Source organism: Stappia sp. P2PMeth1, assembly GCF_900185735.1.
Taxonomy (GTDB): Bacteria; Pseudomonadota; Alphaproteobacteria; order Rhizobiales; family Stappiaceae; genus Stappia.
On record NZ_FYAW01000009.1, the window covers coordinates 113,306 to 225,722 of the forward strand.

The following is a 112,417-nucleotide window of genomic DNA, read 5'->3' on the forward strand; positions in this document are numbered from 1 at the left end:
GACGGCGCGGATTCGTGCCGCTTAGCCGGCAATACGCTGCCGCGCGGATCGGAGGTGGAGGTGACGGCGCCGCGGTCGGCCCAGGCGCGCAGGTCGTCCACCGAATAGACGACGCGCCCGCCGAGCTTGCGATAGGCGGGACCGGTTCCGTAGGTGCGGTGCTTTTCGAGGGTGCGGGCCGAAAGGCTCAAGAATTCGGCCGCTTCCTTGGTGCGCAGATAGCGTGGCGGGAGTACGGCGAGATCGGGTCGCATGGGTCGGGCCTCCGTGGGTTTCGTTGAGGCCGCTGGTGCTCAGCGGCTGACGAAGGCCACGATGGCGAAGGCAGATCGGCGAGTTGCAGTGGGAAGTTGGGGGGACCCAAAATTCCACACCGCCGGAACGGCCGCTGCGAATTATGATCGGCGGCGATGACGAAGCAGTTTTCGATACCCACCCGCGATCATTTCTCCTGCGCTTTCAAGCAGGCTCATGACCGCATGGCGCTCGGAAGCCGCCTGCCATTCATCGCGGGTCAGCTTGCCCGTCCTGAAGATGACCTCGGCGATTTCCTGCTGGGTGGCACCCGCACGCCGGCCGTCGAAGGCTTGCAGCATGCGCCGGGTGCGCGCTCGTTGCTGCTCCGTCAGCCGCGTATCCGGGGGTACGACGCGGCCGTGAAGGGACGAGAGCAACCGAAGAATTGCCTCGATGCGGTCGAAGCCTTCAAGACCGAGCGGCACCAGCGCGACCAGCGACGTATCGGCCGGAGCACCTTCGGGAAGTACGAGATGGAGGTTCTGGCCGTTGTCGAGCGGATGCAGGAGGTGGTTTGCCTCCCGGGCAATACGCAGGTGGTCGGGGCTCAGGTCATTCGCTGGTGCGGTGCCATCAGATAGCACCGACGGCGCCGGTGCGAGGATGACGGCGCCGGTGTCGTCCTGGGGAAGCCAGAAGACGGGGGTTTCAGTTGCGTTGAGCTTTGGCGAGACCGCGAAATCGCAGACCCCACCATACGCTTGCCCGTTCGATCAGGTCCGGGGTCTGGGACCGAGCTGTCCGTAGGGCGTCAAAATCGCGCTGATAGTCGTCATTGCGCCGCAGCCACTCCCAGCCGACATCGGGTGCTGTCAGGTGATCGAGATAGTCATAGGTCGATGACGAATGCCACCGGGTTGTGTCGGGAGACATCAATGCCCTCCAGCCTCGTAACGCGAATACATGATCGAGGCGGAAAACTTCGCCGGGTTGGCTGAAAGGCGGAAGCCGTGTTGCTTGCAACACGTGTTGCGGCCGATGCAACGCCGGGTGTCAGCGGCGCTGGCCTTCCCGGACAAGCAGGCGGTAACCATGCGTAGTCATCCAGCGGGCGCGTGCGAGATGACGGTCATGCACCTTACGCGCGCGTTCGGGTTCGCGCTCTGGGTCGAGGCCGAAAAGGATCGACACCGCCTCTCGCCAGTCCGCACCGTCGGTGGCCGCATCTAACAGACGCAGATAGAGCTTCATATGCGCACGGTCATAGTCCGTGAGCGTCGCACAATCCGGCGGTTCGTCGAGAAAATCGACGTGTGTCATGGAGCCCCCTTTAACTCTTTCTTATCTTTGTTGGAGGCACTTGTTAACCACGCTGCAATTGCAGAACGCAGGCTCGCGCATGCTATCGAGCCTGGCAGCAGACTATGGCGACGGACGGGATTGGCGGTGTTTTTCATCGACCAGCAGCACTCCGATACCCTGGTCGGAATCAAGGAAGATCACGCCGTTGCTTTCGAAGGCTCTACGGACCTGATCGCGTGTAGATTCATACACCTCGAGGCCACTCTCGGATTCGAGGCGTTTCAATGCGGTCAGCGATACCCGGGCCTTGTCAGCGAGCGTCTCCTGCGTCCAACCAAGCAGCGCGCGTGCGGCCCGCGATTGTCGGGCGGTGATCATGCATGATCACCTCCCATTCGGACCTGCGCGCACGCCAGAACTACGGCTATAATAGTCGTCTTTGTGCGCCCGAGCCAGTCAAAATGGCTTTGAAAGCCTCATCGAACCTGAGTCAGGTTCGAACTGATTCGGTCGCCTTCACACGCGATTGGCCCCGCCCGGAACACCCGGGCGGGGCGTTTCGCTTGCGCCTTACTCGCCGTTGCGGCGGGTGGGGCGGGACCAGATGAGGCTGTAGCCTTCGCCGTCCTCGTCGTCGAAGAGGTTGGCGTAGATCGGGGCGGTGAAGCTCGGATCGTCGAGCTTGAGGCCCAGATAGTCGCGGCCCTCGTTCGAGCGCTTGGACCAGGCGGCTCCGATCTCGGCGCGGCCCACCAGGACGCGGTGGCTGGGGGCGTTCTCGCTGGCCTGGTTGGTTTCCGGGACGATGCGGACGTTCTTGGCCTGCACGTTAAGAGTGACGATTTCGCCAGCATATTCGTTGCCGGACTTCTTGAAGGTGCCGATGGTTGCCATGTCAGTTCCCCTTGATCTGAAGCTTCGAGCCCGCACCATGCGGCCTCGATGGCGATCGGTTGGCCGGAGGCGATCGACGGCGCACCCCGAAGGGGCTCACAGCAAAGGAGGAACTTTCTTGTTCCGCGCGGAATGGCGGCGTAGCCGACAGGGGAAGAAAGTTATGACGACGCTGTTGCGTCATAGGCGATCGAGGCGTCAGCCGTCCTTCGGCCAGATCAGGCCATTGGAGAGGCCGCTCCGGTGCGCTCGATCCGGTCGGGATCACATGGAGAACGTGGTGACCCACCGCGATCGGCGGAAACCGGCACTCTGTTCAGCGCGCAGGCTTCCTATCACGACAGGCAGGCTCGTCGCATTCCCCGACACGGCGACGGCACACGAACCGCCTCCGCCCCCTCTGCCGGATTACCGGGATTGGAGCCCACTGGATTCAGGCATCGCGAGTAGCGGATGTTCGGTGCCTCGTATACCGCCGGCCGGTCGCCGCTCCATCACCGTTCAGCGCGATGACGAAAATGGCGCCCCGGCTGTCCTGGTCCGCCCGTTCATATCGCCAGTCGGCTCAGGCCGTCGCGATGCCCTGTCCGGAGGCTTCGGGCGTGGCCAATGCGGTCATCCGAACGACTGCCGTGATGCCGACCGCCACCGCGCCGATGATGGAGACGACAAGCTGCCAGGTTTCCGTCGGCATGGTATGAGTGACGATGCCGCGCGTCGCGTAAAAGCCAGCGAGAGCGGCCGGGGCGGCGAAGGCGAGCGCAACGAGCAGCCTCAGCCAACTCGAACGCAGGACGGCGAGCAGGATCTGGCCGACGCCGAGGGTGGCGCCGGCGGCGAAAGCGCCGATGAGGAAGGCTGCGAATATCCCGGTGCCAGACTGATTTGCCCACATGCCGGCATTCAAGCCGACGAAGAATGGCAGCGCGAATACCGCAAGGGTGAAGAGCAGCCAGCACAGCAGGCCAATGACGGCAAACGATCCGAGGATTCCAAGAACGATCATGGTGGTGTTCTCCGAGAGAATGGGTCTGACGGTCGCGCCATCCACCACCACCGCGGCGCAATCGTCAGCATAGCCGAAACCGGCCTGTTGCGGGAGCGGAAATCGGACTGATCTCCGCCCACGGCCGCGATTCGCCTCCGGTCAGGAGGCGAAGGGGTCGATTTCGTCAAGGATCGCATCGTCGTCACCGTCATATTCGGTGGCGGGCATGGCCGACACGGTGCCGTCGTCGGCGCGGAAGACGACGATGACGGTCATCAGGGTGGCGGCGAGGCTGAACGCGAAGGCGTGGGCTTGATCGAGGGACATCGTTCCGGCTCCTGTTTTGGAGGCGGGAGACCATCTCCCGCGCGACAGGCGCCCGATGTATCCGGCTGAAGGCCGCAATCACCGCGGAGGCGAAGCCTCAAGGCCGCACGCTCGCGTAGCGGACCCTTCACGGGTTGATGGCGTCAGGCCATCTGCCGGACCAAGGATCAGCGCATAGGAAGCGGGGGTGGTGCTCCCCTCGGAGTCCGGCCGGCGCAAAGAACCGATGCACATTTGGCCTTCCTATGGACATCTGCGACCACTGATCGTTAGCCTTGCAAGCAGAATTGGCCATGCAAGAACTAGACTGGTTACAGTATGAATCCTGAAGCGGCGAAAAGCGTACTCGCAGATGCGGCGAACGAGGAGGAGCCGGTGCTGCTCAGCGCGGCCGTGCTGGGTAAACTGACAATAGCCGATGTACCAGAAGGCGGGCGGTACGAGATCGGAACAATGGAGGATGGCGCAGTTCGGCTGGCTTGGAATGGCTTCTTTTCTGCAGAGGATGGCAAGCTGTACGGCGAGGCCGATCACACCTGGACGCGCAAGTATTGGTATTCACCGCTGGGCCTTGAACAGTATCTCGACCTCGTGCGTCGTGCTGTCGAGGTGCGGCAGCGCGTGAATGGAGACGTCGCGCTGGTCGACTACGATGACGATGGAGCTTATATCCAACTGCGTTATCGCATTGCGGCGGCGGACACGAGGCTGGATCGCGCTTACGCCGAGGTTGTCAAAATCGACGCCGAAATAGTCGAAGCGGCCGAGCAAGCGGCCGACGAAGTCGGCACCAGAATTGCCGAGGTTGCGGCGCGACTCTCGGGCTGGGGAACCAACAGTCTGGACGGGTTGGTCGATGCCGTAGATCGGTCAGCAAATGCCGATGAGAAAGGTCGAGCACTTGAGGAACTTTGTGCTCGCCTGTTTTCTTCAGTTCCCGGATTTGCAGTTAAGCAGCGTATTCGCACTGCGACCGAGGAAATTGACATCTCGGTTGTGAACGGGAGCAGTGAACCACGCCTCACGCGCGAGGGAGCGGTTATCCTGGTGGAGTGCAAGAATTGGTCGGGCCGCTGCGGCAAGAACGAGTTCGTCATCTTTCATGAGAAGATGCAAAACCGCAGCCGACGCTGCTCGCTTGGGTTTCTCGTCTCCTGGAATGGGTTCGCTGATACCGTCACCAAGGAGATGCTACGAGGCAGTCGTGAGGAGCTGCTTGTGGTGCCCCTGACAGGTTCGGACATCCGGGCCGCCGTTCGGCAAAACGACTTCGCCGCCGCCCTGCTGAGTTTCTGGGACAAGGCGGTCGCACTTTAGGAAACATTTCCAGGCCGTTACTTCAGCATATTGCCCCCGAGTGGGACGTGGGCGCTGCGCCAAAGAGAGAGCGGAATTGGCGACGCTCACGCGCCGCCGAACCTCCAGACGGGAATACCGAGCTTTCTGGCCTTGTCGGCGAGATTTTCCTGAATACCGGTGCCGGGGAAGACCATGACCCCGATCGGCAGGACCGCGAGCATGGCATCGTTACGCTTGAAGGGTGCGGCCTTGGCGTGTTTGGTCCAATCGGGCTTGAAGGCGACCTGCGGCACCTTGCGGGTGTCGGCCCAGCGGGCGGCGATCTTCTCGGCGCCCTTGGGCGAGCCGCCATGCATCAGCACCATGCCGGGGTGCTTGGCGTGAACCTGATCGAGCTTTGCCCAGATCAGCCTGTGATCTGTGGCGTCGCCGCCCGAAAAGGCGATCTTCGGACCGGCGGGCAACAGCACCTCGTTGTCGGCCCGCCGTTTGGCGGCAAGGAAATCCCGGCTGTCGATCATCGCGGCGGTGAGATGGCGATGGTTGACGCGCGATCCGGTTCGCGGCGACCAGGGTGATCCGGTGGCGGCGAGGTATCGGTCGGCGGCGCTCTCGCGAAAAACTTCCAGGCTGTCTCGCCGCTCGATCAGGGATTGCCCGCTCTCGATCAGGCGCTCGAGCTGCACCGATTTGACCTCCGAGCCGTCCTGCTCGCGCTGGAGGCGTTTCTGTGCCTGCTCATTGTCGTCGAGTTTTCTTTCGACCCGCTCGACGGCGCGGTGGAACATGTTGACGCCCGACCAGAGCAGTTCGTCGAGGTCGAAATCGAGGCAGGTATCGGTCATGGTGGCGATGAGCGCGTCGAAGATGTCAGCGACGGCGCCTTTGATGATGCGATCCTCCGGGGCGGGTCGCGGATCGGGCTCGCCCTCGGCGGGACGCCAGCCATGAAGCTGAAGCTCGGTAAGGACGTGGTCGGTCGGGGATGCGCTGTGGTGCGGTTCGAACTCGTCATGCTCGTTCATGGGATGCTCCGTCGGTAGGACCGCGACCCTCGCGGCCTTCATGGCGACGAAGCACACGGGCGGGCCGGGCCTGCACCCGGAGCAAAGCGGGAGGGCCGAAGTGTCAGCGGAGGATGGCGGAGGCCGGCTATTTTGCCTCGCGATGGAAAGGCGCGTAGCGCCGCCGGAAAATAGCCGGTCTTCGCCATTGCCGGCCCGGCCCGTTTGTGGGCCGATCGCCCTCTCGAAGGCCGAGGCGCGGTCCCCGCCCGGGACTGGCGCATCCGGACCGGCATGGCGTCACCGCACCGCCCGGTATCTCCCTTCCGGCTATGCCGCGCGCGACATGAAGCGGGCGACGTCCTCGGGTGCGAGTTGCGGGCGCAGTCCGGCTTTCAGTGCATCCACACCGAGATGGCGGAGATCCTCGTTGAGATCGCCCATCGCCGGCGAGAGCACGATTGCCTCGATTCCGGCCGCGCCCGCACGGTCGATCAGGCTGTCCCGCGCGCCGTCGCCTGCCGGGTCGTTGTCGCGGACGATATAGAGCCTGCGAAGCTCTGGCGGGAACAGGATGGCGGCGAGATGGGCGGCGGACAATGCGGGAGCGACGGCTAGATCGGGCAGAACCTGCCGTAGCGACAGCATGGTTTCGATGCCTTCGCCGGCGGCCATGACGGTTTCTGGCACACCGATGCGGACGGCGTGGCCGAGCAGATCGCCCATCGCCTTGCGCTGCGTGTCGATCGGCGCCTTGCCGGCACCGTCCGGGGCAAGCCAGGTGCGGTGCGCGCCGGTGATCCTGCCATCGAGATCGGTGACGGCGGCGATCATCGCCGGCCAGGTCTCGGTCGGACCGTGCTCATCGGGCCGATAATAGCATCGCGGATGGAAGCGCAGGCATCCGGTTCCGTGTAAAGCCGTAATGCCGCGTTTGCGCAAATACGTCTCCACGAGCGTCCCCGCGATCGGCTGCGACATGGCAAACAGCCGCCGCGCCGCCTCGGCCGAACCCGAGGGCGTCGGTGCGCGAGCTGGTTTCCTCGGTACTGGTTCCGGTTCTGGATGCGGCAGGCTGAGAAAGCGCCGGGCTTCCACGACCACATCGGCGAAATCGACGAAACCGCAGCTCTCGCGGATAACATCGAGCAGATCGCCATGCTCGCCGGTTGCCGCGTCCGTCCACTTGCCAGCCAGCCCCTTGGGCGAGTCCTTGAGCCGCACGAACATCGAGCGGCCGGGCGTGTTGCGGACATCGCCAACCTGCCAGTAATTGCCTTGGCGGCGTCCGTTCGAGAGATAATGGCGGCACACTGCCTCGGCCTGCCGGCCGAGACGGTGCGCGAGATCGGAGGCGTCAGGACGGGCCATTACGCTGCCTCCCGCTCGGAAATCCGCGTAAGCGGATAGGTGTCGAGCAGTCTGCCGAGAACCGCCGGGCCGTTCGCATCCATCGGCACGAAGAAGCGGAGCTTCCATGAGATGATCTCGGTGAACAGCCCATGGACGCGCAGGCGATCCCGCATGGCTTCGGTGAAGCCGGTCAGCTCGATACGGTTTGCACCCATGATGCGGACGCGGCGAAGCTGAAGCCCTTCGGCCAGGTCGAGAATGGTTCGCCCGTCGATCAGCGCGGCATAGGCGTCGTCAGGTGCAAGGCTGGCCGTGCCGGTCGATGCGGCGTTCGCCGCCCAGGCCGGTGACACGCGGCGGCCAATGATGCGCTCGCCGTCATCGGTCTGGAGCCGATAGACGCGCGTCGATTCATTGGGCAGGCGCTTCCACACCGGCAGGAGCAGGCCGGCGACGATGTGGAGCGTGCTGTTCTCGAATTCCGGCACATCGGCCAGTTCACGGGTCCACGCCGCCGCGAAGGTCTTGCGGTCGGCTTCCCGCCAATGGCTGCCGGCCATCGTCTTGAGGGAAGCGTGGTGATGCTCCATCGGCCGGATGAGGCGGACGCGACGCTCGATCTCGCCATCATCGAGCATCAGCGACGGCGTCGGAAGCTGGATAGCGGCGCGGCCGGATTTGCCGTTCACCAGCAGCTTGCCAATATCGGATTCGGTATGTGCCAGCGCGTCGGCCAGCGGCAGAGGACGGTTGCGCCGTTTCTCGGAGATAGTGAGCAGCCGGGTTTCCGCGCCCGTCGCCGGATGGGTGTAGATCACCTGCCGATCGGTGACGACGAAGCTCTCCGCCGTCAGCGTTTCGAGGCCGACATCATAGACGCCGCTGGTGATCGCGCCCTGCACACGGGCGTCGAGCAATTGCTCGAAGGCCGTGAACAGGATCCCCTGCAACTCGATGGTGAGCGCCAGCAGCCGGTTGAGGAAGGTGGTGATCGGCGGCAGATCATCCTTGATGCCGTTGGCATCCATCAGCTTGAGGCCGGTGGCGCTTTCGAAGCGTTCGAGTGAGCATCCCTCGACCTTGCCGCGCACGATCAGCATGTAGAGCTGACGCAGCGCGTCGCGCGCGTAAGGGCTTTCCAGATTGTCCTCGGGGCGGAATAACCCCTGGCCGCCGGTCTGGCGCTGCCCGCGCGTGATGGCGCCGAGCGTGTCGAGCCGCCGGGCGATGGTCGACAGGAACCGCTTTTCCGCCTTCACATCCGTGGCGATCGGCCGGAACAATGGCGGCTGCTTCTGATTGGTCCGATTGGTGCGGCCGAGGCCCTGAATGGCGGTATCGGCCTTCCAGCCCGGTTCGAGCAGATAATGGACGCGCAGCCGCTGGTTCTTCGCGGAAAGGTCGGCGTGATAGCTGCGGCCGGTGCCGCCCGCGTCCGAGAACACGAGGATGCGTTTCTGATCATCCATGAAGGCCGCGGTTTCCGCGAGATTGGCGGACGGCGCGCGGTTCTCCACCGCGAGGCGATCACCTTTACGCACGATGCGGCGTGAGCGGCCCGTGACCTCTGCGACTATATCGATATCGAAGCGTTGGACGATCTGGTCCAGCGCTCCGGGAACCGGCGGCAGGGAGCCCAGATGCTCGATCAACTCGTCGCGCCGGGCGACGGCCTCGCGGCTTTCGACCGGCTGGCCGTCCCGATAGACCGGCCGCGAGGACAGATTGCCCTCACTGTCGGTGAAGGGCTCGTAGAGCTGCACTGGGAAGGAATGCTGCAGATACGAGCCGACATATTCCCTCGGCGTGACGTCGACGGAAATGTCGTTCCATTCAACGGTGGGAATTTCGGCAAGGCGCCGTTCCATCAGGGCCTCTCCCGTCGAGACGATCTGGATGACGGCGGCGTGGTCTTCCCTAAGATCGCGCTCGATCGAGCGGATCAGGGTCGGCGTCTTCATTGAGGTCAAGAGATGCCCGAAGAAGCGCTGCTTGGTGCTCTCGAAGGCCGAGCGCGCGGCGGACTTGGCCTGCCGGTTGAGCGTTCCCTCGCTCCCGGTGATGTTGGCGGCCTGCATCGCCGCATCGAGGTTGTTGTGGATGATCTGGAAGGCCCCGGCATAGGCATCGTAGATCCGGCGCTGCTCTTCGGTGAGCCGATGCTCGACCAGCTCATATTCCACGCCGTCATAGGAGAGCGACCGCGCGGTATAGAGGCCGAGCGAACGCAGATCGCGCGCCAGCACCTCCATCGCCGCGACGCCGCCATCCTCGATGGCTTCGATGAACTCCGCCCTTGTCGAGAACGGGAAATCCTCGCCGCCCCAGAGCCCGAGCCGCTGGGCGTAGGCGAGATTGTGGACATTGGTGGCGCCGGTCGCCGAAACATAGACGACACGGGCATTGGGAAGCGCATGTTGCAGGCGCAGGCCAGCGCGCCCCTGCTGGGAGGGGGCGACGTCGGCGCGCTCGCTCTTGCCGCCGCCGGCGTTCTGCATGGCATGGCTTTCGTCGAAAATGATCACGCCGTCGAATTTCGAGCCCAACCATTCGACGATCTGCCTGACGCGCGAAACCTTCTCCCCACGGTCGTCGGAGCGCAGCGTGGCATAGGTCGTAAACAGGATGCCTTCGGTCAGCGTGATGAGCTTGCCCTGCGGGAAGCGCGACAGCGGCGTCACCAGCAGGCGTTCCATGCCGAGCGCGGACCAGTCGCGCTGGGCGTCCTCGATCAGCTTATCGGATTTGGAGATCCAGACCGCCTTGCGCCGGCCGCGCAGCCAGTTGTCGAGGATGATGCCGGCCGACTGGCGCCCCTTGCCCGCGCCGGTGCCGTCACCGAGCATGAAGCCGCGGCGGAAGCGGACCACACCTTTGGCACCCTCGGGCGCAGCGCTGACGAGATCGAAGGTCTCATCCACCGTCCACGATCCGGCGAGATAGTCGGAATGCGCCTCGCCGGCATAGATCACCGTCTCAAGCTGGGCGTCCGACAGCACCGTGGCGATGTTGGCCGGCAGCAACGGGCGATAGCTTGGCTTGGGCGGCGCGACGCTCGCCATCGCCGCCGACTGCACCAGTCTGGTCGGATGCGCCTGAGCGCCGGGAATGCGGATCGACTGCAATCCGTATGCCTCATAGATGGCGTCGGTCAGACGCGTACCATCTTGCGGCGTCCAGTCCACGGTCTCATAGGCGAGTTCCACGCCTTCGGGATCGGCGGCGACGGAGGTGGCGGGACGCGCAGCGGCCGGGCGCGCGAGGTAACAGCGAACGGTTTTCGGCGTGGCGCACGAAGCCGCTGCATCAGGTTTCGGCAATGAGACCGGCTGCCGCGGCGGCACGCGCGCCTCGATCCAGCCAAGCAGCGTAGCGACATCGGGCGCGGTGCCGGGCGATGCCGGAAACACGGCCGGATCGCCGGCGGGCACTTTGTCGAAGACGGTGAGCCGCGTCGGCAACGTCGTGCCGTGCCGGGCGTAGACCGAGCCGTCGATGGTTGCGGTGAAGATGACACGGCCGCGCTCAGCCAGGCGGACGAAAGCGTCCCGCCAGTCCGGTGCGTCTGGCGCGAAATTCGCACCGGTGATTGTGACAAGCCGTCCGCCGGGAGCAAGGCGGGCGAGCGCCGAGGCGACATGGCGATAGCAGGCGTCGGCCATCCGGCCGGAGACATTCGCCATTGCCGAGAAGGGCGGGTTCATCAGCACCACGCTCGGGATCACCGCGCAGTCCAGATGATCGTCGATCTGGGCGGCGTCGAAGCGAGTGACGTCAACGGCCGGAAAGAGGGAGGCGAGCAGGTTGGCGCGGGTCCCGGCCAGTTCGTTGAGCAGCAGCGCACCGCCGGCGATTTCGGCGAGGACCGCGAGCAGGCCCGTGCCGGCCGAAGGCTCCAACACGATGTCGCCCGCCGTGATGCCGGCGGCGGTGACGGCAGCGAGGCCGAGCGGGGTCGGCGTGGAAAACTGCTGGAACGCCTGACTCTCCTCGGAGCGGCGCGTGTGCGTCGGCAGGAGGCCGGCGATCCTGGTGATGGCGGAGAGCCGTGCAGTCGGAGACGCGGATTTGCGGAAAAGCGCCTTTCCGTATTTGCGCAGGAACAGAACGGTCGCCGCCTCGCAGGCGTCATAGGCGGTCTTCCAGTCCCAGGCGCCGGAAGCGTCTGAAGCGCCGAAGGCGGTTTCCATCGCGGTGCGCAACGTGGCAGCGTCAATGCACTGGCCGCGTTCGAGATGGGGAAGCAGGAGATCGGCTGCGGCAAGAATGGCCGGCACAGTGCCAAGCGGTGCGGCCGGATCGGCCGCGGGGAACACCATGTTCATGTCGGGGAACCTCGGGAGAGCGGGAACGGGAAAGCCCGGACAGCGCTCTCTCTCGACCGCGCGGGCTCAACCCGTTCCGGTCCGCCTCTTCCTCTCGGTGTCACCCGCGACATGAAAACAGCGCCCGGCCGAGAGGCGGGGCGCTGTGAAAGATCAGGACCAATATCGGTCGGCGGTCCCGCGCGTCGTCGCTTTGACCTCCGTCATGGCGGGGCTTCCGGCGCGTCGGGACGCAGAAAGCCCGCGGGATCGTCGGGATCCGGCGGCAGGTAGGCGTCGTAGGGATTGCCGTCAGCGAGATGGCCGAAAGGCGTGAAGACGTAATCGGCGCCATCCCGCGCCACCGCACAGATCACATAGCGCGGGCTGCCCGATTGGGCGTCGAGGCACTCCATGAGCGCGAGATTGCCGTCCGCAGCCGCACGCAACAGCGTCTGGAAATTGCTCCGTGCATGGAAGGGGATGCTCATATCCGGTCTCCCTCGTCGGAGATTGTCTCGGCGAGCCAGCCATCGGTGTAGATCCAGTCCACCATCTCGCCGGTGGCGAGGTCGAGCACATGCGCGCCGCCGCCGAAGGCGTCGAGACGCGGTTTCGAGCAGGTGTTGGCATATTGAAAACCCCATCACCCGGTCAGGCCGAACGCGGCGGCGCAGCATTTGACGAACTGGATGACGTGCTCGGGATCGCCGGTGCCGTCATCGCGCATCCACAGATGGGTTCCGCCATGCTCGGGCTGGATCGACAGGAGAAACCCGTCCGAGGGCGGGTCTTCCGCGTCGTTCTCATCCGACAGCGCATTGTAGAGTTCGAGCGCGCGGGCGGCGTTTTCGGGGGTGCCCACATCGAGCAGGCAGGAAAAGTGCGTAAAATAGTCGGCCATATCAGGCTCCTGAAACGAAAGCGCCCGGCGCGATGGCCGGGCTGCTGAAGCTTGGAACGGAGGATGCGGGGCGGCTGGAGCCGCGCCGCATGATGGTCATTCAGCGGCCACCATGTGCTGGGCCTCGCCCTCCTCGTCGGCGGGCCCTTCGCCCTCACTTTCGCCCGCCAGGAACTCGGGCAGATCGTCGGCCTCGACATCACCGGAGGTCACGGCATCGGGATCAACCAGGCGCAGCGGTTCGGGCAGCCAGCCGGTATCGGCCAGGAGGCGCTCGGCTTCAGTGGCCATGTCGCCCTTCTTCATGTGGTCGATAAGCTGGGCGGCCCGTTCGCCCGCACCTTCGCGGACGGCCTCGAGAATGCGCGCCTTGGTGACACGGCCGAGATAATTGCCAACGGTGGGTTTCCAGCCTGCCGCCACCATGTCGAGGCCCGTGGCGCGCTGGAGGCGGTCGGCCTGCGCCAGACGCACATCCAGCCCGTGCTGGCTGACACCGGTTCCGCCATAGGGGTTCGGCCGCTCGAACAGCGCGTTTACCCCGAAGCTGATGCAATGGGCGAGCAGATCGAGCCGCGAGGTGTCGTCGAGATCGGTCAGCCAGTCCCAGAGCGCCTGATCGTCGGCCGGGATGTGGTCGCCCCAGCGTTCATGCCGCTCGGCAATTTCTCGGGCAGGTGCGCTGTCCTTCAACTCCTCCGGCTGCGCGGAGAAGAAGACATGGCGCACGCTGGCCTCGAGGCATCCGGTCGGCCTGGTGTGCCGGAAGGTGTCGCTGACCAGCTTGTGCAGCAACAGGGTCATGGCGACGTCCGGGTGTTCCGCGACGGCGTTGCGCAGCGCCAGGGTTCGATGCGCGGTCAGCTCGATGACAAGGCGTTCAGGCAGCGGCTTGACGCCGTCATCCACGTCTTCCTCCGGTTCGGAGGGCTGGCCGCCGAGCGTGATGACGGCGCGCTGGCCGGTGGGTCCATCCGATTGGTCAGCGTCGCCACCGGGCTCCGATGAGTCATCGCCATCGGATCCGGCCGGCCGTTCATCCTCGGGGCGCACATAGCCGCGATCCACCGACAGGGATCCATCGGCAGCGATGCTGACGAACGCGCCGGCCATGGCGATATCGGCCGGATCATAGATCACCGGGCGCTGCTCGAAGGCGTCGAGCGCCTCTTCGATCTCGCCCAGCCGCGCGTCGATCTCGTCGGGAAGCTCATCGGCCTCACCATATTCGGTTTCGATCCGGTCGTACTCCTCGCGCAACGCCTCACGGGTCGCGCGCTCCTCCTCGGTCAGATCGACCGTGGTACCGACAAGCTGCCGCAGCCCATGCTGGTGGCCATAGGGAAGGCTCACGGCGACCTCGACCCACTTCCAGCCCTCGGCGGCAATGGCCTCCGCTTTGGCCCTTAGCTTCTCGGCCACCAGCTGATCGAGCAGCACCGGGTCCTGCAACCAGCCGCCATCGTCGCACTGGAAGAGATCGCGCAGCACGATGCCGCCCGCCGCTTCATAGGCCTCCACGCCCACGAAACCCGCTCGCTTGTCGGAGGCCCGCACGGCGGTTTCGGTCAGCATCCGGCGGATGGTGTATGGCTCTTTCTGCCAGCTATCCTTGATCGCCGCCCAGACCTGTTCCTGACGATCATGGTCCTCCGAGACGGTGAAGGCCATGAGCTGTTCGAGCGTCATGCCGTCCTCGGCATAGGTGTCGAGCAGCGTCGGAGAGACGGATGCGAGACGCAGGCGCTGTTTTACGACCTTGACGTCGACGAAGAAGGCCGCGGCGATGGCCTCTTCCGTCATGCCTTTCTCGCGCAACGCCTGAAAGGCGCGGAACTGGTCGAGGGGATGGAGCGGCGCGCGCTCGATATTTTCGGCGAGCGACATCTCGTCGATCAGGATATCGCCACCGGCTTCCGAGACGACGCAGGGCACCGGGGCGGTCTTGTTGAGGCGCTTCTGCTTCACCAGCAGTTCGAGCGCCCGATAACGCCGGCCGCCGGCGGGCACCTCGAACATGCCGGTCTCCTTGCCCTCGCCATCCATGACCGAGCGGACATGCAGGGACTGGATCAGGCCGCGGCGTGCGATGGACTCGGCCAGTTCCTCGACAGAGATACCGGCCTTGACCCGCCGGACATTGGACTGGGAAAGCACCAGCTTGTTGAAAGGAATGTCGCGCGAAGACGACAGCGTGATCTTCTGAACGGCAGTAGCCATGTTCTTCACTCCGTGACGGACGCCGGGGAGCCTCTCTCTCCGGCAACCAGCCCGTCACGAATTACCCATCCCTCCTTTACCTCTCCTGGCCTTCCGCCGACCAATTCCCCCGGGCCATCAGATCTCTCCGCGGGCGCGCAGGCTCGTCTCCCGCCCTGCACCGGTGATGATATGGTCGTGCAGGGTCACACCCAGAGCCGCGCAGGCCTTCTGGATCTCCTTCGTCATCGTGAGGTCGGCGGCCGAGGGCTCGGGATCGCCGGCCGGATGGTTATGCACGATGATCAGCGCGGAGGCGTTGAGCGCCAGACTGCGCCGCAGCACTTCCCGGGGATAGACCGGGACATGATCGATTGTGCCGATGGCGAGGCATTCGTCCGAGATGAGCCGGTTCTTCCGGTCGAGATAGAGGACGTGGAAGCGCTCCACCTCGCCTCTTATGGTGAGGGCGCAATAGTCCAGCACCGCCTGCCACGAGGACAGGACCGGGTTCTGGTTGAGGTGGCGCAGCAGGATCTGGCGGGCTTCATACACGACAGCCTGTTCCTGGGCCGAAAGCGGTGCGGACTGCGACTTCACACCAAATGTCTTCTGATGTCGGGTCATGTTCAGGTCTCCCGACGGGCAGCCGGCCGGGCGCCGGGACTTTCACCGCGTCACGGCGGGAAGCGCCGCCCTCTGCCTGGGAGAGAGCGGCGCGGGATCGCAAAGCCGGAAAGCCGGAGGTTAGGCTTTCCGGTTTTCCGTATCGGCGGCTTGCAGGGTCAATCCGGCATTGTCGCTGGCGCGGGTGTAGAGAATGCGCTCAGCCGCACGGATGCTTCCGGCAGTTCGAGCCGCCTCAGCCCAGACCGAGATCGGGAAATCCCCGGTGAACAGCAGATCCCGCTCGATCCCCATGCCGAAGTGCAGCCGGATCGCTTCCATCTCGCTAAGGCTCCAGCTCCCGAGTTCGGGATAGCCAAGATCAGCAAGGCCGAACATGATGTCACCGTCGTTATCGAGTTCGGTCGCGAGCCAGACACCTTCGCCGAGGGGATTGAAGAACTTGACCACGGGGTCATGATCGGCATCGCGTTGGCGGCCATTGGCGAGAAGCGTTGCGCGCAGTTCGTCGGTGAGGAGGATCATGCAGCAACCCTCTCATCGGTCGAGGCCACAACCGGTTCGGCGATCTCCTCATCGGGCAGATGTGCGAGCAGCCAGTCGGCTGCCTTGCTCGCCTGCGAGGCGGCGCGGACGATGGCGCGGTTGTCCTCGCGCAGCACCTCCAGCCAGGAGCCGATGTAGTCGGCGTGGCGCACGGTCGGCAAGATGCCAAGCGATGCGCAGCAGAAGGCCGCGTTCATCTCGGCGACCAGTTCCTCGAATGCGTATTTCTTCATGCCGAAGCTGCCCGAGAAATCCCGCCCCAGGCGCGAGGCATGGCCCGTGGCGTGCCCCATCTCATGGAGCGCCGTCCTGTGCCAGTTGATCGGCTCGAAATAGGTGGCCGGCGGCGGCACCTGGACGTAGTCGAGCGCCGGGACATAGAAGGCGCGATCCCCACCGATGCGGAAATCGATCCCGGTGGCGCGGATCAGCGCCTCGACCCGCGGCTCGATCATGCCGGGCGGCGGTGGCGGGGCCTCGACGGCGATGTCCTCGGGCAGGCCCTCGCACTGCGCGGCATTGAAGACGGTGAATCGCTTCAGGAACGGAATGCTGCCTGCTTCCTCTCCCGATTCCTGGGCGCGGCGCCTTTCGTTCTCGGGGGTGAATCTGTCGGCATAGACGACGGTCGTGCCGCGCTCGCCCTTGCGGACATTGCCGCCGAGCGAGAGCGCCTGCCGGAAGGTGAGCCAATCCTGGGTCGGATAGCCGTGCTGGACCACGGCGCCCCAGAGGATCAGGACATTGATGCCGGAATATTGCCGCCCGGTTGCGGCGTTTCTCGGCATGGCGAGCGGCGCTTTCGCCGCCGCCGTCCCCCAGGGCTGGACCCAGGGCAGCCGGCCTTCCTCCAGCTCGGCGATGATCTTGTCGGTGATGTCGTCATAGAGATTGCTGCGGGCGCCGCCTTGGCGGGCTCGGTCCTGTCTGGCCATCGGGATGATCTCCGCGACGGGCGCCGGAGGCCTCTCCCCCAGCCCTCAACCCGTCACGGACAACCTGTCCGCACTCTCACTCGTGTAGGCCGGAGGTCCGCAAAAAGGCGCAGAACCGCAAAGACGCAAAGCTACCTTCCGGACATCCGCCGACGGCAGCATCACCTCCACCATGCGTCAGGGATCGACGCCCGCAGGGTGAAGACCCGCGCAAGCAAGGGCTTCAGCGTCAGCCAGGAGCCCGGCCCGAAGGGCGACGCCACGCCTGATCCGGTCAGCAACGCATGCATTCGCAGGTCCCCATCTCGGGAAAGGGGAGAGTTCTATAACATCCGGTACCAGATCCTCTCATGAGGCAAATCATGTCGAAATGTCCGCGGGTTGCGCGGATTTCTGGAGTCGAATCGCGCACCACTGCGACGGTGGAAGCGTTTCGGCGCGTGTTCACGACCCTTGTAGATCAACCGTCCGGTGAGCCTGGGGCGAAGGTACCCGCCGTGAAGGAAGGCTCGGGATCTCGTGGCGAGAATTCAGGGTCTGAGGAGAAGGCCTTCCTCGTCCAAGTGCAGATTGAAGACGGTCGGCACCATGCCAGGTCGAACTCAGACGATCCCTTCCTGCTGGGCCTTGTCAAAGATTTCCATGAGGACGGCACTCTGCTTTTCCGTAGGGATCTTTGCAGGTATCTGCTCCGCGATTTTGAGTATTCCCATCTCCTTCGGTGTCAGAAGCCGACGGCTTGCGCCTTCCTTGAGAATGAGGGACCAATGCGCTGTCGGCACTTCGAACACCTGCTTCTGCACCTCGATCCCGTTATCGATCTTCTGGGTCTGCCGTGCCGCCTTCGCTTCGTGTCGGTTGTCCTCGGCGGACGCAAGTCCGGGCCAGAATGCCTCCGGCAGCAGTTCCGCGATGCTGTCGGCCTGCCCAACCAGTTGTGTCCAGCAGCCCTCCCTCTTGCACCATTCGGAGATGTTGGAGATGCCCTGCGGCGGCCGGATGATATCCTCGTTGACGGCGGTGGCGATGACGACGAGCGCCTCCGACAGAACGTCGTCAACCGCCTGGGCGGCCCAGACACGCTGATAGTCGACGCTGGCCTTCCGGCGTTTAGCAATCTCGCCAAGCATGGACAGCGTGTAGGCCACGATATTGGCGCGGTAGCCGCCGTTGTACCAGGGCTGCGCCGACACCAGCTTCTCGGTTGCGCGGAACAGGATGCCGCGGGCGATGGCGCGCTTGAAATAGAACTCGTTGAAGCCGTCGGACGACCTCTCCCATTCCTTCCCTATCCGCAGTGCGTAGCGGGCGAAATTCTTCTGGCTGCCGAGGTTCACCCATCGGGGATGGTCGTCGAAAACGTTCTCGAACTTGGCGAGGTCCGTCTTGGTGAACATCTGGGTCTTCGGGTACTCCGCGCGGAATCGCTTCTGCTCGCCGGGGGTGAGCTTCGACTGCGCATCCGCATACTGGCCGCGCGCCCGCTCGTAGAACCACTTTGTCTCGCGCTGCGCGCCCTGCTGCGCCGGCGCCCAGATCCGGCGCGAGAATTCCGCCATACGGACATGAAAGGGGTGGTTGGAGAAAAAGTCTGCCGCGTTCACCCGGTTCTGGGTGTTCGCATATTCCGAGATGCGGGGGACAACCGTCTCGCTCTGCTCGTTGTCGATGACCGACAGCTTCATCTGGACGAAAATATCCGACAGGTCGGCCTTGTCGCGGCGCTGGGTATGGAAGAGCGAGGCGGTCGTCTGACCGCCGTTCACGATCTGAAGGTCGGTCATGCGGACAATCTGGAGACCGCTGTCTGTTATCCGCGTCTCGATCTCCTGCGCGGTCGCGGTGATGCCGTTGTTGTAGGCGAAAAACATCTGCGGTTCATTGATAATGGTCGCGCGGATGCCCTTGTTCACCTGTGCACGGGCCTGGAGGAAGGTCCGTACGTTCTGTTCCATGAGCCGCGCGCTGTACCGGTCGTAGAGCGCCGCGAGGATCGGCGCCGGCATGACGATCAGGTAGGACTGATAGGAGCCCGAGCCGAGATTGGCCGGCAGGCAGGCGATGCCGTTTCCGAACAGCTCGACGAAATCGATGTTGAGCGGTTCCTTGTGTCCCCGCGAGCTGCGCTGACGCTGGAAGCGCGCCATGTCCCAGATGTGATAGGTCGCGCGGATGCCGCCCACCTCACCCTCGGGAAAGGCCTGGAAGCGGTCGCTCAGCACCCGTTCCGAGGTCAGATAGAAATTGATCTGGCGCAGCATCGCCCGGCGGTCGGCTATCTGCCGGACAAGCCCGTATTCAGGTGTTGTCACGTCGGGTTCGAGTATTCCCTGCAGGCTCGCCTCGAAGAAGTTGACGACGCGCTTGAAGGCAGCGTCCACATCGGTGCGTGTGAGCGTCTCCAACTCGCGGCGGCAGTCGAAGTCGGCCACGAAGATGTCGAGAGCGCCCTCGTCGTTGAACCAGTAGCCATCGACGCGCATGCCGCGCGGAGCACGATAGTGGCAGTGCTCGAACCCTTCGATGAAGCCGGTTTCGATCAGTTCGGTGGAGACCGACTCCATGAAAGCTTCAAGCTGGTAGGTGCTGTTGGCCTCGGCGTCGGCCAGCGTTTCCTGGCGGAAGTCGTGGAAGAATTCCTCTACGGTCTGCTCCATCAGTCCCCCCCGAAGACTTCCCCGTCGTCGCATTCGTAGGACGCAATGGTTTCCAGCCTGATTTCATATGCGACTTTGTCGATGCCGGTCGGCAGCTGCGACCGTATGAGCCGCGGAAACCCGTCACTGACACGATAGCTGTATACATCGCTGACGACGAAGCGCGGCGCGTCGTAGTCGGGCAAAGGCGCATAGCCGTGCGCCACGAGCTTGCGATCGAACGCCTCGATGGCTTCCGCCTCGGCGAGCCGCGCCTGGACGGCGGCGACGATCTCGTTGAGCGTCCGCGCACCCGCAGCGTCAGGCAGGCTGCTCAGCCGGTAGATGCGCAGGAACAGCGCGTCGTTTAGCGACTCCAGCTGGTCCTCGGAGGAAATGCGGACCATGCTGCGTTCGGTGCCGGAGAGCGATTTGATCTCCACCGCCGTATTGCCGAAGATGAAATCCTGATGGGACTTTTCCGGGCCGAGCCAGGCCTCGACGGCAACGGCGGACGATGGCGCCATGTCGATCAGCTCCAACAGGAAGGTGAGTTCGGCGAAAAGGCCCCGGATCTCCTCGGCCGACAGGTGCTGGCTGCGACCGGACATGAAGGTCTTCCACCGCCGGATATGCGCCAGCGCGACGGCGAGCGAGCTGGCGGAGTCGGTGGCGTGCTCCAGCGCGGATGCAAGCGTGCGGCAGAGGCCCTCGAACAGATCGCGGTCGACCTGCTTTTCGAGGGTGAGGACAAGACGCTGCCACCCCGGCTCGCCTCCACGAAGATCGACGTCGATGCCATGCACGGTGACCACATTCTTCCGGAACGGGTCGGTGTAGTCGCCCTGAAGCTCAGCAATGAACAGGCAGGCGCCCGTCGTGTCCCGTCCCCAGAAGCAGGGCACGGCGGTTTCGCCGGGAACCTGACGGACGTTGAAATCCGCACCGGGGACCGCGATGTTATCCCACGGGGAGGACTCAGGCATCGTAGTCCTCCTCCTCGTCCGGATCGTCGCCATAGCCCTGCATCTGCTGGAGCCAGACCTTGTTCACGACCACATTGATGGTTGTTGAATAGTCCCCGTAGGGAAAGCTGACGCCGAAGGCGGCGACCGGTCCCGTCACGGCCTCACCCCTGGGTTCGAGGCTGTGGATCATGAGGAGCGGCCTGTTTCGGACCATCCGGTAGTGCGTATCTGATACCGCCCCGGTTCCGTCCTCGCCGTTGGCCAGTGTCTCCGCCTCCTTCCGCTGCGCATCGTCAAGCCCGAGCCTCTCGTCGCCGCGGGAGGCGACGCGATCCTTGTTCACCCGCCACGCGGTTCCGTTCGGCTGATCCTTGCCGACGACGCGCACCTGGTTTCTCAGCGTGAACGGCCCGCCATCGCCCGGAGCGCCTCCGGGAGAGATGAGCAGGACGTCGGCGAGCGGACGCTTTTCCGCGATCCGTTCGAGATAGTTCACCACGTCCGATTTGATGCCGGCGAAGGTGGAGTGACACTCAAATCGGGTCAGGAAATCTTCGACGACCGCGATCGGGATGTCGCGGAAGATGACGCCCTTTTCCGTAGTCTCCTCTGGCCGCCCGCCGAAGCCGCCGCGCCAGTGTTCGGCGATCAGGTCGAAATTGCGGGCATTCACGTCCGGATCGGTGGAGACGATGTAGCTCTCACGCAACCGGCCGCTGAAGGTCTGTTCGACCGTGACCTCCTGACCCGACCGCATCTTGTTGGCGGCGGTGATCAGCAGGCTGTCCGGATGCGAGCGGACATAGAGACCGAAATCAATCGGGCTGAGGCCGTCGCGCCGCATCCGCTTGACCTGCTGGCTGAGTTCCTCGGCTGCTTCGGCGATGTGGGAATACCAGTTGATGGAATCGCGCGAGAGATGGACGCGGCACAGATCCTCGAATCCCGGTCGGTAGCCGAACCAGCGGCCCATCTGCATGAGCGTGTCGTACATCTTGGTGTTGCGATACATGTAGCTGACGGTCAGGCCCTCAATGGTCAGGCCGCGCGACAGGCTGAGACCGCCTATGGCGATGGCGGTGAGGCCGACACCCTCCTTCTCGTACCGGGTGTAGTCGAGCACCTCGTCGCTCTTGCTGTTGATGACGTAGAGGTGGAGGTGATCGAACACGCCGTTGAGCGCTGCCTTGACCTCGGGCCAGGTGAAGCCCGCACCGGCATATTCGGTGTCGAACGCCTGTTTCAGACCCTGCATGTAGACGTTCGCCGAAGAGACGGATTCCGGCATCAGATAGCTGGCCCGGACTGCTTCCCGGATCCTTTTCTCCCGCAGGCTGAGAAAATCGCGCACGGCCTTCTGCACCGGCACGAAACGCGACACGTTGATCATCATCGAGCAGTGCTTGCCGGTCTGCCCGCGCAGATTGCGGATGGCACGCGCGACAATGAACTCATCGAGTGCGCGGTAAAGGCTGGGCGGCAGCTCCGGAATGGGGTCGTCCCGTTTATGGCTGTAGGGAAGGAAATCCTCGGAGTCGTCGATCGGCTCCACGATCGACTGGCTGGTCTCGTCGTTGAGAAAGACCTTCTCCGCACCGAAATAGGTCGTCGGCGCATCCAGGCAGTAGATGAAGTCGCGCGGGAACAGCTCCTCGCGCACGTCATCATCATAGGCGTCGGGATTGATGAAGATGTTGGCGAACGGCGTTGCCGTGTAGCCGACATAGCAGGATTTCGCGAACAGCCCCAGGATGCGCCGGATCATGGCGTTCGTGCGGGTCGGGTCCAGGTCCTCCTTGTTGGTGTTGATCGAGGCGTTGTCGGCCTCATCGTCGATCAGCAGCATGGGCACGTCGGAAATCCGGTCGCCACCCTCCGCGTTCAGCGCCTTCAGCCATTTGTGCAGGGCCGTCAGCGTCGTGACATTCTTCTTGATGATGAGGATGATCGGCTTGCTGAAGTCGTTTATCTTCCAGCCGCTCTTGGCTGCGGTGTTCTTGTTGAAGTCCTCATTGATGTTGGTGAGCGTCGCCGGGTGCGGGTAGCCGGGATCAAGTCCGACGCCGATGGAGCGGCGGTTTTCGGGATCGCTTGACCGCCCGATGAAGGCTTCGTCGATGCGCTCCTGGGTCTGCTTGCGCAGATTGTTGTGAATGCCGGCGATGACGATGATGAACTTGTAACCGGCGTCAGCGGCGCGGGCGATCAGGCCGGTATAATTGGCGGTCTTGCCGGACTGAACATGACCGATGACCAGGCCGCGCCGGTTCCAGGCCGTACCCTCGCTGAGCGGGTCCTGGAGATGTCCCAGGATACGGCTGGTCACATCGCTCAGCGACTGTACCATCCGGGGCGGCCAGCCGTCCTTCAGAAGGAAATTCTCGTAGGCGTCGGAATAGGTCCAGGTTATGTCCTCGCGCTTGCGGACCCATTGATCGTCATGCTTCGCGGTAACATCTACGAGCGAGACACCGGCGCCCATGCGCGTGTCGATCGAGATCATCGCCTCGGTGATGATGTTACGGAGGTCACCGGTATAGCCGAAGATGGCGCCAATCTGCCTGGCCTTCTCCTCCACCTGCTCCCGCGTCGGCGTCTCGGTCAGGTTCGCGAGACCGGAGATCAGTGCGTTGGCGATGTTGCGTTCTTCCGTGATGATCGTCGCGGTCATGCGAAAGCCTCTGCGATGAATTTCTCGGCCGTTTCGATCTGCCCGTCGAAGAGGCGCGTCGATCGCACGATCTGGAGAAACGCCTGCGGGTCGCCCGGTCCATCGCCGTAGAGCACCTGCTTGAGGCTCTTAAGCCGATCCAGCGTCTGGTCCTTGTCGGCGGCGGCCTGGTTCACCTCGCGCGGATGCGTCGAATAGTCGGAATAGATCATCTCGACCGGCAGGGCGGCGGCGATCGAATCAAGCAGCACACGCAACGAACTGGCATCGTCGGGAGTCAGCCGGGCGCCGAGAGAAGCGATGAGCGGGTGCTCCGCGTTGATCGCGAACCGGATGCCGCCATGATCGGCGTAGCGTTCCCAGAGTGGTTCCTGGCTTTCCTGGAACAGCTTCTGGCCTCGACCGCGATGGACGGTGACACTACGGGCGATGATCTGACTGATGATCTGCCGCAGGCGTTCGCGCACGGCGTGCGGCGGACGCGCGCGCGACTTCTTGATGTCGATGGTCCAGGCTTCATCGAGGCTGTTCGGAAAGTCGATCTGGACCCGCGCCAGCTTCGTGGCCTCGCCCTTGGGCACCAGCCGGAACCAGTCGCCCCAGGCCATCAGGCGGCCGTTGCGATAGACGTAGGCGCCCTGATTGGAAATGAAGTCGCTGCGGTCCTGATAGTAGTCATATTCGGATGCCGACAGCCGGCTGTGGTGAGGCAGGACGTAGGGCTGCATCACGACCGGCACATCACCGATCCAGACCTTCTCCTCCCGGAGCATCTGGGTCGCCTCGTTCTTCCGGCAGAAGGGATCGAATGCAGCGACCGGATGGCCGTTGATGCGGATGGTCAGCTTGCGCCGCCCTCTGACCTCCCCGCTGAGGAAGCGGTGAAAGACGAGTGACAGATGCCGTTCGACGACGGCCAGCTTCTCGTTGACGATCTCGTCGCGCTTCCGCCCGGTCTCGTCCTCGAACAGCCGGTCGAGATCCCGCCAGATGACCAGGGTGCCGGTATCGCCGAGGGCCTCGATAAAAGGCATCTCCACGATCTCGTCGGGCTCAAGAACGGAGATGAACCAGTCGTCGTCCTCTTCGATCCGGGAGAGGTTCCATTCGGCGCCGACGCGTTCGCCCTTCACGGCACTGACCACGGTGAGGAGGCGGCACTGCGAGAACGACGCGGTCTTGAGGCCGAGGCCGAAGCGCCCGAGGTCTTTCGGGCCTCGTTCCTTGCGCGGGTCGGTGGCGCCATGGCGCATCGCCGCGATCACCTCGTCCTCCGTCATCCCGCGCCCGTTGTCGGCGATGACGAGCACCGGCGAGCTGCGGCTCATGTCGCAGAAGATCTGGATGTCGGTCGCGTCGGCCGAGATGCTGTTGTCGATCAGGTCGGCAACGGCGGTTTCGAGCGAGTAGCCGAGATCGCGGAGCGAAGCCGTCAGGCTGGCGGCACTCGGGGGCAGATGGTGCGACCTCGCCATCAGCCATCGCCCCGCAGTTCATCGGCGAGGCGGCGGACAATGCCCTCCGCGTCGGCCTTCAACTCGCATTCCCATACGGTCAGGACGGTCCAGCCGGCGGCTTCAAGCGCGGCCCGGTTGCGTGCGTCGCGGCTGACATTGCCGTCGAACTTCTCCTGCCAGAACTCGCGCCGGGTAGACGGCGTGGTGGCATTCCGGCACCCCGGATGCCGGTGCCAGAAGCAGCCGTGGACGAAGATCGCCGTCCGGTATCTGGGCAGGACAACGTCGGGCCGGCCGGGAAGCTGCTTCGCATGAAGCCGGAACCGGAACCCCGCACGGTGCAGCAGCGAGCGCAGACGCATTTCCGGGCCGGTGTTCCGGCCCCTGATCCGCGACATGTTCCAGCTGCGCCGCTCTCTGGTCAGCGTGTCCGCCATCATCCGCCGCTCCGAATGGAGTCGAGCACCTCGGCGACGATTTCGGCGATCTGCTGTGCCAGCTTCGGCGGCACGGCGTTGCCAACCTGGTGATATTGCTCGGTGCGGGGGCCCGCGAAGAAATAGTTGTCCGGAAAGGTCTGAAGGCGGGCTGCTTCGCGCACGGTCAGGCTCCGGCACTGAGCCGGGTCGTAGTGGATGAAGTAGTGACCATCCTTCGAGATATGCGAGGTAACCGTCGTCGATACCTGGTCGGCGAGCTGAACCCGGAAGCGGTCGGAGAACATCTTGCCGCTGCGACCTTCCTCGACATTCTGATGATCGGGGAGGAGATTTGCGGGAAAATCGGCCAGTTTGGGGCTGCGCCCGGTCTCCTGCGCGAAGGTCGCCGCATAAATGTAGCGCCGCAGGTCGGACGCCATGTGACTGCGCGCGTCGTGCGCGGTCAGGACCGTCAGGCGTTCATCGTACAGGCTGCGCAGCACATCATGATTCGGCCGTCGCATGTCATAGCGGGAGGACGAGGTCGAGCGCGGCGAGCGCATCTCGATGAGCTTGTCGAATCCGAGTTCACGCGCCACCGGTCCCGCATGGGCCGAGCCGTTGAGCTGCCCGCGGATGTCCATGCTGGAAATGTGCCGAATGGCGCTCAGCCAGGCGTCATGGCTGTCCTTCTCCTTCGACAGACCGCTTCGGATTGCCGGCAGGGAGCCGATGGTGTCGCGAACGGTCGGAGCCGTCATCTTCCTGAGGGTGGAGGGCCGAACCTTAAGATCGCTGCGGATGCCGACGATAAACATCCGGTGCCGCGCCTGCGGAATGCCGTGATCCTCGGCGCGCACAAGGAACAGACGTGGATCGACTTCGCCCTCGGCCATCTCCTCTTCGGTGAGAGAATAGAGCCGGTAGGCGAGGTCGGCCGGAGCGCCGGCAATTGCGGTCGCCGGCTGCTGCAGGTCGCGGACGATCCGATTGATGGCGGACTTACCCTCGATCGTGGCCGACAGCAGCCCCTTCACATTCTCCATGACGAAGATCGGCGGTCGATGATCGGCAATGATGCGGAGATATTCGAGGTAGAGGGTGTGCTTCTCGTCCTGCTCGAAGTCCGGATCGCCCTTCATCCGCGATCGGCCTGCCAGTGAATACGCCTGACAGGGAGGGCCGCCGACCAGTGCCCATCGGTCATTTCCGCCGAGCCTGTCTACGATCAGCTGCCGCACAAGGGCGTGAGAGTCTGCGGCGAGTGAAATTCGCAAGGCACTTTGCTTCGCCTCAAGATAGGCGGCGGGATGGCGATTGAACAGCTCCGTGTCCGTTATCCCGCCCGCGAGGAACTCATAGTAGTCGTCAGGAGCCTCGCCATCGGGGAAATGCCGAACGAAATGGCGAAGCAGCAGGGTCCTGTGAGAGAACTTGTCCCTTTCGATAGAGACGGTGCTGCGAAAACGGTGCTTACCCTTTTCATCCAGTGCAGATGCGAAGCCCTCCCCCAATCCGCCCGGACCGGCAAAGAGATCAACAACGGGATATGCGTTGGAGCGGTGAACATTCTCCAATCCGGAAACTGACGTCCCGCCCGAAGGCAATTCTGCCGGAATTTCGGCACCCCCTCGCACCAACATATCTACCTGCCAGTCGTCTTCTCGTTCGAGGCTGCATGCTGCCCGTCGACCGGCGGGTATCCGCCGAGCCGTTGGAACTCCTCCACACTGACGACGACGACAACCGGCCGCCCGTGCTTGTTGACCTGAACCGGCTCGGCACGTGCGCAATCGAGAAGCAGCCCGAAGTTGTTCTTCGCGTCCTTGGCAGTCATGGTTTTCATAGTTATTCCGCGTAACGGGAAGTAGCTATTTTAGCCATTAGGACAGCCGGCACAACAGTAAAACCCAAGGTATCTACGGCAATAAAGTTCGGCGATCCCTCAGTCAAACGGTAGAAACACTCCTATAGATGGCGAGGTTAAGACTGCCAAAACCGCACCAATGAGGACGGAGGCAGAAATCCTCGAAGGCAGCCACATCCAACCAAACCACGGCCAGACGAACGGTGCGCCGACGGTCTTCCAAGCCGGCCATGCGACACCGAACTGACCAGTCTGTCCCTTGCCCGGCACAGCCTGATGGGCCTGCAGATTTTCATCACCCTCCGATCGTCTTCTTTGCCAAAAAATCCCCTATCCCGGCCTGTATTTGTCGTCGAACCCGTCGAAGGCGTCCGCGACAATCGCCTCAATCTGCTGAACCTCATCGTCGCGCAGCTTCTTAAACTCGCCGGTGCGGCGGCGTTTGCTGAGCGAGCCACCGTTCTGGCGGATGTGCATGACAAGGTCCTGTGCCATGCGGTCGGGCATTTCGACCAGGTTCATGACGGCAGTCAGAGCCTGATCGCGGCACTTGAGGTAGTCGATCTCGCGCGGCAGATCGATCCCGACGGTTCGTTGCACACAGCTATAGAGGAACTCGGCCTCTTCAGTGCAGTCGAAATAGCGATAGAGGTCCGCCGTGTCGTTGGTGACGTCGACATTGTGATTGGGCAGCGCGCGCCAGTCGATGAACTCCATCAAAGGACCGGAGTGCCGCTTCAGGGTCGAGGCATAGTCGTCGATGCGATCCAGCATGACGGCCGAGACAGGAAACACCATGCCGGGCGGGGTGTATTTGCGCTCGGCAAGCACGTGGTGGATGAGACAGCGGTGCAGACGTCCATTGCCGTCGGCCAGCGGGTGCACGTAAACGAACCCGAATGCAATCGCGGCCGCCTGCAGCACCGGATCGACCTCTGAGCTCCGCAGCCTGTTGTTGCATTCATTGAGGCCGGTCATGATGTCGGGAACATCCTGAGGACGGGCACCGATGAACTCGGGCAGCGGATCATGGTTGTGATCCCGCTCGCCTAGAAACACGCCCTCGCTGCGATATCCGATCTCGGTGAACCGATCGTCGCCGATCAGGATGCGGTGCAGGCGATAGATCTCTTCTCTGTTGAGCGGACGCTTGCCCGCCTCCAGAACCGCACGTCCCCAGCGCTCGAGCCGGTTGGCAGGTGCACGTTCGCCCTCGATCTCGAAGCTCGCACGGCTGTCGGCGAGGAGGAGAAAGCTTGCAGCCCGGGAAACGACATGGGCACCCGTTCGCCCTATCGTCTCCTGCGCCTTATGCGAGAGGTCGAGGGCCAGAAATGCTTCCAGCTTTCTCGTGCGTCTGATGATCGGACAGAACGCGCCCGTACCAAGCAGATTGTTGCGCACACGATGGCGCAGGGAAAGCGATGGGGGACCGGTGAAATATGCTTCGGGATCGAGGGCGTCGACGGCGGTGACTGTGGGGGCGTCATCGATGTCGAGCCGCCTGCCGGTCAGGGTTTCGTAAAAGAACCACACGCGCCGCGTCACCGCGCCGGTCGGTGTGCGCTGGATGAAGTCTATGAGTTCCTTTGCCGGCAGGGCATCGAGGATGCGTTTGAGAACCAGAAGATCGACCGGCTCATGGCGCAGTGCAAAGCCGAGATGCCCATCCAGGGTGTCGTCCGGTTGATACCGCTTGTCATAGACCTCCCAGATGCCCTCTTGCCGGCGATTGCCGTGCACATGGCGTTCGGAAATGCAGGCAGGGTTCCTCACAGGCGCCTTCACGTCGAGCGCGTGGACGAGAGCGGCCCACCCCGCGGGCCGCGTGCCCTCTGGGACGGGTTCGTTCTGAAAATGGGCAGGATTCCCGATATCCAGCTTCATGTCGGCTTTCTCTCATGATTGTCGAAAGGCGATCATACATCGCACATCCGTCGAAATAAAATTACAGCTCAAGGATTGAAAATCAATCACCAGTGTCGAAAATCGCTCATGAAGAGAGGTAAGTGTCGATAGCAAGACGAAGGGTGCCCGGCGCCATTGACCAGAAAGGAGCCAAAATGCCGCCAAAAGAGCTCTCGCGCGAGGAACTGTTCGCGCTGGTTTGGGAGAAGCCGACGCAGGAGGTGGCCAGGGAACTTGGCGTTTCGGATGTCGCCATCGCCAAGCTGTGCGCCCGTCTTCAGGTTCCCAAGCCGCCGCGAGGCTACTGGGCCAAGGTTCAATCCGGGCAGACGCCGAAACGTCCGCCACTTGCGGCGTTCCGCGAAGAGGTAGATCGCAAACGCCGGGAAACAGCACGCGCGAAAGCAGCCGGATTGCTGTCGAAACTGCAGCAGCAATTCTACCAGGCTGCGCTCAGCGAGTTGGACGCTCGCGGTGCGGATGTGGATGGGGATGGGGCCGAGACACGCGGGAGCAGGCTACGCGAACTCCACCCGGATCTCGCCACACAGATCCTGCTCCTTATTCAAAACCGCGGGCATGACTGGGTCAAAGAGGGAAAAGTCGCCGCCAACTGGAACCATTCGGTTCAGGCCAGTGCGGCCAATCTTGTTGGAAAGCTCCTGCCACTCGCACGGCCACAGCTCTTGATGTTTGAGAGCGATCGCGAGCCCGGGCGGTACATGGCAAACGGCCCTGCGGTCTTCGTGCGCCTGACAGCACATCTGCAGGAGCGGATTGCCTCTCTGGTGCGCGTCGTCCGGGACCTGAACCTGAACCACGTAGTCATGCCGCTGATGGCCGTGGATCATGCGTGGTCGGCCCGGTATCTCTATGCGCCGGCGGCGCATATTTTCCTGGACAGCACCTTGTGTGTTTCAGCCACCGAAGTCTGGGTGGAAAGTGCCCGGCGAGCGTGGCGCGACGAGGATCCGCCTGAACGGGTCGCCACCGGCAGACTCAAGCTGCGCGATATCATGCCGATCGATTACATGCCCGTTCGGGAAATCGAGCTGCCACCGGGCGTTTCCCGCGCCACCGTGAAACCCTACCGATTGCGTCTACAGGGATTACTCGAAGCCGATCGCGTATATGAGATGATATCGCACGCCACATACGCGATCAAACGGCAGGTTCCAGACGACAAGCTCTTGCTGGCGGACCGGATACGGTTCGGAAGAGAACGACCTTTTCGGTCGGCACGGGAAGCTCTGGCGCGCATTGAGGATGAATTGGCCGACTGGGAGACGGAGTTGGAAGCCGAGCGCTCTGCGCTGGCCCAGTCCATCCTGGGCATTGAAATCGGAGACATCGTGGCAGCGGAAAATCGCGGGCGCTTCCTACGTCTTTCCGTCACGGGAATTACCCTCTACGCGAGCGACAAAGGCGCCACCTTCATCATCAGTGGCACGCGGTTTCGTAAGGACGGCACGTTGGGTAAGCTGCAGGACACGTTGAGTCTGCATTTTGAAGGTGACAGGTGATCGGAGTGTTCGCACGGTCTGAACGCTAAGGCTCACCGCGGCGGCGAATCTCTTTGTGGGCGCGACCAGGTTGCGCGAACTGCTCGGGCTCGCACTGCGCAAATCACATTCGACCCGAAGTCGCTGCGGCCGCCCAATCAGGGATGGCAGGTCATCGACTGACGGCGGCCGGTTGATGTCCGCTTGTTAGTTCTATCCGGACTGCTTGCGGGAGCCCTTTATCCGCTCGCTTTGCCTCCAAGCGCGAGCATATCGAGCACCCGTTGACTTTCCGGCAATTTTGTTCATGTTGCGTTCTGATCCAGAGTGGCCTTTCTATTTACTCGTTTCGTCGGTAATTTAGCGGTCTTACTTGGAGGGGGCCTTGGCAGAAAACAATATCATCAGCGTTGCAGTCCACGACCTGAAGAAGGACGCGGACAAGTTCGACATTTCCTTGGGCAAATCGGATCTGCCCGTCAGTAATACGGTCCAGAGGCTGGTCGATCAGCTTCACAAGCTCTATGGCCGCCGCACGTCCAAGTCGCATGGTAAATTCTCAGAGGATGAGGACAACTTTCCCACTCCGCGCCACCTTCGTGAGTACATCGAGGCAGAGGAAAAGGATTTCGCCGTGCTTACCGAGGCGCTGATGAAAACGCTGGCGGTAAACGCGCAGACCAAGGCTGCAGCGACGGGCGGGCACGTGTTCTTCGCGCACTTCCAGCGGGACCAGCGGCATTATCTGCTGGTGGCGATCGTGAACGACACGCTCAGCGCGCAACTGACCCAGCAACATGATGTCAAGGACGTTACCCACCTGGATATCGACGGGTTCCGCTTCGCCGGACGCATCAATATTAGCGCCTGGGCAGCCAAGGAAGAGCGCTACATCGGCTTCCTGAAAGGCAAGGGGAACGTTGCAGAGTACTTCCAGGCATTTCTCGGCTGTGATGACGCGGTGCAGGATAAGGTTGATACCAGGAACCTGGTGGAGGCACTGAAATCTTTGGCCGCGAAGAAGGGTCTTGAGGCCGAAGAGAAGACTGCCTTCCTGGCTAAAGCAAAGGAGATCTGCGACCGGGCCGCCTCCAAGAAGGTCGAGCTTTCGTTCGATGCTCTCACCAATGAGCTCCATCCCGAAGACCCGGACAGCCTAAGGGAGCATCTCGCCGACCCGGACCTGATGCTCAACGACAACTTCATTCCTAACAAGGCCATGCTGAACACGCTGGTGCGCTTCAAGGGTCGTACCGACCATTGGGCCCTGGAGTTCGACCGGACGGCAATCGAGGCAGGCGAGGTGACCTACGACCACGACAATGAAACCCTCACCCTACGCAACCTACCCGAAGACCTGAGGGTGAAGCTGACCGTCGAATACGGAAATGGCTAGGGTTAGCTGGGCAGATCTTGAGGCCGTCTATGCCGTAACTAAGTTCGAGACAGACGGCACCGGTCGGCTGACCATCAGCAACCAAGCGATTTTGAACACGTTGTTGCTGGTCGAAGCTGACGAGGATGCTATGGCCGACTCCGGGATGGCGGTCCTCACCGATCGCGACAAGCTGGAGCTCGGCCAGGAAGCGCTAGTCCAGTTCAATTCGCCTAGGACCTCGCTTGGGCGCTTTGCCCGCACATTCGCCAACCTAATTGCCGGGTCAAGTGCTCGTGTGGAGGAGCCGTCGGCGTACTTCGTTGTCGACCAGCGGATCACACGGAACACGCAGCCCCCTGATGAACTTCAGGTGAAGTACCGGGCTGCCCTCGGTCTCATCAAGTTGCTCGCGCAGGCGGCGGCCTTCTTGGACAAGGTGCAGCAGGAGCTCGTGTTCTTCCGCGATGGCAGGATCGTAGTTCCTGTCAACTACGGGATAGACGACCTCATGTCTATTGAGACGAGCCACGTCCATCAACTAATCAAAATGTTTGAGGAACCCGTTCACCAAGAGCAAAAACTGGCGATTCTTTCCGAGGCGATCATCGATCTGGTCGCAGGCCTGCCCGTGAATCAGCGCTTCCGGTTCATCATGCGTGAGGTCTCGGACCTGACCGAAAAGGTTACGGCTGGGTATCGGCTCTTCGCCTCCAGCTTCACCTACTCCAAGATCCGGCGCGAAGTCGAAACTGCCCAAGCCGAGTTCATCACTCGCATTCACAAGACCTTCGTGGACCTACAGGGGCAGATCCTTGCCATTCCGCTCGCGACCATCGTGGTGGCCTCACAGCTGAAAGCCGCCACGGCGTGCGGCGTGGACGTATGGACAAACGTTGCGGTCGTTGCAGGCGCCTGGATCTTCGTGCTGTTTCTCATCGCCTCGATTGTGAATCAATGGCTGACGCTGAATGCCGTGACGTTCGAGTTTGAGCGTCAGCAGCAGCGGCTGCTTCGGGATTTTTCTCAGGTAAAGACGGACTTCAATGACGCGTTTGATCGGCTCAAGTGCCGAGCCTTCTGGCACCGAGTCGTGTTTGTCGTCATCGGCGCAGTCGGCGTTGGAGGCGCCAGCTTCGCCACTTGGGCCGCCGGCAAACTTATCGGCGTGGATATCCAAAGCTGTCTCTAGAAGGCGAATACACCCCGAGAACAAAACCACCAACTCAATTTCGCATGTGGGCTAGAGGTTAAGGTGGTATGCATCAGCGGCTGGTGGGCCGCTATTCTGGCATGAGCGCCTAACGGCAGCGCGGCAAAAGGAGAGAAGGGGGCGCCAGAGGCGCCCCGAGGTGGTGGCGTCAGCTGTCCTTGATTGTGGTGCGCGGGCTGGCTTTACCGTGCTTTGTGGTTACAAACCGACCGGAAATGGCACTTCGATACGTGCCCCCGGTGCTTCCGCCACCTTTCGCTTCCCGAACCGTGGTCCGCGGGCTTGCCAGTCCCTGTTTGGCTGTGACAAACCGCCCAGTGACTGCGCTGCGGAAATTGCTTCCGCCTCCTTTACCTTTCGCCATCGAAATGCTCCTTTTCGAAATGATCCGAGGAATCGGGCGTCTTATGATTATTTCGAGGAGGGTGTCAGAAGTTGACATGCTCCGACGCGCGGGTGAACTTTACGATTGGCCGCTACTGTACTTCGATCTAGAAGCTGATCATGGCAAGGCATCGAAATCGCTTCTGCGGTGGTGTTCAACCAGGCTCCGCAGCCCAGCGGGGGCGATGACCTCTACTGCGTCGCCCCATGAATAGAGATGCCATGCCATTTCGAGCCAGCCAGCCGCATGAAAGCGGACGATGAGGCTACCATCCTCTTGCGCTTCAACCGTTTGCTTCGGGTGAAAGCAGAACTCGGCCGCCCTCGCTGCAGCGTGCGGCGCAAACCGCCAGATGACCTCGTCATATTGCGCCGGGTCCTGGTAGACGCCGAACGATTGGGCAGCATAGTCCTCCAGCGAAAAGCCGGGCACAAAGGTGAAGCTCTCGTCGAGAGTCTGAACCCTCAGGATTTGGTCCATGCGAAAGTTCAGCATGTCGGGCCCACGCTCCGGCTGCCGCGCCACCAGATAGCTGCGATGCCCCAGCAAAAGACCATGCGGCTCTATTGTCCGCTCGGGTGCATCCTCGGTTCTGTAGCGTAGCCGCAGACGGAAAGGCCCCCGCAGCCCTTCGATAACTGCATCCAGTACCGCGGGGGCTAGATTGACGCGCGGGCCGGGGCGCGTAACCGTTCCCATTGCTATGAGGACTGCTTCGACGTCGGTTTGGGTGCGCAGTGCGTCCTTAGGCGTCAGGCGGGCCAGCAACCCGTCGCGCATATCGTCCAGAGCAGCCGCGTGGCGAAGCCGGCCATCGCCGCGCGCGGTACGACCAGCTATCTCCAGCGCCTCGATCGCCGTTTCCTGGCGGGGCTGAAGCCGGTCGAGCATCGGGTCGGCGACGCGCCAGCGCCGCCGCCGGTCGTCACCATCCACCGCTTCGACATTGGTGAACACCGTTTCCAGTGCATCGGTCATGCGCTGCGCCGTGCGATGCGAAATGCCGAATTCCTCGCAGATCTCATCAAGGCCGATGCCCGTCCGCCGTGTGGCGGCCAGACGCGCCAGCCTGATCAGGTCCTGAGCCTTCGCAAACGACATGAAATCAATCCTGCTTGTGGACCATGTCAGATATTGACACCCACCTACGCTATGGCTGAACGTGCAATCTGTCGAGATGCAAGTCTTGTTGTAGATTGCGCTCGACGAGGGGGCGGTAATGCGAACTATTGAGGGGGACCAGATACTGTTGTCCGCATCGGATCTGATGCGGTTCATGAGCTGTCGCCATGCGACTGCGCTCGATCTCGCCTATATGCGCGGCAATGGGCCCGTGCCGCGCGAGGACAGCGATGACGCGGCTCTGCTCCAGAAGCAGGGCGATGCCCATGAAGCGGCCCATCTGGCGAAGCTCAAAGCGTCGGGTGTGTCGGTAATCGAGATTGCGCGGTCTGATCTCGCCAAAAACGCGCGAGAAACGCGTGCGGCACTGGCCGAGGGACCTCAAATCGTTTTTCAGGGAGCGCTGCTTGGCGACAATTGGGGCGGTTGGTCGGATTTTCTCGAGCGCGTCGAGCGCCCGTCGGATTTGGGCTCCTTCAGCTATGAAGTGACCGACACGAAGCTCAGACGGCGTCCCCATCCCAAACATGTACTGCAGCTGGTGCTCTATTCGGACCTGCTGACGCAGATTCAGGGTGTCGCTCCGGAATTTGCCCATGTCGAGCTGGGCGATGGCAGCCGGGCGCGCCTGCGGCTAGCCGACTATCAGGCCTATGCCCGAATGGCGCGCCAGCGGCTCGAGGCCTTCCTCGAAAATCCGGTGCCGACCCGGCCGATCCCTTGTGCCGATTGTTCTCTGTGCCGTTGGGGCGATCATTGCGAAAGCCAGTGGCAGGCCGAGGACAGCCTGTTCAACGTTGCCAATATCACCCGGACCCAGGTTAAGAAGCTTGAGGCGGCTGGTGTTACCACCATGGAAGGGTTGGCCAAGCTCGATCAGCCGATCCGCGGCATGGCCGAGACAACCCGGGTGCGGCTGATGACGCAGGCGCGCCTGCAGCATGCCCGCAAGACCGGGGCGCCCGCCTTTGAGCTGCGTGAGCCGGAACCCGGCAAGGGCTTCGATCTCTTGCCCGCGCCGCAGGCGGGCGACATCTTTTACGATATCGAGGGCAATCCGCATTACGAGGGCGGCCTCGAATACCTACACGGCGTCTGGTTCGATGGCCAGTTCAAGACTTTCTGGGCGCATGACCATAGCGCCGAAGCGCAGGCCCTGGCCGAGCTCCTCGACTTCTTCCGGCAAAGGCTTGCGGCTTTCCCCGAAGCGCGCATCTATCACTATGCGCCCTATGAGATCACCGCTTTGCGGCGGCTGACCGCCAAATACGGGATCGGCGAGGCCTTCCTTGATCGTCTGCTGCGCGAGCGGCGCTTTGTCGATCTTTTCGCCGTGGTACGGGGCGCTCTCATCGGCTCCGAAGCCAATTACTCGATCAAGTCGATGGAGGTTTTCTATGGCCGCGTACGCGAGGGCGAGGTGAAGACCGCCGGCGGCTCGGTCGTTGCCTATGAGCGCTGGCGTGAAACCGGCGAACAATTGATCCTCGATGAGATCGAAGACTATAATCGCATCGACTGCATCTCGACCGAAGAGCTGCGCGATTGGCTGGTCAGCATCCGACCCAATGCGCTCTGGCCGGTGCTGACTGGCGATGCCGGCGATAAGGAAGCCGAGGAAGACGCCGATACGCAAGGTTTGCGCGCTAGGCTTACCGCATCCGGCTTGCCGCAGGAGCGGCAGGACATGCTGTTCAATCTCGGCCTGTTCCACAAGCGCGAGGCCAAGCCGGCGCAATGGGCGGTGTTCGACAGCGCCGGCAAAGACGAAGATGATCTGATCGACGATCTCGACGCGCTGGCCGGCCTGGAAGCGATCGGGCCGGCAGAGACCGTCAAGCGGTCGGTTCTGAGGCGCTATCGCTTTCCTCTCCAGGAGACCAAGCTGCGCGCCGGCCGCAAAGCGACTGTTCCGGTCATTGATGGCCCACCTGCCAGTGTCAGCATCGAAGAAGTCGACCGCACCGCCCGGTTCATCGCCATCAAGGCAGGACCAGGCAAAGCGCATCTCCTGGCCGATCGCCTGACGCTTCATCCCGACTGGCCGCTCAGAACCGACGTCATTGCCGCAGCCCTGCGCGACGTGATCGAAGATCAGTGCGGCGCGCGCCGTCTGACGGCTCTCGACGATCTGCTCACGCGCGCGGCGCCGCGTCTTGCGACAGGGCCGCGCGCCGATCTGCTCGATGGCGCCGATCCCTTGACCGGCACGATCGCCGCGATTGCCGCCATGGATGGCACCCTGCTGCCCATCCAGGGGCCGCCGGGAACCGGCAAGACCTATGTGACCGCGCGCGCAATCCTTGCGCTGGTGCGCCAGGGTCACCGCGTTGGCGTGGCCTCGAACAGCCATGAAGCCATCCGCAATGTGCTGATGGGGTGCCTTGCCGCTCAAAGTGATGGCGACCTTGTTCCGGGCCTGTGCATTGGCCATAAGGTCAGCAGCGGCGAGGACGGCTATCCGGAGGACTGTAGCGGGGTTACCCGCTCGACGGCCAATGACGATTCGCTCTGGAGCCGCGCCCATGTGGTCGGCGGCACCGCCTTCTTATTTGCCCGGCCCGAGCACGAGCAGGCGCTCGATTGGCTCTTCGTCGATGAGGCCGGTCAAGTGGGGCTGGCCAATATGGTCGCTATGGGACGCTGCGCGCGCAACATCGTTCTGGTCGGCGATCCGCGTCAATTGCCGCAGGTCATCCAGGGCGCTCATCCCGATCCAGCCAACCTTTCTTGTCTTGAATGGATGCTGGGCGATCACGCCACCATCCCGCCCGATCGCGGCATCTTCCTGCCGATCTCGCGCCGTATGCATCCCGATGTATGCGGGTTTATTTCGCAACAAATCTATGAAGGCCGTCTCGACAGCCATCCCGATGCGGCTGTCCAGGCGGTCAGCGGGACGCACTACCCTCCAGCTGGCGCATTCTGGGTGCCGGTCGCGCATGAGGGCAATGCGCAGATTGCGGCCGAAGAGGTCGCTGCCATTCAGGCGGCAATCGCTGATCTGCTCGCGGGCAGTTGGACCGGCAAGGATGGGACGACGCGCCCCCTTGAGCCGACCGACATCATTGTCGTTGCTCCCTACAACGCGCAGGTCAATGCGCTGCAGGACGCTTTACCCGCCGCAATTCGTGTCGGCACGGTCGATAAGTTCCAGGGTCAGGAAGCACCCATTTGCCTCGTGTCAATGACCGCCTCGTCGGTCGAAGAGACGCCGCGCGGCATGGATTTCCTGTTCTCACTCAACCGCATCAATGTCGCTGTCTCGCGCGCAAAGGGCCTGGCGCTCGTCTTCGGCGCGCCGCGACTGCGCGAAGCAAAAAGCGATACCGTCGAACAGATGCGCCTCGTCAACACGCTATGCGCATTGCCTGAACTTGGAGACATTTGAATGTGGGAGAATTTCGAGGCGCGCGTCGATGAAAATGAGCGCGACCGACCCATCCCGCTGCGCCGGGCACTGTTCGACATGCTGCGCGGCTCGGGCCTTCGCCCGGGCGACGGCGCTACCAAGAAAATGGCGTCCTTTGAATTTGGCGCCGGCGAGCGGTTTCTGTGGGAAATCCAGAATCCGGGCAATGTCTTCCTGCACATAAAATGGCGCGATCTGCTCGAGGCGAATGGCTTTGACACCGAGTTGCGCCCCTATCAGAGCGGCATGAAGGATGGCGGTCGGCATTCTGCCCTCAGCCGCGACTGGTCCTTTGGCGATGATGACTGCTTTGTCGTCAGGATCGAAAATGCCGAAGCCCTGCGCCGGCTGATCGCGGTGCTGACGCAAACCGGCGATGCGCTGGTGCTCAACCCGGCCGCGATCACGCGCTGGATCGAGCGGCTGCGCCATTTCTTTCCCAATTTCGAGCGGTTCGACCCGCCTGATCCGCATTTCGATGAGGCGGAGCGGACCTACAAGCTCGAGATAGCCGCCGCGCTCAGGACGGCGATCGCGCAGGCCGGTTCCGACCAGGAACTGGCCGATGCCGTCAACACCGCGCTGGCCAAAAGCAACCTGCTGCAATGGCGCGCCTATTGGCCGATGTCGCCCAAAGGAGACGCCGATCGTGAGCAGCTCTGGCCGGCCTTGCGCGCGCTTGTCGACGCCGCGCTTAGCGCAGCGGACGGTCACGCCTCGGCGCTGGAGGTCTTTGTTGACACGTGGATTACGGCCGTCCCGGACGGTAAACCCGATCCGGCACGCCAGATCGCCGAATTCCTGTTCCTCCATCTCGCTCCCGACGAGGGCATCTATATCCGCCATTCCGTGCGCCAGGACCTCTGGCTGGAAGCCGTTGGCAGCCGGTTTCCCGATCATGCGTCAATGGCTGACACCTATCGCGACGAATGGCGCTTCATGCAGGCAGTCCGCCGCGCTTTTGCGGACCGGGGTCTGGCGCCGCGCGATATGATCGACGTGCAAAGCGCGCTGTGGATCGTCCACGATTACAAGGAAGAAGATGCGGCTACCTTTTCGCGCGAAGCGATCGAGGCGGCGATGGACGCCTATGACAGCTATCGCCAGTCGGGTGAGCACGCCGCCATCTTCGAGGCCTTCGGCGAGCCGCGCGACTATTGGGTGCGTTCGACACGCGAGCGGCCCAACCGGGTCTACCCCTCGAAGCCGATCGTCGGCTTCCTGCGCGGCAAGTCGGAGCTCAATGGTGGCTGGGGGCAAAAGGCCGATGCCGCCGCCCAGCTCCATAATGCCGGATACATCATCGTCGATGCCGATAATGCGCCGGTCACCCCGCCCGAACGCTATGAGCATCTGATCAGTGACGCCGATCGCATCCGGCTCTGCGCGCGCAACTATTATGTCGAACCGGCGCGTGACAACGTCGCGGCAGAAGTCGCGATCCGCGCCAGCGACCTTAGCCGGGACATGGGTCTGCGCGATGCGTTCCCGGCCATTTGCAGCGCGCTCGGCGGCGAGAAATTTCAGAACCTCGCCAATGTCCCTGCACCGAAGCACACCCTGCCCAATCCCAGTAGTTCTACAGTCTTCACCTATCAGCTCGCCGCACCCGAAGGGCACCAGATCATGACGCTCGAACCCACCACCGCGATGCCCGCCACTACCAATCTGATCCTCTACGGGCCGCCGGGAACTGGCAAGACCTACGCAACGGCCTGGGAGGCGGTGCGGCTTTGCTTGGGCGATGCCGCGGCCGAACCGCTGCGCAATGACCGCGATGCCCTGATGGCTGAATATCGTCGGCTCGCCGGTGAAGGGCGGATCGAATTCGTCACGTTCCATCAGTCGATGGCCTATGAGGATTTTGTCGAGGGTCGTCAGCCCACGACAGGATCAGACGAAGGCGACGAAGCGGCTTCGGCAGGGTTCCGGCTCGAAACCGTGCCCGGGATATTCCGGCGCATTGCGAAACGAGCCGAGACCGGGCTCGGCAAGAAAGCGATCAGCAACCGGATAACGACGGAGGGCCGCCAGATTTACAAGATGTCGGTGGGCTTCAGCAGGGATGCTGGCGACCAGGAGCTCTTCGAGGAAGTGATCGAAGGCGGTTATACCCTCCTTGACTGGGAAGACATCGACTGGAGCGACCCAAAGTACGAAAACGCCGAGGAGATCCTGAAAGCGTGCGAAGCACAGGGCAAGATCGAAGGGCCTGTCACCCTGCAATCAGGGCAGGTGTCGATCACCGACACTTTTCGCAATCGTCTTAAGGCCGGCGATATCATCGTGGTCTCGAAGGGGAATCGCTTGGTCCGAGCCATAGGTGAGGTAACTGGCACCTACGAATATCATCCGCGACCAGAGGGAAAATTCGGCCACAGACGTGCCGTCCGCTGGCTCTGGCACGATCCTGCGGGCGTTCCCGTTACCGAGATCTATGACGGCAACTTCACTATGCGGTCGCTCTACTGGCTGAAGAAGGAGCGCCTCAATATTCCCGCCCTTGAGCGTTACATGAACAGCGCAATCAAGGAGGCTGACCCCGATGCCGAACGCGAGGCCTTCGTACTAATTATCGATGAAATCAACCGGGCCAATATTTCCAAGGTGTTCGGCGAGCTCATTACGCTCCTGGAACCCGATAAGCGATTGGGTCGAGCCAATGCGCTCAAAGTGCGTCTTCCATATTCGGGAGATGAATTCGGCGTGCCAGCCAACCTGCACATAATTGGCACGATGAATACCGCAGACCGCTCGATCGCGCTGCTCGACACCGCATTGCGCCGCCGCTTCACCTTCCGCGAGCTGATGCCCGACGTCGAAGAACTGCGCCAGGCGCTGGCGGCCAAGGGGCTTAATGCCGCAAAACTCGATGGGATCGATCTGTGCAAGCTGCTCCAGACCATCAACGAGCGTATCGAATACCTCTTCGATCGCGAACACCAGATCGGCCACGCCTATTTCACCGGCTGCCGTAGCCGCGCCGATGTCGAAGACGTTATGCGCCATAAGATCATCCCGCTCTTGGCCGAGTATTTTTACGAGGATTGGTCGAAAGTCGCCGCGGTGCTCGGCGATGGCGACGGCACCAATGGTTCCCATTTCCTCGAAGCCCAGCGGCTGACGGCGCCGGCTGGCTTTGCTGATGATGAACTGGGCGGCGACAAGTTGCGTTGGAGCGTCAAGGCGCGCTTCGATTTTTCGGACTTTGCCGCCTGATGCCCGCCTATACGGTTCGGGAATGGGGCAAGCTCGCCTATGGCGAGGGCGAAGGTCAGATCCTCGAGCGCCACGCCGACAGGCTGGCAAGCCTCGCGGCTCGCTCGACCTTTGCCGGACGCGGCGGCAGCGGCGTGCTCGAACATGGCCGGCATGCCTTGCGCGCGCGTGGCGTGGTCGGAATTCTGGCAGCGGACGATGCGAGCCTGGAGATTCTGCCCAAGATCGACGTGGCGCCAGGGGAAACAACCGATCACCAGAACGCGGCGATCCGCAAGCGGCTGGTGCATATGCTCGCGGTTGCGCTCGACCTTAAGATCGATCTCGGCGTCATCACCGATCTTGCCTGGCAGCGCGAGACCCTGCTCGAAATCCTGATCCGCATCTTTTGCGACAAGCTGACCGACGCTCTGCGCAAGGGTATGCCGCGCCGCTATATCACCTGCGAAGACGATCTGCCGACATTGCGCGGCCAGCTCGACATCACCCGTCAGTTCACCCGCCATGCGGTCAACCCGTCGCGCCTTGCCTGCCGCTTCGATCTCTTGTCCGAAGACACCCCGCTCAACCGGATCATGAAAGCGGCAGTGCTGCGCCTGGCGCGCCTCTCACGGCGCGCCGCCAACCAGCAACGTCTGCGCGAGCTGGCCTTCGTCTATGCCGATATTACCGACGTGCCAGTTTCCGCTCTACCCTGGGATCAGGTGGTGATCGACCGCACCAACCGATCCTGGCAGGAGCTCTTCGCCATGGCCCGGCTCTTTTTGCAGGACCGCTATCAGACGACCACGGGCGGCGTGGGCCAAGGCACCGCCATGCTGTTTGAGATGGATGCGCTGTTCGAGGAATATGTCGGGCGCTTGATCGCCCGCTCTCTGGCAGGGACCGGACTTACTGTGTCGCTGCAAGGCGGGCGGCTGTTTTGCCTGAGCGCTGAGGACAGCGGACGCGCCCTGTTCCAGACCCGGCCCGATATTCTCATCCGGCAGGGTGGCAGGGTCATCCAGGTCATCGACACCAAATGGAAGCGGATATCCGCGCGGATCGATGACCCCAAGCTGGGCGTCTCGCAGGCCGATGTCTACCAGATGATGGCCTATGCTCAGCTGTATGACGCGCCGCGCCTGATGCTGCTCTATCCCCACCATCCGGGCCTCGGGACGCAAGATGCGGTCCAGGGGCGTTTTTCGATTACTGGGCACACCACGGTCCTGGAGACCGCGAGCATCGATGTGGCCAACAGCGCGGATATGTTGGATCGGCTTCGCCGTCTGATCCTGGACTTAGAGCCGACGGCTCTGGAACCGGCGGAATGATCCGTTGGTCTTCTGATGAGGGAGTTCGGTTCAACCGGCAGCGGCGAGGCTTGCCTCCAGAAGGCGACAAGCGTTGCGAGGGACGATCATGATTAAGGTTTCGGCGTCTTGAGCGCCGCTGCAGAAGCGACACTCTGACCGCTAATCGATGCGGCGCACGCGCACAGCCTTGGGCATGCCCTCGACATGCATATACCGGCCGTCGATCACCACGCGTGGCCGGTACTTGTACTGATAGCGATAATAATACTGATCCTGACGCCAGACCGTTCCGTTGGCGAGCTTGACAATGGTATCGCCGCTCCAGCCCGTCCAGGCTCCTGCAATGCGTGTCTGCATTCCCCTGTTCTCCTAGTCGATCCGGCGGACGCGAATGCCGCGGCTCATGCCCTCGACATGCATAACATTGCCGGACAGGGTCACCGAGGGGCGGTACGCGTAGTGATACTCATAGTGATATTCCTCCTGGCGCCATACCGAACCGTCGGTCAGCCGGACGATGGTGTCGCCGTCCCAACCTGTCCATTCATCTTCAATCTGCTTTCTCATTTGGGTCTCTCCTGGGGCGTCCGGGGTCACGCTGCATTCGGCAGGCGCACGACGTCGGCAATTTCCGCGGCAATCTCTTCGACGGTGTGAGTGGCGGTACTGCGCGCCAGTCGATCCGCGAGCGAAGCCGAGTAGCCAATCACCTCGCGTTTGGAGACGTTGTGCCAGATCGGCAGCAGGACCTGCTCGCCCGACACGGCGCGGGTTACCAGTCCATCGAGCTCGTATTCGGGCCAGCCCTTGCCAAAGAACGCCTGCGACAGCACGACCACGCCAAAGCGGCTGCTTCCCAGACCGCGGTCGATCTTGCGGCGAAGGCTGTCGCCGATCCGCAATTCGAATTCGTCGTACCAGACCGACAATCCTGCTTCGCGCAGTGCATTCGCCAGCGGTCGCACGACTTCATCCTTGTCCTCCGATGCGTGGGAGATGAAAACATCGAAAACCCGGCCATCGGGGGCTTCGGTCGTGGGCGCGAGTTCGTCCTCGGCATTGCGAACGAGTGTGGGGACGCTACGCAGCGGTGCCTCGTTGATTGCAGGAAGAGGCTTGAGCGCATCACCTCGGATCACCTGAACACCGGACCGCACCGAACCACGCAACCCCTGCATGTCGACGGCAACATGCCAGGTGCCGGAATGCGGCACCGGCAGGCGCACGGGGGAACGTTTGGCGAGTCCTCCGACGTAACGATGGCGGCGGCCCGCCTTGTAGTTGCTGAAATTTGAGCCATCCATGAGGCGAACGTTGGCCGCGCTGCCGCTGAGCGTCACCACGACGACACTGCCCCGTTCGACGTGCCCCAGATTGTAATGCGTAAAATTCATCGAGTTCACCCGTTAACCACCGGTCCTTCAGATGGAGGCTGGCACATTGGGGTGTCAAAACCTGCCATGCTTTTCGTTTGGCGGACGCCAAGCGATTGGCAGTCTCAGATAAGACCGAGGACTCCATCGGCGGCTAGAGTTGATCGACAGCTTTTTCGCTATGACGGGAGGGTCTGGAAGCTCCAGTGCTGTCAGTATGGCTAGGCGGCCAATGTCCGAGAGTACAATCGGAGCCTGTAGCGTATTTCCGGTAGGTGTGGGGATTGACGGTAGCCCTCCTCCGCTACCACCACTTGTCTTTCCAAGAGCAATTGTCGGTCATCATGCACTGGCCTGCACGCCGTGCCGGGCAGCCAGGCGAGGGCACGCGTCAATAAGGTGCTGGGGTCGCGCTGGGCACAATCTCGCAATAGGCTAGACGCCTGGCGTCATCGACGCAGACATGCAGGTAGTTCCAGCCCTGCTCGCGGTCGCTGTGAGTGCCGCGTCCTAGTCCGGTCATCCGTGGCCGGGGCGGGGCAAGCGACCCTACCCCGGGCAACCTTCATAGCTTTTACAGTCAGACGCCCGGCGCGCGCCACATGGCGGAGGTCACGCCTGCGTCGGTCAGGGCCTTTTGCTGGGGGTAAGCGCGTTCCCAGCGCTCCCGTGCCGCGAGATAGGTCTCCGCCATCGTGGGGTTGGGCGTGACAATGCGCTCCACCTCGGACATTTCCGATCCGGCCTCGGCCAGAGACGAGAAATTTCCGATGCCGAAGGCTGCGACCGCGGCACACCCCAAGGCGGTCGCTTCACGCACCCTGGGGATGGCGACCTCGCGACCCAGAACGTCGGCCAGGATCTGCGCCCATAGCGCGCCCTTGGACGCGCCGCCGGCGAACACCACCGGCTTGTCGATGCGGACCTTGGAGAAGCTCATCACCCGTTCCAGATTGATGCTGGAGACGATTGCGGCATTCTCCTCCAGCGCACGGAACAGGCTCGCCCTGGTGGTGTGCCCCGGCTCGATCGACATGTTCAGGAAGGAGGGCGCCGCGTGGTACCAGTGCCCGAAATCCATCGCATCGGAAAAAACCGGGATGATCCCGTTGCTGCCAGGCGGAATCCTGGCGGCCATTTCCTCCAGCAGGGCATAGACGTCCATACCGCGCCGGGCGGCCTCTTCCTTCTCCTCGCCGCAGAACGTGTCGCGGAACCAGCGCATGGTCAGGCCGACGAAAAACGAGATGCACTCCGCCTGGTTCAGCCCGGCAACCACGTGCGGATTGATACGCACCCGCCTCGTGTCGTCGGTGCGGCCCGTCGGGATGTTGATCACCTGTTGCCAGAACGTGCCGCCGAGAATTGCGGCATCACCATCGCGGGTGACGCCAAGCCCCAGCGTTCCCATCTGCACATCGCCGCCGCCGCAGATCACCGGGGTGCCGGGCTTCAACCCGGTTTCCTCGGCGGCCTTCGCCGTCACGCCGCCGATCGCCGAACCGGGCTCGACGACGCGCGGAAACAGCTCGCGCGGCAACTGGGCCCTGTCAATCAGCGCGTCCGACCATTGCCGCGCGCCGGGGTCCAGCAGCCCTGTGGTTCCCGCGTTGGAGGGTTCGACCACGATCTCGCCGCTCAAGCGGGCGGCGACCCAGTCGTTGATCATCGACAGTCTGGCTGCTTTCTCGAAGATGCCGGGGCGGTTCCGGCGCAGCCATTTCAGCCGTGGCCAGACCCCGAGCGCGAAGGTCTGGCCGCTGACGCGGTAGAAATGCGCTTCCAGTTCCTCGTCCCGCGCTTTCAGGTCGGCGACTTCGGCGGTCGCCCGTCCGTCCACATTGGCACAGGCCCACAGCTCGTTTCCTGCCGCGTCGTAGACGACAATGCCCTCGCGCATCGATGTCGAGCTGATCGCCGCGATCTCATCCGCGCGGATGCCGGCACTGGCGATGGCGCGGCGGATGCAGCGGGCGAGAAGCCGCCAGTTCCCCGCACAGTCGAAACTCATCGAGCCGGGGACGCCGGCCTCGCTGATATGGGCCCACTCTTCCTGGCTGAGCCCGCACTGCCGGCCGGCGTCGTCGAAGACCACCGCCCGACCGCTGCCGGTGCCGGCATCTATGGCGAGATAGTATTGCGGCATTGAGCTCTCCTCGTCGCGTGTGCCGGCCGGTCTCAGCCGTTGAACTCGGCGATGTGCAGGCCGCCGCCGCTGAAATCAGTAAAATAGACAAGGCCCGCAGAGTCCACGAAGACGTCGGTGGTGTTGATAACCAGCGGCCGGCCCGGACGGTGGTCGACATGATGCGTCGGCGCCTGGGGCACGAGCGCGCCGACTTCACGGGGGGCGTAGGGGTTGGAAATGTCGTGGACCCTCAGGCCGGCGTTCTGCCAGGTGGAGAAGATCAGCGTCGAGCTGACGAAGCTGCCCGGCCGGTTTTCATGCACGTTGTGCGGTCCGAAATGGCCGCCGACGGCCTTGTAGTCGCGGTCGTTGGGCTTGGGGAAGGTGGCGATGGAGACCGGATTGGCGGGGTTGCGGATATCGAAGACCCAGATCGGCTTGTCGCCGTCCTCCTCGTTGTCGAGGACCGTCTCGTCGACCACGATCAGCAGGTCGCGATCCGGCAGAGGCAGGCAGTTGTGGGTGCCGCCGCCAAAGGGCGGCGCCCAGTTGCGATGCGCAATCATCCTGGGAGCCGCGCGGTCCTTCACATCGACCACGACGAGGCAGGCATCGCGCCAGCCGCAATAGGCGGTGTCGCCATGGACGATCGGGTGGTGCAGGCTGTAGCGCCCCTCCGCAAGCGGCCAGTCCGGCACCTCGTCGGCAGCGACGTTCATTCCCGGCAGCCAGAAGCGGCCGACGATCTCCGGTCTTGTGGGATCGGACATGTCGATGGTCACGAGAATGAAGTCGGTGAACCCCTCGATCTGCGCGGACGCATAGGCCCAGCGCCCGCCCGCATACCAGATGCGATGGAGGCCAACGCCATTGACCGGCATGAAGCCGATCTGTCGCGGGTTTACGGGATCGGTCAAGTCGTAGACGGCCATGCCGGCGGAGTGGTTGCGGTCCGCCGACTGCATCGCCTTGGAGATATCGCTAGTATCTGCCTTGTAGTAGTTGCGTTCGTCGTCGCTCTCCGGCTTGGCAAACTGGTCCTGCGCGTGAACCGTCAGCAGGAGGTTGTCATGCACCTGAAGATGCAGCGACCAGGTATTGGCCGGGGAGGGGATATAGTTCACCGTGCGAGGGCGGGAGGGATCGCGAACGTCGATCACGCTGAAGCCCTTCGAGAAGATGTGGGCCACATAGGCGTAGCCGTCGCGCACCATGATCTGCGTACCGTCGGATCTCCCTCCCTGGGTGCAGTGGCCAATCAGTTGCATGTTGAAAGCGTGGGCGGGCGCGCGCAGGGTGGTTGCGGTGGTCATGGTTTCCTCTCCGGGGGAACGTCTGGCTGTCCACCGCCTCCTTCGAGGTGCGGCAGCGGATGCCGGATCGCTTTACGAATAGATCATTTGTGTTTATATAAAACATATGAACATTCCCGTTGGGACTCGTCAAGCGCCGCGTCCCGCTTTTTGCCTTGACCGGGTCGTCGGTCCTGGGGCAAACGCGCTGGACCAAGGTTGGCCGGTTTCGGCTTGAAGTTTGGCGGAGCCTGATTCGTAATGCCGTCGCGTTTTCACGCGGAGGCCCCTGCGTCAGACGGGGCCGACGTCTTGGCGCGTGCCTGAGAGATCGTCCATGACTGCATTCGAGACGCCGATCATTTCCGAGGAAGACGCGCTGCTGGCCCGTGTGGCCTGGTATTACTACCATGATGGGCTGACCCAACAGGCGATTGGCGAAAAGCTGGGTCTGCCGCGTATCAAGGTCTCCCGAATGCTTGAGAACGGTCGCCGCAGCGGCATGCTGGAGGTGCGGATCAACTCCGCCTTGCAGGGATGCCTGGAGATCGAGCGTCGCTTGCAGGACCGGTTCAAGCTGGAGGAAGTGCGAGTCATCCCGCATCTACCGGGGGAGCCGCGCAGCGAAAGGCTTGGCCAGGCCGCGGCCCAGTTCCTCATGCAGCGCCTGGATGAAGGCGGGCTTCTGGCGGTCGGCTGGGGGGAAATGGTCGGCGCGGCGATCCGCCGCCTGGGGCATCTGGTGAACGATCGCCGGATCGACCTTGTCGGCATGACCGGCGGTGTTCAGGCCTATGTCGACGGGCTTCGTGTGGTCAGCGCCGATTGCAAGATGTTCCTCGTGCCGGCGCCGCTGGTGGTGGAGGATGCCCAGATCGCCAAGGCGATGCTGCGCGACGCCAGCGTGCGCAACACATTGCAGATGGCGCTGAAGGCCGATTTCGCGCTGGTCGGCATTGGCGCGGTTGACGAGACCGCCAGCGTCATCCGCCGCGGCTATGTCCACCCCGCAGAGATTGAGGCGATGCGCCGGAGCGGCGCGATCGGCGACGTTCTTTGCCGGTTCTTCGATGCTGAGGGCAAGGAGATCGACCTGCCATTGCACGAACGGGTGATCGGCTTGCCGCTGGAGAGCTACCGCGAGGCTCCGCGGATGATCGCCGCCTCCGGTGGCCTCGATAAGGTACCCGCGATACGGGCGGCCCTGCAGGGCGATTTCATCAATATCTTCATCACTGACGAGCAGACCGCCCACGCTCTGGTGGGGTGATCCGCGCGCTTCTTCCCGCCTGTTTTCCGACCTTCCCGCCCCCTGCCTGGCAGGGCGTGCGGCTGCGCGCGCAGGTGCCGATGGCGCGGAGGTAAAACGAGGCGCTTGACACTCTTTCCAAGCTGTGTGTTCAATTGATCCAACAAAAAACAAATGAACATATTTCTGGGAGGGAATATTGGCACTCGTACAAGACGATGGCCCGGCTGCGCGGCAGCGCCAGGTGCTCGAAACCTCGAACTGGCGCGGCAACCTGCCCCCGCTCTTCGGCCCCACGAAGGTCCCGCTGGCTGCGCCGGCGCTGATGCTGGGCATCATTGCCCTGATCATGGCCTTCACCACGCCGAGCTTCTTTTCCGTCGGCAACATGCGGGCGATCTCCCTCGACGCGTCGCTGATCATGTTGCTGGGCATCGGTATGACGGCCGTCATCACCGCCCGTGGCATCGATCTGTCGATCGGCGCGATTCTGACGCTGTCCAGCGTTGCCTTTGCGGCCGCCCTTAAGGATTTCGGCCTGCCGCTCTGGCTCGCGGTGCTTGTCGGTTTCGCGACGGGAGGGCTTTGCGGCCTGATCAACGGTCTGCTGATCACCAAGCTACGGATGCCGGACTTCATCGTCACGCTTTCGACGGAGCTCGTGTTCCGCGGGCTTGCGCTGGTCTATGCCGGCGGCGGCGTCTTCTTCGGCTTTCCGGAATTCGTCACCTGGCTCGGACGCGGGCGGCTGCTCGGAATCCCGATGCCGCTGATTATCGCGCTCACCTTCATCGTCGCGGCGCATTGCATCTTTGCCTATCACAAGATCGGCGCCCGGCTGCATGCGGTCGGCGGCAACCCGATCGCGGCCCGGCGGCTCGGCATCAGCGTCCTCAACTACCGGGTTGGCGTCTATGTGTTCATGGGCCTGATCGCGGCGCTTGGCGGCATCATCCTGACCGGTCGTCTCGATGCGGTCGTCGCCTCGGGTGCGGTGACAATCCTGCTGAACACGGTCGCGGCGGTGATCGTCGGCGGCACCAACCTGTTCGGCGGACGCGGCTCGATCATCGGCACGCTGCTCGGGGCGTGGTTGCTCGCCACCATCACCAATGCCGTGGTGATGCTCGGCTTCGAGGCCTTCTGGCAACACGTGGCCGCCGGCGCCGTCATCCTGATCACCATCGGCCTCTACTCCCGCAGCAACAGCCGCAGCGAGGAATAGATTTACCCAAATACCAAAAAAACCAAAGTGGAGGAGACGAAATGACCAAGAAGACCCTTGCAAGAACAATCCTGCTGACCGGAGCCGCAACCCTTGCCCTGTCCTTGCCGCTTGCGGCCCAGGAGGTGCCGGCAGGCGCCAAGGAGCGCGGCTACTTCCTGCTCCCCGAGCTGCACGAAATGGTGCCGGCCGAACGGGCGGCCATGGACGAGTTCATGAAGTCGGTGGTTGCCGAGCCGGTTGCCAGCACCAAGACGTTCGACAAGCCGCTGCGCATCGCCTTGATGTTCCCGAGCCTTGAAACCTCGGACGCCTGGGCCCGTCTCAATATCTCGACCCGCAAGCGCCTTGAAGAACTCGGCGTGCCCTTCGAGATCACCGAGTTCATGATCAAGCCGGACGAGCACGACCGGCAGGGTGCACAGGTCGAGCAGGTTCTGGCCGGCAACTTCGACTATGTCGTGATCGGCCCGTCCGAGTATCAGGTGCAGAAGTCGAACATCTCCCGCCTTGCCGAGACCCTGCCCACGCTGGTGATGAACGTCGTCAATCCTTTCGTGGACACCTACGGCACCGACAAGCAACCGATTACCCATGTCGGTTTCGACCATACGATCGGCGCCGAGGCTCTGTGTCAGTGGGTGATCGGAGAGACCGGCGGCGAGGGCAAGTTCGCACTCGTGCGCTACATTCCCGGCCTCATCGACAGCCAGCGGTCGGACCATTTCGCCGACTGCGTTACCAAGAACTCCAACATGGAACTGGTCGGCGAGTTCGAGGCGAACGGCGACCGCGAGCTCGCCTTCAGCGGAGCCAACGCGCTGTTGAGCCGCCATCCCGACATCCGGATGCTGCACGCGGGCAACACCGCCGTGGCGCTTGGCGTGCTGGCGGCCGCGACCGAGCGCGGCGTTCTGGATGACGTCATCATCAACGGCTGGGGCGGCGGCGCCGACGAACTGAAGTCGATCAAGGAAGGCGGCCTGAAGGTGACGGCGTTCCGCGTCAATGACGACTGGGGCGTCGCGGTCGCGGAAGCCATCCGGGCCCACGCGCAGGGTGACCCGGTGCCGGTCGTCCTGGCCGCGACGATCAAGCCGCTGGACTACAAGATGTCGAGCGAGGCGATCGACGCGGAAACTGCGCATGCTTTCCGCTATTCCGGCCAGCTCGACCGCTGAGCCTCCCATGTTGCGGGGGCCGCGATGTGGCCCCCGCCTCCAAGATATCTGCGAAGACTGGATGGCATGACATGAGCGTGGTTCTGCGCGGAATTTCCAAATCCTACGGGCCGGTGAAAGCGATTGAGAACATCGATCTGGAAGTGAAAGCCGGCGAGGTGGTCGGGCTGCTGGGAGACAACGGCGCGGGCAAGTCCACCTTGATGAAGGTGCTGGCAGGCGCGGTGACGCCAGACACGGGCACTATCGAAGTGGACGGCGAGCTCTGTTCGTTTTCAAGTTCGTCGGAGGCGCGAGATACCGGCATTGCGATGCTGTACCAGGATCTTGCGTTGTTCGACGACATGCCGGTGGTGCACAACATCTTCCTCGGCCGCGAGATCACCAACCGCTTCGGCTTCCTGAAATACGGCGAGATGCGAAAGCGAGCCCAGGAGATCGTCAACAGCTTCTCCGTGCGCCCCTTCGATGTCCGTACGCCGTCCGGCCACCTGTCGGGTGGCCAGCGGCAGGTGTCGGCGCTGGCGCGGACCACCGCCTTCGGCAGCCGCTATATCATCCTCGACGAGCCAACATCGGCGCTCAGCCCGAGCGCCAGGGACGAAGTCCTCTCCGTCGTGCGGGAACTCGCCGACAAGGGCATCGGCATCATCATGGTCAGTCACGACCTGGGCCATGTGCGCAAGGTCTGCGACCGGGTGGCCATCCTGCATCTGGGTATGATGGCCGGCATGCGTGACATGGCAACCACCTCCCAGGACGAAATCATCTCTCTCATCGTTCAGGGACACGCCTGAACCAACGACCTTCCCAAACGAAAGGACAACGCCATGCGGCGGAATGGAATTCTCAACGTGAAACTGAGCCGGGCCATCTCCGAGATGGGCCATGACGACATTCTGCTCGTCACCGATGCCGGTTACCCCATGGCCTATGACGACCGGGTCATCGATCTGGCCCTGTGCCCCGGCGTGCCGGATCTGGTTACCGTGCTGCGGGCGATCCGCCAGGAAATGTGGGTGGAAGAATACCACATGATCGAGGACGCCAAGGAGAACAACCCGAACGCCTGGAACGGCGTCGCCGAGGTCTTCCCCGACGCCAAGGCCAGCACCCGTCCCAACAGTTGGTTCCACGAGGATGGTTATCGCGGTGCGAAATACATCGTGCGCACCGGCGCCTGGATGCCCTGGGGCAATGTCGCGCTCGTCTCCGGCATTCCCGTCCAGGAATGGTTCAGCAACACCGGAGCGCCGGTTCCGGAGAGCTGGACGGAGCGTCACGAGTTGAATGTGAAGTTCGGTAAGGTCGGCGTGGAGTGAGCCTGCAGATGTTCGTTCAATTGGTTCACATCCAGGTGAAGCCGGATCGCATCGAGGATTTCCTCGATGCCTTCCGGATTAACTACGAGGGCACGATCCGGGAGCCGGGGAACCTGCGTTTCGACGTGCTCCAGGATCCGGAGGAAGAGACGCGGTTCACCATCGTCGAGATCTTCCGCAGCGCCGAGAGCGTCGACGATCACCGTCGCACCGAGCACTACAAGACGACCGTGGCGCTGCTGGAGGACATCATGACCGGACCGCGCACCAAGGACATCTATCGACTGGTGATGTCGGATCTGGTGAACGAGCAGGTTTGAGGCGATGGATGACGTGCGGATGATCAACAGGTGGAATGACGACGAGGCGGCAGCCTGGTTGCGCGGAGCCGGGGAGGAGGAGGCCGAGCGCGACCTGGCCCTGCGCATCTACACGTCGCGGCTGATCGGCGGCGAGACCGATCTCGTGCTGCATGGCGGAGGCAACACCTCGGTCAAGACGCGGCGCCGCATGGCCGATGGTGAGCTTAGGCCCGTCCTGCATGTGAAGGGCAGCGGCTGGGACCTGGGGACGATCAAGGCTCCCGGTCTTCCCGCGCTCGAACTGGCTCCGTTGTGCGAGGCGCGGTCGGGGGCTGCCCTGTCCGATCCGCAAATGGTGGCGTTGCTGCGGGCTCATCTGCTCGATCCAGCGTCACCTAACCCATCCATCGAAACCCTGCTTCATGCGTTCCTGCCGGCAAAATATGTCGACCATTCCCATGCGGCGGCAGTGCTGGCCCTTGTGAACCAGCCTGATGCAGCAGCAATCGGTCGGCGCCTCTATGGCCGGCGCCTTGCCATCGTGCCCTATGTGATGCCTGGCTACGACCTCTCCATCGAGGCAGCGCGGATCTTCGACGAAAATCCTGACTGCGAGGGGCTTTGGCTGGTCAATCACGGTCTTTTCACGTTCGGCGAGACGGCGCGCCAGTCCTATGATCGGATGATCGAGTTCGTGAACATGGCGGAGGCGCATCTGGCCGAGCACGGGGTGCGTCTCGTTCCCCCGCTTGCCCCGCTTGGCGACACCGCCGGAAGCTGGGCCTTTCGCGATCTTCTGTCGGAGCGCATCCGGGCTGCCGGGCCAGCCTTTGCCTCGGGCGTTGCGCTCGATTTTCGCGCGGATGCGGCAATCGACACTCTCCTGCAAATACCGGACCTGGTGGAGATCACCGGTCGGGGCACGATCACCCCGGACCATGTCATCAGGGTCAAGCCGTTCCCCCTGGTTCTGGACGGCACGGAAAGCGCGGCCGAACTGGACGCCGCCCTTGCGGATTTCGCCGGGCGTTATGAGCGCTACTTCGAGCACCATGCGGTGCAGGCCAGCGAGCCGAAGACGATGCTTGACCCGCTGCCGCGGGTGATCCTGGTGCGGGGCATGGGACTGTTCGGTGTCGGGGGCAGTGATGCCGAGGCGAGGATCGTTGCCGATCTCGCGTCGCAGACGGCACGGGTCATCCAAGCGTCGGAAGCCTATGGCCGATTTACGCCGCTGTCGACGGCCGATCTCTTCGACATGGAATACTGGTCTCTGGAACAAGCAAAGCTGAAGAAATAGGGCTCGGGGCCGCCGTGTGACCTGCCCCCAGGCCTTCCAAGATGTGCTGGGAGGGTGCCGGTTAGCCGGACTGCCGGTTCGCCTGGGGAGCAATCACGCAGCCCAGCACAAGATAGATCAGCAGGATGCAGGCCAGCGCTGCCATCAGCAGGATGCCGAGTCCGGCGCCGAAATAGCCGCCATAGACGGTGACCGCGAAATCGATGACGAGCAGAGCGGCTCTCGGCAGTTCACCGCCGCGAGGCGCGCTCACCCAGGCGCGCAGCCTCGGTCCGGCGGCGAAGAGCAGCGTTGCCGCCAGCAGCAGCCAGGGATCAATTGCCGGAAGACCGCGTTGCTGGTCGCCGCCAGCAGCGCCGCGCCGACGATGCCGCCGAGGATGAAGACGGGGGCGCTGGCCTTCAGCCGCGCCGACTGGGAAGGCGGAGCTCCTCGCGATATCCCAGCAGGCTCGTGGCATGGCCCGGCCAGATCGAGATCGCGCTGGTGGCATTGGCGGCGACCGGCGGCCCACCGATATGCAGCAGCGCGGGAAAGGTGAAGAACGTGCCCCCGCCGGCGATGGCGTTGCAGGCGCCGCCGACAAGCCCGGCTGCCAGCAGCAGGAACATCTCGGCAAGGCCGACTTCGACGCCCCCAATCTCAGCCCCGCGCGCCTGCGGCGAAGGCGTCGAAAAGCCTTCGCCCCTCGGCCCAGGAGCCCAGACTGCTCGCCCCGTTGATGTGGCCCCTTGCGCCGATCTCGACGAGCCCGGCCCCCCAGTCCCGCGCCCGCCGGCGGGCATGCTCCGGCGTGCCGTAGGGATCGTCGCTGCTGGCGACAATCAGCGCCGGGAACGGCAGCGCCCGCGCCGGCACATCGCGAAAGCTCGCTGCCTCGCCCGGAAAGGCCGGTCCCTCCGGGTCCGGCACCGCCACCAGGAACGCCCCGCGCACGCGACCGACAAGCCGTTCCCCCGCATGGGCGACCAGCAGGCAGGCGAGGCTGTGGGCGATCAGCAGCGGCGGACGGGAAAAGCCGGCGAGCGCCCGCTCCAGCGCGCCCATCCACTCGGCAAGTTCCGGCCGGTCCCAGTCGGCCGGGGCAAATCGCCTTAGCCCGGCATCCTCCGCTTCCCACAGGCTCTGCCAATGTGCCTCGCCCGACCCGCCGATGCCGGGAAGAACCAGTCCGTCCGTCATTGCGCGCCCCTGCTGTGTTCGCCAGCCCGGCAGGAAGACTACAGGGCGAACCACCGTGGAGGAAACTGAAGCGATCTCAGCCGGCATGGAGCATTTCTCACGCACCTTCGGCAACAGTTTTGGCGCGAATTGTCCCTCATCCGTCCGGAGCGTGCATTTCGCCCTTTGAGGGCGGCGCTATCCTGCGGATACTGTCCCTCGTCAGGAGATACCGGAAATGTCCGCAGATACCGCCCTCATCGTCGTCGACGTCCAGGAGTCCTTCCGCCACCGGCCCTACTTCCGCGAGGAAGGGCTCGGCCTCTATCTGGAGCGCCAGCAGGCGCTGATCGACGGTGCCGCCGCCGCCGGCATTCCGCTGGTGCAGATCTTCCATGTGGAAGAGACCGGTCCGTTTTCGGAAGGCTCCGGCTTCGTCGTGCCGCTTTCCCCGCTGCGCCTTGCCGCCGACGCGGTCTTCCGCAAGCGGCGCCACAGCGCGCTGGTCGGCAGCGGCCTCGACGTCTGGTTGACCGAGCGCGGCATCCGGCGGCTGATCGTCTCGGGCATCCGCACCGAGCAGTGCTGCGAGACGACGACGCGCCATGCCTCGGATCTCGGATACGAGGTCGATTTCGTCGGCGAGGCGACGCTGACCTTCCCGATGACCGATGCGGCGGGGCGCGAGTGGAGCGCCGCCGAGATCCGCGCCCGCAGCGAGCTGGTGCTTGCCGGCCGCTTCGCCCGCATCGCCACGGTGGAGGAGGCGCTGGCCGCGGCCACGACCGGCCGGCTCGCCGCATGAGCGAGGCGGCGCGCGTGCGGACCATACCCGTCTTCGTGGTGGTTCCGCCGCGCGCGCTGCTGCTCGACATTGCCGGCCCGGTCGAGGTGTTGCGCAAGGCCAACATGGAGCAGGCGCGGCTGCGTTTCGATGTGACCTATGTCGGCCCGGCGACGAGTGTCACCAGTTCCGTCGGCCTTGCCGTTGCCGGCATCGCGCCGCTGCCCGCCGCCCTTCCCGACGGGGCGATGGTGGTGGTCTCGGGCGCCGCCGACAGGCCGCTCGGCAGCGAGGCCGACACGCGCAAGGACGACGCGCCGCTGGAAGCGGAGATCGCCGACTGGCTGCGCCGGGTGGTGCGCCTCGGCATCCGGCTGGTGACGATCTGTTCCGGCGCGCTGCTCGCCGCCCGTGCCGGCCTGCTGGAAGGGTGCGAATGCACCACCCATCACGCGGCGATCGAGGACCTGCGCCGCGCCGCGCCGACCGCGCGGGTGCGCGACAACCGCCTGTTCGTGGAGGACGGCGAGCGGCTGACCAGCGCCGGCATCACAGCCGGCATCGATCTCATGCTGGCCATCGTCGCGCGCGAGGCCGGCCACGACGTGGCGCTGGCGGTCGCGCGCTATCTCGTCGTCTATCTGCGGCGCGGCGGGGCCGACCCGCAGCTTTCGCCCTGGCTGGAAGGGCGCAACCACATCCATCCCGCCATCCACCGGGTGCAGGACGCGGTCGCCGGCGATCCGGCCCGCGCCTGGACCGTCGCCGCGCTCGCACGCCTTGCCGCCACCAGCCCGCGCAATCTCTCACGTCTGTTCAACGAGCATACCGGGCTCAGCGTCACCGATTTCGTCAACCGCATGCGCATCGCGCTGGCACGCGAGATGGTGCTCGGCTCGCGGCTCGACATGGAGGAGATCGCCGCCAGAGCCGGCTTTTCCTCCGCCCGCCAGTTCCGCCGGGCCTGGAACCGGCTGCATCCCGCCTCGCCGACCAGCCTGCGCGCCGCCGCCTCCTGAGGCGGGGCGGCTCACAGCGCGTGCGGCCACCCTTCGGCGATCTCAAGTGCCCTGAGCGCGAAGCGCTCGGCGAGCGGCGTAAGCTTCGCCGCCTCCGGGTCGGAGGCATTGCCGAGCCGCGCCCGCTCGGCGATGCCGACGAAGATGACGGCGAAGCGGTAGAGCGCGAAGGCCTTGTGGAAGGGCAGCAGCGGGGGCGAGCCGGGCGCCGCCTGCATGTAGCGGGCGACGAACGCGTCTTCGCGCGGCAACTGCATCGCGGCAAGGTCGATGCCCAGCAGCCCGCCATATTCCTCCGGCGCGGTGTACCAGGGCATGCAGCAGAAGCCGAGATCGGCGAGCGGATGGCCGAGCGTCGACAACTCCCAGTCGAGGATCGCCACCACCTTCGGCTCGCTTGGGTGGAACATCAGGTTGCCGAGCCGGAAATCGCCGTGGCACAGCGACACGCGCCCGTCGTCCGCCGGCTGGTTGGCGCTCAGCCAGTCGAACAGCGCCTCGATGGCGGGGATGGGCGCCAGCTCCGACTGGCGATACTGCCGGTCCCAGCGGCTGATCTGCCGCTCGAAATAGTTGCCCGGCTTGCCGTAGTCGCCAAGGCCGACCTCTTCCGGCACGAGGGCGTGCATCGCCGCCATCGCCTCGGCCGCCGCCATCCAGATGGCGCGGCGCTCGCCGGCAGACAGCTCCTGCAGCGAGGTGTCGGTGAAGACGCGTCCCTCGACCCGCTCCATCAGGTAGAACGGCGTGCCGATGACCTCGGCATCCTCGCAATAGAGCACCGGACGCGGCACCGGCACGCCGGTCGGTGCCAGCGCCTGCAGCACCCGGTATTCCCGGTCGATGGCATGGGCCCCGCGCAGGATCGGGCCGCCGGGCTGCTTGCGCAGCACGTAGCGTTCGTGTCCCCGGTCCAGGAAGAAGGACGGGTTGGACTGGCCGCCGCCGATCCGCTCCAGCACTATCTCGCCCGTCGTAGCGCCGAGCTCGGCATCGAGCCGCGCGGCGAGCCTCGCCGCGTCGAAGCCGGGTCCGCTCATTCTCCGGTCTCCCAGCGCCAGGCGTCGCGCCCGTCCTTTTCCAGGTGCCGGTAGAGCACCATCTTGTGCACCTCGTCGGCGCCGTCCACCAGCCGCGCATGCCGGCAGCCGCGGCGCGCGCCACCGCGAAGGCGCCGGTCAGGTTGGTGTCGATGACGCCGGCAAACTCCTCCGCCGTCATGGCAAGCGCTGCGCCCGCGCCGGCAACGCCCGCATTGTTGATGAGGATGTCGAAGGGCGCGCGCCCGGCGAACAGCGCCGCGACGCTGTCCGCATCGGCCACGTCCATCTCCGCCGCCTCGGCGTCGTGTCCCGCCTCGCGCAGGGCGGCGGCATTCGCTTCCACCTTGTCGAGGCGCCGCGCCGCCAGCGTCACGCTGGCGCCGGCTTCCGTCAGCACCTTGGCGAAATGCTCGCCGAGCCCGCTCGAGGCGCCGGTGACCAGCGCCCGTTTTCCGTCAATCCGCAAGTCCATGTCCGCTCCTCACGCTTCGCCGCGCCGTTTGCGCTCGGCATCGTCCCAGGCGGTCAGCGCCTGATAGTCTGGCACGAAGCCGAGGCCCTTGCGCGCGTCGGAGGAGATGGCGTCCTGCGAGGTCACCCCGTCAATCACCGCCGGCGCGTTGGCCAGCCCCCGGCGGATGGCGTCCGCCAGATCGTCCGGGTTCTCCTCCCGCTCGCCATGGGCGCCGAGCGCCTCGCTCATCGCCGCCGCGCGCACCGCGCCCACCACCGAGGGATGGTCGGCCGGCACCAGGCCGCGGCTCTCCTGCGTGTCGAGATAGAGCGCGTCCGCCGCATCGAGGAAGCGGACCAGAGCCTTGCCGGCATCGCGCGCGAACTGCGGCTGATCGGCGAGCTCGGCTTCGCCTCCTATTTTCTCACCGTGCAGGACATCGTCCGCTTCGCCCGCAGCCAGGACCCGCCAATCCTCTGCCAGGGGCGCGGCTCCTCGGCCAACTCCGCCGTTTGCTATTGTCTCGGCATCACCTCGGTCAATCCGACCGAGTTCGACCTCTTGTTCGAGCTGGGCAGTGCAGCCGCGGCCGGGGCCGACGCGGCGCGGGCCGTCGCGATCCGCAGCGAGGAGCGCACCACCTCGAAGGCACCGAGATAGGCCCCGTCGGTGCTGGTCGCCCGGCACAGCTCGCCGGCCGGCGTGTCGGTGCAGGGGTCGCTGGAGGCCATCCACTGGCGCGGGTTCAGCATGATCTGCTGCAGCTCGCCGCCGACGCTCCGCGACAGGGAGGCGGACGGCTGCCCGGCCTTCGCCCCGCCCGCGGTCTCGTAGAAGAAGGGCGCGTCGATCTCCCAGCCCTGCGGCAGGATCAGAGCCAGCCCCGTCACCGGGTCGTGATAGGCGCAACCGGACGGGGCCCGGCAGGCCATGCCCTGGCTTTCCTGCGCCAGGGTGCCGGCGCCCGAGGACCCGGCATCGCCGCGCTGTCCGGGCGGGTTCTGCTCCGCCTCGCCGCCACCGACCAGCGGGATGACGAAGTCGTTGGGCTGTCCCGGCACGATCTCGACCACGCCGCGGAACTCGGTCTCGCCGGGGCCCGTGACCCGGACCTCGTAGCGCCCCGGCTCGAACTCGCCCTCGCCGACCGCCATCTCCGTCTGCGGCGCCCAGGCTTCCGGGCTCATGTCCGGATCGAGCGGCACGGCCGACCACCACAGCGGCGTCGGCGGAAAGCCGTCCGGTAGGCGGAAGGTGGCGGGCACCATCGGCAGCGCGTCCTGTCCGGGCGCGGCCTGCGTCGCCGCGAAGGCGCGCTCCGCCAGCTCCGTGCTGGTGGTGCGGTCGGCATCCTCGTAAGGAACGCCGACGCCGAAGGTCCGGGAGAACAGGATCTCCTTCTGGTTGGCCGACAGGTAGCGCAGCTCGTAAAGACCCGGCTCGGCCGGAGCCTTCAGGCCCATGCGCCCGTTCTTGCTGAGCGAATAGCCCCAGTCGCCTTGGTAAGTGCCGGCAGGATCTCCCGGCCGTGCGATGACGACGCGCTGCTCGACCTGGTCCGGCCCGCGCCAGGTGAAGGGAAACCGCTTGTCCGGCTCCACCGAGCCGATGGGGTCGAACCCGTTCGACGCGGCAACCACCTCGACCGGCTGCCGGGCGATGATGCCCTCGCCATTGTTCTTGAAGAGAATGAGGTCGTAGTCGCCCGGCTCGGGCGGCGCCTGTTTCGTGAACGGGTTGTTGCCGGTGTTGCCGCTGCCGCCGATCACGCCGTAGGACGGGCTGACATCGGGCTCTGCCTCGCCGCGCCGGGTGAAGCCCGCATAGTCGACGGGCCGCGCCGTTCCTTTGTAGGAGATGCGGTAGGTATGGCCGGCCTCGGCCTTCGGCCCGATGTCGAAGAAGTTTTCCTGAACAGTCGGTTCGGGCTCTGGTTCTGGCATCGGCTCCGCCGCGGCGATCTGGTTGAGCGCATCGGTGAGCTCGGCGCCGGACTGCGGGCGCAGCAGCCGCCCGCCGGTCTGGTCGGGCACGCAGGCGAGCGCGTTCGCCTGCTGTTCGCTCAGGCCGAAGCCGACCACATGGGCGCGGATCTTGATGCCTTCGTTGGCCAGTTGCGCGGCAACCGCGCAAGGGTCGGCATTGCAGGTCTCCAGCCCGTCGGTGACGAGGATGATGTCGGCTTCTTCCGCCGTCGGCGGGATCTCTCCGGCCGCGATCCGCAGGCTTTCCGAGATCGGCGTCATGCCGCGCGGGTTGATGCGGTTGAGCCGCTGCGACAGGGCGCCGGGGTTCTGGCTGCCCGCGCGGGCGATGATCTCGATGTCGGAGCAGTCGCCGCGCCGGTTGTGGCCATAGGCGATGACGCCGAGCGGGATGGACGCATCGCGTGTGGCGAAGAACTGCCCCATCACGTCGCGCGCCACCTCGATCTTGGTGATGCCGCCGTCGAGCTGGCCCCACATCGAGCCGGAGGCATCGAGAATGAGGATGGCCGCCTTGCCGGATTGGGACGACGATGACTGGGCGTGCGCCGCCTGCGTGACGGCAAGCGCGCCGAGCGTTGCGGCGGCGAGCGCCGCCGTGAAGCCGGACTGTTTCATGATCTTCCTCCTCGTGCGGCCGCTCAGTCGCGGGCGAGCCTCAGGGCCGGTCGCAACACGTTCTCGGCGCGCGGTATGGTGATGCGGGCCGAAAAGGGCTGGGCCTCGCCCGAGGCGAGCTGCCGATAGCTGCCTTCGACCGTGACCGACCCGTCGACGAGAAGTGTCTCGCGCAGGTCGAAGGAAATGGTGCCGCTCTCGACGCTGCCGGAGGCCAGGGTGACGGGCGCGCCCGCGTCGTTGCGCTGCACCAGCTTGAAGACGCCGAGGAAGGCGCCGTCGGGCGCGCCGGCCAGCCCGTCCTCGCCGACGATGGCGCCGGATGTGGCATCGCTGTCGCCGAGGCGGACCAGCACCATGCAGAGCATGGTCAAGGCCGGCGCATCGTCGAACACCATGCCCTGGACGCCGACGACGAGGCCGCCGCCTGCGTCCGTGCCGTAGAGCCCGCCGCCCGCAAAGCCGGCGGTGAGCCCGCCCGAGATCTCGCCCCTGGTGACGGGGGCGTCCGGCTTGCTCTCCACATAGGTGCGGAATTGCGAGATGTCGAAGCCGGGCGGCGGCATGTCGCAGGCGGCCGGTCCGAGCGTGTCGAATACGAAGTCCGCTTGCGGTTCGGGTTGTGCCTGGGCAGCGGTCGTCGCAAGCAGGGCGAGGGCCGCGAGGCCGCCGCAGGCAAGGCGTGGTCTGAAAATCATCTCATGGGTCCTTCAGGTGCTGAATGGTGCCCCCATCAGCGGTCCGGTTCCGGCAGTTGCGTCCCTGCTTTGCCACCCTTCGAGGCAACTGCCGGATTGAGCCGGACCAAAGCGATTTCGATGCCGAGGCGCGGCGGGCCTTACGCCTGCTGCTGCGCCGGGTCCGGCCCGGCAGTCTGGCCGGGCGCCGGCGCCGGAGACCACAACCCGCTCTTCTGCTTGATCGCGTCGAACTTCTTGGAGACCTGCGACAGCTTCGCGTCCCAGGCCGGATCCGGCGTCTGGCCGGCGGTGACCTTGAAGAAGGCCTGCAGCATGCAGGCGATGGCGAAGGGCTCGATCAGGGCCGCCTTGACCGCCCAGGCGAAGATCAGTGCGAAGACGATGCCGCCGGCCGACCAGGCGCCGGGGATCAGGTAGACGACCGCCGCGGCCGGAGCCAGCATGACCAGGAACACCAGGAACGACAGGCCGTAGACGATGACGGTCAGCACGGCGGCGTTCTTCATCATCCGCCCGGCATTCTGACCGTAGAGCACCAGGGCGGTGCGGGCCGAGGCCCAGGGATTGTCGCTGCGGGTGCGGATCGCATGGGCCAGGATCACCTCGTCGACGAGGCCGATGGCGATGCGCAGGAAGGCGCGCACCAGCCCCATGATCTGCTGGACGCCGGGAATGGGCAGGAATGAGGCGATGCCCTGGATCAGACCGGTCACGGCGGCGAGCACGCCCTTGACCAACTGGTCGATGGCGAAGAGCACGCTCGCCTCGGCGAAGCGGGCGGTCACCACCTGCCGGGCATGGGCGATCTGGCTCTTGCCGTCCGGCATCTGCTTGCCGTCGATGAGTTCCACCAGCACGGCGATATGGCCGGCCTTGACCACATAGAGAATGTATTCGCGCAGCAGGTAGATGACGCCGGCCGTCAGGCCGAAGCCGGCAATGCCGCCCCACATGGTGGAATTGGCACGAAAGCCCTCGTCGCCGAAGCCGCCGATACCCCAGCCGATGCCGGCTCCGGTGCCGGTGACGATCACATAGGCGCAGGCGATGCCGAAATAGACCACCATCCGGAAGACGATGAAGGGGGCGGTCTTCGCCATCAGGCCGAGCGACCGGCCAATACTGAAATCCCACATTCAAGGGTCTCCCGCAGCAGATGTGGTCATGAATCGCGCCATCCCGTGCGGGATGCGAGGCGAGCGTAGTCGCTTCGCAGGTTCCGCTCTTGGGGGCGGCGGTAGCGGATGCGGGCCAGGCGGCACAGATCCGGCTCTCTCGCGCCTTCGTGATCCGCGTGCCGGGCCGGGCGGCCGGGCCCTGCGCTCACTTCGCGGCGAAGGCGGCGGCGAGCGCGGCGGCGCGCACGTCCCTCGGCGTCTTGCCGAAGGCGCGGCGGAAGCTGGCGTTGAACCAGGACAGGTCGCTGAAGCCCGACGACAGCGCGATCTCGCTGATGCCGAGCGCGCTCTCGGCCGGATCGCACAGGCGCCGGTGGGCCAGCAGCAGCCGACGCTGGGCGACATAGTCGCGAAAGCTCGTCTCCTCGCCGGCGAACAGCGAGCGGATGTAGCGCGGCGAGATGGCATGGCGCGCGGCGATCCACTCGCTGGCGAGCTGCGACGAGACGAGGTTCTGCTCGATGTCGGCCTTGATCGCCTTGAGCCGGGCGGCGCGCACGCCGCGCCCCCTGGCGATCTCCTCGGCCTCGCGCGAGGCGCCCATCGCCATGATCGTCAGGTCGTGGATGTGGCTGGAGCAGGTGGCGATCTCTTCGGCCGGCAGCAGGGCCAGTTCCTCGTGCAGCGAGCGGGCGTAGCGCAGCAGCAGCCGCCATTGCGGCGTCACCGGCTGCACCTCGCGCAGGGCGCCGTTGAGGCTGGTGCCGGCGGAGGCGAGAAGGGCGCGCGGGATCGACAGGTAGAAGGCGTCGTTGCGCTCGCCGTGGAACTCGGCCGAGCCGGGCATCTCGTTGGGGTCGAGATAGACCGAGCCGGGCGTGCACACGACGTTGCTGCCGCCCTGCTGGTACATGGAAAAGCCGCCGGACAGCGGCACATGCACCATGACGTTGTCGCCGGTTTCCGCCGCCAGCGCCTGGGTCCGCACCACGCCGCACCGGGAGTGCATCGTCTGGCCGGTCATCAGGCCGGGCAGCAGGCCGATGGTCGTCTCCGAGCGGAAGCTGGCGCTGTCGTCCGGGGTGATCTCAAGCCGGCACATGGAGGCGACGGCATCCTGGAAGGCTGCCACCCTGACATCCGGATCGAAATCGCTGGCGGAGAGGGTGAGGACGCTCATCCGGCAAATTTTACGTGTGGGAACCGGACCTGTCCAGATGAAGCACTCCCCCGGAAACGGCAGCACCCGGCACTGCAGACTTTGCTGCGGCGCCGGGCGCCATGGCGCAAGCGTGGCGATCATCATTCCCGGCGGCAGCCCGCCGCCGTTTCGCTGTCCGGCCCGGAGCGGGCATCGCATTTGCGCCATCGCCGGCAAGCGGCGGGTCAAAGTCCCGCGGCCGCCTTTCCGAACAGCGCCGCCGCCTGCGCCGCCGTGTAGCGGCCGAGGCGCACATCCTCGGCGACCAGGGCGGGATCGCGGTCCTGCGGATCGCCGTAGCCGCCCCCGCCGGGGGTTTTCACGCGCACCCGGTCGCCCGGCTCCAGCGGAATGTCCTGCGCCTTGGAAAGATGCTCGGGCACCATCGCCCTGCCGCCCTGCCACACGGTGACGGAGTTGGGTTCGCCATCCCGCCCGCCAAGTGCTCCCTGCGGCCCGAAGCGGCCATGATCCATCACGAAGCTCGCCGTCGCGTGGCCGCGCAGCAGCTCGATTTCGTAATCGAGCCCGAAGCCGCCGCGATGGCGCCCGGCGCCGCCCGAACCCTCGCGCAGGGCATAGCGGTGATACAGCACCGGGAACTGCTGTTCCATGATCTCCACCGGTGGCGCCTTGGAGATGCCGATGGTGGAACAGCCGTTGCTGAGCCCGTCATGGTCGGCGTTTCCGCCATAGCCACCGCCCGAGATCTGGTACATCACGAAGCTGGCGCCGCGCGCCGGATCAACGCCGCCGAGTGCGAAATTGCCGGAACTGCCGGCCGGCGCCGCCGTCACCCGGTCGGGCAGGGCCTCGACAAGCGCGGCGAAGACCGCCTCGGCGATGCGCTGGCTGACTTCGGCGGCGCAGCCGGAGACGGGGCGCGGGTAATGCGCATCGAGGAAGGTGCCGGCGGGACGGACGATGGTCAGCGGTTCGAAGGCGCCGGCCGAGATCGGCACATCCGGAAAGATGTGGCGCATGGCAAGGTAGACGGCCGAATGGGTCGTCGCCACCACCGAGTTCATCGGCCCGCGGCAGGGCGGCGAGGAGCCCTCGAAGTCGAAGGTCAGCTCGCCGTCCCTCGCCGTGATCGCAAGCCGGATCTCCAGCGGTTCGTTGACGACGCCGTCGCTGTCCACATAGGCGAGCGAGCGGTAGGTGCCGTTCGGGATCAGCGCCACATTGGCCCGCATCTGCGCGGCCGCGCGCCGGCGCAATTCGCCGATCGCTGCGCGCACCACGTCGTCGCCATAGCGGTCGAGAATGCGCGCGAGCCGCGCCTCGCCGACCAGCAGGGCGGCGGCCTGGGCCTTCACGTCGCCGATGCGCTGTTCCGAAACGCGGATATTGGAACAGATGATCGAGTAGATCTCCTGGTCGAGCACCCCCTTCTTGAACAGGCGCACCGGGGGAAGCCGCAGCCCCTCCTGCTCAACGGACGTGGCCGAGGCCGAGAAACCGCCCGGCACCGCGCCGCCGGTGTCCGGCCAGTGACCGGTGTTGGAGAGCCAGCAGAAGATCTCGCCGTCGCGGTAGAAGGGCATGGCGAAGCGCACGTCCATCAGGTGCGTGCCGCCGAGATAGGGGTCGTTGACGATGTAGATGTCGCCGGGCTCCGGGGCGGGCACGCGTCCGTCGCGGATCATCTCGATCAAGGTGCGGGTGGAGTACTGCATGGTACCGACAAAGACCGGCAGTCCGCCTGCTCCTTGCGCGATGAGCGAGCCGTCCTCGGCGGAGTAGATGCCGTCGGAGCGGTCGTTCGCCTCGGCGATCACCGGCGAGAAGGCAGCGCGCGAGAAGGTGAGGTCCATCTCGTCGCAGACCTGCTGCAGGCCCGACTGGATGACGCTCAGCGTGATCGGATCGATGCTCATGCGCCTGCTCCGCCGGTGTTGCCAAGGGTGATGATGATGTTGCCGTCCCGGTCCTGGACCGCGTCGTCGCCCGGCTCGATGACGATGGTGGTGTCCATCTGTTCGACGATGGCCGGTCCGACGATCCGCGCCGACAGCGGCAGGTGGTCGCGCCAGTAGACCGGTGTCTCGCGCCAGCCGTCGAACCAGACGGCGCGCGTGGCGGTCCGCGCCGCATCGAGCGTCTCCCTGCGCCCGGCCGGATCGATCAGCAGAGCGAGGTCGATGCCGGGGCGTCTGCCGATCACAGAGGTGTTGACGTTGACGAGGCTCGCTTTGATCTCGGGAAGGTCGACACGGAAACGGTGGAAATAGGCCGCCTCGAACAACTCCTGCAACTCCCCGACCGAGGGCGCCGGGCCGGGAAGCGGCACCCGCAGCAGATGGGTCTGGCCGATGAACTGCATGTCGACGGAGAAGATCTCCTTCAATTCCTCGATCGGTACGTTCTCCTTTTCCACGAGTGCGCGCCCCTCCTGGCGCTGCTGCGCGAACAGGGCATGCACCTGGGCGATGTCGAGGGCGGCAAGCGGCCGGTTGACCGTGTTGACGAAGTCGTGGCGCAGATCGGCGACGACGCACCCGAGCGCGTTGGTGATGCCCGGACGCGAGGGAACGAGGACGCGCGGCACGCCGAGTTCGCGGGCGATGGCCGTCGCGTGAAGGGGACCGGCGCCGCCGAAGGCGAAGAGCGCGTAGTCGCGCGGGTCCTCGCCAAGGCTGATCGAGACCATGCGCACGGCCTCGGCCATGCGGGTGTTGGCGATGCGCAGGACGGCGGAGGCCGCCTCCTCGGGGGTGACGCCCAGCGGCGCGCCGAGTTTTTCAGCGAAGATCGTGATGAGATCTTCCCGCGAGATACCATTCGGGACGGAGTTGAGCTTGTCCGGGTTCATCCGCCCCAGCAGCAGGTTGGCGTCGGAGATGGTGGGCTCCGTGCCGCCGCGCCCATAGCAGATGGGCCCGGGGACCGAGCCGGCACTGTCCGGTCCCACCTGGAGCAGGCCCGCCCGGGTGATGCGGGCGATCGAGCCGCCGCCGGCACCTACCGTGCGCACGTCCACCATGGGAACGTGAATCGGCATGGCGTATTCGATCTCGATCTCGTTGGAAACGGCCGGTTCCGCGTCGCGGATCAGCGCCACGTCGGTGGAGGTGCCGCCCATGTCGTAGGTGAGAAGGTTGGGGATGCCGGCGCGCCGGCCGGTATAGGCGGCCGCCATGACGCCCGAGGCCGGGCCGGACATCACCGTCTTCGCCGCCTCGACGGCGACGCGGCGGGCGGAGACCATGCCGCCATTGCCGTTCATGACGAGAACGTCGTGGCGGTAGCCGTCACGGGCAAGCTCGTCGGCGAGCCGCTCGACATAGCGGCGCAGCAGCGGTTGCACCGAGGCGTTGATCGCCGCCGTCACCCCGCGCTCGAACTCGCGGCTTTCCGACAGCAGCGCATGGCCCAGCGTCACGTTCTCATTCGGCCAGACCTTCCGGGCGATCTCGCCGGCCCGCAATTCATGCGCCGGATTGGCGTAGGAATGCAGGAAGTGGATAACAAGCGCCTCGCAGCCCTTGTCGAGCAACTCCTGCATCGCCGCCTCCAGTGCCGCCTCGTCGAGGGCGACCCGGACACTGCCGTCCGCTTGCAGGCGTTCAGGCACCTCCAGGCGCAGGTCGCGCGGGATGATCGGACGAAACTCGCCCTTCATGCCATAGGCCTGGGGCCGCGTGCGCCGGCCGAGTTCCAGCACGTCGCGGAATCCTTGCGTGGTAATGAGGCCTGTGCGGCAGAGATTGCGTTCCAGTACCGCATTGGTCGTCGTCGTCGTGCCATGCACGATGAGGTCGATCGCGGCGAGATCCGCGTCCACCAGTTCCAGCGTCTTGCGCACGCCGAAGGCTTGGTTGTCCAGCGTGGTCGGCGTCTTGGCGAGGCGGACCCTGCCTTGGGCGGAATCGAAAAGCACGAGGTCGGTAAAGGTGCCGCCGACATCGATGCCGGCGACGAGCGCCGTGCGTCCCGCCGTGGCGGTCTTTTCTGGTGTCGGGGTGTCGGCGATCGATGGGATCATGGTCATGGACGCTTCCTGGGTGTCGACATCGTGCGGCGAAGGGGGGACGTGGAAGCAGATCGCCTCAGGCCCGTAGGGCGCGGATCGCGGCGAGCACCTTGTCGGGCGTCGCCGGCAGGTCGGTGATCCTCGCTCCGCAGGCATCGGCAATGGCGTTCAGGATCGCCGGCGCGGTCGGGATCAGGCAGTGCTCGCCGAGCCCCTTGGCTCCGTAGGGTCCGTGCATGTCGCCCGTCTCGATGATCAGCGTTTCGATCGACGGCACGTCGCCGATGGTCGGAATGAGATAGTCGTGCAGGTTTTCCGTTCGGCCGGGCAGGAATTCCTCCATCAGCGCCAGACCGATGCCTTGGGCGACACCGCCCTGGACCTGCCCTTCCACCAGCAGCGGGTTGATCGCCTTGCCGACATCGTGAGCGGCGGTGATCCGGAGCAGCCGCACGGTGCCGAGCCGCATGTCGACCTCGAGTTCGGCGATCTGCGCCGCCGTGCCGAAGACCGCGTAGGGCACGCCCTGTCCGTTTTCGTCCAGCGGCGAGGTCGGCGGGTCGTAGGTCTCGACCGCCTCGATCACATAGGCCGTGCTGTCTGGAGCCAACTCGGCAAGGGCGATGACGCGCTGGCCGTCCGCATCGCACAGCCGGATCTCGCCGTCCGAGATCACGATTCGCGCGGTGTCCGACACGTTGCCGAGACGCAGAAGGCGGGCGCGCAGTGCCTCGCCGCACAGCCTTGCGGCATTGCCGGTGACGAAGGTCTGGCGGCTGGCCGAGGTCTTGCCCGCATCCGGGGTCACGTCGGTATCCGGTCCGACGATCGTCACCGTCTCGACCGGCACGCCGAGCGCTGTGGCGAAGATCTGGGCAATGACCGTGTTCGAGCCCTGGCCGATGTCGGTCGCGCCCTGATGCAGCATCACCCGCCCCTCGCCGGTAAGACCGGCGCGGATCGTCGACGGATTGCTCATCGAGGTGTTGCCGCAGCCGTACCAGCCGCCGGCGATGCCGACGCCGCGGCGAATGTGTCCGCCCCCGGCATTGGCCGCTTGGGCTTCGGCGAGCGCCCGCTCCCAGCGCGGCTTCAGCGCGTCGAAACAGTCGATGATGCCCATACCGCGCTCGAAGACCTGGCCGGTAACGGTCGCATCGCCGTTGGCGAGCGCGTTGCGGCGACGGAAGTCCAGCCGGTCGATGCCGAGCCGGTCGGCAAGTTCATCGTAAAGTGGCTCCTGGGCGAGCGCCGACTGCGGCACGCCGAAGCCGCGAAAGGCGCCGGCGGGGGCGGGGTTGGTGTGGATGCCGGCGCTGCGGGCGACATAGTTCGGCGTTCTGTAGGGACCGGAGGCGTGGATCGGCACGCGATTGGCCACCGTCGGGCCCCAGCTCGCATAGGCGCCGGTGTTGAACGTGCCGTCGAACTCGGCGGCGACGATGCGCCCCTCAGTATCGGCGCCGATGCGCATGCGGATCTCGGACGGGTGGCGCTTGGTCGAGGTCGCGATCGACTCGACGCGCGAATAGGTGACGCGCACCGGGCGGTTCAGCATCCAGGCGGCCAGCGCCACATAGGGCTGGCTGGTCAGATCGAGCTTGGAGCCGAAGCCGCCGCCGGTCGCCGTCGGCACGACGCGCACCGCCTCCTTCGGCAGCCCGAGAAGCCGGGCGATACTGTCCCGGTTCATCACCGGCGCCTGGGTGCAGCACTGAATTTCGATCCGATCTCCGACGCGCCGGGCGACGGCGGCCTCGGGCTCGATATAGCCGTGCTCGATGAAACCAGTGGAGAACCGGCCCTCGGCCACCACCGCCGCGCGCTCCAGCGCGGCCTCCGGTTCCCCGCGCCGGACGAAACCCCGGCACATGACATTGCCCTCGCGCCCCTCGTGCAGGTCCGCGATGGTGCCGGCGTCGGACGGCACCAGGGCGGCCGGCAGGTCCTCGTAGGCGACGGGGAAGTCGGAAAGGTCGAGCGCATTGACGAGATCGGCGGGGCCGACGACCGCCGCGACCGCCTCGCCCCGGAAGCGGATCTCGCCTTGCGCGAACATGGGCTGGTCCTCGAAGCCCGGTATCACGCCGAAACGGTTCTCGCCGGGCACGTCGGCGGCCGACAGCACCAGGGCCAGCCCGCGTTCGGCGCCCCAGGCACGGGTGTCGCCAAGGGTGAAGCGGGCGCGGTGATGGGGACTTCTGACGAGACGCAGGACGAGCGCGTCGGCGGGCGCCACGTCGTCGGCGAAAAGCTCGGCGCCGGTGACTTTCGGCCAGCCGTCGACGCGGGCCATGGCGGTGCCCACGCCGCCGGGGGCGGGCATGCCGGTGCCGCGGGCGTCGAGCACCGCGTCGATGATCTTGCGATAGCCGGTACAGCGGCACAGGACACCGCCAAGCGCGTCGCGCACCGCCTCCTCGGAGGGCTCGGCCTGCGCGCGCAGCAGGGCGAGCGCCGACACCATCATGCCGGGGGTACAGATGCCGCACTGGGCGGCCTGGTGGCGCTGGAAGGCGTGGGCGAGCGCCTCGGCCTGCGGATCGGATGTGACGAGGCCGGCAAGCGTCTCGACATGGGCCCCTTCCACCTGGCCGAGTGCCGTCGTGCAGGCGCAGACCGGCCTGCCGTCGACCAGCACGGTGCAGGCGCCGCAGTCGCCGGCATCGCAGCCGACCTTGACGTCACGCGCCCCGGCCCGTTCCCGAAGGGCAAGCGACAGGCGCTCGACCGGATCGGCGTCAATGCGGGCGGGCTGCCCGTTGAGCACGAGGGAGACCCCGGTGGCGTCCCCGGTCTGCATCGGCATCATCTCTGTGCTCCCTGGTCGATGGCCGCCATCACGGTACGGACAACCAGCTCGCGCGCCGCGTCGCGGCGATAGTCGGCGCTGGCGCGGACGTCGTCGATCGGCGAAAGCTCGGCGAGCGCGGCCTCCGCCACCGCCGCGCGGACCGCCGTCCCGGAGGCCTCAGCGCCGCGAAGGGCGGCCTCCACGCCGGCCAGGCGGCGCGCCACCGCAGAGCAGGCTCCGACGGCGACCCGTGCCTCGCCGATCCGTCCCGTGCCGTCGAGCGCCACGGCGGCGGCGACCATGGCGATGGATATGACCAGATAGCGGCGGGCACCGAGTTTCAGGAAATGGGTCCGAACCGGGCTATGGGCCGGGCTCCAGTCGGGCACTAGGATCGCGGTGACAATCTCGCCGGGGGCGAGCGCCGTCTTGCGGACCCCCAGGATGAAGTCGCCGAGCGGCAGCTCGCGAGGGCCGTTCGGGCCGGCGAGTTCGACACGGGCGTCCAGCGTCAGCAGCGGCGGGACGCCGTCCGCGGCGGGTGAGGCGTTGCAAAGATTTCCGGCGATGGTTCCCGCGTTCTGAATTTGGATCGAGCCGACCTCTCGGGCCGCCAGCCGTAGCCCGTCGAACAGCGGCGGCAAGTCCGCCCGGGCGATCTCCGACCAGGTGGTCATGGCGCCGATGCGCCAGCCGTCCCGTTGCCGCGCAATGCCCCGCAGCGCGGCGATGCGGCCGAGGTCGACGACACGGCCCCGGGGCCGGCGTCCTCCGAGCGCGGGAAAGAAATCCGTCCCGCCCGCCAGCACGCGCGCCTCGCCCCCGGCAAGCAGGGCCAGCGCGTCGCCCACCGTGTCCGGCCTGTGATAGTCCGGCCTGTCGGAATCCGGCCTGTGAGAATCCGGGGTGCGAACCTGCATCGCTGCCTCAGTTCATTTCGTTTGCATACTAACAACTTTAGCGCTCAGTCAAAATTCCTGTCAAGCACTCGGATGCGCCATTCTGACCAAAGTTTGATCATGCATTTTTTCGTTGCGCCAGCCGACATTTTTCGTTTGCATACGAACGATAAATGTCGTCATCCCCGCCGCAAGGAGCGCCCAGATCATGACGGAGACACTCGCGAACGACCGCCCGATCCTGGCGGGAGAGCCTTCTTCCTTTGCCGTGCCGGCCGGTTGCCACGCCCTTGCCGTGCGCGAGGTGCAGCACTACACGGACACGCTGTTCCGCTTCCGCATCGCCCGTCCGCCGGAGTTCCGGTTCCGCTCGGGCGAATTCGTGATGATCGGCCTGCCGAATGCCGAGAAGCCCGTGTTCCGCGCCTATTCCGTGGCGAGCCCGGCCTGGGACGAGGAACTGGAATTCTATTCGATCAAGGTGCCGGACGGACCGCTGACCCAGCATCTGCAGAAGATCCGTCCCGGCGACACGGTGCTGATGCGCAAGAAGGCGACCGGCACGCTGGTCAACGACGCGCTGCTGCCCGGCAAGCGGCTGTGGATGTTCTCCACCGGCACGGGTATCGCCCCCTTCGCCAGCCTCGTCCGCGACCCGGAAACCTATGACAAGTTCGAGACCGTCCATCTCGTCCATGGCTGTCGGACCGCCTCGGAGCTGAAATACGGTGAGGATCTCGTCGCGGCGCTGCGGTCCGATCCGCTGATCGGCGAACTGGTCGAGGGGCGTCTCCACCACTACACGACCGTCACCCGTGAACCCTTTCCCCGTCAGGGCCGGGTCACCGATCTGATCGCCTCGGGAAAGCTCTTTGACGATCTCGGCGTGCCGCGCATGGGACCGGCCGAGGATCGCGCCATGATCTGCGGCTCCATGGCCATGCTCAAGGACACCAAGGAACTGTGCCTTGGCCATGGGCTGGAGGAGGGGGCGAACAACAAGCCAGCTCAGTTCGTGGTCGAGCGCGCCTTCGTCGACTGACCCGATCTGCCGCGACACGCGGCAGAGCTGCTCGATAAATCAGCGCGGAAGGCGCGCAAAGCCGATTGACACCAAAATCCCATACATGTTTGCATACTAACGAAGCGAGCATGGGTGCCAGCAGGAGTCACGACGTTGACTGCAGCCGATGGAAAGCCTGCGAAGATCAGGTGCGATGCCTGCCCGGTGATGTGCTACATCGCCGATGGCCGCTCCGGCGCATGCGATCGATACGCCAATGACGGCGGCCAGCTCGTCCGTCTCGATCCGCTCACGATCCTGCGGCAGCGCGCCGAAAGCGGCGGCGAGATCGTTCCCTTCCTCGACAAGGAATGGGATGGCGACATCCTCCCCTCCGAGGGCGGCTTCGTCACCGCGATCGGCGCGGGAACCACTTATCCCGACTACAAGCCGGCCCCCTTCATCGTCGCCTCGACGGTCGATGGCGTCGACATGGTCACCGTCGTCACGGAGGGCATCTTCAGCTATTGCGGGGTCAAGCTGAAGATCGACACCGACCGGCATCTGGGCGACGAGTGTTCGCCCGTTCGCGCCGATGGCGAGGTGATCGGCCATGTCACCACCTCCGAATACGGCAGCCAGATGCTGTCCCTCGGCGGCGTCCATCACCTGACCGGCGGGTCCAAGAAGGAAGGCCGTGTCACCTGTTCCACCATGCTGGCGCTGTGCAACGGCGAGGCGGTCGAGCTTGCCATCGACGGCGGCGCGGCGCTCACGGTGCAGGCCGGCCGGCCCCCCGTCATCAACGGCCAGACCGAGGAGCGCATGCGCGTCGGCTGCGGCTCCGCCACGGTCGGCATGTTCGCCGCGCAGTGGAAGGGGCTGGTCGACGAGGTGGTCGTCGTCGACGACCACATCACCGGCGTGATTTCCGAGCATCAGGCGGGCAAGGTCATCGGCTGGGCGCCGACCGGCATCCGCATCAATGGCCGCCGCTCGACGCCGGGCCGCTATTTTCAGGTCGCCGACCCGGGCACCGGCTGGGGCGGCACCGATCTCACCGATCCGCTGGCGATCCTGGGCGCGTTCGACCCAAAGGTGGCGTGGCCGGGCCTGTCCCTCCTGATGGTGTCGACGACCGGCGAGCATGCCGCCTATTTCGAGCTCGACGAAGCGCTCTTGCCCGTCGGCAAGGACATGCCCGCGCGGCTGGCGCCCTCGGTTCGCCGGATCGCCGACAATTGCGAGCCGGCACTGACCTCCGTGTTGTTCATGGCCGGCGCCGGGGGGTCGCTGCGCTCCGGTGTCACCGAGCACCCGGTCGGCCTGACCCGGTCCGTACAGGGCGCGCTCACCTATGTGAGCTGCGGCGGCGCGCCGGTCTATGTCTGGCCGGGCGGCGGCATCACCTTCATGGCCGACGTCACGCGCCTGCCGCGGAACGCCTTCGGCTATGTGCCGACACCGGCGCTGGTCGCGCCGATCGAATTCACCATGCGCGCCGAGGACTACCGGGCGCTCGGCGGCCACATGGACTATGTGATGCCCCTGTCGGAGGCCCTTGAAGGCAAGACCGGCCGGCAGAACGACCATATCCTCAAGGGCCGGCGCGGGGTGCAGCCCTCTTCCGGCAATCCCTGGCCGACAGGTCCCGACAACTTTCCCTGGCGGAGACATTCGGCATGAGTGCCGCGGCTCGCATGTCCGGCGCGAGCGCGAGGCTTCTGGCCGATGGCCGCCGGCTGCACCTTCAGCACGGGCCGATCGATCTGGTGATCGAGGCAAGCGGCGAGGCCGGCGAGGTGGCGCAGGCCTACCGACAGGCCTGTGCGGCCTTCGGCCCGATTCTCGACGATCTCGTCGCCGAACTGCCGCGGCTGCGCGCGCCCGCCGGGCCTCCCCCCGAAGGATCGGTCGCCCGTCGCATGGCCGCCGCCGTCGCCCCGTTCGCCCCGGTCTTCGTCACGCCGATGGCCGCTGTCGCCGGCAGCGTCGCCGACCATGTGCTTGCCGCCCTGGTCGCCGGGCGCGATCTGGACCGCGCCTATGTCAACAATGGCGGCGACATTGCACTTCACCTTGCGCGAGGAACCTTCCGTGTCGGCATCTGCGAGGATCCGGTGACGCGGACGGCGGGTGGCGTGGTCACGCTGGCGCCGGGCGAGGGGATCGGCGGCATCGCCACCAGCGGCTGGCGCGGACGCTCTCACTCGCTCGGCATCGCCGACGCGGTGACCGTTCTGGCCGAAACGGCGGCCCGCGCCGATGCCGCCGCGACCCTGATCGCCAACGCGGTCGATCTTCCCGGTTCGCCCCGGGTGACCCGCGCGCCGGCCCGCGACCTTGCTCCCGACAGCGACCTCGGCCTGCGCCCGGTCACCGTCGGGGTGGCGCCGCTGTCGCCGCCGGAGATCGGCCGGGCTCTTGCGCGCGGCGAAGCGGTCGCCCGCGCCCATATGCGGTCGGGGCTGATCCGGGGCGCCTTCCTCGCGCTGGCCGGCGAGCGGCTGACCGTGTCCGGCGGTTCCGCCGCCGGGGCGCCCCTTTCGTTCGATTCCTGGAGGACCAAAGCCTGTGCCTGAGCCGATCCTGCGCAAGAGCGCCATCATCGTCGAGGAAATCCATCATGAAGGTGGCCCGGTCGCATCCGCGCCGCTGAAGCGCGCCGCCGCACTGAGCGTCATCCAGAACCCGTTCGCGGGCCGCTATGTCGAGGAGATCACCTCCTTCATGGACGACCTCAAGCCGCTCGGCCTGAAAATGGCGAGGGACCTCATCGACGCGCTCGGCGGCGATCCGTCCGTGGTCGAGGGTTATGGCAAGGGCGCCATCATCGGCGCGGCCGGCGAGTTGGAACATGGCGCCCTCTGGCACGCGCCGGGGGGTTATTCCATGCGCGAGGTGCTGCCCGCCTCCATGGCGATCGTGCCGTCGACCAAGAAGATCGGCGGGCCGGGCACACGGCTCGACGTGCCGATCACCCATACCAACGCCTCCTATGTGCGCTCGCATTTCGACGCGATGGAGGTCGGCCTCAACGATTCCCCACGTGCCGACGAGATGCTGCTCGTGCTGGTCATGACCACGGGGCCGCGCATCCACAACCGCGCGGGCGGTCTGAAAGCGTCCGAGGTCGTCGGCAAGGACGGGCTGAGATGAGCCTTGCGATCCGCAAGATCGTCACCCGCGTGGAGGACACCTGGCTCGAGATGGGCCAGGCGGTGACGCCGCCGGCCCGTCGGGCCGCCGCGGTGGCGGTCATCGGCAACCCCTGCGCCGGACGGTTTCACGCGGATCTCGCCGCGCTGGTCGGCCTGTCCGAGGAGATCGGCGAGTTGCTGACGCGCCGTGCGCTTGCCGCGCTCGCCGTCGAGGCTCCGGCGATCCAGAGCTTCGGCAAGGCGGCGATGATCGGCGAGAACGGCGAGCTGGAACACGCCGCCGCCCTGCTGCATCCGCGCCTCGGCGCGCCGATGCGCGCGGTGCTCGGCGGCGGCAAGGCGCTCGTTCCCTCGGCGAAGAAGATGGGCGGGCCGGGCCAGTCGATCGACGTGCCGCTCGGCCACAAGGACGCGGCCTATGTGCGCTCCCATTTCGACGCCATGGAGGTTCGTCTTGCCGATGGCCCGCGGGCGGACGAGGCGCTGGTTGCCATTGCACTTTCGACGGGCGGACGGCCCGGTGCCCGTGTCGGCGGGCTCACCCACCAGGAGATCAGGGGCGACGACGGCTTGAGATAGCGTGTGTCAGAGGGGAAAACAGCCATGGAATTCGTGCGGAACGCCTGGTACGTCGCCGCCTGGTCGTCGGAAATCGACGGGCAGCTTCGACGCTTCACGATCCTTGACGAGCACATCGTTCTCTTCCGCAAGTCGGACGGGACGGTGGCGGCGCTGGAGGATCGCTGTCCGCACCGCCTGCTGCCGCTGTCGCTCGGCAAGCGGATCGGCGACACGGTGCAGTGCGGCTATCACGGCATGACCTTCGATGCCTCGGGCGCCTGCGTGCGCATTCCCGGCCAGTCGAACCTGCCGGCCTCGGCCTATGTGGTCAGCTACCCGATCGTCGAGCGCCATGACATTGTCTGGATCTGGATGGGAGACCCGGAAAAAGCCGATCCCGACGAGGTCTTCGACATGCCGGAATTCTCCGATCCGGCCTGGGCGGCACATCAGGGCGATGCGCTGCACCTGAAGGCCAATTACCTGAACGTGGCGGAAAACCTGGTCGACCCCGCCCATGTCAGCTTCGTGCACCCGACGACGCTCGGCAACTCTGCGTCCGAGAACGTGCCGGTTCACGTTTCGACCGAAGGCAAGGCGATCGTTGCCTGGCGCTGGATCCGCGACAGCGAGCCGGTCGGCTTCTTCAAGGTCTTCGGCGGGTTCACGGAGAATGTCGACCGCTGGCACTACTACCATCTGCATACGCCGAGCACGGCGGTGATCGACTTCGGCAGCGCGCCGACGCGCGCCTGTATCGGCGAGGATGAGCGTGACAAGGGCGTGCGCGTCTTCGCGCTGCATTTCATCACACCCGTCAGCGCCAACTACACGATCGACCGCTGGATGCACCTGCGCAACACCGCGCTGGACGACGAGGACGCGGCCGCGACGATGGACGCCCTGCTGCGGAAAGCCTTCCAGGAAGACAAGCAGATCCTGGAGGCGATCCAGGCCGAGGAGGACCGGCCGCGGAAGCGGCGCCCGATCCGGATCGCGATAGACAAGGGGCCGATGGTCTACCGCAAGCGCATTTCCGAGCTGATCGAGAAGGAGCGCACGCAGGACATCGCCTCGCACCCGACCCCCGCTTACGTCTACCACGACTGACGGCGGCGGCACCCCGCCTGGCGCGTCCGCGCGCCCGGCCCCCCGGAAGAGCCAGACAAAGACAACCACAAGGCCAGAAAGACGAACGGTCGAAGACCGTCGCGCACCAACCAGAGTGAGGGACAGATGAAGAGCTTGAAAACATGGACGGCGGCAGCCGTCGCACTTCTCTCGGCGAGCACGGCGGCGCTTGCCGCCGATGCGATCAAGATCGGCGAGATCAACCACTACAAGCGGATGGCGGCCTTTGCCGAACCCTACAAGAAAGGCATCGAGCTGGCGCTCAAGGAGGTCAACGACGCCGGTGGCGTTCTCGGCAGGCCGCTCGAATTCATCTTCCGCGATGATGACGGCAAGCCCGGCGACGCGGTGAAGATCGCCGAGGAACTGATGACGCGCGACGGCGTGGTGATGCTGACCGGCACGATCCTGTCGAATGTCGGCCTCGCGATCTCCTCCTATGCCGGCGAGAAGGGCTACATCTATCTCGCCTCCGAGCCGCTGGCGGACGATCTCGTCTGGAAGTCGGGCAATCCCTACACCTTCCGCCTTCGCACCTCGACCTATGTGCAGGCCGCGATACTGGCCGAGCAGGCTGCGAAGACGGACGCGATCCGCTATGCGACCATCGCCCCGAACTATGCCTACGGAACGGCGGCCGTCGCCGCTTTCAAGGAGAGCCTGACGCGCCTGAAGCCCGAGGTCGAGTTCGTCACCGAACAGTGGCCCGCCCTGTTCAAGATCGATGCCGGCGCCGAGGTGCAGGCGCTGGAGGCCTCCAAGCCCGATGCCATCTACAACGTCACCTTCGGGACCGATCTGCAGAAGTTCGTCCGCGAGGGCACGACGCGTGGCCTGTTCGAGGGACGCACGGTCTACGGCCTGCTGACCGGCGAGCCGGAATATCTGGAGCCGCTCGGTGCTGAGGCGCCGGAAGGCTGGATCGTGACCGGCTATCCCTGGTACGGCTTCACCAGCGGCCCGGAAAAGGTCTTCGTCGACAGCTATATGGCTGCCTTCCCCGGCGAAACGCCGAAGATCGGCAGCATCGTCGGCTACATGACGGTGCAGTCCATCGCTGCCCTGATCGAGAAAGCCGGTTCGACGGAGACGCCGGCGCTGCTGGAGGCGTTCAAGGATCTCACCCTCGACACGCCGATGGGCGAGGTTACCTATCGCGCGCTCGACCACCAGTCGACGATGGGCGCCTATCTCGGCGTCACCGCCGTGCAGGATGGCCAGGGCGTGATGGTCGACTGGTCGTTCAAGGATCCGACCCCCTACATGCCGAGCGAAGACGAGATCCGGGCGATGCGTCCGGCCAAGTAGGCCTCGCCACGATCGCACCCGAGACCGGCCCGCCGCTCCCGTTGCGGCGGGCAACGCCCCCTCCTTATCGTCGGTAGAAAGAACGCCATGGGTCTCTTTGTGGCACAGATCCTCACAGGACTTGCGAATGCGGCAGCGCTCTTCCTGGTCGCTTCCGGTCTGTCGCTGATCTTCGGCGTGACGCGCATCGTCAATTTTGCGCATGGATCGCTCTACATGCTCGGCGCCTATGTCGGCGTCACGCTCATGGCCGCGTTGCCGGGGCATTTCGGTTTCTGGGGCTCGATCCTGCTGTCGGGCCTGATCGTCGGCCTGATCGGCGTGGTCATCGAGATCTGTGTTCTGCGGCCCGTCTACCGGGCGCCGGAGCTGTTTCAGCTTGTCGCCACCTTTGGCGTGATCCTCGTCATCCAGGATCTCGCGCTGATGGTCTGGGGGGCGGAGGACAGGCTCGGTCCGCGGGCCCCCGGCCTGACCTCGGTCGTGCGCATCCTCGGCGAGCCGGTGCCGCAATACGATCTGGCGCTGATCGCCATCACCCCCTTCATCCTGTTCGCGTTGTGGTGGCTGATCACCAGGACGCGGATCGGCATCCTGGTGCGGGCGGCGACACAGGACCGCGAGATGGTCGGCGCGCTCGGCGTCAATCAGGCGTGGCTGTTCACCGGCGTGTTCTTCCTCGGCTCGGCGCTGGCCGGTCTGGGCGGCGCGATCCAACTGCCCAAGGGCGGCGCCGACCTGCTGATGGATCTCAACATCATCTCGGCGGTGTTCGTCGTCGTGGTGATCGGCGGCATGGGCTCGGTCACCGGCGCCTTCCTCGCTTCCGTGCTGATCTCGGTGCTCAACGTGTTCGGCGTCGCTTATCTGCCGCAGAGCACGCTGGTGCTGATGTATGTGGTGATGGCCATCGTGCTGCTGATCCGGCCCTATGGCCTGTTCGGGCGCGAGGAGAAGGCGGGCGAGCACGGTCAGGTCGGAGAGCCGGATCGCCCGGTGCGGCCCTTCGGCACGCTGGGCCGCGCCCTGACGGGTCTGCTGCTGCTGGCCCTGGCGCTGCTGCCGGTGTTCGGCTCGAGCTTCTCCCAGGTCCTCGTCATCGACATCCTGATCTTCTGCCTGTTTGCCGCCTCGCTGCAGTTCATCCTCAGCACGGGCGGCCTCGTCAGCTTCGGCCATGCGGTGTTCTACGGGGCGGGCGCCTATGTCGCGGCGCTGCTCATCACTTATGCCGATACGCCGATGGAGGTCGCCTTCCTGCTGGCGCCGATCTCCGCCGGCCTGATCGCGCTGGTCGTCGGCTGGTTCTGCATCCGCCTCAGCGGCGTCTATTTCGCCATGCTCACCCTCGCCTTCAGTCAGCTCGGCTGGTCTCTGGTTTTCCAGTGGAACGAGGTCACGGGCGGTGACGACGGCCTTGTCAACATCTGGCCGTCCGCCTGGCTTTCCGGCACGACGTCCTACTACTACTTCACCCTGGTGTTCGTGACGGCGGGCATCCTGTTCCTGCGCCATGTGGTCCACTCGCCGTTCGGCTATGCCTTGCGGGCGACGCGGGACAGCGCCCGCCAGGCGGAGGCGACCGGCATCGACGTGCGCCGGGTGCAATGGATCGGCTTCGCGCTGGCCGGCGCCATCGCCGGCGTCGCGGGTGCGCTGTTCGTGTTCTCGAAGGGCTCCGTCTTTCCGAACGAGATGCAGATCTCCAAGAGTTTCGACGCCCTCATCGTCGTCTTCCTCGGCGGCGTGAAGACGCTTTCGGGGGGCGTGGTCGGCGCCACCTTCCTCGAAGGGGTCAAGGACTGGCTCATCCGTCTCGAATACTGGCGGCTGATCATGGGGCTCCTGATCATCTGCGTCGTCATCATCGCACCGGACGGCATCGTCGGCACGCTGCGCAAGGTTGCCGACCGCATCGGCCTCGGCCGGCAAGAGGAGGCCTCGCGATGACCGCCGTTCTGAAGGTGGAGAACCTTGCCAAGCATTTCGGAGGCATCAAGGCCGTCAATGGCGTCAGCTTCGAGGTCGCGCCGGGCGAACTGAAGGCCCTGATCGGTCCCAACGGCGCCGGCAAGTCCACCTGCTTCAACATGCTGATGGGCCAGCTCAAGCCGACCTCCGGCCGGGTTCTGTTCGATGGTCGCGACATCACCGGGCGGCCACCCCGCGAGATCTGGCGCCTGGGGGTCGGCCGCACGTTCCAGATCACCGGCACCTACCAGAGCATGACCGTGGCCGAGAACGTGCAGATGGCGCTGATCTCCCATCACCGCCGGCTGTTCGCGATGCTGCCGCGCGCCCACAGGCTCTATCGCGAGGAGGCGATGGCGCTGCTGGAGACCGTGGGCATGGCGGATCAGGCGGACCGCGCCTGCGCCATTCTGGCCTATGGCGACCTCAAGCGCCTGGAACTGGCGATTGCGCTCGCCCACGGGCCGCGCCTGCTGCTGATGGACGAGCCGACGGCGGGCATGGCTCCCCGCGAAAGGATCAGGTTGATGCAGCTCACGGCCGATATCGTGCGCGAGCGCGGCGTCAGCGTGCTGTTCACGGAGCATGACATGGACGTCGTCTTCGCCCATTCCCACCACATCATGGTGCTAAACCGGGGCGAGCTGATCGCCGAGGGGTCGGCGGCGGAGGTGCGCGCGAATGCGCGCGTGCAGGAGGTCTATCTCGGCGGCGGCACGCTGTTCGCGACGGAGGGCGCCGATGCTTGAGCTGCACGATGTCAACAGCTACTACGGCAAGGCGCATATCCTGAGCGATCTCGGGTTCTCCGTGGGCCGGGGTCAGGTCGTTGCCCTGCTCGGGCGCAACGGCGCGGGCAAGACCACGACGATGAAGTCGGTGATGCAGCTCGTGCGGCCGCGCTCCGGTGAGATCCGGTTCGACGGGACCTCGCTGGTCGGTCTGCCTTCGCACAAGGTCGCGCGGCTTGGCCTCGGCTATGTGCCGGAAGAGCGCAGGATCTTCTCGGATCTCACCATCCTGGAGAACCTGGAGGTCGGCCGCCAGCCGCGCCGCCAGGGCGCGCCCAACTGGAAGGTGGAGACCCTGTTTGAGCTGTTCCCCAACCTTTGGGAGCGGCGCCACAATCGCGGCAAGGCCCTGTCCGGCGGCGAACAGCAGATGCTCACCATCGCCCGCACGCTGATGGGCAATCCGAAGCTGCTGCTGCTCGACGAGCCCTCGGAGGGCATCGCGCCGGTGATCGTGGAACAGATGGCCCATACCATCGTACGGTTGAAGCAGGAGGGGTTGACGGTCATCATTTCCGAGCAGAACCTTCACTTCGCCCGCATGGTTGCCGACCGTGCCGTCATCATCGAGGGGGGAGAGAAGAAGTTCGATGGGAGTTTCCCCGAACTTGAAGCCCAGCCGGAGATACGGGATGCCTATCTCTCCGTGTGAGGATCGCCGCTCCGCGGCAACAACCGGGACATATTCGTGACGAACAAGTCCGACGACACGGTCGAGGAGGCCTCCCTGTCTCCCGACCACGGCTATGTGATCGACGAGCAGGTCGGCTATCTTCTGCGTAAGGCCTACCAGCGCAACGCGGTGCTGTTTTCCGAGCACATCGGTGATCTGACGCCGACGCAGTTCGCCGTGCTTGCCCGGCTTACCGAGCTTGGATCGGTCTCCCAGAACCAGCTCGGGCGCACGGTTGGTCTCGATGTCGCGACCACCAAGGGCGTCGTCGACCGGCTGACCGCCCGTGGCCTGCTGCGCGCCGACCGCGACCCGTCCGACCGTCGCCGCCAGCTCATCTCGCTCACCGCCGAAGGCTGGGCCCGGTTCAGGGCGACCGCGCCGCTCGGCTTGAAGGTCAGCGCCGAAACGCTGGCTCCTCTCACCTCCGCCGAGCAGCGCACCCTGCATCGCCTCCTCAAGAAGCTGCAATAGGCGGGAGCGGAGTTACAACGGCGAAGAGCCGGACCGGTTCGCATCCGCCTACCCCGCCATAGGCGGCTCTCATCTCCACGCGACTGGTTCGTGTGGCAGACCTGGCCGGTGCCGGGCGAGTTCGCCCACGCCGACGGGGCCTTCGACGCGAACTGGTTGCGCGACGTCCTGACCGGACGAGGAACCGAGCCGATCATCCCGTCCAGATCCAGCCGTCGCTTCCCGGCAGAATTCGGCCGGGACATTGCTGCGGCTGGGAACTTCTTCTCCTCGCTGAAAACCGAGCGGGCAGCCCGCAAGATCTACAGGGCGCGGGATGAGGCGAGGGCGGATGTGTTCGATGACATCGAGCGCGTCTGCAACCCTCGGCGACGCACTTGGCACTCGGTCATCTCCGCCCCGTCGAGATCGAGGAACAAGCTATGTCAGCTTAACCTGGTGTCCGAAAAACCGGCAGCAGGCCACACAGGGGCAAGGTCAGCGGCACGCTCTATGGTGTCGCCATCGAACTGAAACAGGCCGTCACGGTATCCTTGTTGGTCTGCAATTTTTGAAAGGCGGCTCTCAATTCTCCGCCACCGGACCATAGGCGGCTCTCGTCCGGCATGCCGAATTCCGTCTTGCCGAGAAGGAAGCTTGCTTCGCCCGCCCGTCGGTCTGCTCCGAGGGCTTCAAATCGTTCCTCCAGATCCACCCAATGCGCCTTGAGCGCGGTGAGCACGGCCATCTCATTTTTCACTGCATCCCGCAGCCCCCGCACTTTGCCGGCTGTCTCAGTGCGGCCGGCAAAGTGCGCCTCCCTTGCCATGTTTCCGAGAGAGACCGACAGGACGGTGGCATATGACTGGGCACCTTCCAGCAATCCCATGCAGCGCCGAAACCTGTCGTAGGGGGCCTGGACGGCCGCAGCCATGGCAGAAGGCGCGGGTTGCGCCGGTGATGGCGTCCCGGGCGGAGACGAAGGCGCGGGCGATACCTGCGGTGTGGTCCGATCGAGCAGGCCGGGATCGATCCGGGCCGGCGGCTGGCCGAGACTCAGCGCCTGATTGAGAACGCCGGCCTCGAACACCACCGCATCGAGCATCGTCCGGGCGCGCGCAGCCAGCCCATCCGGCCCCTCCCTGTCGGCGACGTCGCCAGGGACGAAGATTCGGATCGCATTCCTTTCCGGCTCCGCCCCAGGAAAGGCGGCGGCATGGACCTCGTGGGTCAGTTCGCGCGCCAGCCAGGCTCCGACGAGGTCTGCCCTATCCAACGTAAGCCGGCTCAAGAATGCGATGGTCGGCCGGCGCTCACTGATCGCAAGCCCGACATCCCGCTCTCGTGCGCGGGTGATGATGTCCTCCTGCCGCAGGTGCGCATCGACAATCGCGAACATGTCACCCCTACTCAGCACCGCCATCAGGCGGGCCGTGGCGACAGGAACCGCTCGCCCGCCAATGGCGGCCTGACGAGGTTGCGGGCCGGCCTGCACCATGAAGAAGCCACTGAGGCCGACCGCATCGTTTCCGTGACCCAGCTTGCGGGCGCGTATGGAGACGCCATGCTCGTCGCCCGGAAGCAGAAGATTGTCTGTGCGCCAGCCATTGGCTCCGTCCACCCAGGTCAGGGTGATACACTGGCCAATCCCCGTGACCGGGCGGGTATCCTCGAAAGTCATCTCGCAATATCGGCCATCGGGTATCACCGGGCTGGCGTGAGCGTTCTGCTGCGTGATGATCGGGATCTGCGTCTCGTAGCACCCAGCGAGCGCCAGCGCTGCGGCGACCACCAAACCGGCGCGCAACCTGCGCCGATGTCCCGCACGCAGTGTCATGGCTGACCCGACCTTTCCGGCACCGGCCCTCCCGCTTCAATCGCCGCCACGATGCCGGCCGCATTGGCGAACCGCGCCAATTGCGGCCATGCCGCTGCCGAGAGGTTGATCCAGTTGCGCCGCTTGCCGATGCGTCCTGGTGCATCGATCCTCCTGCGCCTTGGGATCGCCGCACCTTTGGGCCAGAACTCAAATTCTTCATAGGGGCGGTCGAGCCAGGCGCGAAAGACCTCTTGGCCTCTACACACTGCGGCAATCGACAGCCAGTCCGAAGCGTGCGGTTCAAGGACGATCTGCGCACGCTCGCCGGCCCACTCTACCAGGATTTCGAGCCGTTCCCCCTGGCGGTGCGAGCAAACCCGTAGCGTTATCGCGCCGCCGCTCCCCGTTTCCAGCAGCCAGCGCGGGGCATTGCTCAGCGCATCCGCGAAGTCGTCGAGCGCGGTAGCGGCGGCGATGCGGAGCGGCATCTCTCCGCCGGTCAGACCCTCGAACCAGGATGGCGGAACCAGGGGCGACGTCTCGCTTGCCGACGTAGGCTCACTTATTGGCATCCGCCGCGCTCCCGTCATAAGCCTCGGCAAAGCCGGCAAGGGACAGGCGCGGCTGGCAATTTGTTTCGCATATTCCGCTGTTGATCTCGAGAATATCGTTCGAGGACACCATTCCGCCATCGGCGTCGCGGAAGAGGATTTCGAAACGCAGCACCGCCGCTGGATCGTCACTGAGAAAGATGTCCCGGTAGCTGTGCGGCGCGGTGGCGCTGGCGGCCAGCATGGCGGCGACAAGATCGGGGCCGAAGGTGAAACGGTAGAGATTTCCTTCGACATAGAGCGGCGGCCAGTGGACCCGGTCCGAAGTAGGCGGCGGGTACTCCGGCGCGTCGGCGCGCCAATCCTTTTCCCCCAGCCGCACGATCACGGCTTCCGGCGTGAGGGCGCGCGCCTGACCCTGCTGCCAATGTGGTTCATAGGCGATGTCGACCAGCAGCGCGGCGGCGTCACGCGGCCCGGCGGCTGGAAGGGTGGCGATGACATAGATGCCGTCGTTCCAGTTCATGGCCGCGCTGCCGGGAGGGTAGCCGTCGCTCGACCACCGCATTCCCACGCCCGGCGTCGCATAGCCATCCGCCGCCTCACCGAACCACGGCGCCTCACGGAACCACGGGCAAACCTCGGACGCATAAGTCGCGTCGGCGCAACTCCACTCGGCGCTGGCCGGGACGGGCAGCGTGAGGGCTGCAAGCAGGGCGAGGAGGGCCGCTCTCATAGCCCTGCCTGTGGATGCGGAGCGACCAGGCAACCCGTGCACCTGAACACGCCGCGCGGCATCGGATCTCGGTCGGCGGTTTCATCGTCGGTCAGCGCCGCGGCGTCGTACCAGAGCGCGCGGCCGATCTCGGGCAGCATGATATAGGGCGGCGCCTCCTCGCCGCTCATGGGAGGCTCGAAGGCAATATTGAGTTCGGCGTCGAGCGTGAAGAAATGCAGGGCGTTCAGGATGTCGGGGTCGGTGACGCCGTTGGGGTTCGCACCGAAGGGCGGGCCGAGCAGGTCGCGCGGGCCTCCTTCCGCGTATGGATCGGTGACGGGAAAGACCGATATGCCGGCATAGCCCTGGGAGACGGAGAAGGTGAACCAGTAGTCGCGCCGGGGCGTGGTCAGCTTGAGATAGAGATCGGAGGCGATGCTGGCCATGTTGCGCGCCGGCACAAGGCCGATGCGCCAGACCTCGTCCGTATCGGGGGCGGTCATTTCATAGACGGCCCGCTCGGCCTCGCAGGTCGCCGGGCCGACGACCGGACCCTGGGCCAGCGCAGCCAGGGGAAGAAGGAAGAGCGCGGCGGCGGTCAACAGCCTTGTCATTGTTCGAACTCCGCGCGATCCGGCAACGAGGTCGAGAATTTGAGCGTCAAACCTGTGAACCCCGTCTTAGCTGCCACCTCGCTGCCTTCGGGAATGAAGGTGAGATAGGTGTCGAGCGTGCGCGGCAGGCCGGGCGGCGGCCCCCAGACGGTGGTGACGAGCACGGCCGGATCGACGGCGTAGAATGGGTCGCCGCCATCCGTGGTGTAGGCGATGGGCTGTCCCAGCAACCTCGTCACCGCCTCGGGATCGAGGGGCGCTGCGGCTCCGAAGTCGTAGAGATGGCACCCCATGGTATCCATGACCCCGGTCAGCAGGTAGCTGACCGTCAGAAGATGGGAGCGACCGCCGATCTGGCGGGTGAACCACGCGCCGCCCGATCCTTGGTACAAGTCCGGGTCTTCTGCGACCTCGCTTGCCAGCAGGTCGGCGGCATGGGTAATGAACCGGTCGTATTCTGCGTTGTCACCAGTGACGACAGGACGCCAACCCAGATCCTCGGCCAGCGCCAGCGTACCCCGATAGCTCAATCGCTTGGGGATGCAGACCTCGCCAAAGGCGGCGACAAAAGCCGCGTCATCGGGTGTTTCGGCATGGGCCGTCGCAGGCGCGGCGCCAAGCACCGCCAGTGTCGTGGTTCCGCCAGCGAGCGCAACCCTCATCCAGCCTGCGAAACCCGAAAACCGCATCTCAATCCTCCCGATCCATCAAACTCTGGATGCAGGCTAGCGGCGGAGGATGCCGCGCTCACCCCCGTGTTCAGGGGGGTATTGTCCGAGCCGACCGGTTTTCAAAAAGTCCTCGCCCACCAGCCGCCAGGTCAGGGCATGGGCGCCGCCAAGCTCGGCGTCAGGCGGCATGAAGAAATGGCCGATGCCGCCCTTCTGGAAAATGCGCTGGGCAGCCACCCCGCCGGTGGCGAGGGTGGACCAGCCTTCGGGCCGGTGGAAGAAGGTCAGCGCAGGGCGCATATGGCCTTCGACGCCAGGGCCATAATAGAGCGCGACGTCCGCGTTGGCACCCAGATGAGCATCCGCGGTGTGGACAGCGCAATAGGAAACGGTCAGCCCGCCGGGAGCGCCGACGAGCTGGTATCCCGACAGATCCCATCCGCGATCATCGGTCCCCAGATTGTAGATGATCTCGCCCGACACCCTGTCCCGCACGTCATAGGGCCAGACGTCTTGATGATGGGCGAGCAGCCGCATGCAGGCATTGCGCAGTGCCTCGGCCGGGTCTGGCGCCCACATCCGGCGCGGCGCGTTCGGCAGGGCGGTGCGCAGCAGATAGAGATCTTGCGCGGTGGATGCGGTATAGGCCTCGTCGGCGCCCATATTGGTGATGCGCGAGAGTACGCCGTCATCGACATTCCAGTAGACGAGTTGGTCGATCATCAGGGCGATGCTTTCGCGGTTGCCGCCCAGGACCTCCTCGACGCCATATTGGGCGACGAGTTGGCCAAGCGAGTCCGCCGTCACATAGGGCGCGTGGAAGCCGAGCGCGGCGCCGGGCTCGATGATGCGGTCGATATAGTCTCCCGTCGCTGGCCAGGACGAATGGCCCGAGCCGCCGAGAAAGGCGAAGGCGCAGGCCGAATAGCAATAGGAACCTGTCTTAACCCAGGTGGCGATGGCGTTTTCGCGGAGGAAATGCGCGATTTTGAGGCCTTCGACATAGTTTCCGCCCTCGCTGGTCATGGTTAAGACGGCGCAGTTCCCACCCGTATCGGGCAGCGTCCTGGGATCGCAGTCGACATACCGACGGACTGCCGCGACGATCCGATCGAGATCGCCCGGCACGACATCGCCTTCGTAATGGAGATGCGGCACCGGCTTGGCGGTCGAGAACCGCGTGGATTGAAACGTCACCATGCCGGCAAAGGTCGGGGCGGCGGATAGGGACAAGGTAAGGGAGCAGATCGCGATAATTGCCGCACCTGGGGCCAAATTGCACATCACAAGAGCCTCTTGTTGTGAAGGGTCCTGCAGATCGACCACGGCGCGAAGGCGCAGGTCCGGGAGGACGGCTCTCAGAAGGCGATCCGGTAAGGCTGCACTTCGCAGTCCAGGCCCTTGTAGAGCGCGTAGATCACGTTGGGCTCCGGTCCATCTCCACTGTCGATCATGAACGGCACCTTGTCCCTGAAGGCAAAGAACTCGAGCACATCGAACGTGCGGACCTGCGGCAGACCCGATTTCCTGTAGGTTTTTCCTTCGATGATGATCTCATCGTCCCAGGCCCACGAGGCGGTCATGAGTTCCTGTTCCTCGAGAAATGACATCGGGTCACTTCCCCGCAACTGCCGTATCTCTAACGTTTGGGGATCAGCGACGCAGGTACGGCAGAAGCGGCCGGATCTCTCACACAGTTCGAGCCTGGCGGCTTCGTGACCCTGCAGGGTGGCGGTTTCCCAAAGGACGTGCGCCCGTTCCAGATCCTGTGCTACGCCGCGACCTTCCTGATAAAGATGGGCAAGCGCATACTGGCCGTCCGCGTTTCCCGCTTCGGCGGCACGGGCATACCACTCAGCGGCTGCGGCATCGTCCTGCGCGAAATGATGGCCCGAGTCGTACATCCGACCCAACTGGACGAAGGATGGAGCATGACCCTGTTCGGCGGCGCGCATATGCCAGTACGCTCTTCGCTCAGGGTTTTCGGGCACGCCCCACCAACCGCCCCAATAGGACTCCGCCAGCCAGTATTGCGCGTCCGGATTCCCGGCCTCGGCCAATGGCGTCCAGATCGCGATGGCGGAGGCGGGGTCTCCCTGTTGCGCGGCGGCCTGGCCGTCCTCGAAGCTCTGCGCGAAGGCGGGGATGGTCAATGAAAGGGTGAGTGCGATAGCGAGCAGAAGGGAACGAACCGCGTTGACAGTACCCAAGAAACGCATCGCTATCCTCCAATCCGCGAAATCGTGCCGGCAGGTTATCGACCGCCGGAACTGCGCTCACCCCCCTGAACAGGGGGGATCAGAACACATCGCCGAGCCCGATATGCGGCCCCAGGGCCGTGCGCAGGTCGAATTCGGCCCAGCCCTGTGGCACCATCATTCCCAGTCATGTCCGTAAAGACGAAGGCAGCGGGCGATCTCGGCATCCGGGGTCTCGCCTTCTTCCTCGAGCGAAAAGAGAACGGCCTGCCAGTCGGCGCGGGCATTGCGCCGGTCGACGGGGAGGTTGCCGGGCGCGAGGATCGCTCCGCTCATGTCGACGACATCGCCGCTTTCAAGCAGGAACCGCGCGAAGTTGACGGTGTAGGTGATGCCCTTGCCGAACTCCGGGCGCTGTTCGCCCTGCGGGTCGGTTTCGAGCGCTCGCTCCAGCACCGCGCTGCACAGGACTGTGTCGTTGTAGAGGTCGTAGGCGCCCCTGCCGGTCGTCTTGAAATAGGGGGAGAAATCCTGGGCCAGTGCCACCGGCGCGCTCATGGTGGCAGCAATCAGCGCGAGGCTGGCAATGCGGTTCGGACTGCCTCGTGTCATTGTCCCTCGCTTTCGGCATCAGCCAATATGATGGCGATCAGTTGGCGGGCGGTTTCGTCTTCCTCGCGCGTCAGCGCATCGCGCAGGATCGGCAGGGCGCGAGCGCGGTCGTGCCCGGCCAACGCCATGGCGATATGGACACGGGTATGCCATTCCGGGCTTTGCAGACCGCTGGCGACGATCTCGATATAGCGGCCGGGAACCCTCGCCAGAATGCCGTGGAGCATTGCCCGCGCTCTTGCGATGTCGTCCTGGCTGTCGCCATCCCACTCCGGCAAGGCGTCGGTTTCGCGAGACAGTTCGTCGAGCCAGACGATGGCGGCCACAATCTCCGCAACGCCGCATTTCTCCCCGATCGCCGCAAGGCGATCCTCGGGAAGCTCGTCCCAAGGCCCAAGGTCTTGGCGGGCATCGCGCACCAGCATGGCGAGCGCGGAAATCTGGTTGCTGAGCGGTCCAGGCCACTCTCTTGCGAGGGCCTGTACGATGGCATTGCCTTGTTTGGCCCAGGCGTGCTCTGCCGCGATGTCGCCAAATCCGGAGGCGAAGGGATCAGCCTCATCGAAGGTCGCCTGAAACAGGGCATCCCAGCTATGGAGGCGTTGCAACAATTCAGGGCTCAATCCGAGGCCGCCGGGGTCAATGTTGTTTCCGCGCACGTCGTCCCAGAGCGGTGCGCAGTGATACTCGGGCATGAGCCGCAGGCGTTCAGGGCGCGCCGGTGGCTCCGTCGCTTCGACAGGCCGTTGGTCCAGCGCCGGGCGGGAAGAGGTGCTCGCCGGTCTGCTCCGTCGTTGGAAGAACAACGAAATCGCGATTGTCGGCGCGGCGATGACCGCCAGTTCGACAAGGACGGGCTCGAGCCAGACGTGCCACAGGCCGAGCCGGTCGAGCGCGACGACGAAGCCGAGCGCCGCGAGATAGAGGATGAAGGCGCGGACCGTGCTTCGGCGGCCCTTCGGTTCCGCACCCTCTTGCGGCGAGAAGGCGCGCGTCGCCCAGACAAGATAGAAGCCTTGCAGCGCCGCGTTGGCGACAAAGAGCGGCAATGTCCAGCGCGATAGCGCCAGCAGCGAAAGCCCGGAGGCAAAGGTCAGCGCCGCCCCGGCCGTCAGCACGCGCGCGCGCCAGCGCTCTCGGCCGGCCTCGCCATCGCCCAGCATAGTGAGAAGTTCGCCGGCCATCGAATCCAGGACCAGCGAGCGCATGTGGGCGACGCCGCCTATGAGATAAAACAGGCCGACGGCGAAAGCGGTGAGGGTGACGATACTGACGAGGCTCTCCGACATGACGTGAGCGTATGGTGTCGCAGGAATCCGGCACCCCCCTAAACGGGGGGGTGCGGCCCCCGGTGTCGGCGTGCAGCCTGTCATCATGACAGATATGCGGCAGGTCCAGGACAGCAAACCCCAACCCTCCATCCGCCGTTTCGCCGGCATCGTGGCCGTGTTTGTGGTGCTCGGACCGCCGGTCGGCGGGTTGGCCATCTCGATCCTTCTTGCCACGCTGGCTGCAAGTTCGGACCTTGCCGTCGACGGCTGGATGGCGAGGACCCGCATGTTCTCGGGGATGCTGCTGCTCGGCACCGCGTTCGGCCTGCCGCTGTCCTACATCGTTGGAGGCGTCCCGGCGCTGTTGATTGGCGTTGCGACGGCCGCGTGGGATGCCCGCAAAGGGGTGATCTCCCTTCATGTCGCCCTTGGTGGCGCGCTGGCGCTGGGTGGTCTTGCCGCTTTGCGTCAGGGCGATCCTGCCTGGGCTTCGGAAGGCGAACGGATCGCACAACTCGCCATGCTGCTCGCGCATTTGACCGCGGCAGGCCTGTGCTGGCTGGTGGCGCGGGTGATCTTCGGCCGTCCAGCCGTGTCGAGCAGATCCGGAATGGGGGAAAACCAATGAACATGCCAAACCCGACGATGGCGGGTCAGCCTCGGCCGCGTTCGCAATCCTGGGGACGGCCTATCGGAATCGTCGCCAGTTATGCCCTGCTCGGCCCGTTTATGGGTGCGTTTTCGGTGAACGGGCTTTTCGCGGTCTATGCCGTGGGTGTCGAGATCGCCCGGGGCGATTTTTCCGACATCGCCCGGCTGTTCTGGGGCGGCATCGTGATGGGAACAGCGCTTTTCGCCATAGGAGCCTATGCCTTCGGAAGCATATCCGCTGTGGCGGTCGGTCTTGCGGTCGCATTTCGCGACCGGCGCAAGGGCGAGATCTCCTGGCGGACCGCGCTCGTTGTCGCGCTCATTGTCTGGCTGCTGATGTCGATTGCGGTCACCGCGGTGGTGCCGCCGGAAGGACTGGTGCGCTGGGTTGGTGCGCTGCTTGTCGCGCACGTGCTGGCGACGGTCGTCTGCACGTGGATCGTGCGCCGGATTTTCCGATAGCGTCGGCAATCCCGGCAATTTGGGAAGGGGGGAGTAGTGACGACTGAACCCATGGCTGAAACGGACCGGCGGCACCGGCGTTGCTGGCGGCGGTTTGCCGGCATCGTTGCGCTGTTCGCCGTCCTCGGGCCGCTCGTGGGGATCGTCATTGTCGCCCCCCTCGGCCTTGGCGATTTGCTGGAGTTCGTTCGGTTCATGCCCTCCGGTTCATTGAAGGGCCTGATCTTTGTCGTCGTTGTCGGCATCTACATGGCCTTCGCGTGCGGCTGGCTCCAGGGGATCCTCGTCGGCCTTGCCATGGCGCTCTGGTATCGGCGCACCGGCACCGTCCCACTTGTCCTCGCAGCCCTTTGCGGGCTTGTGGCGCTTGCCGTTCCACTGGGCCTCGGCCTTCCCGACTTCGGGGGCAAGGACCCCTTGCGCGTCGAAACGCCTGCCGAGTATGCCTTTGTCATCGCCGCGCATCTCCTTGCCGCCATCGCCTGCGCGGCATTGGCACGCCGGCTGTTCGTGCCGGTCAGGTCGTCAGTAGATATACGAGGCTGAGAACGACGCCGAGCAGCACTGCGCCCGCCATCATGGCGATGGTGATATTGCGATCCCTTTCCGCTTGCTGCTTGTACTTCATCGCCAGGGGCGGGAGGCCGGAAGAATAGCCCCGGCGGGCGTTCTTCTCGGGGATGCCCTCGGCGATGAAGGTTTCGGCATCGCGGACCAGCCCCTCGACCCAGCCCCAGACGCTGATCGAGGTCTGCGTGACTTTTCCCGTATCCGTATCGAAGAGGAAGACAGGGGAATCCCCGCGAGGGGGGAAGTGGGTGCGGCTGTCCTGCAGGATGAACCAGGGTGACATGCCATAGCGCGCGCCGATGAAGATGGCGTCGTCGGGAACGGGATCTCCCCCCTCCGCCTCCCATTCCGCGCGCCTTTCGCGTCCCATGCGGTTCACCTCGGGCAACTGATCAGCGTAGATCTGGAGTTCGCGGTCGTCCACCAGCCGCCCGGCCCGATGGCCGATCAGGGAAAGCACATCGCGGTAGCTGCGCGGCAAGGCGCCAGTCGTGAACTCGAGCTGACGGATGTCCTCGTCGCTCAGGCCCGCAATATCCTCGGGCCGGGCGATGTCGCGTTCGATCAGGGTTTCGCGCAGATTGTCCGCATTGAGCGTGATGGCGGCGCGGCGCGCGTTGAGCGTGGACGCGCCGATCCATTCGGGCCATTCCCGGATCGGCGTGTGAACCCCGGTTTTGAAGAGTTCGAGGGGCAGATCGAGTTTGTCCCACAGAAAGCCGATTTTGTCATAATCGGTCCAGGCCTGGCCCATGGAAATCTCGACATGATCGTGCGGCACGCCGACATCGAGCAGATAGACGATCCGGAGCCCCGCACCCTTGGCGCTCGGTTCGGTCCTGGCCCAGAGCGGCGATTGCAGCCACAGGCAGAAGGGGTCGAAGGGTAGAATTTCGATGCCGAAAGCGCGTTCGCAATAGTCTTGCCAGTCCTCGCCGGGCAGCGCCGCGATGCCGGCCAAAGGACCATGGGCCAGCGGCGGCAGGGCGGCGGGGGGATGAGCGGCAATACCCTCGGGCATCGGCTCGAAATCCGGCATATAGGCGCGATCGAACAGCAGCCCGCCAGCGGCGCCGATCTTCCCGGCATTGACGACCAGATAGCGCGCCAGCGTCAGCAGATTGTCGTACTGATCGACGGTGTGCTCATGGAAATGATGCTCGTAGCGATCACTTGCCCCTGCCATCCCTCAAAACCCGCCGCTAACGGTTCCGTCGGACGGTGGCGTGCCGCACTCAGCCCCGCAATCCCTGGCGATATGGTTCTGGTAGACGTCGCAGAAGCCCAGCAACGCGCCCGCTGCCAGAAGGACGCCGAGCACGACAAGGGCGACCACGGTGATCTTTCTGCGCAAGGTCATGACGGGCGCCTCCGTTTCGTGCGTCATGGCTGTGCAGCCATGTCAGCAAGAGCCTGACGGGCGCCGATATGCTCCGGGTTCTCCTCGATCACCTGCCGGAAATCGGCGATGGCGCCCTGCATGTCGCTCAACGCCTTTTCCTCCTCGGTGCCGGACATGATCGAGCAGATATGGAGCCTGGCGTCCGCGTCCCGATCGGCGAGGCAGTCCCGCAGGGTGAAGGGAAGCTGGGCATGCGCGGGCGCCGCGACGATAGCGGCGAAGACGATGCTGAACATGATCGACCGCATGGGTGCCCCTGGGCCAGCGCCCCGCTACCCGCGCTTCGTCAGTTGTAGCATGTCTGATGCGTGCGCGATGTCTGGTAGCACCTGGGGGGCTGGTAGGTGCGAACAGACGTGGACGAGCCGTAGGACGTGCCGTTCGGCCAAACGCCCGGACCGCCGGATGTGAAATGTTCCATGTCGGCTGTGCTGCAGGCGGATAGAAGTGCCGCTACGGACAGGGCCAGGGCGATCTTGAGCGGATGCTTCATTTGGATTTTCCCTCTGGATAGTTGTCAATGTCATCTTGTCGGGACAGCGCGGTCGGTTCTCCCCCCTCTTCAGGGGGGCACGTAGAGTCAGATCACCAATCCACCCAGTCGGGTGGTGGGTTGGCGTTGTGCAAGGTGTCCGGGTGGAGCGGTTTGGGGCCGCCCGAACGGATGACCGGCCAGAGCACGGGCAGATAGATCGCAGCGACGGCCATGAAGGCAGCGGCAGCAGGCTCGAACCTGCCGTGAACAACCATCAGCGCGATACCGACGATGACGATGGCGGCGGCGAGCAGGGCCACGACGCAGGTAGCGAGCCATTCGGCCCGGCCCGGCCCCGTTTCGAGAATAGCGTCCGGGTTGACCTTGTTCAGCCGGCGCGCCAGAGTGAAGGTCAGGGCGCGAAACGTGGCCTCGCGCCGCTGGAGCCGGCCCCAATAGGGGCGTTCCTCCCTCGTCCAGCGCGGCCAGTAGATGTCCGAGAGCTTGTGGACCCGGCCCGTTTTCTCGACCAGCACGCAGCTCGCCGCCAGCCGGGGGGGCGCGGGCAGGTTGAGGCGCAGGGACGCGATATCGGTGAGCGCCACATGGCCCTCTCTGGAGCCAATGCGCCAATGCAGCACGGCGCCGTCCAGCCAATAGGCCCGTTGTCGGCGAAGCCGACCAGGTCGGAAGACATGGCCATGCTGGCTCTGTTCGAGGGCGCTGGTCATTGGTCGCCGATCCGCTGTCGATGGCAGGACCGGGGAGCGATCAGATCGGAACAGAGTTCCGATTTCGGCCCGGCCAGAGGTGTGCCGGCGATCTGCCACAATCCGCTATCGTGCCGGGCCGCTTGGCCGTGGAAACTGGCTGAACCGTAAACCCCCGTTTCGGGCAGCCACGCTTCGCGCTGCAATTCGATATGACCGGCATTGTTGACGCCGCGCGGCTTTGTCAGGAGGAACCCGCAGATCGCGAAGCTGCCCGCGGCATCAGCAAATTCACGGTTCGCTCCGGCGAGAACAGGACCGAAGCCCAGCGTGCCGTCGATGCACAACTCCGTTCGGCCCTCGAAGTCGCTGACCGCAATGTCCGGCACGACGCCATGTTCACCGTGTTCGCGCAGATCGCTCCCGGCATGGAGGCCGCTGATGCCTTCGCCGCCGGCGGGGAGCCGCGCCCAGGCGGGAAAGCCGGGCGCCGCGGACATGACAAGGGCGAGACGGGCGGGTGTCGCTTTCATGGGGGCTATCCTCCTGTTGTCGCAGGATCGGACAGTGCTTGCATCCCCGCACCCCCCTGTTCAGGGGGTATCAATCCCGCCAGGGTGTCGGGGTCGGTGCAAGACCATAGCGGGCGTCGCAGGCGTGAATGTCGGCAAGAAAGGCATCGGTTTCGCGCGTCACATCCTCCTCGGAAACCGTGTCTGCAAGTCGTGCCCCGCGCGCCCGCATGCGCGCGCTGGCCTGCTCTTCCATCTCGCCGCTGGTCAGCGGCATGGGCACGGGTGAAGGAAAGGGCAGGTCGCGGAAATAGCTCTGCCGGACCCGGTCCATGCGCTCTTCGGCCAGATTGGCGAAGGTCGGAGCCGCCATCTTGAGCAGGGCGTAAAGGCCGAGGCAATCGAGGTGGGCCTCGGCGCGTTCGATTGACTTTGCCGACCCGTTCGGAAATCCGATGGACAGTGCCAGGATGACCGCGAACGCCTTCATGTCCCCCCCCCTCGCTCGGGCCTGCTGCCCGTCGTCTGGGCAACGCCACCGTTCGGCACACAGGCGGCATCATCGCCATATCCGTTTCCTCGCGCCGATCTCCACACCTGGGACCACAGGGTCAGGCCAACGCGTCTAGCGGGGCACCCCCTGTTCAGGGGGGTTATGGCAAAGAGGTGTGGCAATAGGTTAGGTAGGAGTTGAACCGCCGGGCGTCCGCTGTCGCCTGCTGCAGCTTGACCTTGACCTTTCCGTTGCCACAGGAGGCCTCGGCTTTTGCTTGTCCGCTTCACCCCCAACGTCCTGCTGTCGACTGCCATCGCACTCAGCGTAGCTCTGGCGGCGGTTATGCTGGGTCTGGCGATGGATCAGCGCTGGCTGGGGCTCAAGCTCGCGGCTGAACCCAGACTGGCAATTCCGGTCAGCTTCGACGGTTTGTGGATCGACGCAATAGAGCAGGACAGCCCGGCAGCCGAGCAGCCGGGCGCGGGAATACCCGCGTCTGTCGCGTCCTTGGTGGAGATCGCAGGTTCAGACGGAAGGAGGGTCCGGCTTGAACCCGGCGATCTCGTGGAGGAACCGGACGCACTCGAGACTTATGCCGATATGCGCGCCTTCTTCGCGCGGCAGGATGAGATTGCCGCGGTTCTGCGCAGCATCGGCGGGGGTGAACTGGGCGTCGCGTTTCTGGGCCAAACACAAACCTACTCAGTCTCTCCCGGTCGACAGCGCCCGGTCTCCTCTTTGCCGGTGGCTTTCTGGATGCAGATCGGCGTGGGGCTTGCCGGTTTCTGGATCGGGGCGTGGATCTGGGCGTTGAGGCGCGGCGAATGGGCGACACGCTTTTTGCTGGTGGCGGGCGCGGGCTTGATGATCTCGGCCTTCCCAGCCGCCGTCTATTCCACACGGGAACTGGCGCTTCCGGGCGGACTGTTCCGGGTTCTTTCTACATTTAACCACATCGGAGCACTCACCTTCGGCGTGGGCATGATCGGGCTGTTTCTCGTCTATCCCCGAAGGCTGGTGTCGCCCCGCTGGTTGGCGGTTCCCACTGTTGTTCTCGGTGCCTGGCAGATCGTGGATATCCGGCAACTGGCGGGCGGGCCGGGATTGGGTTTCCATCTGGCGGTGGTTCTTGCCATGCTCACCATCGTCATTCTGGTCGCCATCCAGTTCAAGGTCACGCGCGGGCACCCGCGCGACCGGGCGGCGCTCGCCTGGCTTGGGCTGGCGGTGATCGTGGGGGCCGGTGGCTTCGTCGTCACGGTCATAGCGCCCAATGCGTTGGGGATCGGTGCCGTCGTCTCGCAGGGTGAAGCGTTCCTGTTCTTCCTGCTGGTCTATGTAGGGGTTGCGCTCGGGGTTGCCCGGTATCGCCTGTTCCAGCTCGATGAATGGGCCTTCCGCATTCTCTTCTATGTTGTCGGCGTGCTTCTTCTTCTTGCGCTCGATGCCATCCTCATCGTCACCATTGTCGATGAGCGCGCACCGGCCTTCGCGCTGTCGCTGCTGATCGTGGCGCTGGCCTGGCTGCCCCTGCGCGACATGCTGGCGCGTCTTGTGCTGCGCCGCGCCGAGCCTGCGCGGGGAAACCTGTTCCGCCAGGTGATGGACGTGGCGCTCACCCCGCCGGGCCGTGACCAGCAGGCGCGCTGGCGCGCACTCCTGGAGGATGCGTTTCGCCCGCTGTCCATCGCACCCGGCAAGGCGGAGGCTCCAGCGCTGATCGATGACGGTCTGGCGCTCGCCGTGCCGGGTCCCCGTGGCCTGCCAGACTATCGTCTGGACTATGCGGGCGGGGGGCGAAAGCTGTTTTCCCTGCGTGACGCGGAGTTGGCGGCCGAGCTCACGGCCATGCTGGCCAATGCGCTGGAGAGCCGGGAAGCCTACGAAAAAGGCGTCGCCGAGGAGCGTGAACGCATCGCCCGCGACATTCACGACAATATCGGTGTGCAACTGATGGGCGCGCTGCACAGCCCTGGGCTGGCCCGCAAGGACATGATGATCCGCGAGACGCTGACGGACCTGCGCGACATTATCAACAACGCCTCCAATCCCGACCTCTCCTTCGATGAGATGCTGGCCGACCTGCGCTCGCAAATCTCCGAGCATCTGTTCGCCGCCGGCGTGAAAATGAAATGGACAGTGGAGAATGCCGGCTCCGCGATCCTGCCGCTGACCGCCGCGCATACGGTGCGCTCGGTCGTCCGCGAGGCGGTCCAGAATGCACTCAAGCATGGGCAGCCGGAAACGATCAGCGTCACGGTTCGGCTCGAGGGGGATATCATAAAGCTCTCCGTCACCGATGACGGCGCCGGTTTCGATCCCGGCAGCGTCCAGGCCGGCAACGGGCTCGCCAATATGCAGGCGCGGGTGACAAGCCTGGGCGGCCGCTTCAACGTCGCAAGCGGGGCCGTCGGCACCCGTATTGAGGCAGAGTTCGCGATAGATGTTGCACGGATTGCGCAATGACGAAGATACTCATCGTCGAGGACCTGAGTGAAACCCGCCGCTGGCTGAGCGAGATCGTCACCGCGGCTTTCGACGAGGCCGAAATCCACGAAGCGGCGAGCATGCGCGCAGGCATCGCACAGGCGGCGGCGCGCGACTACGACGTCGCGCTGATCGATCTTGGCCTGCCGGACGGGTCCGGCCTCGATGTGTTGCGCAATCTGCGCCTCCTGCGCTCCCAAGCCGTCTGTGTCGTCACCACCGTGATGGGCGATGACGCATCGATCGTGGGCGCGCTTTCAGCCGGTGCCCAGGGCTATCTGCTCAAGGAGCAGCCCCAAGAGTTGCTTGTGCGGCAGCTCAAGCAGATGGCCGAGGGTATCCCCGCGCTCTCGCCTTCGGTCGCGCGCCGGATCATGGAGCATTTCAAGAGAACGGGCCCGGCCGCCCCGGAAGACAATCTGACGGGGCGCGAGCGCGAGGTGCTGAGCTTGATCGGCCGGGGGCTGCGCAATGGCGAGGTGGCCGACACGCTGGGAATTTCGGACAATACGGTGGCCAGCTATATCAAGGACATCTACCGCAAGCTCGGTATTTCCTCGCGCGCCGAAGCGTCCTGGCATGCGGCAAGGCTGGGCCTCGGAGAGGCCCCCGCCGTCAACAAGAAGACCAAGTAAACAAGGTCCGAACTTCCGAATTTTTCTACCGATAGCCATAGGGAGAGGAAGGGAAAACCGGAGGACGTTCTCCCTGTGCGGCTCAAAGCGGCGCCATCTCCGATCGCGGCTGGATGAAAGACCCGTGACGGCTCAGTGCCCACAAGTCTCATCGCTGCACGTCCCTCAACGCGGATCGGCAAGCGACGAGGCGTCCGGCAAAGCGTTGCGCGCGGGTGCGGTCTTCTTCACCGGGCAGGCGCTCAGCGAAGTCGAGATAGCAGTCGAGCAGCAACTCGCACAGCGGCACCGCTCGCCCGAGAACGTCCGGCCGAAGCCCATCCTGCACCAGCCGAGAGGGGCCGAACGGCGCGTCGGCAAGCGCGGCCGCTCGCTCGCGGGCTTCTCGGGCCGCCGCCTCCAGGCCGGAGCCGCTCGCTCCCTCCTGGCGGGCCGCCGCTGCTTGTAGCAGGTCGGCGAAACGCAGCTCGAGGTCCGGCAGCGAGGCCGCTTCGAGCTGTGCCTTGGCCGCCCGTTCCGCATGAAAGGCGCGGCGGCGTTCCACGCGCAGCGTTGTCAGGTGACCGAGTTCCTCGCGCGCCATCTGTTCCGCCGCCAGCCGCAACGGGTCCTGGTCTGTCTGAGCCGCGACATGGGTCCAGAACAGGAAAGCCCGCTCCTCGTTGCGCACGGCCATGGAGAACGATCGGTAGGCCCCCATCAACTCGGGCGCGATGGCGCTTGCGCCTTCGTCGTCGAAGGTGTCCGCCGGTTCCCATTGCAGCTTCGCCAGATCCGGCATGGTGCCGCTGACACGCTGCGACCAGTCCACAACATTGTCGATATGTCGGGCCTCTTCTCCGGCCAACCGCTCGAAGACCGGAACGAGGTCCGGTCGTCCTTCCCGGCGCATCCGCTCGGCAAGGTCGGTGTAGTTGCCGAAGGCCTCCTGCTCCATCCGGTAGGCGATGGCCAGGAGTTCCTCCAGGGTCTCCACTTCCGCAAACGGTTCCGATCTCAGCAGCGTCACGGCAGCCTCCCTGCGTGGCAACCTTCCTCGTGGGTCCCCCATCCATAGCATCTGATCTGTTCCGGAGTTTGTCCGGGAACAAAGACCGGTGCCTTGGAGTGCCTCATGAAACGGGGAGGGCTACAACCTGGATCTGCTGGCGGGCCGCCAGCGGCAGGCTTCGGTTGTCCCTGTTAGGACGAGCAGGAACATGCACTGGATCCGTCTGGGGGCCCTCCACCCCCGCCTGTTAACGGCCCCGGCGCTCGCTTTGTTGCGGGTGCTGGTTATGGCGTTGCTGGTCCCATGCTTGTCGTTCGAGGCGGGTGCTGCCGGTCGCCTGGAGCAGTTCCTGTCCAGGGCGCAGCCCGGCGAGCTGTTTGCGGGCGCTGACCGGTACGGGGAGATCGTGGGCGATCCTCCGATGGCGCCGGTGTTCCGTGGCCGGGATCTCGTCGGGCATGTCTATCTGAACTCGGACGTCACCAGCGCCATCGGCTATTCGGGCAAGCCCATCCACATTCTCGTCGGCATCGATGAGGCGGGCGTCATTCGCGGCCTGAAGATGGTCGACCATCAGGAGCCGATCGTGCTGATCGGCATTCCGGAGGAGAAGGTCGTCGCGTCCCTCAACACGCTGATCGGGCAGGACCTCGGACGCGTCTCCGCCGGGGCGGTCCGGCCGCCGCAGGTCGATATCGTCAGCGGCGCCACGGTGACCGTGCTGGTGATGGGGGACAGCGTCGTGCGCTCCGCCGTGCGTCTCATCCGCGGCAATCGGCTCGCAGCGGCCCAGGCGCAGGTCATGGCGCCGACCGAAACCCGAGAAGTCGATCTCACCACAAGCGAATTGCGCGACTGGGAGACGCTCATCGGCGATGGGTCGGTGCGAACCCTGCGTCTGTCGGTAGGCGAGGTGAGCGAGGCATTCCGCGAGATCGGCCGCCCGGAAGCTGCGGAGCGACCCGAGACGCGCGATCCTCAGGACCAGTTCATCGAGCTCTATATCGCCCCGGTCAGTGTGCCGACGATCGGCCGCAGCCTGCTGGGCGAGGTTCAGTATGAACGGCTGGTCCAGCGGTTGAAGCCGGGTCAGCAGGCCATCGTGGTGGCGGGCGACGGCGCCTATTCGTTCAAGGGCTCCGGCTACGTACGCGGCGGCATCTTCGACCGCATCGAGCTTCTGCAGGACGGCCAGGGCATCCGCTTCCGCGACCGCAACCATACCCGCCTCGCCGATCTGGCGGCAGACGGTGCGCCGCGGCTGCGCGAGATCGCGCTCTTCGTCGTGCCGGAGGATTTCGATTTCGATGTCACCGAACCCTGGGAGTTGCAGCTCCTCGTGCAACGCAGCATCGGTGCGCGCGACAAGGCGACCCTGTCCTATGAACTCGGCTATACGCTGCCCGACGCATATGTGACGGTGACGCAGGTGCCCGCCGCGCCCGCGCCGACACCGAGCGAGCAGATCGCCCAGCCGGACGCGCCGGGCCTTGATGCCGCCGCCGAGGCGCGTCTAGCCGCGGACGACGAGCCGCTGTGGCAGCGCATCTGGAAGATGAATACGGTGTCGATCGGCATCACCGTGGTGGCGCTGCTGGTCCTGACCGCGATCTTCTTCTTCCAGGACTGGCTGGTCCGCCGCCCGGTGCTCTATCGCTGGATACGGCGCGGCTACCTCGTCTTCACGCTGGTCTGGCTCGGCTGGTACGCCAACGCACAGCTCTCCGTCGTCAACGTCCTCACCTTCACCAACGCGCTGATCACCGACTTCAACTGGGAGTTCTTCCTCTCCGCCCCGCTGATCTTCATCCTGTGGGCGGCGGTTGCAGCCGGACTGCTGTTCTGGGGGCGTGGCCCGTTCTGCGGTTGGCTCTGCCCCTTCGGCGCGCTGCAGGAGTTGACCAACAACATCGCGCAGTGGCTGAAGGTGCCGCAGATCAAGGTTCCGTTCGGCCTGCACGAGCGGCTCTGGCCGATCAAGTACATCATCTTCCTTGGTCTGTTCGGGCTCTCCTTCTACTCGGTGGCGATGGCCGAGATCGCGGCCGAGGTGGAGCCCTTCAAGACGGCGATCATCTTGAAGTTCGTGCGCGACTGGCCCTTCGTCGTCTTCGCACTCGCCCTTCTCGCCGCCGGCCTGTTCATCGAGCGATTCTATTGCCGCTATCTGTGTCCGCTCGGCGCTGCCCTGGCGATACCGGGGCGCATCAGGATGTTCGAATGGCTGAAACGCTGGCCCGAATGCGGCTCTCCCTGCCAGCGCTGCGCCAAGGATTGTCCGGTGCAGTCCATCCATCCCGAGGGGCAGATCAACGTCAATGAATGCATCTACTGCATGCATTGCCAGGAGCTCTATCACGACGATCAGCGCTGTCCGCACATGATCCAGGTGCGATTGAAGCGGGAAAAGTTCCAGGCCCTTTCTTCGCCTGCATCGCGAGGCGAGGGGCCTGTGAAGACGGTCATTTCACACAAGGGAACCCGGATCGAAACTCCGGGCGCCGTGACGCGACCGACCACCTAGAACCGAAACGGGAGAAAGGCGATGCAGTCGGAAGATAAGAACAAGGGCGTCAATCGGCGTCAGTTGCTTGGTAGCACTGCTGCGGTGGCGGCTGCAGGCGCGGCCGGTATGGGCGGTGGCCTTGCCCTCTCGGGTGGGCCGGTGACGCCAGCGGTCGCGCAGTCGACCTCCGGCAGCAGCTATGAGGTCAAGCCGGGCGAACTCGACGAATACTATGTCTTCTTCTCCAGCGGCCAGACTGGAGAAATCCGGGTCGTGGGAGCACCCTCGATGCGCGAGCTGATGCGCATCCCGGTGTTCAACCGTTGCAGCGCCACCGGTTGGGGGCAGACCAACGAGAGCCTGAAGGTGCTGACCGAAGGTCTGCTTCCTCAGACGAAGGAGTTCCTTAAGGACAAGGGTGCCACCTATCTCAACGGTGACCTGCATCACCCGCATCCCTCCTTCACCGATGGCACCTATGACGGCCGCTATCTCTACGCCAACGACAAGGCGAACACGCGGGTCTGTCGCATCCGTCTCGACGTGATGAAGTGCGACAAGATCATCCAACTGCCGAACCAGCACACCGTGCATGGCCTGCGCGTGCAGAAATATCCGAGGACCGGCTATGTCTTCTGCAACGGCGAGGACCGCGTGCCGATCCCCAATGACGGCACGACGATGGGGGACAAGAGCAGCTACCATGCCATCTTCACCGCCGTCGACGGCGAGACGATGGAAGTGGCGTGGCAGGTCATGGTCGACGGCAATCTCGACAATGTCGACGCCGACTACCAGGGCAAGTACGCCTTTGCCACCTGCTACAACTCGGAGGAAGGCGTCACCCTCGCGGAGATGATGGCGAACGAGCAGGACTGGATCGTCATCTTCAACCTTGCCCGGATCGAGGAGGCCGTCGCCAACGGCGACTATCAGGAGCTCAACGGCGTGCCGGTGGTCGATGGCCGCAAGGGATCGCCCTACACTCGCTACGTTCCTGTGCCCAACAGCCCGCACGGGATCAACACCGCGCCGGATGGCATCCATGTGGTGGCGAACGGCAAGCTGTCGCCGACGGTCACCGTCTTCGACGTCCGCAAGTTCGACGATCTGTTCGACGACAAGATCCAGCCGCGGGACACCGTCGTCGCCGAACCGGAACTGGGCCTCGGGCCGTTGCACACCGCCTATGACGGACGCGGCAACGCCTACACCACCCTGTTCATCGACAGCCAGGTCTGCAAGTGGAACATCGAGGACGCAAAGCGCGCCTATGCCGGTGAGCAGGTGGATCCGATCCGGCAGAAACTCGACGTCCACTACCAGCCCGGACACAACCACACCTCCATGGGCCAGACCAAGGAGGCGGACGGCAAGTGGCTGATCTCTCTGAACAAGTTCTCCAAGGACCGCTACCTCAACGTCGGCCCTCTGAAGCCGGAGAATGACCAGCTCATCGACATCTCGGGCGATGAGATGGTGCTGGTGCATGACAATCCGACCTTCGCCGAGCCGCATGACGCGACGCTCGTGCACCGCTCGAAGATCAACCCGGTGCATGTGTGGAGCCGCGACGACCCGTTCTTCGCCGATGCGGTGGCTCAGGCCGAGGCCGATGGCATCGATCTGATGAGCGATTCGGAAGTCATCCGCGACGGCAACAAGGTGCGGGTCTACATGACCTCAGTTGCACCGGCGTTCGGCCTCGAGGACTTCACCGTGCGCCAGGGCGATGAGGTCACGGTCTATGTCACCAACCTCGACGAGGTTGAGGACCTGACCCACGGCTTCTGCGTCATCAACTACGGCGTCAACATGGAGGTGGGACCGCAGGCAACCGCCTCGGTGACCTTCACCGCCAGCCAGCCGGGTGTCTACTGGTACTACTGCTCGTGGTTCTGCCATGCGATGCACATGGAGATGAAGGGCCGCATGTTCGTCGAACCGCAAGGCGCCTGAACGATGCGATCCGGCTCCACGTTCATCGGAGCCCTGGTGGCGGCGGTCCTCGCCGCCACCGTGGGGGCGCCTGCCTCGGCGCGGGTCATCGAGCACCGTCCGGGGGGCGCCGGCCTGCAGGCGATCGTCGATGCCGCCGCGCCGGGCGACGTGATCCGTCTCCAGTCCGGCGAGCATGCCGGGCCGGTGACGCTTCATACGTCGCTGACGCTCGAAGGGGAGGCCGGGGCGGTGGTTCTCGGCAACGGCAAGGGCAGCGTCATCACCGTGACGGCACCCGGCGCGGTTGTCCGCGACCTTGAAATACGGGGGTCGGGTCGAGACCTTTTCGAGATGGATTCCGGGGTGTTCGTCGCACAGACGGCGACAGGGGCCCGCATCGAGGACAATGCCATCCTCGACAACCTCGTCGGCATCTACCTGCACGGAGCCAGGGACGCGCTGGCCAGGGGCAATCGCATCGTCGGCCTGCGGGAGGGGCGCACCAGCGAGGCCGGCGACGGCGTCTCGGTGTGGAATGCCCCCGGCGCCCAGGTTGTCGACAATGAGATCAGCTATGGACGGGACGGCATTTTCACGAAAACGAGCCAGGGAAACGTCTTCAAGGGCAACACGCTGAAGAATGTCCGCTTCGGCATCCACTACATGTACACCAACGACAGCGAGGTCAGCGACAACCTGTCGTCGGGCAACACCGTCGGCTACGCGATCATGTTTTCCGACCGGTTGCGTGTCACCAACAACATCTCCGATGGCGACCGCGACCATGGCCTGCTGTTGAATTACGCCAACGGGTCGCAGATCTCCGGAAACATCGTGCGCGGCCGGCCGCTTCCGATCCACAGATGGACGGCGGCGGCGCGGATCGACGGGGTGCACGGCCTCCCGGGTGAGCGCGAGACCGCCGGTCGCGTGAGCGGGGGGATGCGGCTTGGCCCGGAGAAATGCGTCTTCATCTACAATGCGAACCGCAACCGGCTGACCGGAAACTGGTTCGAGGGTTGCGCCATCGGCATCCATTTCACCGCCGGGTCGGAAAGCAACGCGATGACCGACAATGCCTTCATCGGCAACAGGCACCAGGTGAAGTATGTCGGGACGCGGCACCTCGACTGGTCGTTCGAGGGGCGAGGAAACTACTGGAGCGACAATCCGGCCTTCGACCTGGACGGCGACGGGATCGGCGACACTCCCTACCGCCCGAACGACATCATCGACAGGGTGCTGTGGACCGCGCCGCAGGCGAAGGTTCTCGTGAACAGCCCTGCCGTCCAGGTGATCCGCTGGGCACAGGCGCAGTTTCCGGCGCTGCTGCCCGGCGGCGTGGTCGACAGCCGGCCGCTGATGACGCCCCCAAGACCGATGCGGATGGAGCAATGATGGTCGAGACGGTCCAGGTATCGAACGTTGCCAAGTCCTACGGCGCCGTGCAGGCGGTGCGTGAGATCTCCTGCGTGTTTCGCGAAGGCGAGACCATCGCACTTGTCGGTCACAATGGCGCCGGCAAGACGACGCTCATCAAACTGATGCTCGGCCTGGTGAAACCGACCGCCGGCACGGTCCGGGTGCTTGGCGAAGACCCGGCGGCCGGACAGTTCGAAGCGCGCCGCAGGCTCGGCTATCTGCCGGAAAACGTCTCCTTCAACATGGCTTTGACGGGCCGCGAGACCCTTGCCTTCTACGCCCGGTTGAAACGCGTGCCCGTGGAGACGACCGGAGCGCTGCTTGAGCGGGTCGGGCTGGGGGGCGCGGCCGACCGGCGCGTCGGCACCTATTCCAAGGGGATGCGCCAGCGGCTGGGGCTGTCGCAGGCGCTTCTGGGGCAGCCGCGGGTGCTGCTGCTGGACGAACCGACCACCGGCCTCGATCCGGCATTGCGCCGCAGCTTCTACGACATCGTCGCGGAGCTGCGCGCCGGCGGCGCGACCGTGCTGCTGTCTTCCCATGCCTTGACCGAGCTGGAAGGCAGGGCGGACCGCGTCGTGATCGTCGACCGGGGCGTCAAGATCGCCGATGGAACGCTCGACGATCTCCGGCGGATCGCCCGTCTGCCGACACGCATCCGTCTCACGCTGGCCGGCGAGGTCGTTTCCGCAGCCGACGATTGGGCCCGCGCCGGCGGTTGGCGACGGGTCAACGGGCGCCAGTTGGAGATCGACGCGGAGCCGGGGGAGAAGGTCGCGGTGCTGCGCCGGGTCGCCGAGCCGGGCGCTCCCGTTGCCGACTTCGACGTGATACCGCCGACGCTGGATGAACTCTACGCGCATTTCCTTGAGGCGCGGGGGAGGGGCGAGTGACCAACATCTTCATTATCGCCCGCAAGGAAATCCAGGAGGGGCTGCGCAACCGCTGGGTCCTCGCCACGACGCTGCTTCTGGCGGCGCTGGCCCTGACGCTGACCTTTCTCGGCAGCGCCCCGACCGGGAATGTCGGCGCCAGCGCGCTGGACGTCGTCATCGTCAGCCTGTCGAGCCTTTCGATCTTCCTCGTGCCGTTGATCGCATTGCTGATTTCGCACGACGCCATCGTCGGGGAAATGGAGCGGGGCACGATGCTGCTCCTGCTTAGCTATCCGGTAGGGCGCTGGCAGGTGATCGCCGGCAAGTTCGCCGGCCATCTGGCCATCCTCGCCTTTGCCACCTTGCTTGGCTACGGGGCCGCTGCTGTTGCGCTGGCGGCGACCGGCGCGGATATTGATCGAAGCAGCTTCGTTGCGTTTGCCTCGATGATCCTGTCGTCGATCCTGCTCGGAGCCGTTTTCATCGCGATCGGCTATCTCGTCAGCGTGCTGGTTCGCGAGCGCGGCACCGCCGGCGGCATCGCGATCGGGGTGTGGCTGCTCTACGTGCTGATCTATGACATGGCGCTTCTCGGCCTGCTGGTCGTCGATCAGGGCCGCATCATCAGCGGCGGGGTGCTCGACGCTCTGTTGCTGGCCAATCCGACGGATGCATACCGGCTGCTGAACCTGAGCTCCGGCAATGTCGGAGCCCTCTCGGGCATGGGCGGCGTTGCGGAAAATGCGGCGCTTTCGCCGGCCACGCTGGTCGGCGCGCTGCTTGTCTGGGTGGCGGTGCCGTTGTCCGCCGCTGCCCTGGTTTTCTCCAGGAGGGAACTGTGAGACGCCTGTTGTTTCCGATCATCGCGGCGGCCGCGTTCGGTCTGGCGGGATGCGGCGAGGAAGGCTCTGCCGCCTTGCCGGAGCCTTTTGCCCTGACGCAGGACGCCATGGGGCGCTATTGCGGCATGAACGTGCTCGAGCACCCCGGCCCGAAGGGGCAGATCATCTTCGGACCCGAGCCGATCTGGTTTTCCTCCGCCCGTGATGCGGTGGCGTTCACCATGCTTCCGGAGGAACCCAAGACCTACTCCGCCATCTATGTGTCCGACATGAAGCATGCGCCGGACTGGGACAATCCGGGCGCGGATAACTGGGTCGATGCGCGAGCCGCCTTCTATGTGATCGGCAGTTCGGCAAGGGGCGGGATGGGGGCCGCCGAGACGGTTCCCTTCTCCACCAGGGACGCCGCCGAGCGGTTTGCGCAGGACAACGGCGGCGAGGTGGTGACGTTCGAGGACATCCCTGTCGACTACGTGCTGGGGCCCGGTGACGCGGCAACGGCGCCTGGGGCGGTGGGTTCGACACAATAGGGGCACGCCATGGGCACCATGAACCGCCGACGCTTCATCTCGATCACCGCCGCGGCGGCCGGCTGCGGCCTAGCCTGGCCGGCTTTTGCGGCGACGCCCTTGCAAGAGGCGGTGAGCTGGCGCGGGCAGGCGCTCGGCGCGCCGACCTCCCTGGTGATCTACCATCAGGACCCCGTCGCTGCGGAGCGCCTGCTTCGGCAGGTCCGGTCCGAGGTCGACAGGCTCGAGCAGATCTTCAGTCTCTACCGGCCCGGCTCGGCGATTTCGCAGTTGAACCGGTTGGGCGCCCTGGCCATGCCTCCGTCCGAATTGGTCGCGCTTCTCGAGACCTGTCGCAAGGCCTGGGAAGTGACCGGTGGGGTGTTCGACCCCACGGTCCAGCCGCTGTGGAAAGTGCTGGCAGAGCATTTTTCGATGCCCGGTGCTTCGGCCGGCGGTCCCACATCGACCGAAATCCGTGAGGCTCTCGATCTGGTTGGCTTCGACAAGGTCAGCTTCGATCAGAGCCGTGTGGCGTTTGGCCGACCTGGCATGGCCCTGACGCTCAACGGCATCGCCCAGGGTTACATCACGGACCGGGCTGTCGAGCTTCTGCGTCGGGGTGGCATCGAAAAGAGCATCGTCGATCTCGGCGAGATCCGCGTGCTCGGATCGAAACCGGACGGTGGTCCATGGCAGGTCGGCATCCGGGACGTGGCTACCCCTGCCGGGCGCGCGGCCGCGATCGAGTTGGTCGACAAGGCGGTGGCCACATCGAGCGCGGCGGGCTTCAGCTTCGACGCCGCGGGCCGTTTCACGCACTTGCTGAACCCCCGCACCGGGGCGAGCGTGACCGGCGACAGGAGTGTTACCGTCACCGCGCGGGATGCTGCGAAAGCCGATGCATTCTCGACCGCGTTCAGCTTGATGTCGTCTGAGGATATCCGAGCGGTAGTCAAGCGTGAAGGCGACATCGACGTCATGTTGTCCGACAGCCGTGACGGCTGGAGAACTCCGTAAACCGGGCGAGGCAACGCTGCCGGCGGGAGTTTGTTCCCGGACAAGGACGGCCGCTCATTCGCCCCCTAAGAACAGGGTCATCCGCATCAACATCGGAGTGCGCCATGACCCTTACACCTGCCCATGCCGATCGGCCTGTCGCTATTGTGGATCTGCGATCGCTGCCCAGGCCGCAACGTCACTCGTTGGTCTTCCGCCAGTACGACGCGCTGCTCCCGGGTGAATGTTTCGAACTGATCAACGATCATGATCCGCAGGGGCTCTTGTACCAGTTCCAGCAAGCCATTCCCGGCCAGTTTTCCTGGACCTATCGGGTCCTCGGTCCTGTCGACTGGCATGTCCTCGTGGGCAAGGAAGGGCTGGTCGAGGAGCAAAGGCGCGACGAGTGTTGCGGCGGTGGCTGCGGCTGAACGACAACGGGCGCCGCGAGGCGCCCTTTTTGTTCACGCCTGATCGGCAGGCTTCTCGCGCACTGTCGGTCCCCCTTGCGCGATCTGGAACAGGCAAAGACGGCTGAACACGGCGATCTGACTGAGGCGCATCGGTCGCAGGATGCCCCTCATCGGTGTTCACAATTCTTGTCAGCAGGCCTGGGTCTGTTCGCAATCACCACCTGAGGAGGCGCGAACCTGCGAGAGAGCCGACGCCGCCGGCCGAGGCAATCGCGAGCCCATACCAGACCACATAGAAGAGTGGAGAGTCCTCCGTGCAGGCGAGAGAATAGCCGGCCGCCGCTCCGGCGCCGGCCGCAAGGCCGAGCAAGGCGCCGGACAGGGCCGGATTCGTGCTCGCGCCGTTCTTCAGGAAAGTCAGTCCCGCGGCGATCGGAAGCAGCGACAGGCCGAGAACGGCGGAGAGGCATTTCATCGCCGTACTGCCCACCATCGCTTGCGTCAGAAACGGTACCGGCGTGGCGGCAGCGGCATCGGCGATCAGGACAAGCGCCATTGCCGGCGGCAGAAGCAGGTATGACAGCCTGAGCCCCTTGCCGGGATAGGCGGAGCGGATCGCGAGCCACAATGCGGAGACCGACAGCAACGCCGGCAGCCCTGTCTTGGCGAGGGTCACCGGCGCGCTCAACGCGGTGCCGAGGTCCGGCCGCAGCCCCATCAGGGAGAGCCAGAGGGCAACACCAAGGGCCGTCGCCGCCGAGGTCCAAAGCGCGATCGAGGACGCAGCAAACGGCTTCGGGACAGGGGCCCGGGCCAGGTCGGCGATGAAGTCCTCCGTGGACAGTCTTTTCCGGGTCATCGGTCGGATCCCCGCGCAAGAGCGGACAGCTTCTTGATGGCGCGGTGGAAGGCAACGCGCACGGCTCCCTCGCTCATCGAAAACCGGGCGCCGACCTCGGTTGCGCGGTCGCCGTCAAGGCCGATTGCGCGCACGATGGCGGCCGACCTCGTATCGATCTGGGCCAGCATCCTCGAGGCCTCCTGATCCGACAGGAGATCGCTCGGCTCGTCCTGCGCGATGAGATCGACGAAGTCGTCCACCGGCAGGTGGATGTGAGCTCCCAGCCGCCTGAAGGCGTCGACCACCTTGTAGCGCGCGACGGCATAGAGCCAGGGGCGCACCGGCGTGCGCGGATCCCAGGTCTGGCGCTTGAGGTGGATCGCCAGCAGCACCTCCTGCACCACGTCGTCGTGCTGGTCCGGCGGCAGCCCGCGCCCGCGGGCTTTGACGACCTTTCGGACAAGCGGCATGACGGCGGTGAGAAAGCGGGCAAACGCCTTTGCGTCGCCTGCGTTCGCGGCGGTCAACAGCGCCTCCAGATCGTTGCAAGCGTCGGTTATCTCGGCCTCCCGTCGCGCGTCCGCGAGAGGCAACCTAGCGGGGCTTGCGATCGCGAGGCAACCCACATCACGCAGAGTTGCGAGCGACGCCGTCATGCGGTCACGGCAGCGAGCGTGGCGCCGGCACGTCCCTTGATCTGGGCGGCTCGCATCCCTGTGCGACAGGCGAAGACCGGATCCATCATGCGGTCGTTTTCTGCGGCGGGCCGTCAAGACGCAGCACATGATCCAGCGAGATCCTGCCCGGTCCCCGGACCACGACGGCAAGCAAGGCGGCGGCCCACAGCCCATGCGTGACCCATGCGCTGGGATAGACGAATATCTGGATGACGGCGGTCATGACGAGCAGACCGAAGGCGGACAGTCTCGTGAAAAGGCCGAGGATCATCAGCACCGGCAGCACATGTTCGCTGACGGTGGCAAGAACCGCTGCGACATTCGGCGGGATGATCGGCAAGGCAAACTCCGTTTCGAACAGGAACCATGTCGAGTCCTTGATCGCGAAGCCGTCGACCTTGGTGCGGCCCGACAGCCAGAACACCATGGCCGGAAAGAAGCGGAGCCCGAGGGCGACAAGGTCGTCGGGAATGAGCTGGAACCAGCCGTTCAGCCGCTTGATCAGGGTCTGCATGTCGAAATCTCCGCATTGAGGATGAGACCGGCTGCCATGAACTCGGCGAGAAGGCGTCCGGCGTCGTGGGCCGGATCAGCCGCCTGGGCGAGTTGTGCGGCTTCGAGCAAGGGCCGGCCGTCGCTGAGCGCGGCGATCATGGCGGCATCGCCGGCCGCGATCGCCTTCACCGGCACGTTGAAGAAGCGATCCCGGAAGATGAGCGCCGTTTCGGGACCGTGAACGATGGCGCCGGGCAGCGCGCCGGGCTGGTTCGACGTCCAGATCGAGACCGCCGCATGCGCGAGAGCAAGCACGCAAACGGAAGGGTGCAAGGCCAGAACGAGGTCGGCCGGGTCGGCATTGGCAAAAAGGTCTGGCGTTGCCGGTTCATGGTCGGCCGCGTGAAAGGCAACGCCGCGCTGATACTCGATGCGGGCGACGTCGGCCATGTAGGGATAGTCCAGAAGCGGCGGAAAACCCGCCAGGAACGCGGGGAAGCCGTC

Annotated in this window: 104 protein-coding genes and 4 pseudogenes (2 of these 108 cut by a window edge); 42 read left to right on the plus strand and 66 right to left on the minus strand. The window is 64.9% G+C overall.

All coding sequences use genetic code 11. The features are described 5' to 3' along the window. The 8 genes from P2PM1_RS03530 to P2PM1_RS03565 all read right to left on the minus strand — a co-directional run. On the minus strand, nucleotides 1–254 hold the 5' portion of the coding sequence (locus tag P2PM1_RS03530; protein ID WP_186398138.1) for an AlpA family transcriptional regulator. Its footprint begins 28 nt before the window's first position; 254 of the gene's 282 nt are visible here — the first part of the coding sequence; the start codon lies at nucleotides 252–254; the stop codon falls past the left edge of the window. Nucleotides 255–395: 141 nt separating this feature from the next. Next, nucleotides 396–881 carry a DUF2285 domain-containing protein gene (locus tag P2PM1_RS03535; RefSeq protein ID WP_371636336.1) on the minus strand — a complete coding sequence of 162 codons (486 nt, stop codon included), beginning with the start codon at nucleotides 879–881 and terminating at the stop codon, nucleotides 396–398. Nucleotides 882–945: 64 nt separating this feature from the next. Beyond that, complete coding sequence (locus P2PM1_RS03540) at nucleotides 946–1,170, minus strand: transcriptional regulator domain-containing protein (protein WP_186398139.1); 225 nt, start codon at nucleotides 1,168–1,170, stop codon at nucleotides 946–948. Between the two features lie 120 nt (nucleotides 1,171–1,290). After that, complete coding sequence (locus tag P2PM1_RS03545) at nucleotides 1,291–1,557, minus strand: DNA -binding domain-containing protein (protein WP_186398140.1); 267 nt, start codon at nucleotides 1,555–1,557, stop codon at nucleotides 1,291–1,293. A 102-nt stretch (nucleotides 1,558–1,659) separates the two neighbouring features. Beyond that, a complete protein-coding gene (locus tag P2PM1_RS03550; RefSeq protein ID WP_186398141.1) occupies nucleotides 1,660–1,917 on the minus strand; it encodes a helix-turn-helix transcriptional regulator in 258 nt (85 codons plus the stop codon). Between the two features lie 192 nt (nucleotides 1,918–2,109). After that, the gene (locus tag P2PM1_RS03555) at nucleotides 2,110–2,433 is read right to left on the minus strand and encodes a DUF736 domain-containing protein (RefSeq protein WP_186398142.1); all 324 of its coding nucleotides are present in this window, start codon (nucleotides 2,431–2,433) and stop codon (nucleotides 2,110–2,112) included. Nucleotides 2,434–2,998: 565 nt separating this feature from the next. Further along, complete coding sequence (locus P2PM1_RS03560; RefSeq protein ID WP_186398143.1) at nucleotides 2,999–3,439, minus strand: hypothetical protein; 441 nt, start codon at nucleotides 3,437–3,439, stop codon at nucleotides 2,999–3,001. A 141-nt stretch (nucleotides 3,440–3,580) separates the two neighbouring features. Then, nucleotides 3,581–3,748, minus strand: a complete 168-nt coding sequence (locus P2PM1_RS03565) for a hypothetical protein (RefSeq protein WP_186398144.1) — start codon at nucleotides 3,746–3,748, stop codon at nucleotides 3,581–3,583. 318 nt (nucleotides 3,749–4,066) lie between these two features. Between P2PM1_RS03565 and P2PM1_RS03570 the strand changes: the two genes are divergently transcribed. Further along, nucleotides 4,067–5,065, plus strand: coding sequence for a restriction endonuclease (locus tag P2PM1_RS03570; protein ID WP_186398145.1), 999 nt, complete (start codon nucleotides 4,067–4,069; stop codon nucleotides 5,063–5,065). 86 nt (nucleotides 5,066–5,151) lie between these two features. Here the strand turns inward: P2PM1_RS03570 and P2PM1_RS03575 are convergent, their stop codons facing one another. The 17 genes and pseudogenes from P2PM1_RS03575 to P2PM1_RS03655 form a co-directional block, all read right to left on the minus strand. Next, on the minus strand, nucleotides 5,152–6,072 hold the full coding sequence (locus P2PM1_RS03575) for a DUF2493 domain-containing protein (protein WP_186398146.1): 921 nt from the start codon (nucleotides 6,070–6,072) through the stop codon (nucleotides 5,152–5,154). A gap of 309 nt (nucleotides 6,073–6,381) precedes the next feature. Beyond that, complete coding sequence (locus P2PM1_RS03580; protein ID WP_186398147.1) at nucleotides 6,382–7,422, minus strand: toprim domain-containing protein; 1,041 nt, start codon at nucleotides 7,420–7,422, stop codon at nucleotides 6,382–6,384. Next, on the minus strand, nucleotides 7,422–11,729 hold the full coding sequence (locus P2PM1_RS03585) for a strawberry notch family protein (RefSeq protein WP_186398148.1): 4,308 nt from the start codon (nucleotides 11,727–11,729) through the stop codon (nucleotides 7,422–7,424). The genes P2PM1_RS03580 and P2PM1_RS03585 overlap by 1 nt, the downstream gene beginning before the upstream one ends. A gap of 203 nt (nucleotides 11,730–11,932) precedes the next feature. Beyond that, on the minus strand, nucleotides 11,933–12,199 hold the full coding sequence (locus P2PM1_RS03590) for a DUF6117 family protein (RefSeq protein ID WP_186398149.1): 267 nt from the start codon (nucleotides 12,197–12,199) through the stop codon (nucleotides 11,933–11,935). Then, nucleotides 12,196–12,612, minus strand: a pseudogene (locus P2PM1_RS03595) (hypothetical protein). The gene P2PM1_RS03590 and the pseudogene P2PM1_RS03595 overlap by 4 nt, the downstream one beginning before the upstream one ends. Nucleotides 12,613–12,708: 96 nt before the next feature. Beyond that, the gene (locus tag P2PM1_RS03600; protein WP_186398150.1) at nucleotides 12,709–14,832 is read right to left on the minus strand and encodes a ParB/RepB/Spo0J family partition protein; all 2,124 of its coding nucleotides are present in this window, start codon (nucleotides 14,830–14,832) and stop codon (nucleotides 12,709–12,711) included. Nucleotides 14,833–14,949: 117 nt separating this feature from the next. Next, nucleotides 14,950–15,438 carry a DNA repair protein RadC gene (radC, locus tag P2PM1_RS03605; protein WP_186398151.1) on the minus strand — a complete coding sequence of 163 codons (489 nt, stop codon included), beginning with the start codon at nucleotides 15,436–15,438 and terminating at the stop codon, nucleotides 14,950–14,952. Between the two features lie 120 nt (nucleotides 15,439–15,558). Beyond that, nucleotides 15,559–15,963 (minus strand): DUF2958 domain-containing protein, encoded by a 405-nt coding sequence (locus P2PM1_RS03610; protein WP_186398152.1) that lies wholly within the window; start codon nucleotides 15,961–15,963, stop codon nucleotides 15,559–15,561. After that, entirely contained in the window at nucleotides 15,960–16,919 is a 960-nt protein-coding gene (locus P2PM1_RS03615; protein ID WP_186398153.1) for an ArdC family protein, read from the minus strand. The genes P2PM1_RS03610 and P2PM1_RS03615 overlap by 4 nt, the downstream gene beginning before the upstream one ends. 602 nt (nucleotides 16,920–17,521) lie before the next feature. Then, the gene (locus P2PM1_RS03620; RefSeq protein WP_186398154.1) at nucleotides 17,522–19,576 is read right to left on the minus strand and encodes an AIPR family protein; all 2,055 of its coding nucleotides are present in this window, start codon (nucleotides 19,574–19,576) and stop codon (nucleotides 17,522–17,524) included. Continuing rightward, nucleotides 19,576–20,541 (minus strand): PD-(D/E)XK motif protein, encoded by a 966-nt coding sequence (locus tag P2PM1_RS03625; RefSeq protein WP_186398155.1) that lies wholly within the window; start codon nucleotides 20,539–20,541, stop codon nucleotides 19,576–19,578. The genes P2PM1_RS03620 and P2PM1_RS03625 overlap by 1 nt, the downstream gene beginning before the upstream one ends. Then, nucleotides 20,534–23,194: a Z1 domain-containing protein gene (locus P2PM1_RS03630; RefSeq protein WP_186398156.1), complete on the minus strand. Its 2,661-nt coding sequence runs from the start codon at nucleotides 23,192–23,194 to the stop codon at nucleotides 20,534–20,536. The genes P2PM1_RS03625 and P2PM1_RS03630 overlap by 8 nt, the downstream gene beginning before the upstream one ends. Beyond that, nucleotides 23,191–24,669: an ATP-binding protein gene (locus P2PM1_RS03635; protein WP_186398157.1), complete on the minus strand. Its 1,479-nt coding sequence runs from the start codon at nucleotides 24,667–24,669 to the stop codon at nucleotides 23,191–23,193. The genes P2PM1_RS03630 and P2PM1_RS03635 overlap by 4 nt, the downstream gene beginning before the upstream one ends. Then, nucleotides 24,669–25,091, minus strand: a complete 423-nt coding sequence (locus P2PM1_RS03640; protein ID WP_371636340.1) for a very short patch repair endonuclease — start codon at nucleotides 25,089–25,091, stop codon at nucleotides 24,669–24,671. The genes P2PM1_RS03635 and P2PM1_RS03640 overlap by 1 nt, the downstream gene beginning before the upstream one ends. Next, a complete protein-coding gene (locus P2PM1_RS03645; RefSeq protein WP_186398158.1) occupies nucleotides 25,088–26,713 on the minus strand; it encodes a DNA cytosine methyltransferase in 1,626 nt (541 codons plus the stop codon). The genes P2PM1_RS03640 and P2PM1_RS03645 overlap by 4 nt, the downstream gene beginning before the upstream one ends. 2 nt (nucleotides 26,714–26,715) lie before the next feature. Then, nucleotides 26,716–26,916 (minus strand): type II toxin-antitoxin system Phd/YefM family antitoxin, encoded by a 201-nt coding sequence (locus P2PM1_RS03650; protein WP_186398159.1) that lies wholly within the window; start codon nucleotides 26,914–26,916, stop codon nucleotides 26,716–26,718. 351 nt (nucleotides 26,917–27,267) lie between these two features. Continuing rightward, on the minus strand, nucleotides 27,268–28,824 hold the full coding sequence (locus tag P2PM1_RS03655; protein ID WP_186398160.1) for a Fic family protein: 1,557 nt from the start codon (nucleotides 28,822–28,824) through the stop codon (nucleotides 27,268–27,270). 176 nt (nucleotides 28,825–29,000) lie between these two features. Between P2PM1_RS03655 and P2PM1_RS03660 the strand changes: the two genes are divergently transcribed. The 3 genes from P2PM1_RS03660 to P2PM1_RS03670 all read left to right on the plus strand — a co-directional run bounded on the left by P2PM1_RS03660 (nucleotide 29,001) and on the right by P2PM1_RS03670 (nucleotide 32,914). Further along, a complete protein-coding gene (locus P2PM1_RS03660; RefSeq protein ID WP_186398161.1) occupies nucleotides 29,001–30,368 on the plus strand; it encodes a hypothetical protein in 1,368 nt (455 codons plus the stop codon). A gap of 364 nt (nucleotides 30,369–30,732) precedes the next feature. Beyond that, nucleotides 30,733–31,743, plus strand: a complete 1,011-nt coding sequence (locus tag P2PM1_RS03665; RefSeq protein WP_186398162.1) for a nucleoid-associated protein — start codon at nucleotides 30,733–30,735, stop codon at nucleotides 31,741–31,743. Continuing rightward, nucleotides 31,736–32,914: a hypothetical protein gene (locus P2PM1_RS03670; protein WP_186398163.1), complete on the plus strand. Its 1,179-nt coding sequence runs from the start codon at nucleotides 31,736–31,738 to the stop codon at nucleotides 32,912–32,914. The genes P2PM1_RS03665 and P2PM1_RS03670 overlap by 8 nt, the downstream gene beginning before the upstream one ends. Nucleotides 32,915–33,437: 523 nt before the next feature. Here the strand turns inward: P2PM1_RS03670 and P2PM1_RS03675 are convergent. Further along, nucleotides 33,438–34,421: a YafY family protein gene (locus P2PM1_RS03675; protein WP_186398164.1), complete on the minus strand. Its 984-nt coding sequence runs from the start codon at nucleotides 34,419–34,421 to the stop codon at nucleotides 33,438–33,440. 148 nt (nucleotides 34,422–34,569) lie between these two features. Here P2PM1_RS03675 and P2PM1_RS03680 point away from each other — a divergent pair, with 148 nt between their 5' ends. The 3 genes from P2PM1_RS03680 to P2PM1_RS03690 are packed head-to-tail and all read left to right on the plus strand — an operon-like array spanning nucleotide 34,570 to nucleotide 42,389. After that, nucleotides 34,570–37,833 carry a TM0106 family RecB-like putative nuclease gene (locus tag P2PM1_RS03680; RefSeq protein ID WP_244301393.1) on the plus strand — a complete coding sequence of 1,088 codons (3,264 nt, stop codon included), beginning with the start codon at nucleotides 34,570–34,572 and terminating at the stop codon, nucleotides 37,831–37,833. Then, nucleotides 37,834–41,073 (plus strand): AAA family ATPase, encoded by a 3,240-nt coding sequence (locus P2PM1_RS03685; RefSeq protein WP_244301394.1) that lies wholly within the window; start codon nucleotides 37,834–37,836, stop codon nucleotides 41,071–41,073. It abuts the gene before it with no gap. Further along, nucleotides 41,073–42,389, plus strand: coding sequence for an McrC family protein (locus P2PM1_RS03690; RefSeq protein ID WP_186398166.1), 1,317 nt, complete (start codon nucleotides 41,073–41,075; stop codon nucleotides 42,387–42,389). Before P2PM1_RS03685 ends, P2PM1_RS03690 begins: the two co-directional genes overlap by 1 nt. Before the next feature lie 141 nt (nucleotides 42,390–42,530). Here P2PM1_RS03690 and P2PM1_RS03695 read toward each other — a convergent pair whose 3' ends face one another. The 5 genes from P2PM1_RS03695 to P2PM1_RS03715 form a co-directional block, all read right to left on the minus strand. Further along, the gene (locus tag P2PM1_RS03695; RefSeq protein ID WP_186398167.1) at nucleotides 42,531–42,728 is read right to left on the minus strand and encodes a hypothetical protein; all 198 of its coding nucleotides are present in this window, start codon (nucleotides 42,726–42,728) and stop codon (nucleotides 42,531–42,533) included. A 12-nt stretch (nucleotides 42,729–42,740) separates the two neighbouring features. Further along, nucleotides 42,741–42,938, minus strand: a complete 198-nt coding sequence (locus P2PM1_RS03700; protein ID WP_028035895.1) for a hypothetical protein — start codon at nucleotides 42,936–42,938, stop codon at nucleotides 42,741–42,743. A gap of 26 nt (nucleotides 42,939–42,964) precedes the next feature. Further along, a complete protein-coding gene (locus P2PM1_RS03705; protein ID WP_186398168.1) occupies nucleotides 42,965–43,765 on the minus strand; it encodes a DUF1883 domain-containing protein in 801 nt (266 codons plus the stop codon). Between the two features lie 559 nt (nucleotides 43,766–44,324). Further along, a complete protein-coding gene (gene lsrK / locus P2PM1_RS03710) occupies nucleotides 44,325–45,890 on the minus strand; it encodes an autoinducer-2 kinase (protein ID WP_186388321.1) in 1,566 nt (521 codons plus the stop codon). A 32-nt stretch (nucleotides 45,891–45,922) separates the two neighbouring features. After that, nucleotides 45,923–47,185, minus strand: coding sequence for an LVIVD repeat-containing protein (locus tag P2PM1_RS03715; RefSeq protein WP_208985172.1), 1,263 nt, complete (start codon nucleotides 47,183–47,185; stop codon nucleotides 45,923–45,925). Between the two features lie 316 nt (nucleotides 47,186–47,501). On the opposite strand from P2PM1_RS03715, the gene P2PM1_RS03720 reads away from it, so the two are divergent. From P2PM1_RS03720 to P2PM1_RS03750, 7 genes are all read left to right on the plus strand, one after another. Then, nucleotides 47,502–48,434: a sugar-binding transcriptional regulator gene (locus tag P2PM1_RS03720; RefSeq protein WP_186388319.1), complete on the plus strand. Its 933-nt coding sequence runs from the start codon at nucleotides 47,502–47,504 to the stop codon at nucleotides 48,432–48,434. A 178-nt stretch (nucleotides 48,435–48,612) separates the two neighbouring features. Beyond that, entirely contained in the window at nucleotides 48,613–49,638 is a 1,026-nt protein-coding gene (locus tag P2PM1_RS03725; protein WP_186398169.1) for an ABC transporter permease, read from the plus strand. A gap of 41 nt (nucleotides 49,639–49,679) precedes the next feature. After that, on the plus strand, nucleotides 49,680–50,819 hold the full coding sequence (locus P2PM1_RS03730; RefSeq protein WP_186398170.1) for a substrate-binding domain-containing protein: 1,140 nt from the start codon (nucleotides 49,680–49,682) through the stop codon (nucleotides 50,817–50,819). Nucleotides 50,820–50,890: 71 nt separating this feature from the next. Beyond that, entirely contained in the window at nucleotides 50,891–51,616 is a 726-nt protein-coding gene (locus tag P2PM1_RS03735) for an ATP-binding cassette domain-containing protein (protein ID WP_186388316.1), read from the plus strand. 33 nt (nucleotides 51,617–51,649) lie between these two features. After that, the gene (rbsD, locus tag P2PM1_RS03740) at nucleotides 51,650–52,141 is read left to right on the plus strand and encodes a D-ribose pyranase (protein ID WP_186398171.1); all 492 of its coding nucleotides are present in this window, start codon (nucleotides 51,650–51,652) and stop codon (nucleotides 52,139–52,141) included. A gap of 8 nt (nucleotides 52,142–52,149) precedes the next feature. Next, nucleotides 52,150–52,461, plus strand: a complete 312-nt coding sequence (locus P2PM1_RS03745; protein WP_186388314.1) for an antibiotic biosynthesis monooxygenase — start codon at nucleotides 52,150–52,152, stop codon at nucleotides 52,459–52,461. A 19-nt stretch (nucleotides 52,462–52,480) separates the two neighbouring features. Beyond that, nucleotides 52,481–53,743, plus strand: coding sequence for a class II aldolase/adducin family protein (locus P2PM1_RS03750; protein WP_186398172.1), 1,263 nt, complete (start codon nucleotides 52,481–52,483; stop codon nucleotides 53,741–53,743). A gap of 61 nt (nucleotides 53,744–53,804) precedes the next feature. Here the strand turns inward: P2PM1_RS03750 and P2PM1_RS03755 are convergent, their stop codons facing one another. From P2PM1_RS03755 to P2PM1_RS03765, 3 genes are all read right to left on the minus strand, one after another. Further along, nucleotides 53,805–53,996: a hypothetical protein gene (locus tag P2PM1_RS03755; RefSeq protein WP_186388313.1), complete on the minus strand. Its 192-nt coding sequence runs from the start codon at nucleotides 53,994–53,996 to the stop codon at nucleotides 53,805–53,807. A gap of 148 nt (nucleotides 53,997–54,144) precedes the next feature. After that, the gene (locus P2PM1_RS03760; protein ID WP_186396600.1) at nucleotides 54,145–54,354 is read right to left on the minus strand and encodes a TSUP family transporter; all 210 of its coding nucleotides are present in this window, start codon (nucleotides 54,352–54,354) and stop codon (nucleotides 54,145–54,147) included. A 31-nt stretch (nucleotides 54,355–54,385) separates the two neighbouring features. Next, nucleotides 54,386–54,925: an alpha/beta hydrolase gene (locus tag P2PM1_RS03765; RefSeq protein ID WP_186398173.1), complete on the minus strand. Its 540-nt coding sequence runs from the start codon at nucleotides 54,923–54,925 to the stop codon at nucleotides 54,386–54,388. A 217-nt stretch (nucleotides 54,926–55,142) separates the two neighbouring features. Here P2PM1_RS03765 and P2PM1_RS03770 point away from each other — a divergent pair, with 217 nt between their 5' ends. Together P2PM1_RS03770 and P2PM1_RS03775 are read left to right on the plus strand one after the other, a co-directional pair. Next, nucleotides 55,143–55,709, plus strand: coding sequence for an isochorismatase family protein (locus tag P2PM1_RS03770; RefSeq protein WP_186398174.1), 567 nt, complete (start codon nucleotides 55,143–55,145; stop codon nucleotides 55,707–55,709). After that, nucleotides 55,706–56,707: a GlxA family transcriptional regulator gene (locus tag P2PM1_RS03775; RefSeq protein WP_186398175.1), complete on the plus strand. Its 1,002-nt coding sequence runs from the start codon at nucleotides 55,706–55,708 to the stop codon at nucleotides 56,705–56,707. Before P2PM1_RS03770 ends, P2PM1_RS03775 begins: the two co-directional genes overlap by 4 nt. 11 nt (nucleotides 56,708–56,718) lie before the next feature. Here the strand turns inward: P2PM1_RS03775 and P2PM1_RS03780 are convergent, their stop codons facing one another. The 3 genes and pseudogenes from P2PM1_RS03780 to P2PM1_RS25350 all read right to left on the minus strand — a co-directional run bounded on the left by P2PM1_RS03780 (nucleotide 56,719) and on the right by P2PM1_RS25350 (nucleotide 58,501). Then, the gene (locus P2PM1_RS03780) at nucleotides 56,719–57,747 is read right to left on the minus strand and encodes a phosphotransferase family protein (protein WP_244301395.1); all 1,029 of its coding nucleotides are present in this window, start codon (nucleotides 57,745–57,747) and stop codon (nucleotides 56,719–56,721) included. Nucleotides 57,748–57,904: 157 nt separating this feature from the next. Next, nucleotides 57,905–58,222 (minus strand): annotated as a pseudogene (locus P2PM1_RS25785) (SDR family NAD(P)-dependent oxidoreductase); the annotation flags it as partial. A gap of 9 nt (nucleotides 58,223–58,231) precedes the next feature. Next, the gene (locus tag P2PM1_RS25350) at nucleotides 58,232–58,501 is read right to left on the minus strand and encodes a hypothetical protein (RefSeq protein ID WP_186398391.1); all 270 of its coding nucleotides are present in this window, start codon (nucleotides 58,499–58,501) and stop codon (nucleotides 58,232–58,234) included. A 66-nt stretch (nucleotides 58,502–58,567) separates the two neighbouring features. Between P2PM1_RS25350 and P2PM1_RS25355 the strand changes: the two are divergent. Then, nucleotides 58,568–58,774: pseudogene (locus P2PM1_RS25355) on the plus strand (hypothetical protein); the annotation flags it as partial. Here the strand turns inward: P2PM1_RS25355 and P2PM1_RS25360 are convergent. The 9 genes from P2PM1_RS25360 to P2PM1_RS25675 form a co-directional block, all read right to left on the minus strand. Continuing rightward, nucleotides 58,720–60,807, minus strand: coding sequence for a VWA domain-containing protein (locus P2PM1_RS25360; RefSeq protein WP_186398176.1), 2,088 nt, complete (start codon nucleotides 60,805–60,807; stop codon nucleotides 58,720–58,722). The pseudogene P2PM1_RS25355 and the gene P2PM1_RS25360 sit on opposite strands and share 55 nt — an antisense overlap. Nucleotides 60,808–60,830: 23 nt before the next feature. Further along, the gene (locus P2PM1_RS03795) at nucleotides 60,831–61,505 is read right to left on the minus strand and encodes a hypothetical protein (protein WP_186398177.1); all 675 of its coding nucleotides are present in this window, start codon (nucleotides 61,503–61,505) and stop codon (nucleotides 60,831–60,833) included. Between the two features lie 140 nt (nucleotides 61,506–61,645). Next, nucleotides 61,646–62,644, minus strand: a complete 999-nt coding sequence (locus P2PM1_RS03800) for a hypothetical protein (RefSeq protein ID WP_186398178.1) — start codon at nucleotides 62,642–62,644, stop codon at nucleotides 61,646–61,648. Nucleotides 62,645–62,831: 187 nt separating this feature from the next. Continuing rightward, nucleotides 62,832–63,806 (minus strand): AraC family transcriptional regulator, encoded by a 975-nt coding sequence (locus P2PM1_RS03805; protein ID WP_186388303.1) that lies wholly within the window; start codon nucleotides 63,804–63,806, stop codon nucleotides 62,832–62,834. Nucleotides 63,807–64,012: 206 nt separating this feature from the next. Next, entirely contained in the window at nucleotides 64,013–65,707 is a 1,695-nt protein-coding gene (locus tag P2PM1_RS03810; protein WP_186398179.1) for a hydantoinase B/oxoprolinase family protein, read from the minus strand. Beyond that, nucleotides 65,704–67,815 carry a hydantoinase/oxoprolinase family protein gene (locus P2PM1_RS03815; protein WP_186398369.1) on the minus strand — a complete coding sequence of 704 codons (2,112 nt, stop codon included), beginning with the start codon at nucleotides 67,813–67,815 and terminating at the stop codon, nucleotides 65,704–65,706. The genes P2PM1_RS03810 and P2PM1_RS03815 overlap by 4 nt, the downstream gene beginning before the upstream one ends. Before the next feature lie 64 nt (nucleotides 67,816–67,879). Next, nucleotides 67,880–70,615 (minus strand): molybdopterin cofactor-binding domain-containing protein, encoded by a 2,736-nt coding sequence (locus tag P2PM1_RS03820; RefSeq protein WP_244301396.1) that lies wholly within the window; start codon nucleotides 70,613–70,615, stop codon nucleotides 67,880–67,882. Continuing rightward, entirely contained in the window at nucleotides 70,612–71,517 is a 906-nt protein-coding gene (locus P2PM1_RS03825; RefSeq protein WP_186398180.1) for a xanthine dehydrogenase family protein subunit M, read from the minus strand. Before P2PM1_RS03825 ends, P2PM1_RS03820 begins: the two co-directional genes overlap by 4 nt. 60 nt (nucleotides 71,518–71,577) lie before the next feature. Beyond that, nucleotides 71,578–71,706 carry a hypothetical protein gene (locus tag P2PM1_RS25675; RefSeq protein ID WP_256376448.1) on the minus strand — a complete coding sequence of 43 codons (129 nt, stop codon included), beginning with the start codon at nucleotides 71,704–71,706 and terminating at the stop codon, nucleotides 71,578–71,580. Here P2PM1_RS25675 and P2PM1_RS03830 point away from each other — a divergent pair. The 12 genes and pseudogenes from P2PM1_RS03830 to P2PM1_RS03885 all read left to right on the plus strand — a co-directional run. Next, nucleotides 71,705–72,538 (plus strand): ferredoxin--NADP reductase, encoded by an 834-nt coding sequence (locus tag P2PM1_RS03830; protein ID WP_186398181.1) that lies wholly within the window; start codon nucleotides 71,705–71,707, stop codon nucleotides 72,536–72,538. The two genes, P2PM1_RS25675 and P2PM1_RS03830, sit on opposite strands and share 2 nt — an antisense overlap. A gap of 189 nt (nucleotides 72,539–72,727) precedes the next feature. Then, nucleotides 72,728–74,185, plus strand: coding sequence for a 6-hydroxynicotinate reductase (locus tag P2PM1_RS03835; protein ID WP_244301415.1), 1,458 nt, complete (start codon nucleotides 72,728–72,730; stop codon nucleotides 74,183–74,185). Between the two features lie 14 nt (nucleotides 74,186–74,199). Beyond that, complete coding sequence (locus tag P2PM1_RS03840) at nucleotides 74,200–75,081, plus strand: UPF0280 family protein (RefSeq protein WP_186398371.1); 882 nt, start codon at nucleotides 74,200–74,202, stop codon at nucleotides 75,079–75,081. Beyond that, complete coding sequence (locus tag P2PM1_RS03845) at nucleotides 75,074–75,658, plus strand: amino acid synthesis family protein (protein WP_186398183.1); 585 nt, start codon at nucleotides 75,074–75,076, stop codon at nucleotides 75,656–75,658. Before P2PM1_RS03840 ends, P2PM1_RS03845 begins: the two co-directional genes overlap by 8 nt. Continuing rightward, nucleotides 75,655–76,239 (plus strand): amino acid synthesis family protein, encoded by a 585-nt coding sequence (locus P2PM1_RS03850; protein ID WP_186398184.1) that lies wholly within the window; start codon nucleotides 75,655–75,657, stop codon nucleotides 76,237–76,239. Before P2PM1_RS03845 ends, P2PM1_RS03850 begins: the two co-directional genes overlap by 4 nt. A 24-nt stretch (nucleotides 76,240–76,263) precedes the next feature. Beyond that, the gene (locus P2PM1_RS03855; RefSeq protein ID WP_186396617.1) at nucleotides 76,264–77,331 is read left to right on the plus strand and encodes an aromatic ring-hydroxylating dioxygenase subunit alpha; all 1,068 of its coding nucleotides are present in this window, start codon (nucleotides 76,264–76,266) and stop codon (nucleotides 77,329–77,331) included. 126 nt (nucleotides 77,332–77,457) lie between these two features. Next, on the plus strand, nucleotides 77,458–78,660 hold the full coding sequence (locus P2PM1_RS03860; protein ID WP_186398185.1) for an ABC transporter substrate-binding protein: 1,203 nt from the start codon (nucleotides 77,458–77,460) through the stop codon (nucleotides 78,658–78,660). A gap of 87 nt (nucleotides 78,661–78,747) precedes the next feature. Further along, entirely contained in the window at nucleotides 78,748–80,610 is a 1,863-nt protein-coding gene (locus tag P2PM1_RS03865; protein ID WP_186388294.1) for an ABC transporter permease, read from the plus strand. Beyond that, complete coding sequence (locus tag P2PM1_RS03870; protein ID WP_186388293.1) at nucleotides 80,607–81,380, plus strand: ABC transporter ATP-binding protein; 774 nt, start codon at nucleotides 80,607–80,609, stop codon at nucleotides 81,378–81,380. Before P2PM1_RS03865 ends, P2PM1_RS03870 begins: the two co-directional genes overlap by 4 nt. After that, nucleotides 81,373–82,074, plus strand: coding sequence for an ABC transporter ATP-binding protein (locus P2PM1_RS03875; RefSeq protein WP_186388292.1), 702 nt, complete (start codon nucleotides 81,373–81,375; stop codon nucleotides 82,072–82,074). Before P2PM1_RS03870 ends, P2PM1_RS03875 begins: the two co-directional genes overlap by 8 nt. A gap of 36 nt (nucleotides 82,075–82,110) precedes the next feature. After that, nucleotides 82,111–82,569, plus strand: coding sequence for a MarR family winged helix-turn-helix transcriptional regulator (locus P2PM1_RS03880; RefSeq protein ID WP_186398186.1), 459 nt, complete (start codon nucleotides 82,111–82,113; stop codon nucleotides 82,567–82,569). A 240-nt stretch (nucleotides 82,570–82,809) separates the two neighbouring features. Beyond that, a pseudogene (locus P2PM1_RS03885) lies at nucleotides 82,810–83,003 on the plus strand (IS3 family transposase); the annotation flags it as partial. Between the two features lie 56 nt (nucleotides 83,004–83,059). On the opposite strand, the gene P2PM1_RS03890 reads toward P2PM1_RS03885, so the two are convergent. From P2PM1_RS03890 to P2PM1_RS03930, 9 genes are all read right to left on the minus strand, one after another. Beyond that, entirely contained in the window at nucleotides 83,060–84,385 is a 1,326-nt protein-coding gene (locus P2PM1_RS03890) for a hypothetical protein (protein ID WP_186398187.1), read from the minus strand. Next, entirely contained in the window at nucleotides 84,382–84,855 is a 474-nt protein-coding gene (locus tag P2PM1_RS03895; RefSeq protein WP_186398188.1) for a hypothetical protein, read from the minus strand. The genes P2PM1_RS03890 and P2PM1_RS03895 overlap by 4 nt, the downstream gene beginning before the upstream one ends. A 70-nt stretch (nucleotides 84,856–84,925) precedes the next feature. After that, nucleotides 84,926–85,654, minus strand: a complete 729-nt coding sequence (locus tag P2PM1_RS03900) for a hypothetical protein (RefSeq protein ID WP_186398189.1) — start codon at nucleotides 85,652–85,654, stop codon at nucleotides 84,926–84,928. Beyond that, nucleotides 85,651–86,238, minus strand: a complete 588-nt coding sequence (locus P2PM1_RS03905) for a hypothetical protein (RefSeq protein WP_186398190.1) — start codon at nucleotides 86,236–86,238, stop codon at nucleotides 85,651–85,653. Before P2PM1_RS03905 ends, P2PM1_RS03900 begins: the two co-directional genes overlap by 4 nt. A gap of 8 nt (nucleotides 86,239–86,246) precedes the next feature. Then, a complete protein-coding gene (locus tag P2PM1_RS03910) occupies nucleotides 86,247–86,939 on the minus strand; it encodes a hypothetical protein (RefSeq protein WP_186398191.1) in 693 nt (230 codons plus the stop codon). A 36-nt stretch (nucleotides 86,940–86,975) separates the two neighbouring features. Continuing rightward, nucleotides 86,976–88,247 (minus strand): hypothetical protein, encoded by a 1,272-nt coding sequence (locus P2PM1_RS03915; RefSeq protein ID WP_186398192.1) that lies wholly within the window; start codon nucleotides 88,245–88,247, stop codon nucleotides 86,976–86,978. Nucleotides 88,248–88,279: 32 nt separating this feature from the next. After that, nucleotides 88,280–89,140, minus strand: coding sequence for a tetratricopeptide repeat protein (locus P2PM1_RS03920; RefSeq protein WP_186398193.1), 861 nt, complete (start codon nucleotides 89,138–89,140; stop codon nucleotides 88,280–88,282). A gap of 156 nt (nucleotides 89,141–89,296) precedes the next feature. Continuing rightward, nucleotides 89,297–89,731 (minus strand): hypothetical protein, encoded by a 435-nt coding sequence (locus P2PM1_RS03925; RefSeq protein WP_186398194.1) that lies wholly within the window; start codon nucleotides 89,729–89,731, stop codon nucleotides 89,297–89,299. Continuing rightward, complete coding sequence (locus P2PM1_RS03930; RefSeq protein ID WP_186398195.1) at nucleotides 89,728–91,020, minus strand: HEAT repeat domain-containing protein; 1,293 nt, start codon at nucleotides 91,018–91,020, stop codon at nucleotides 89,728–89,730. The genes P2PM1_RS03925 and P2PM1_RS03930 overlap by 4 nt, the downstream gene beginning before the upstream one ends. An 85-nt stretch (nucleotides 91,021–91,105) precedes the next feature. On the opposite strand from P2PM1_RS03930, the gene P2PM1_RS03935 reads away from it, so the two are divergent. From P2PM1_RS03935 to P2PM1_RS03945, 3 genes are read left to right on the plus strand one after another with little or no spacing between them, the layout of a single operon-like run. Continuing rightward, a complete protein-coding gene (locus tag P2PM1_RS03935; RefSeq protein ID WP_186398196.1) occupies nucleotides 91,106–91,630 on the plus strand; it encodes a hypothetical protein in 525 nt (174 codons plus the stop codon). Next, entirely contained in the window at nucleotides 91,627–92,115 is a 489-nt protein-coding gene (locus P2PM1_RS03940) for a hypothetical protein (protein ID WP_186398197.1), read from the plus strand. Before P2PM1_RS03935 ends, P2PM1_RS03940 begins: the two co-directional genes overlap by 4 nt. 51 nt (nucleotides 92,116–92,166) lie before the next feature. Continuing rightward, a complete protein-coding gene (locus P2PM1_RS03945; RefSeq protein WP_186398198.1) occupies nucleotides 92,167–92,661 on the plus strand; it encodes a hypothetical protein in 495 nt (164 codons plus the stop codon). Here the strand turns inward: P2PM1_RS03945 and P2PM1_RS03950 are convergent. From P2PM1_RS03950 to P2PM1_RS03975, 6 genes are all read right to left on the minus strand, one after another. After that, nucleotides 92,633–93,871, minus strand: coding sequence for a hypothetical protein (locus P2PM1_RS03950; RefSeq protein ID WP_186398199.1), 1,239 nt, complete (start codon nucleotides 93,869–93,871; stop codon nucleotides 92,633–92,635). The genes P2PM1_RS03945 and P2PM1_RS03950 overlap by 29 nt on opposite strands. A gap of 3 nt (nucleotides 93,872–93,874) precedes the next feature. After that, the gene (locus P2PM1_RS03955; RefSeq protein WP_186388276.1) at nucleotides 93,875–94,045 is read right to left on the minus strand and encodes a hypothetical protein; all 171 of its coding nucleotides are present in this window, start codon (nucleotides 94,043–94,045) and stop codon (nucleotides 93,875–93,877) included. 23 nt (nucleotides 94,046–94,068) lie between these two features. Next, nucleotides 94,069–94,335 carry a hypothetical protein gene (locus tag P2PM1_RS03960; RefSeq protein ID WP_186388275.1) on the minus strand — a complete coding sequence of 89 codons (267 nt, stop codon included), beginning with the start codon at nucleotides 94,333–94,335 and terminating at the stop codon, nucleotides 94,069–94,071. Nucleotides 94,336–94,672: 337 nt separating this feature from the next. Beyond that, nucleotides 94,673–95,293: a hypothetical protein gene (locus tag P2PM1_RS03965; RefSeq protein ID WP_186398200.1), complete on the minus strand. Its 621-nt coding sequence runs from the start codon at nucleotides 95,291–95,293 to the stop codon at nucleotides 94,673–94,675. Continuing rightward, nucleotides 95,290–95,805, minus strand: a complete 516-nt coding sequence (locus P2PM1_RS03970) for a hypothetical protein (RefSeq protein ID WP_186398201.1) — start codon at nucleotides 95,803–95,805, stop codon at nucleotides 95,290–95,292. The genes P2PM1_RS03965 and P2PM1_RS03970 overlap by 4 nt, the downstream gene beginning before the upstream one ends. Before the next feature lie 70 nt (nucleotides 95,806–95,875). Further along, entirely contained in the window at nucleotides 95,876–96,274 is a 399-nt protein-coding gene (locus P2PM1_RS03975; RefSeq protein WP_186396635.1) for a hypothetical protein, read from the minus strand. 276 nt (nucleotides 96,275–96,550) lie between these two features. Here P2PM1_RS03975 and P2PM1_RS03980 point away from each other — a divergent pair, with 276 nt between their 5' ends. Together P2PM1_RS03980 and P2PM1_RS03985 are read left to right on the plus strand one after the other, a co-directional pair. Further along, the gene (locus tag P2PM1_RS03980) at nucleotides 96,551–98,746 is read left to right on the plus strand and encodes an ATP-binding protein (RefSeq protein WP_186398202.1); all 2,196 of its coding nucleotides are present in this window, start codon (nucleotides 96,551–96,553) and stop codon (nucleotides 98,744–98,746) included. Beyond that, a complete protein-coding gene (locus P2PM1_RS03985; RefSeq protein ID WP_186388270.1) occupies nucleotides 98,743–99,402 on the plus strand; it encodes a response regulator transcription factor in 660 nt (219 codons plus the stop codon). Before P2PM1_RS03980 ends, P2PM1_RS03985 begins: the two co-directional genes overlap by 4 nt. 148 nt (nucleotides 99,403–99,550) lie before the next feature. Here the strand turns inward: P2PM1_RS03985 and P2PM1_RS03990 are convergent, their stop codons facing one another. Next, the gene (locus P2PM1_RS03990; RefSeq protein ID WP_244301397.1) at nucleotides 99,551–100,411 is read right to left on the minus strand and encodes a ferritin family protein; all 861 of its coding nucleotides are present in this window, start codon (nucleotides 100,409–100,411) and stop codon (nucleotides 99,551–99,553) included. A gap of 190 nt (nucleotides 100,412–100,601) precedes the next feature. Between P2PM1_RS03990 and P2PM1_RS03995 the strand changes: the two genes are divergently transcribed. The 8 genes from P2PM1_RS03995 (at nucleotide 100,602) to P2PM1_RS04030 (ending at nucleotide 109,918) form a co-directional block, all read left to right on the plus strand. Then, nucleotides 100,602–102,917 carry a NosR/NirI family protein gene (locus tag P2PM1_RS03995; protein WP_186398203.1) on the plus strand — a complete coding sequence of 772 codons (2,316 nt, stop codon included), beginning with the start codon at nucleotides 100,602–100,604 and terminating at the stop codon, nucleotides 102,915–102,917. 21 nt (nucleotides 102,918–102,938) lie between these two features. Then, nucleotides 102,939–104,858, plus strand: coding sequence for a TAT-dependent nitrous-oxide reductase (nosZ, locus tag P2PM1_RS04000; protein ID WP_186398204.1), 1,920 nt, complete (start codon nucleotides 102,939–102,941; stop codon nucleotides 104,856–104,858). A 3-nt stretch (nucleotides 104,859–104,861) separates the two neighbouring features. Then, complete coding sequence (locus P2PM1_RS04005; RefSeq protein ID WP_186396640.1) at nucleotides 104,862–106,238, plus strand: nitrous oxide reductase family maturation protein NosD; 1,377 nt, start codon at nucleotides 104,862–104,864, stop codon at nucleotides 106,236–106,238. After that, on the plus strand, nucleotides 106,238–107,155 hold the full coding sequence (locus P2PM1_RS04010; protein ID WP_186388487.1) for an ABC transporter ATP-binding protein: 918 nt from the start codon (nucleotides 106,238–106,240) through the stop codon (nucleotides 107,153–107,155). The genes P2PM1_RS04005 and P2PM1_RS04010 overlap by 1 nt, the downstream gene beginning before the upstream one ends. After that, a complete protein-coding gene (locus tag P2PM1_RS04015) occupies nucleotides 107,152–107,979 on the plus strand; it encodes an ABC transporter permease (RefSeq protein WP_186398205.1) in 828 nt (275 codons plus the stop codon). The genes P2PM1_RS04010 and P2PM1_RS04015 overlap by 4 nt, the downstream gene beginning before the upstream one ends. Beyond that, entirely contained in the window at nucleotides 107,976–108,509 is a 534-nt protein-coding gene (locus tag P2PM1_RS04020; RefSeq protein ID WP_244301399.1) for a nitrous oxide reductase accessory protein NosL, read from the plus strand. Before P2PM1_RS04015 ends, P2PM1_RS04020 begins: the two co-directional genes overlap by 4 nt. A gap of 9 nt (nucleotides 108,510–108,518) precedes the next feature. Further along, a complete protein-coding gene (locus tag P2PM1_RS04025) occupies nucleotides 108,519–109,508 on the plus strand; it encodes an FAD:protein FMN transferase (protein WP_186398206.1) in 990 nt (329 codons plus the stop codon). 104 nt (nucleotides 109,509–109,612) lie between these two features. After that, nucleotides 109,613–109,918, plus strand: coding sequence for a DUF2249 domain-containing protein (locus tag P2PM1_RS04030; protein ID WP_186396643.1), 306 nt, complete (start codon nucleotides 109,613–109,615; stop codon nucleotides 109,916–109,918). Between the two features lie 196 nt (nucleotides 109,919–110,114). Here P2PM1_RS04030 and P2PM1_RS04035 read toward each other — a convergent pair whose 3' ends face one another. The 4 genes in view from P2PM1_RS04035 to P2PM1_RS04050 are tightly spaced (each overlapping or abutting the next) and all read right to left on the minus strand, a layout consistent with a single transcriptional unit that may run on beyond the window. Further along, nucleotides 110,115–110,759, minus strand: a complete 645-nt coding sequence (locus tag P2PM1_RS04035) for an NrsF family protein (RefSeq protein WP_186398207.1) — start codon at nucleotides 110,757–110,759, stop codon at nucleotides 110,115–110,117. Continuing rightward, nucleotides 110,756–111,592, minus strand: coding sequence for a sigma-70 family RNA polymerase sigma factor (locus P2PM1_RS04040; protein WP_371636355.1), 837 nt, complete (start codon nucleotides 111,590–111,592; stop codon nucleotides 110,756–110,758). The genes P2PM1_RS04035 and P2PM1_RS04040 overlap by 4 nt, the downstream gene beginning before the upstream one ends. Further along, nucleotides 111,483–111,932, minus strand: coding sequence for a DoxX family protein (locus tag P2PM1_RS04045; protein ID WP_186388260.1), 450 nt, complete (start codon nucleotides 111,930–111,932; stop codon nucleotides 111,483–111,485). The genes P2PM1_RS04040 and P2PM1_RS04045 overlap by 110 nt, the downstream gene beginning before the upstream one ends. Next, nucleotides 111,920–112,417: the 3' portion of a DUF2063 domain-containing protein gene (locus tag P2PM1_RS04050; protein ID WP_186398209.1), read on the minus strand. The gene runs 267 nt beyond the window's last position; 498 of the gene's 765 nt are visible here — the last part of the coding sequence; its start codon lies beyond the right edge, outside the window; it ends in the stop codon at nucleotides 111,920–111,922. The genes P2PM1_RS04045 and P2PM1_RS04050 overlap by 13 nt, the downstream gene beginning before the upstream one ends.

Excerpts from the sequence above, each read along its gene's own strand:
- P2PM1_RS03650 (WP_186398159.1), bottom strand. The coding sequence starts at position 26,916 with ATGAAAACCATGACTGCCAAGGACGCGAAGAACAACTTCGGGCTGCTT.
- P2PM1_RS03640 (WP_371636340.1), bottom strand. The coding sequence starts at position 25,091 with ATGATGGCGGACACGCTGACCAGAGAGCGGCGCAGCTGGAACATGTCG.
- P2PM1_RS03540 (WP_186398139.1), bottom strand. The coding sequence starts at position 1,170 with ATGTCTCCCGACACAACCCGGTGGCATTCGTCATCGACCTATGACTAT.
- P2PM1_RS04030 (WP_186396643.1), top strand. The coding sequence starts at position 109,613 with ATGACCCTTACACCTGCCCATGCCGATCGGCCTGTCGCTATTGTGGAT.
- P2PM1_RS03585 (WP_186398148.1), bottom strand. The coding sequence starts at position 11,729 with ATGAACATGGTGTTCCCCGCGGCCGATCCGGCCGCACCGCTTGGCACT.
- P2PM1_RS03865 (WP_186388294.1), top strand. The coding sequence starts at position 78,748 with ATGGGTCTCTTTGTGGCACAGATCCTCACAGGACTTGCGAATGCGGCA.
- P2PM1_RS03660 (WP_186398161.1), top strand. The coding sequence starts at position 29,001 with ATGCCGCCAAAAGAGCTCTCGCGCGAGGAACTGTTCGCGCTGGTTTGG.
- P2PM1_RS03960 (WP_186388275.1), bottom strand. The coding sequence starts at position 94,335 with ATGCGGTCGATCATGTTCAGCATCGTCTTCGCCGCTATCGTCGCGGCG.
- P2PM1_RS03875 (WP_186388292.1), top strand. The coding sequence starts at position 81,373 with ATGCTTGAGCTGCACGATGTCAACAGCTACTACGGCAAGGCGCATATC.
- P2PM1_RS03745 (WP_186388314.1), top strand. The coding sequence starts at position 52,150 with ATGTTCGTTCAATTGGTTCACATCCAGGTGAAGCCGGATCGCATCGAG.
- P2PM1_RS03575 (WP_186398146.1), bottom strand. The coding sequence starts at position 6,072 with ATGAACGAGCATGACGAGTTCGAACCGCACCACAGCGCATCCCCGACC.
- P2PM1_RS03735 (WP_186388316.1), top strand. The coding sequence starts at position 50,891 with ATGAGCGTGGTTCTGCGCGGAATTTCCAAATCCTACGGGCCGGTGAAA.
- P2PM1_RS04035 (WP_186398207.1), bottom strand. The coding sequence starts at position 110,759 with ATGACCCGGAAAAGACTGTCCACGGAGGACTTCATCGCCGACCTGGCC.
- P2PM1_RS03820 (WP_244301396.1), bottom strand. The coding sequence starts at position 70,615 with ATGATGCCGATGCAGACCGGGGACGCCACCGGGGTCTCCCTCGTGCTC.
- P2PM1_RS03955 (WP_186388276.1), bottom strand. The coding sequence starts at position 94,045 with ATGACCTTGCGCAGAAAGATCACCGTGGTCGCCCTTGTCGTGCTCGGC.
- P2PM1_RS03860 (WP_186398185.1), top strand. The coding sequence starts at position 77,458 with ATGAAGAGCTTGAAAACATGGACGGCGGCAGCCGTCGCACTTCTCTCG.
- P2PM1_RS04005 (WP_186396640.1), top strand. The coding sequence starts at position 104,862 with ATGCGATCCGGCTCCACGTTCATCGGAGCCCTGGTGGCGGCGGTCCTC.
- P2PM1_RS03825 (WP_186398180.1), bottom strand. The coding sequence starts at position 71,517 with ATGCAGGTTCGCACCCCGGATTCTCACAGGCCGGATTCCGACAGGCCG.
- P2PM1_RS04045 (WP_186388260.1), bottom strand. The coding sequence starts at position 111,932 with ATGCAGACCCTGATCAAGCGGCTGAACGGCTGGTTCCAGCTCATTCCC.
- rbsD (WP_186398171.1), top strand. The coding sequence starts at position 51,650 with ATGCGGCGGAATGGAATTCTCAACGTGAAACTGAGCCGGGCCATCTCC.
- P2PM1_RS03730 (WP_186398170.1), top strand. The coding sequence starts at position 49,680 with ATGACCAAGAAGACCCTTGCAAGAACAATCCTGCTGACCGGAGCCGCA.
- P2PM1_RS03555 (WP_186398142.1), bottom strand. The coding sequence starts at position 2,433 with ATGGCAACCATCGGCACCTTCAAGAAGTCCGGCAACGAATATGCTGGC.
- P2PM1_RS03935 (WP_186398196.1), top strand. The coding sequence starts at position 91,106 with ATGACAGATATGCGGCAGGTCCAGGACAGCAAACCCCAACCCTCCATC.
- P2PM1_RS03675 (WP_186398164.1), bottom strand. The coding sequence starts at position 34,421 with ATGTCGTTTGCGAAGGCTCAGGACCTGATCAGGCTGGCGCGTCTGGCC.
- P2PM1_RS03690 (WP_186398166.1), top strand. The coding sequence starts at position 41,073 with ATGCCCGCCTATACGGTTCGGGAATGGGGCAAGCTCGCCTATGGCGAG.
- P2PM1_RS03545 (WP_186398140.1), bottom strand. The coding sequence starts at position 1,557 with ATGACACACGTCGATTTTCTCGACGAACCGCCGGATTGTGCGACGCTC.
- P2PM1_RS03975 (WP_186396635.1), bottom strand. The coding sequence starts at position 96,274 with ATGAAGGCGTTCGCGGTCATCCTGGCACTGTCCATCGGATTTCCGAAC.
- radC (WP_186398151.1), bottom strand. The coding sequence starts at position 15,438 with ATGACCCGACATCAGAAGACATTTGGTGTGAAGTCGCAGTCCGCACCG.
- P2PM1_RS25360 (WP_186398176.1), bottom strand. The coding sequence starts at position 60,807 with ATGAAACAGTCCGGCTTCACGGCGGCGCTCGCCGCCGCAACGCTCGGC.
- P2PM1_RS04040 (WP_371636355.1), bottom strand. The coding sequence starts at position 111,592 with ATGGGCTGTGGGCCGCCGCCTTGCTTGCCGTCGTGGTCCGGGGACCGG.
- P2PM1_RS03700 (WP_028035895.1), bottom strand. The coding sequence starts at position 42,938 with ATGAGAAAGCAGATTGAAGATGAATGGACAGGTTGGGACGGCGACACC.
- P2PM1_RS03900 (WP_186398189.1), bottom strand. The coding sequence starts at position 85,654 with ATGAGAGCGGCCCTCCTCGCCCTGCTTGCAGCCCTCACGCTGCCCGTC.
- P2PM1_RS03830 (WP_186398181.1), top strand. The coding sequence starts at position 71,705 with ATGACGGAGACACTCGCGAACGACCGCCCGATCCTGGCGGGAGAGCCT.
- P2PM1_RS25675 (WP_256376448.1), bottom strand. The coding sequence starts at position 71,706 with ATGATCTGGGCGCTCCTTGCGGCGGGGATGACGACATTTATCGTTCGT.
- P2PM1_RS03890 (WP_186398187.1), bottom strand. The coding sequence starts at position 84,385 with ATGACACTGCGTGCGGGACATCGGCGCAGGTTGCGCGCCGGTTTGGTG.
- P2PM1_RS03685 (WP_244301394.1), top strand. The coding sequence starts at position 37,834 with ATGTGGGAGAATTTCGAGGCGCGCGTCGATGAAAATGAGCGCGACCGA.
- P2PM1_RS03560 (WP_186398143.1), bottom strand. The coding sequence starts at position 3,439 with ATGATCGTTCTTGGAATCCTCGGATCGTTTGCCGTCATTGGCCTGCTG.
- P2PM1_RS03610 (WP_186398152.1), bottom strand. The coding sequence starts at position 15,963 with ATGATCCTCCTCACCGACGAACTGCGCGCAACGCTTCTCGCCAATGGC.
- P2PM1_RS03630 (WP_186398156.1), bottom strand. The coding sequence starts at position 23,194 with ATGACCGCGACGATCATCACGGAAGAACGCAACATCGCCAACGCACTG.
- P2PM1_RS03840 (WP_186398371.1), top strand. The coding sequence starts at position 74,200 with ATGTCCGGCGCGAGCGCGAGGCTTCTGGCCGATGGCCGCCGGCTGCAC.
- P2PM1_RS03970 (WP_186398201.1), bottom strand. The coding sequence starts at position 95,805 with ATGAAAGCGACACCCGCCCGTCTCGCCCTTGTCATGTCCGCGGCGCCC.
- P2PM1_RS03750 (WP_186398172.1), top strand. The coding sequence starts at position 52,481 with ATGATCAACAGGTGGAATGACGACGAGGCGGCAGCCTGGTTGCGCGGA.
- P2PM1_RS03620 (WP_186398154.1), bottom strand. The coding sequence starts at position 19,576 with ATGGAGCAGACCGTAGAGGAATTCTTCCACGACTTCCGCCAGGAAACG.
- P2PM1_RS03800 (WP_186398178.1), bottom strand. The coding sequence starts at position 62,644 with ATGTGGGATTTCAGTATTGGCCGGTCGCTCGGCCTGATGGCGAAGACC.
- P2PM1_RS03985 (WP_186388270.1), top strand. The coding sequence starts at position 98,743 with ATGACGAAGATACTCATCGTCGAGGACCTGAGTGAAACCCGCCGCTGG.
- P2PM1_RS03775 (WP_186398175.1), top strand. The coding sequence starts at position 55,706 with ATGAGCGAGGCGGCGCGCGTGCGGACCATACCCGTCTTCGTGGTGGTT.
- P2PM1_RS04025 (WP_186398206.1), top strand. The coding sequence starts at position 108,519 with ATGGGCACCATGAACCGCCGACGCTTCATCTCGATCACCGCCGCGGCG.
- P2PM1_RS03550 (WP_186398141.1), bottom strand. The coding sequence starts at position 1,917 with ATGATCACCGCCCGACAATCGCGGGCCGCACGCGCGCTGCTTGGTTGG.
- P2PM1_RS03810 (WP_186398179.1), bottom strand. The coding sequence starts at position 65,707 with ATGAGCATCGATCCGATCACGCTGAGCGTCATCCAGTCGGGCCTGCAG.
- P2PM1_RS03910 (WP_186398191.1), bottom strand. The coding sequence starts at position 86,939 with ATGCGGTTTTCGGGTTTCGCAGGCTGGATGAGGGTTGCGCTCGCTGGC.
- P2PM1_RS03870 (WP_186388293.1), top strand. The coding sequence starts at position 80,607 with ATGACCGCCGTTCTGAAGGTGGAGAACCTTGCCAAGCATTTCGGAGGC.
- P2PM1_RS03715 (WP_208985172.1), bottom strand. The coding sequence starts at position 47,185 with ATGACCACCGCAACCACCCTGCGCGCGCCCGCCCACGCTTTCAACATG.
- P2PM1_RS03625 (WP_186398155.1), bottom strand. The coding sequence starts at position 20,541 with ATGCCTGAGTCCTCCCCGTGGGATAACATCGCGGTCCCCGGTGCGGAT.
- P2PM1_RS03645 (WP_186398158.1), bottom strand. The coding sequence starts at position 26,713 with ATGTTGGTGCGAGGGGGTGCCGAAATTCCGGCAGAATTGCCTTCGGGC.
- P2PM1_RS03920 (WP_186398193.1), bottom strand. The coding sequence starts at position 89,140 with ATGCGTTTCTTGGGTACTGTCAACGCGGTTCGTTCCCTTCTGCTCGCT.
- P2PM1_RS03580 (WP_186398147.1), bottom strand. The coding sequence starts at position 7,422 with ATGGCCCGTCCTGACGCCTCCGATCTCGCGCACCGTCTCGGCCGGCAG.
- P2PM1_RS03570 (WP_186398145.1), top strand. The coding sequence starts at position 4,067 with ATGAATCCTGAAGCGGCGAAAAGCGTACTCGCAGATGCGGCGAACGAG.
- P2PM1_RS03940 (WP_186398197.1), top strand. The coding sequence starts at position 91,627 with ATGAACATGCCAAACCCGACGATGGCGGGTCAGCCTCGGCCGCGTTCG.
- P2PM1_RS03895 (WP_186398188.1), bottom strand. The coding sequence starts at position 84,855 with ATGCCGCTCCGCATCGCCGCCGCTACCGCGCTCGACGACTTCGCGGAT.
- lsrK (WP_186388321.1), bottom strand. The coding sequence starts at position 45,890 with ATGCCGCAATACTATCTCGCCATAGATGCCGGCACCGGCAGCGGTCGG.
- P2PM1_RS03635 (WP_186398157.1), bottom strand. The coding sequence starts at position 24,669 with ATGGCGAGGTCGCACCATCTGCCCCCGAGTGCCGCCAGCCTGACGGCT.
- P2PM1_RS03925 (WP_186398194.1), bottom strand. The coding sequence starts at position 89,731 with ATGACACGAGGCAGTCCGAACCGCATTGCCAGCCTCGCGCTGATTGCT.
- nosZ (WP_186398204.1), top strand. The coding sequence starts at position 102,939 with ATGCAGTCGGAAGATAAGAACAAGGGCGTCAATCGGCGTCAGTTGCTT.
- P2PM1_RS03670 (WP_186398163.1), top strand. The coding sequence starts at position 31,736 with ATGGCTAGGGTTAGCTGGGCAGATCTTGAGGCCGTCTATGCCGTAACT.
- P2PM1_RS03930 (WP_186398195.1), bottom strand. The coding sequence starts at position 91,020 with ATGTCGGAGAGCCTCGTCAGTATCGTCACCCTCACCGCTTTCGCCGTC.
- P2PM1_RS03615 (WP_186398153.1), bottom strand. The coding sequence starts at position 16,919 with ATGGCCAGACAGGACCGAGCCCGCCAAGGCGGCGCCCGCAGCAATCTC.
- P2PM1_RS03770 (WP_186398174.1), top strand. The coding sequence starts at position 55,143 with ATGTCCGCAGATACCGCCCTCATCGTCGTCGACGTCCAGGAGTCCTTC.
- P2PM1_RS03965 (WP_186398200.1), bottom strand. The coding sequence starts at position 95,293 with ATGACCAGCGCCCTCGAACAGAGCCAGCATGGCCATGTCTTCCGACCT.
- P2PM1_RS03835 (WP_244301415.1), top strand. The coding sequence starts at position 72,728 with ATGTGCTACATCGCCGATGGCCGCTCCGGCGCATGCGATCGATACGCC.
- P2PM1_RS03565 (WP_186398144.1), bottom strand. The coding sequence starts at position 3,748 with ATGTCCCTCGATCAAGCCCACGCCTTCGCGTTCAGCCTCGCCGCCACC.
- P2PM1_RS03855 (WP_186396617.1), top strand. The coding sequence starts at position 76,264 with ATGGAATTCGTGCGGAACGCCTGGTACGTCGCCGCCTGGTCGTCGGAA.
- P2PM1_RS03850 (WP_186398184.1), top strand. The coding sequence starts at position 75,655 with ATGAGCCTTGCGATCCGCAAGATCGTCACCCGCGTGGAGGACACCTGG.
- P2PM1_RS03705 (WP_186398168.1), bottom strand. The coding sequence starts at position 43,765 with ATGAATTTTACGCATTACAATCTGGGGCACGTCGAACGGGGCAGTGTC.
- P2PM1_RS03795 (WP_186398177.1), bottom strand. The coding sequence starts at position 61,505 with ATGATTTTCAGACCACGCCTTGCCTGCGGCGGCCTCGCGGCCCTCGCC.
- P2PM1_RS03600 (WP_186398150.1), bottom strand. The coding sequence starts at position 14,832 with ATGGCTACTGCCGTTCAGAAGATCACGCTGTCGTCTTCGCGCGACATT.
- P2PM1_RS03805 (WP_186388303.1), bottom strand. The coding sequence starts at position 63,806 with ATGAGCGTCCTCACCCTCTCCGCCAGCGATTTCGATCCGGATGTCAGG.
- P2PM1_RS03720 (WP_186388319.1), top strand. The coding sequence starts at position 47,502 with ATGACTGCATTCGAGACGCCGATCATTTCCGAGGAAGACGCGCTGCTG.
- P2PM1_RS03765 (WP_186398173.1), bottom strand. The coding sequence starts at position 54,925 with ATGACGGACGGACTGGTTCTTCCCGGCATCGGCGGGTCGGGCGAGGCA.
- P2PM1_RS03695 (WP_186398167.1), bottom strand. The coding sequence starts at position 42,728 with ATGCAGACACGCATTGCAGGAGCCTGGACGGGCTGGAGCGGCGATACC.
- P2PM1_RS03655 (WP_186398160.1), bottom strand. The coding sequence starts at position 28,824 with ATGAAGCTGGATATCGGGAATCCTGCCCATTTTCAGAACGAACCCGTC.
- P2PM1_RS04010 (WP_186388487.1), top strand. The coding sequence starts at position 106,238 with ATGGTCGAGACGGTCCAGGTATCGAACGTTGCCAAGTCCTACGGCGCC.
- P2PM1_RS03950 (WP_186398199.1), bottom strand. The coding sequence starts at position 93,871 with ATGGCAGGGGCAAGTGATCGCTACGAGCATCATTTCCATGAGCACACC.
- P2PM1_RS03995 (WP_186398203.1), top strand. The coding sequence starts at position 100,602 with ATGCACTGGATCCGTCTGGGGGCCCTCCACCCCCGCCTGTTAACGGCC.
- P2PM1_RS03780 (WP_244301395.1), bottom strand. The coding sequence starts at position 57,747 with ATGAGCGGACCCGGCTTCGACGCGGCGAGGCTCGCCGCGCGGCTCGAT.
- P2PM1_RS03590 (WP_186398149.1), bottom strand. The coding sequence starts at position 12,199 with ATGAGCATCCCCTTCCATGCACGGAGCAATTTCCAGACGCTGTTGCGT.
- P2PM1_RS03945 (WP_186398198.1), top strand. The coding sequence starts at position 92,167 with ATGGCTGAAACGGACCGGCGGCACCGGCGTTGCTGGCGGCGGTTTGCC.
- P2PM1_RS03760 (WP_186396600.1), bottom strand. The coding sequence starts at position 54,354 with ATGTTCCTGCTGCTGGCAGCCGGGCTTGTCGGCGGCGCCTGCAACGCC.
- P2PM1_RS03815 (WP_186398369.1), bottom strand. The coding sequence starts at position 67,815 with ATGATCCCATCGATCGCCGACACCCCGACACCAGAAAAGACCGCCACG.